Origin of the sequence: Agromyces lapidis, from assembly GCF_009749405.1 — a bacterium.
Classification (GTDB): Bacteria; Actinomycetota; Actinomycetes; order Actinomycetales; family Microbacteriaceae; genus Agromyces; species Agromyces lapidis.
Genome location: NZ_WBIQ01000007.1, coordinates 1 through 113,108, shown reverse-complemented (window position 1 = coordinate 113,108; position 113,108 = coordinate 1). Strand labels below are relative to the sequence as shown.

The following is a 113,108-nucleotide window of genomic DNA, read 5'->3' as shown; positions in this document are numbered from 1 at the left end:
TGCCGGCCGGGTCGAGCGCCGGCAGGTCTTCGGGAAGGTACGGCACGCCGTTCTCGTCGAGCGGGATGACCGGGATGACGCCCGTGACGGGCGCGTTCGTGTCGACGACGACGCGCACCGGCAGCTCGAAGGTGCGGGCGAAGTCGAGGTCGCGCTGGTCGTGCGCCGGCACGGCCATGATCGCGCCGTGGCCGTAGTCGGCCAGCACGTAGTCGCTCGCCCAGATCGGCAGCCGCTCGCCGTTCAGCGGGTTGACCGCGTACCGCTCGAGGAACACGCCCGTCTTCGGGCGGTCGGTGGCGAGACGCTCGATGTCGGTCTCGGCGCGCACCGAGTCGAGATAGTCGTCGAAGCGCTGCTTGACCTCGGCGGAGGCGCCGCCCGCGAGCTCGGCTGCGAGGTCGGAGTCGACCGCGACGACCATGAAGGTCGCCCCGTAGAGCGTGTCGGGGCGCGTCGTGAACACCGGCACCCGGCCCTCACGGCCCTCGATCTCGAACTCGACGTCGGCACCCGCCGAACGGCCGATCCAGTTGCGCTGCATCGAGACGACCTTCGACGGCCAGGTGCCCTCGAGCTGGTTGAGGTCGTCGAGCAGGCGGTCGGCGTAGTCGGTGACGCGGAAGTACCACTGCGTCAGCGCCTTCTTCGTGACGACGGCGCCGCAGCGCTCGCAGTGGCCGTCGACGACCTGCTCGTTCGCGAGCACGGTCTGGTCGTTGGGGCACCAGTTGACCTGACCCGCCTTGCGGTAGGCGATGCCCTTCTCGTAGAGCTTCAGGAACAGCCACTGGTTCCACTTGTAGTACTCGGGGTCGCTCGTATGCAGCTCGCGCGACCAGTCGAAGCTCGGCGCGTACTGGCGGAACGACGCCTTCTGCTGCGCGATGTTCGCGTAGGTCCACTCGCGCGGGTCTGCGCCGCGCTTGATCGCGGCGTTCTCGGCGGGCAGGCCGAACGAGTCCCAGCCGATCGGGTGCAGCACGTCGAAGCCCTGGTGGCGCCAGTAGCGCGCGGCGATGTCGCCGAAGCCGAACGCCTCGGCGTGACCCATGTGCAGGTCGCCCGAGGGGTAGGGGAACATGTCGAGGACGTACTTGCGGGGCCGCGTGTCGCCCGACGCCCCGGCGCGGAACGGCTGGAGCTCGTCCCACACGGGAAGCCACTTCGCCTGGATCGCGGCGAAGTCGTACGCGCCGGGTTCGGCGTGTGCAGGGTCGTGATCGTGTGCCACGTGACTCTCAATCGTGTGTCGCTCGGCGGGCTTCGCCGCGGGGTCTGCAGGGCGCGCCGGAGCACGGCGCACTCGGGTATCCAGCCTAGTCACTCGGCGGGGGTGGATGCCGCGCCGAGCACCGCGAGGAGGGCGCGGGCCTTCACGCGGGTCTCCTCGATCTCCTCCGACGGCACCGAGAGCGCGGTGATGCCGCCGCCGGTGCCGATGCTCGCACCCGAGGGGGTGAGCACGATCGAGCGGATCACCATGGCGAGATCGGCGCCGCCGTCGACGCCGAGGTAGCCGAACGCGCCCGAATAGATGCCGCGCGGGCCCTGCTCGAGCCCGTGCAGGATCGACATCGCGCTGTGCTTCGGCGCCCCCGTCATCGAGCCGGCCGGGAAGGCGGCGCGCACGACGTCGAGCACGGAGAGCGGCGGCGCGATGCGGGCGTGCACCGTAGAGACGAGCTGGTGCACGTGCGCGTACTCCTCGACCTCGAGGAGCCCCTCGACGCCGACGCTGCCGAGCTCGGCGATGCGGCCGAGATCGTTGCGCATGAGGTCGACGATCATGAGGTTCTCGGCGCGCTCCTTGTCGCTCGCGAGGAGCTCGGCGCGGAGGGCCGCGTCGCGAGCGGGGTCGGCATCGCGCGGCCGGGTGCCCTTCATCGGCTTCGTCGACACGCGACCGGACGGCTCGACGAGCAGGAACTGCTCGGGCGAGGCGCTGAGCAGCGCGACCTCGCCGAAGCGCACGAAGCCGCCGTGGTGGCTCGGGCTCGTCGCGCGGAGCGCGAGGTAGGTCGCGGCGGGGTCGGGGTGCACGTCGACGTCGACCCGGTTCGTGAGGCAGAGCTGATAGGCGTCGCCCCGCACGATCGCCGCCTGGCAGGCCTCGATCAGCTCGGCGTAGCGGGCGGCGTCATGGCGCCAGGCCGCCGAGACCGGGTGGGCGGCCGTCGATTCCGAGCGGTGCGGATGCCTCGGGCCCGCCGCCTCGCCGACGACGGAGGGCATCTCGTCGAGCGCCGCCGCCTCCGCATCCGCCCAGGCCGCCGCGTCGTCCGAATCGAGCCAGACCAGCCGCAGCTCGCGCGCCGAATGGTCGAAGACGAGCACCCGGTCGACGAACAGGAACGCCGCGTCGGGCGTCTCGGCCTGCGACACCGCCACCCCGTCGACGGCCGCCCCGAGTTCGTAGCCGAACCAGCCGAACCAGCCGAGCGGGCCCGGCGCCGGCTCCCCCGGTGCCAGGTCGACCGAGGGAAGCCCGAGCGCCTCGGCGAGGTGCTCGAACACCCGGCCCTCGCGCACCGTCGCGGTCGGGGCATCCGCGGCGGGACGCACCACCTCGACCCGGCCCGTGCCGGGCCCCGAACCCTCACCGACCGCGAGGACCGCGGTGACGAGCTCGCTCGTCGGATGCGCCCGTCCGAGTACGCTCATGCCGCTCGCATCGTCGCCGCCGTCGAGCCAGACGACGTGCTCGGCATCGGCGTATCGACGCCCGAACACCTCGGCGGGATCGCGCCAGAAGGGCAGCACGCGAGACCGGATTCGACGGGGCATCCCCCAAGCCTAGGGCGCAGTGCCCGCACCGATCGCTCGCCTGCCCGACCCTGCCGGCCCCGCGAAGGCGTCGCACGGTGCACGTCGACCGCCGCACTCCGACACTGACCCGCTGAGCGGGTCAGTGTCGGAGTGGCGCAGACCGGAGCCCCGCCACGACGAGCAGCTCAGCCGCGGGTGCCCGTGGCATCCGACTCGAGCGCGCGCCCGCCGGCGATGGTCACCACCCGGTCGACGAGCGCCGGGTCGACCGGCACGTGCGAGATGAGCACGACCGTGCGGCCCTCGCCCTCGGCCGCGCCGAGCAGATCGCGCAGCAGCGCGTCGGCCCGGTCCCGATCGACGTTCGCCGTCGGCTCGTCGAGCACGAGCACGGGGAAGCCCGCGAGCATCGCCCGGGCGAGCGCCAGACGTTGCGCCTGCCCGCCCGAGACGAGCGAGCCGCGCTCGCCGACCCGGGCGCCGAGCCCGCCGCGTTCGAGCACCCACTCGCGCAGCCCGACCCGGTCGAGTACCTCGAGCAGTTCGTCGTCGCTCGAGGTGTCGCGCGCGAAGACGAGGTTCTGGCGCACGTCCTCGTCGAAGAGCCATGGTCGCTGTTCGACGAGGCCCACGAGGCGGCGCACGTCGCCGGGGTCGAGTTCGGATGCCTCGACTCCCCCGATGCGGTACGAGCCGCTCGTCTCGAGGAACCGCACGAGCACGTGCGCAAGCGTCGACTTGCCCGCGCCCGACTCCCCGCGCACGAGCACGCGCTCGCCCGGCGCCAGCTCGAGATCGAGTCCGGAGAGGGTCGGTTCGGCGGCCCCGGGCCAGCTCACCGTGACGCCCCGCAGCGAGATCGCCGGCGTGGGCTCGGCGGCCGGTGCCGCGACCGGGGTCGCGGGCGCCACGGGGATCTCGGCCGGCGCCTGCCCGGGCACGGCGCTCGCGACGCGCTCGGCGCTCACCCGGCCGAGTCGCCACGCGCTCGCCGCGGGCGGGATCGCGGCGGCCACCTCGGCGATCGCGAGCGGCACCAGGCACAGCACGGCGAACGTCGGGCCGTCGATGCGCCCGGAGGCGAGGAGCGGCTCGGCGGTGACGACCGCCAGTGCGACCGCGATGCCGCCGATCGCCGACATGATCGCGGCGGCCGCGCCCGCTGCGGAGGCGCTCGCGCGCGTCAGCCGAGCCAGTCGCTCGCCGAGCGCGTCGATGCGCGCCCGCCCGGCCGCCGCCGCGTCGAAGGCCACGAGCATCTCGAGCGACTGCACCTGATCGACGACCGCCGCCTGCAGCTCTCCGCGTAGCGGCGCGAGCCGCGACTCCGCCCGGGCTGCGACCGCGCGCTGCACGAGCACGGTCGCGCCGATGCCGAGCACGAGGCATCCGAGGAGGGCGAACGCCGAACCCGGCGCGAGCAGTGCGACCCCCACGACCGCACCGAGCAGCACGACGAGCGCGCTCACGACCGGTTGCACCGCCCGCAGCGGCACGTTCTGCAGTTCGTCGACGTCGCCGACGAATCGCGACAGCAGTTCGCCGCGCCGAAGCGCCGCGATGCCGTCGGGGGCGACGGGGAGCATCCGCTCGAAGATGCCGCCGCGGATCGCGGCGAGTTGCCGGAACGCGGCATCGTGGCCGCTCAGCCGCTCGAGGTAGCGGAACACCGCCCGGCCGAGCGCGAACGCCCGCACCCCGACGATCGCGAGCGAGAGGTAGAGCACGGGCGGCTGCTCGGCGGCACGGGCGATGAGCCACGCCGAGCAGGCGAGGAGCACGACGGCGGAGCCCCCCGACAGGATCCCGAACAGCACCGAGGGCAGCAGACGCGCGAACGGCGGGATGCTCGTGCGGAGCACCGTCCGGGTGCCGGGCCCGCGCTGCGCACCACGAGGTTCAGACATGGGCCACCGCCGGCTCGATGATGCCGTCGGCGGCGTCGACGAGCGCCGGGCGATGGGTCGCGACGAGCACCGTGACCCCCTCGATGCAGAGTGCACGCAGGTGTTCGACGAGTGCGGACTCACGACCCTCGTCCTGCGCCGAGGTGGGCTCGTCGAGGAGCAGGAGCGGCAGTCGGCGTGCGAGGAGACGATGCACCGCGCGCGCGATCGCCACACGCTGCGCCTGACCTCCCGACAGGCCCGTGCCGCCCGGCCCGAGCACGAGCTCGGCGGGGACGTCGACTCCGGCGACGCCGAACGCCCGCTCGAGGAGTTCGGGATCCGCCGCCTCGTCTCCCAGACGCACGTTCTCGGCGACGGTGCCGGCGAGCAGCATCGGCGACTGGCCGGCCCAGGCGAGCAGCTCGCGACCACGGCCGCCGAGCGAGCGGCCGCCCCAGGTGATCTCCCCCGCCGCGATCGGCGCGAAGCCGAGGAGGGCGGCGAAGAGCGTCGACTTGCCGCTGCCGCTCGGGCCGGTGACGGCGATGAGCGACCCCGGGGCGGCGACGGCGTCGAGACCCGCGATCACCGGCCGTTCGCCGCGGTGCACGTCGAGCCCGGTGACGACCAGGCCGGCGCGCGGCGCGTGCCCCGGGGCATCCTCGCGCCCGAGGGCCATGCCGAGCGACGAGGCGAACGCTTCCTTCGCGGCCGGGCCGGCTTCATCCGTCCCAGGCTCCTCGGTCGCTGCGTCGAGCAGCGCGAAGGCGTCGTCGGCCGCAGTGACCCCGGCTGCCGAGGCGTGGAACGCCGCACCGACGTTGCGGAGCGGCAGGAACACCTCGGGGGCGAGCACGAGCACGAAGAGCCCCGGGGCGAGCGACATGTCGCCCGCGACGAGTCGCAGGCCGATCGACACCGCGACGAGCGCGACCGACAGGCTCGCGGCGAACTCCAGCGTGAACCCCGAGAGGAAGGTGATGCGCAGGACTTTCATCGTGTGCCGCCGGTAGCCGTCGGTCACTTCGCGGATGCGGCGCGCCTGCCGCTCCGCCCGGCCGTACAGGATGAGCGTCGACAGCCCGCCGACGACCTCGAGGAAGCCGCGCGAGAGCACCGACAGGCTCTCCCACTGGCGACGCTGCACCGCCTCGGTTGCCATGCCGATGAGCGCCATGAACACCGGGATCAGCGGCAGCACGATCACGAGCACGAGCCCCGAGAGCGGATCGGCGATCCACGCCGCCGCGATGCATGCCGGCGTCGCGACGACCGTGAGCACGAGCTGCGGCAGGTAGCGACCGAAGTAGTCGTCGAGCGCGTCGAGGCCGGGGCCGAGCAGGGTCGCGATACGCGCAGACGAGAACCCGGCGATGCCGCCCGGACGCCGCTCGAGCGACGCGAGCAGTTCGGCCCGGAGCTCGCCCTTGACGCGCTGCGCGCCCGTCGACCCGACGAGCTCCCAAGCCCAGCTCGCGAGGGCCCGCGCGCAGGCGGCCGCCACGAGCACGCCGATGGCCGGCCATGCCTCGCTCATCGGCATGCCCTCGATGAGGCCGACGACGAGGGTCGCGATCGACCACGCCACCGCGATGATCGCCGCCGCCTGCACGACGGCCAGCGCACCGCCCGCGACGAGGAAGCCGCGGGCGGCGCGCGAGCGGCGCACGAGCCGGGGGTCGAGAGGTTTCACGCGAGCCGGCTCAGTGCGTCGCGGCTTCGATCGTCGCCCGGCTCACGCGCTTGCGGAAGACCCAGTAGGTCCACCCCTGGTACGCGAGGATGAGCGGCAGGAAGATCAGCGCGACCCAGCTCATGAAGGTGAGCGTGTACGTCGTCGACGAGGCGTTCTCGATCGTGAGGCTGTTCGCCGGATCGTTCGACGCCGGCATGACATCGGGGAACAGGGCCGCGAACAGCGCGAACACCGCTGCGGCGATCGTCGCGGCCATGAGCGTGAACGCGATGCCCTCCGCGCCGCGCAGGTTCGCGAGCCAGCCGCCGATGAGGGCGACCGCGGCGACCGCGGCGAGGATCCAGAACCACAACGTGCCGAACGCGAGCCCCGTCCACAGCAGGAAGGACGCGGCCACGACGATCGACACGATCCCCGAGCGCACCGCGAGCCGACGGGCCCGCTCGCGCAGCTCGCCCTCCGTCTTCAGCGACACGAAGACGACGCCGTGCGTGAAGAAGAGGAGGAGCGTCGTGAGTCCGCCGAGGAGGGCGTACGGGTTCAGGAGGTCGAACAGGGTGCCCGTGTAGTTGTGGTCGGCATCGAGCGGCACCCCCTGCACGATGTTGGCGAACGCGACGCCCCAGAGCAGCGCGGGCACCGCAGAGCCGATCACGATCATCAGGTCGAACCGGCCCTTCCACTGCGACTCGGGGCGCTGGTGGCGGTACTCGAAGGAGACGCCGCGCACGATGAGTGCGAGCAGGATGAGCAGGAGCGCGAGGTAGAAGCCGGAGAAGAGCGTCGCGTACCACTCGGGGAAGGCCGCGAAGAGCGCGGCGCCCGCGACGATCACCCAGGTCTCGTTGAGGTCCCAGACCGGGCCGATGGTGTTGATGAGCACTCGGCGGTCGGTGTCGTCCTTGCCGAGGAACGGCAGCGACATGCCGACGCCGAAGTCGAAGCCGTCGAGTACGAAGTAGCCGACGAAGAGGAATGCGACGATCCAGAACCAGAGCGTGGGGAGATCCACTTGTCCTCCTCCTTTCAGTAGACCGTCGTGGCGGGTTCGATGCGGCCCGACTCTGGGTCGGGTTCGCCGAGTTCGGGCGGGCCCTTCTTGATGGCCCGGAGGATCAGCCGCACTTCGACGACCGCGAGCGCACCGTAGACGAGCGTGAACGCGACGAGGGAGATGAGCACGTCGAGCCCGGTGACGTTCGGCGAGACCGCCGATTCGGTGGGCAGCAGGCTGAACACGATCCAGGGTTGACGCCCCATCTCGGTGAAGACCCAGCCGACGCTCATGGCGGCGAGCGAGAGCGGGAAGCTCCAGATCGCGACCTTCCAGATCCAGCGCTGCTTCGGCATCCGGCCCTTGCGGGTGAGCCAGAGGCCGACGACCGCGACGAGGACGTGAAGCATGCCGAGCCCGATCATCCAGCGGAACGCCCAGTAGGTGACCCAGATGATCGGTGCGTAGTCACCGGGGCCGTAGAGCTCGGTGTACTGCGCCTGCAGGTCGTTGATGCCCTCGACGCAGCCGTCGAAGGTGTGCGTCGAGAGGAGCGACAGCAGGTACGGCACGCGGATCGAGAACAGCTCGCTCGTGCCGTCGGGCGTGCCGAGGGTGAACAGCGAGAACGAGGCGTCCGCCCCGCAGACGGTGTCGTAGGTCGCCTCCGCGGCCGCCATCTTCATCGGCTGCGTGGCCACCATCGCGAGGCTGAGCTGATCGCCGAAGAGCGTCGTGAGGATGCCGGCGCCGACCATCGTCCAGAGGCCGAACTTGAGCGCGGGCCGCATCGTGTCGAGGTGCTGGTTGCGCGCGAGGTGCCAGGCGGCGGCCGAGATGATGAGGCCGGCGGTCACCATGAAGCTCGCGGCGATCGTGTGCGGGAACGCGGCGAGGGCCACGGGGTTGGTGAGCAGCGCGCCGATGTCGACGAGTTCGGCGCGACCCTTCTCGACGTTCATCTCGTAGCCGACGGGGTTCTGCATGAACGCGTTCGCCGCGAGGATGAAGTACGCCGAGACGATCGTGCCGACGGCCGTGCACCAGATGGTCGCGAGGTGGATGCCGCGCGGGAGCTTGTCCCAGCCGAAGATCCAGAGCCCGATGAAGGTCGCCTCGAAGAAGAAGGCGAGCAGGCCCTCGAGCGCGAGCGGGGCGCCGAAGACGTCGCCGACGAAGCGCGAGTACTCCGACCAGTTCATGCCGAACTGGAACTCCTGCACGATGCCGGTGACGACGCCCATCGCGAAGTTGATGAGGAAGAGGGTGCCGAAGAACCTGGTGATCTTCAGGTACTCGACCTTGTCGGTGCGGAACCAGGCGGTCTGGAAGACCGCGACGGTCGTCGCGAGCCCGATCGTGATCGGGACGAACAGGAAGTGGTAGACGGTCGTCAGACCGAATTGCCATCGAGCGAGCAGCAGCGGGTCGAGCAACTCATTCACACGGATGCCTCTTTCACACGAGAGAACGTCGAAGCGACGTTCTTCTACGAAGCGTAGAACAAAACGGAGATCGGCGGTAGTCTGGTGGCATGGCGAGTCTCGGAGATCTCGAGCGCTCCGTGATGGAGGTGCTCTGGTCGGGCGACGCCGCGCTCTCGGCCAACGAACTGCGCGACGCGCTCGCGATGCGCGACGGCGAGAGCGGGCGCACGGTCGCGACGACCACGGTGCTCACCGTGCTCTCGCGACTCGAGCGCAAGGGCTTCGTCAGCCGCACCCGCGAGCACCGGCCGCACCGCTATCAGGCGCTGCTCTCCCGCGAGGAGCACACCGCCGAGCTCATGCATGAGGTGCTCGACCGTTCGAGCGACCGCGACGCCGCACTGGCCCGATTCGTGGGCACCGTGAGCGACGGCGAGGCGGCGACCCTCAGGCGTCTCCTCGACGAGCTCGTCCGACGCTGACCGTGGTCGCCGTCGCCGTGGGCCTCGGCGCCCTCGCGCTCACCCTCGCGTGGCCGATCCCGCTGGTGCTCTCGCGCGCGGCGTGGCCGGCACACTCCCCCGCCGTCGCCCTCGCACTCTGGCAGGCAATCGCCGTGGCCGGCGGCCTTTCGATGATCGGCTGCCTGCTCGTGTTCGGCGCCTCACCTGCCGGGTCGCTCCTCGGCGCATGGCACGCGCTCGTGCCCGCGCTCTTCACGGGCCCCATCCCGCCCCAGTTCGGCGTCGTGCACCTCGCCGCCCTCACGCTGGCGGCGGGGCTCGCCGTGCATCTCGCCCTGAACCTCGCACTCACCGCCGTGCGGGCGGAGCGCGAGCGGCGCCGCCAGCACCAGCTCGTGTCCCTCCTCGGCGACCCGATGCCGGGACAGCCGCACACGCGGGTGCTCGCCCACCCCGCGCCACTCGCCTACTGCGTTCCCGGCATCCGCACCGCGACCGTGCTCACCGACGGGCTCATCGACGCGCTCTCCCCCGACGAGCTCGCGGCCGTCATCGCCCACGAGCGCGCCCACCTCGACCAGCTGCACCACCTCGTGCTGCTCGCGTTCCGCGCCTGGCACAGTGCCCTGCCGTGGTTCCCGATCGCGAATCGCGCCGAGCGGTCCGTCATCCTCCTCGCGGAGATGCTCGCCGACGACCGCGCACGCCGCGCGGCCGGCGACGAGGCGCTCCGCGGCGCCCTCCTCGTCGTCGGCGGGGGCGGGCCGGGCGGTTACGGCGACGACACCGTGATCGCCGACGCCGACATGCTCACGGCCCGGCTCGACCGGCTCGACGTCGTGCCCGCGGCATCCTCGTCGCCGGCCGTGCCCCGCGCGCTCGTGCTCGGCGCCTCCGCGCTGCTGCTGATCGTCCCCCTCGCGGCCTATACCGCGGTACTGGCTGATCATCCCGCAGGGTGACGCGACCGCGCACGCCCCCGGTTACGCTCGAACGATGAACGAGATCCTCGACTGGATCCTGAGCACCGTGCAGGCGGTCGACCCGGTCGCCCGAACCCTGCTCGCCGGCCTCGGCATCATGCTCGAGACGAGCGTGCTCATCGGGCTCGTCGTGCCGGGCGACACCATCGTGCTCGTCGCCGCGACCGCGGTCGACAGCGTCGGCGAGTACCTGGGCCTCACGTTCACGGTCATCGTCGGCGCGCTGATCGGCGAGAGCATCGGATTCGCGCTCGGTCGCTGGTTCGGACCGCACATCCTGCACTCCCGCCTCGGCCAGAAGCTCGGCGAGGAGAACTGGCATCGTGCCCAGCGCTACCTCGACCGACGCGGCGGGCCGGCGATCTTCATCTCGCGCTTCCTGCCCGTGCTGCACTCGCTCATTCCGCTCACGGTCGGCATGAGCACGATGCGGTACCGCAAGTTCATCGCCTGGACGGCGCCCGCGTGCGTCATCTGGGCCTTCGCCTACGTCTCGGTCGGGTGGGCGGCTGCGGGCAGCTACCGCGAGCTCAGCCGCGAACTGCACTGGGCCGGCTACATCTTCGTCGCCGTGATCGCACTGTTCCTCCTCGTCGTGTGGGGGGCCAAGAAGCTCATCGTGCGCTCCGAGGCCAAGCACATGGAGGCCGCCGAGGCCGCCGACGACTCCGGCGCGCTCGACACCGCCATGAGCGCGCCCGCGGACTTCCCGCGCGCGGGATCGACGTCGCCGGCGACTGCGCGCGTCCCGCGGCGCGACGAGGGGCCGGATGCCTCGGCATCCGACCCCTCGGACCACGACGCCGACCGTTAGGCGGCCGCGGAGCCGATCAGAACAGGCTCTGCTCGGCGAGCCAGTCGCTCGCGATCTGCTCGGCCGACTGCTGCTCGTCGACGCTCAACGCGTTGAGGGCGACGAGGTCGTCGGCGGTGAGCGCGGCGCTCACCGTGTTGATCACCTCGGCGGCCGCGTCGTCGACCTTCTCGCTGACCACCGGGACGACGTTCGAGGCGAGGAAGAGGCCCTCTGGATCTTCGAGGGTCACCAGGTCGCTCGTGGAGATCGCCGGGTTCGCACTGTAGATGTTCACGAGCTGCACCGCGCCGTCTTGGAGGGCCTTGATGGTGAGCGGCCCGCCGCTGTCTTCGATGGGCGTGAACGCGACGTCGACGCCGTACACCGACTTCAGGCCGTCGGGCCCGTAGGGCCGGGTCGCGAGCTCGGAGTTGCCGCCGAGCGTCAGCGGCGTCTCGACCTTCGCCAGGTCGGCGAGGCTCGTCACGCCGTTCGTCTCCGAGAACTCCTTCGTGACGTTGTACGAGTCCTGATCGGTGGCCGAGGACTGGTCGAGCACGCGCAGTCCGTCGGGCAGCGCGCCTTCGAGCTCGGCGTAGACGTCGTCGGCCGTCGTCGCGGTCGTGTCGGGCACGTAGTACTGCAGGAGGTTGCCCGTGTACTCGGGGAAGACGTCGATCGCGCCGCTCTCGAGCTCGGGCATGTAGACCTCGCGCTGCCCGATGCGGGACTGGAGGTCGACCGTGAAGCCGTTCGCCTCGAGCGCCTGGGCGTAGATCTGCGCGATGATCTCGTTGGAGTAGTAGTCCTGCGAGCCGACGACGAGCGTCTCGCCGCCGCCGTCGGTCTCGCCCGATCCGCTGTCGAGCGGGTCACCCGATGCGCACCCTGCCAGGGCCACTGTCGCCCCGACCGCGACCGCCGCCAGAGCGACGAATCGGCCTTTTCCTGCTGTGATCATTGCCTGTTCCCTTCATGGATGGGTCGCCCCACGACCGTTCGCGGCCGGGGCGGCCGCGAACGGAGTTCACGAGTTCTGGTCGCCCGCACGCCGGCGGGCACGACGAGGCGCTGCGCGAGTGCGAACGCACCGTCGACGAGGAGCGCGAGCAGGATCACGAGGATCGAGCCGCCGAGCATCTCGCCGTAGTCCCGCGTCTTGAGCCCCTGGAAGATCGGCCGCCCGAGGCCGACGTCGGCCACGTAGGCGGCGAGGGTCGCCGTCGCGATGATCTGCAGCGCCGCAGACCGCACTCCGCCGACGATGATCGGCAGCCCGAGCGGCAGTTCGACGCCGCCGACGATCTCGCGCTCGCGCATGCCCATCGCGCGCGCCGCGTCGATCGTACGGCGGTCGACCGCTTCGAATCCGGCGTAGGCTCCGGCGAGCAACGGCGGCACCGCGAGGATGACCAGCGAGATCACCGGGGCCGCGAGTCCGATGCCGAGCCAGAGCCCGAAGAGGGTCAGCACACCGAGGGTGGGCAGTGCGCGCAACCCGCCCGAGACCATCACGACGAACTGCTTGCCGCGGCCGGTGTGGCCGATCACTGCGCCGGCGGGCAGCGCGATCGCCGAGGCGATGAGGAGCACCACGAGCGAGAGGAGCAGGTGCTGGCCGATGCGCTCGGGGATGCTGCCCGCGCCCTGCCAGTTGGCGGGGTCGAGGATCCAGGCGATGCCGTCCGCGACGAGGTTCACGGCAGGACCTCCTCGACCACCGGTGCCTGCGAAGATGACCGACGGGCCGCGCCCGCCCGCGTCCACGGCATGAGCAGCCGGCCCGCCAGCACGGCGAGCAGGTCGAGCAGGAGGGCGAGCAGGATCGTCGCGACGATGCCGGTGGCGATCTCGGCCTGGATGCCGCGCTGGAATCCGTCGGTGAAGAGGCTGCCGAGGCTCGGCACTCCGATGACGGCGCCGATGGTCGCGAGGCTGACCGTGCTGACGATGACGACCCTGAGCCCCGAGAGGAGCACAGGGCCGGCGAGCGGGAGCTCGGCGGCGCGGAACCGGCCGAACGCCGAATAGCCGACCGCAGTCGCCGACTGACGCACGTCGCGGTCGATCGCGTCGAAGGCGTCGGCGGCGGTGCGCACGATGACGGCGATGCCGTAGAGCGTCAGTGCGACCACGAGGTTCACGGGCGATCGCACGCTGAGCCCCGTGAACACGGGCAGGGCGATGAGCAGCGCGAGCGACGGGATCGCGTAGAGCAGCCCGCAGAGCGTGAGCAGGACGCCGCGCGACCACCGGTAGCGGTGCGCCAGCCAACCGATCGGAACGGAGATCACGAAGCTCAGTATGATCGCGGGCACCGACAATGCCAGGTGAACGAGGCTCAGCTCGCCGACCAGGTCGAGATTCGACCAGAGCCAGGTCACGAGGCGAGCACTCCCGCCGCGCGCCCGTCGTCGTCGACGACGATCTGCCGCCCGTCGACGTCGCGGAGATGCAACACGCGCTTGCCCCGATCGGCGCCGACGAAGTCGGCGACGAAGTCGTCGGCGGGATGCGCGAGTATCTCGGCGGGCGACGCGGCCTGCGAGATCCTGCCGCCCTGCTGCATGATGACAACCTGGTCACCGAGGAGGAACGCCTCGTCGATGTCGTGGGTGACGAAGACGACGGTCTTGCCGAGCTCGCCCTGCAGGCGCAGCAGCTCCTGCTGCAGCTCAGAGCGGACGATGGGATCGACCGCGCCGAACGGCTCGTCCATCAGCAGGATGTTCGGATCGACGGCGAGGCCGCGCGCGACGCCGACGCGCTGCTGCTGCCCGCCCGAGAGCTGGCTCGGGTACTTGTCGGCCAGCGATCGGTCGAGCCCGACGGTGTCGAGGAGCTCGAGCGCCCTGGCGTGCGCCTCCCGCTTGCGGGTGCCGCGGAGCATGGGGACCGTCGCCACGTTGTCGATCACCTTGCGGTGCGGCAGGAGCCCCGAGTTCTGCATCACGTAGCCGATGCTCCGGCGGAGCGCGACGGGTTCGAGCGTCGAGACATCCGTGCCGTCGATGAGCACCTGCCCGCCGCTCGGATCGACCATGCGATTGATCATGCGCAGAAGGGTCGTCTTGCCGGAGCCCGAGGAGCCGACGAGGACCGTCGTCTTGCGGGGTGGGATCACGATGTCGACGCCGGACACCGCGAGGGTGCCGTCGGGGAAGCGCTTGGAGACACCGCGGAACTCGATCATGCTGGCTTCATCCCGTCGTCGGCCTTCGCTCGATGTGCAGGCTCAAGCCAAACATCGATCGCGTCTCAGGGCAACGGATTGACGCCGCGCGTCGCGAGCCCGCTCAGGCGGCGGACGTGGCTTCGATCGCCGCGCCGAGGTGCTCGGCGAGGTAGTCGTGCACGAGGCGCTTCGCCTCGGCGAGGTACCGCTCATCGCCGCCGGCACGGCGCTCGAAGGCGCGGCAGATGAGGGCGTCGCCGATCTCCATAGCCACACCGAGACGGAACCGGAGCTCGTCCTGGTCGGTGCTGCCGCCGAACTCGGCCTCGATGAGCCGTGCCATGCGATGGGCGAACTCGGGTTCGATGTCGCCCTCGGCGAGCTCCCGCTGCGCGGCGTGCACGACGGTGAAGCCGGGCTCGTCGCGGTACATCGTCGCGCAGACCTCGAGGGCGACGTCGAGCACCGTCCACCAGGACTCGAGCTCGACGCGCTCCATCTCGTCGGCGACGCGCTCGCGGTAGCGGCGGACCGAGCGCTCGCGGAGCGCGTAGAGCACGGCGACCCGGTCGGGGAAGTAGCGGTACACCGTGCCGATCGACGCGCCGGCGCGCTCGGCGACCATCTGCGTCGTCAGCCGCTCGAAGCCCGATTCGTCGACGATCTCGGCGGCGGCGTCGAGCAGCGCGTCGAGACGCTGGCTGGAACGACGCTGCGTCGGCTCGGTGCGGACCGAGCGCTTCCGGCTCGGATCGGCCCCGAGGATCAGGTCGATGTTCGGCACGGAACCTCCTCAGTTGCTCGCACCACTCTATCGGGCGTAGAACGGCCCGTCGTACCGTTCGCCGCCGTTTCGCGACCCGGGCCACCCGCATGACAGACTGAGTGGATGCCGGCGAGCTCCCCCACCCCGGCCGGATCCCGAGAGCGCGAGGTCCGGCATCGTGCCGCGCGCATCGAAGACTGGATCCACGACGTCCGCTCTCGTTGGGCGCGTCGTCGCGGACACATCCCGACGGTGGTCCCGTACACCGGCTACGGCTCGACCGAGTGGGTCCGCGTGTTCTGCCGAGTGCTGCTGCACAAGCCGCTCGCGACCGACCAGGGGTCGAAGCGCCGCCGCCGTCGCGGCGAACAGGGTGTGCGCGGCTGGCGCAGCTTCACGAGCGTGCCCGTCGGCGGGGTTCCCGTCGTCATCGAGATCGGCGGTGAGCGCATCGAGGTGCTCGCCGACCGCGGCGGCGTGGTCGACACGACCGTGCCGGTGTCGCTCGAGCCCGGCTGGCACCGCGTGACGCTGAGCACCGAGGGCGCGAACCCGGTCGAGGCGCCCATCCGCATCGTCGGCCCCGACGTCGAGTTCGGCATCATCTCCGACGTCGACGACACCGTGATGGTGACGGCGCTCCCCCGCCCGCTCGTCGCGGCGTGGAACACCTTCGTGCTCGACGAGCACGCCCGCATCCCGACGCCCGGCATGGCCGTGCTCTTCGAACGGCTCGCCCGCTCGCATCCGGGATCGCCCGTGATCTACCTCTCGACGGGCGCCTGGAACGTCGCGCCGACGCTGACGCGCTTCCTCTCGCGCAATCTCTACCCCGCGGGCCCCCTGCTTCTCACCGACTGGGGGCCCACCCACGACCGATGGTTCCGCAGCGGTCGCGAGCACAAGCACGAGAACCTGCGGCGCCTCGCCGAGGAGTTCCCGAACGTGCGGTGGCTGCTCATCGGCGACGACGGACAGCACGATGAAGAGCTCTACGCGCAGTTCGCCGCGGAGCACCCGGGTCGTGTCGAAGCGATCGCGATCCGGCGCCTCTCGACGGGCGAGGCCGTGCTCGCCGGCGGCCGCACGAAGGCCGAGGAGCACGGCACCGAGGTGCCGTGGGTCTCTGCGAGCGACGGATCGACGATCGCCGACCGGCTCGCCGAGGTCGGCGTCGTCTGAGCGGTCTGAGCGCGTCGCCGACGCGTCACGGCCGGATGCCACGCATCGCCGCGCCTACTCGGCGGCGACCGCCGCCCTGCACGTGCGGCGCAACGCCGCCAGCCCGCGGTTGATCTGCCGCGCCCACAGCGGGCCGAGGTAGATGAACGCCGAATAGCCCTGCACGAGCGTCGCACCGGCGTCGAGCCGGTCCTGCACGTCGGCCGCCGTCTCGACGCCGCCGACGGAGATCACGCAGAGTTCGGCGGGCACGTGCTGCCGCACGAGCTTCAGCACCTCGAGCGAGCGCTCGGCGAGCGGCGCTCCCGAGAGGCCGCCCGCACCGATCGCCTCGACGACGGATGCCTCGGTGCGGAGCCCCTCGCGGGAGATCGTCGTGTTCGTGGCGATGAGGCCGTCGAGACCGAGGCGCACCACCAGCTCGCAGATGCGCACCACTTCGGCGTCGTCGAGGTCGGGTGCGATCTTCACCAGCAGCGGCGTCGTGCCGCTCGCGGCGCGAACCGCCTCGAGCAGCGGGGCGAGCGCGTCGAGCTCTTGCAGGCCGCGCAGGCCCGGCGTGTTCGGCGAGCTGACGTTGACCACCAGGTAGTCGGCGTAGGGGGCGAGCAGCTTGGCGCTGCGCTCGTAGTCGCCGACCGCGTCTTCGACCGCGGTGACCCGGCTCTTGCCGATGTTGATGCCGAGCACCGGCCGGTGCGTTCGGCGCGACAGCCGCGAGAGGCGTCCCGCCGCGGCATCCGCGCCGCCGTTGTTGAAGCCCATGCGGTTGATGAGCGCGCGATCCTTCACGAGGCGGAACAGGCGCGGGCGCTCGTTGCCCGGCTGCGCGATCGCCGTGATCGTGCCGACCTCGACGTGGCCGAAGCCGAGGTTGCCGAGGCCGAGCACCGCGTATCCGTCTTTGTCGAATCCGGCCGCGACGCCGAACGGCGACGGGAACCTCAGCCCGAGCGCATCGACCGCGAGCGAGGGATCGGGTGCCGTGAAGCGCTCGACCACCCGGCCGACGCCGAACGTCGGAAGCGCCTTGATCACCCGGAATGCGAGGTGGTGCGCGTCTTCGGGGTCGAGCTTGGAGAGGAACGCGGAGAAGAGAAGTCGATACATGCCGGATTCAGGGTACCGGTCGCGGCACCCCGCTGCGTCACTCGACCGGTCGTGCCGGCAGTCGACCGTGCTCGGCGCGGAGCAACTCGATCGCCGATTCGAAGTCGTCGAGCGAGTCGAACGCCTGGTAGACGCTCGCGAAGCGCAGGTATGCGACCTCGTCGAGCTCGCGCAACGGCGGCAGGATCGCGAGGCCGATGTCGTTCGCCTCGATCTGCGAGGCGCCCGTCGAACGGATCGTCTCCTCGACCTTCTGCGCGAGCACCGCGAGATCGGAGTCGGTCACCGGGCGACCCTGGCACGCCTTCTTCACACCGAGGACGACCTTCTCGCGGCTGAACGGCTCGACCACGCCGCTGCGCTTGATCACGACGAGACTCGCCGTCTCGGTCGTCGAGAAGCGTCTGCCGCACTCGGGGCACTGGCGGCGGCGACGGATCGAGAGCCCGTCGTCGCTCGTGCGGGAGTCGATGACGCGCGAATCGGGGTGACGGCAGAACGGGCAGTACATGGTGTCACCCAGCCTAGCGGCGCGCGGTGCGCTGCCGACGGCCCCGCACCGCACCGACGGCGACCATCGACGCGATCACGCCCGGTCGAACCGCGCCGTGACCGCCTCGCCGTGGGCCGGCAGGTCCTCCTCGGCTGAGAGCGCCGCGATGACGGGGGCGACCTCGCGCAGCGCCTGCTCGTCGTAGCGCACCACCTGCTGCGGACGCAGGAAGGTCGCGGCCGAGAGCCCCGCCGCGTACCGCGACTGGCCGCCGGTGGGCAGCACGTGGTTCGACCCCGCCGCGTAGTCACCGAGACTCACCGGCGAGTAGGGGCCGACGAAGATGGCGCCGGCGTTCTCGATGCGCGCGAGCACCGCCTCGACGTCGCGCACCTGGATCTCGAGGTGCTCGGCGCCGAAGGCGTTCGCGAAGTCGCAGGCCTGCTCGAGGTCGTCGACGAGCACGACGGCCGACTGCACGCCGTCGATCGCCTGCCGCACCCGCTCGCGGTGCTTCGTCGCCTCGGCACGGGCCTCGAGGCGGGCGACGACGCGCGCGGCGAACTCGGCCGAGTCGGTGACGAGCACCGATGCGGCCAACTCGTCGTGCTCCGCCTGGCTCACGAGATCAGCGGCCACGAAGTCGGCGTCGGCCGCATCGTCGGCAATCACGAGGATGTCGGTGGGCCCGGCCTCGGCGTCGATACCCGTCACGCCCTGAACCAGCCGCTTGGCGGCGGCCACGAAGACGTTGCCCGGGCCGGTCACGCGCTGCACGGGCTCGAGGCCGAGACCGGGCACGCCGTGGGCGAAGGCGCCGATCGCCCCCGCGCCTCCCATGGCGTACACCTCGGTGATGCCGAGGAGCGCCGCGACGCCCGCGATCGTCGGGTGCACGCGCCCGCCGAACTCGGCCTGCGGCGGCGAGGCGAGGGCGATCGACCGCACGCCGGCGGCCTGCGCCGGCACCACGTTCATGACGACACTCGAGGGGTAGACGGCCTTGCCGCCCGGCACGTACAGGCCGACCCGCGCGACCGGCTGCCAGCGCTGCTCGACGACCGCGCCGTCGCCGAGCACCGTGCGCTCGGGCGCGGGCACCTGCGCGGCGCTCGCGGCGCGAACGCGCTCGATGGTGCGCAGGGCCGCGTCGCGGATCTCGGGCGCGAGCGCGTCGCGTGCCGCCTCGAGCTCGTCGGCGGGCACCCGAACGGACGCCGGGCGCACCCGGTCGAACCGTTCGGCCTGATCGAGGAGCGCGGACTCGCCGTGCTCGCGGACGGCGTCGATGAGCGCCCGGGCGGGCTCGAGCGCGGCCGACACGTCGGTCGCAGCGCGAGGCACGAGCGCGAGCAGCTCGGTCGTGGAGGGACGGGTTCCGCGGAGGTCGATGGTACGCATGGCCCATCAAGCCTAGCGAGCGCGCCCGCAAGCCCGACGGGCGGTCGTCACACGAGGCAGTTCGGGCCGAGCAGGCTCTTCAGCTCGCCGTAGAAGTCGGCGCTCACCTTCACCGGGTACGGCAACTCGAACACCCGGGCGCTGCGCCCGCGCACGAGCTTCAACCGCACCTCGGTGTCGCCCCGGTGCCTGATGAGCACGTCGCCGAGCGCGGTGATGGTCTCGGTCGTCGCCCGCTGGTCGGGCAGCGAGATCATCACGGGCCCGCTCTCGTCGCCCTGGCCGAGTTCGGGGGTGAACACGCTGTAGGCGTGCAGGTTCATGCCGTCGTCGCGCATGCTGACGCGTCCGCGCACGACGGCGATCGAGTCGGCCTGGAGACCGGGAGCGAACTCCTGGTAGGCCTTGCCCATGAACATGACCGTGATCTCGCCCGAGAAGTCCTCGACCTGGATCATGCCGTACTGGTTGCCCGAGGCCTTCGCGACGCGGTGCTGCACGCTCGTCACGAGCCCGGCGATCGTCACGGTGTCACCGTCTTGCGTGGCATCGGAGCCCATGAGGTCGGTGATCGTCGTCGAGGCGTGCTTGGCGAGCGGCGCCTCGAGCCCGGCGAGCGGGTGGTCCGAGACGTAGAGCCCCAGCATCTCGCGCTCGAACGCGAGCTTGTCGCGCTTGGCCCACTCGGGTCGGTCGGGCACGAGCGACGGCGGCGCCTCCTCGTGCTCGGCGAGCAGCGAGTCGAAGTCGAAGCCGGCCTGCCCGGTCGCCTCGACCCGCTTCTCTCCCACCGCCGACTCGACCGCGCCCTCGTGGATCTCGACGAGCGCCCGCCGGGTCGCGCCGAGCGAGTCGAAGGCACCCGCCTTGATGAGCGACTCGACCGTGCGCTTGTTCGCCACCGGCAGGGGCGACTTCTTCAAGAAGTCGTGGAACGACTCGAAGCGGCCCTTCTCGTCGCGTGCGGCCCGGATCGCATCGACGACGTTGAAGCCGACGTTGCGCACGGCCCCGAGTCCGAACCTGATGTCGTCGCCGACGGCCGCGAAGAAGCCGATCGACTCGTTGACGTCGGGCGGCAGCACCTTGATGCCCATGCGGCGGCACTCGTTGAGATAGAGCGCGAGCTTGTCGCGGGCGTCGCCGACGCTCGTGAGCAGCGCCGCCATGTACTCGGCCGGGAAGTGCGCCTTCAGGTACGCGGTCCAGTAGCTGAGCACGCCGTAGGCGGCGGAGTGCGCTTTGTTGAAGGCGTAGTCGGAGAACGGCAGCAGGATCTCCCAGAGCTTGCCGATCGCCTCCTCGGAGTACCCGTTCGCCTTCATGCCGTCGGAGAAGCCGGCGTACTGCTTGTCGAGCTCCGACTTCTTCTTCTTGCCCATCGCGCGTCGGAGGATGTCGGCCTGGCCGAGCGAGAACCCGGCGACGCGCTGTGCGATCGCCATGACCTGCTCCTGGTAGATGATCAGGCCGTAGCTCGTGTCGAGGATGTCCTTCAGCGACTCCGCGAACTCGGCGTGGATCGGCGTGATCTCTTGCAGCCCGTTCTTGCGGAGCGCGTAGTTGGTATGCGAGTTCGCGCCCATGGGGCCGGGGCGGTACAGCGCGATGACGGCCGAGATGTCTTCGAAGTTGTCGGGCTTCATGAGCCGCAGGAGTGCGCGCATCGGCCCGCCGTCGAGCTGGAACACGCCGAGCGTGTCGCCTCGCGAGAGCAGCGCGTACGCCTCGGGGTCATCGAGGGCGAGGTCTTCGAGCACCGGGCGGAATCCGCGGTTCGCCTCGATGTTGTCGAGCGCGTCGTCGATGATCGTGAGGTTGCGCAGCCCCAGGAAGTCCATCTTGATGAGGCCGAGCGACTCGCACGCGGGGTAGTCGAACTGCGTGACGATCTGGCCGTCCTGCTCGCGCTTCATGATCGGGATGATGTCGATCAGCGGATCGCTCGACATGATCACGCCGGCCGCGTGCACGCCCCACTGGCGCTTCAGGTTCTCGAGGCCGAGCGCCGTGTCGAACACGGTGCGGGCCTCTGGGTCGGTCTCGACGATCGCCCTGATGTCGCCGGCCTCTTTGTAGCGGGGGTGGTTCTTGTCGAAGATGCCGGTGAGCGGGATGTCCTTGCCCATGACGGCGGGCGGCATCGCCTTCGTGAGCTTCTCGCCCATCGAGAACGGGAACCCGAGCACGCGCCCCGAGTCCTTCAGGGCCTGCTTCGCCTTGATGGTGCCGTAGGTGACGATCTGGGCGACGCGCTCCTCGCCGTACTTCTCGGTCACGTACTTGATGACCTCGCCGCGGCGACGCTCGTCGAAGTCGACGTCGAAGTCGGGCATCGAGACGCGATCGGGGTTCAGGAACCGCTCGAAGATGAGCCCGTGCTGCAGCGGGTCGAGGTCGGTGATCCGCATGGCGTACGCGGCCATCGACCCAGCTCCCGAACCACGGCCGGGGCCGACGCGGATCCCGTGCTCCTTCGACCAGTTGATGAAGTCGGCGACGACGAGGAAGTAGCCGGGGAATCCCATCTGCAGGATGACGCCGACCTCGTAGTCGGCCTGCTTGCGCACCTCGGCAGGGATGCCGTCGGGGTAGCGCACCGCGAGGCCCCGGTCGACCTCCTTCACGAACCAGCTCTCTTCGCTCTCGCCCGGCGGCACCGGGAATCGCGGCATGTAGTTGGCGCTGGTGTTGAACTGCACGTCGCAGCGCTCGGCGATCAGCAGCGTGTTGTCGCACGCCTCGGGATGGTCGCGGAAGACGTGCCGCATCTCGGCGGCGGTCTTCAGGTAGAACTCGTCGGCGTCGAACTTGAACCGGTTGGGATCGTCGAGCGTCGAACCCGACTGCACGCACAGCAGCGCCGCGTGGCTCTTCGCATCGTCGGCGTGCGTATAGTGCAGGTCGTTCGTCGCGACGAGGGGCAGCCCGAGGTCCTTCGCAAGGCGGTGGAGGTCCTCCATGATGCGGCGCTCGATGCCGAGGCCGTGGTCCATGATCTCGGCGAAGTAGTTCTCTTTGCCGAAGATGTCGCGGAAGTCGGCGGCCGCCTTCACGGCTTCGTCGTACTGGCCGAGCCTGAGGCGCGTCTGCACCTCGCCGGACGGGCAGCCCGTCGTCGCGATGAGCCCCTTCGAGTACGTCGAGAGCAGCTCGCGGTCCATGCGCGGCTTGAAGTAGTAGCCCTCGATCGACGCGCGGCTCGAGAGCCGGAAGAGGTTGTGCATGCCCTCGGTGGTCTCGGAGAGCAGGGTCATGTGCGTGTATGCACCCGAGCCCGAGACGTCGTCGCCGCCGCCGTTGCCCCACCGCACCCGGGTCTTGTCGCCGCGGGCGGTGCCAGGGGTGATGTACGCCTCGGTGCCGATGATCGGCTTGATGCCGGCGTCGGTCGCCTGCTTCCAGAAGTCGTAGGCGCCGAACACGTTGCCGTGGTCGGTGACCGCCACGGCCGGCATGCCCTCCCCCTGGGCCGCCTTGATCAGCTCGCCCACCCGGGCCGCTCCGTCGAGCATCGAGTACTCGGAATGCACGTGCAGGTGGACGAATGAATCGGCGGCCACGGGGCTCCTCTTCGGATGCTGCGGGGTGGTTCTGGGGGTGTGTTCGAGTCTAGGGCGAGCCGCCCACGTCGGGGCCCGCCCGCATGCATCTCACGCGCAACGCGTCAGTCGCCGCGCAGCAGTTCGAGCGCGTGCGCGAGATCGTCGGGGTACTCGGAGACGAAGGTCGTCCACTGCCCGGTGCCGGGGTGCGTGAGCGAGAGCTCGTGGGCGTGCAGCCACTGGCGAGTGAGCCCGAGCCGCTCCGAGAGCGTCGGGTCGGCGCCGTACATGGCGTCACCGGCGCACGGGTGGCGCTGGGCGGCCATGTGCACGCGGATCTGGTGTGTGCGCCCAGTCTCGAGGTGCACCTCGAGCAGCGAGGCGTAGGGGAACGCCTCGAGCGTCTCGTAGTGCGTGACCGCGTGCTTGCCGTCGGCGGTCACGGCGAACTTCCACTCCGAGCGCGGGTGACGCCCGACGGGCGCATCGATCGTGCCCGCGAGCGGGTCGGGGTGCCCCTGCACGACCGTGTGGTAGATCTTCTCGACCTCGCGATCATGGAACTGCCGCTTCAGCTCGGTGTAGGCCCGCTCGGACTTCGCGACGACCATGAGTCCGCTCGTGCCCGCGTCGAGGCGGTGCACGACGCCCTGTCGTTCGGGTGCCCCCGAGGTCGAGATGCGGAACCCGGCAGCCGCGAGGGCGCCGACGACCGTCGGTCCCGTCCAGCCGAGCGAGGGGTGCGCGGCGACGCCCGCCGGCTTGTCGACCACCACGAGATCGTCGTCGTCGTGCACGATGCCGAGCTCGGGCACCGCGATCGGTTCGACCGCGAGCGTGCGTGGCGGCTCCCAGCTCACCTCGAGCCAGCCGCCGGCCCGCAGCCGGTCGGACTTGTCGACCGTCGCACCGTCGACGAGCACTCCCCCGGCCGAGGCGATCTCGGCGGCGAGGGTGCGCGAGAAGCCGAGGAGCTTCGCGAGCCCCGCATCGACTCGAGCGCCCTCGAGCCCGTCGGGAACGGGGAACGAACGATGCTCCATCAGGCCTCGTGCGCGCGGAGCGGATCCACGGCCGGAGGCCGCGGCGCCTCGGGGGCGTCGTCGGACGACGCCGGCGACGCGGCATCCGCTTCGTTCTTCGCGGGGCGGACCTCGCGCGAACCGTCGAGCCCGATGCCGCGGATCGTCAGGATCATGAACAGCACCATGCTCGACACGATCGCGATGTCGGCGACGTTGTAGATCGCCGGGAGCATCCACGGTGTGGAGATGAAGTCGATCACGTGGCCCAGCCCGAAGCTCGGCTCGCGGAAGAGCCGGTCGGTCAGGTTGCCCAGCACGCCGCCGAGCAGCAGCCCGAAGACGAGCGCCCAGGCGATCGAGCGGATGCGCCGGGCGAACCAGATGATGAACGTGATGACGCCCGCAGCGAGGATCGTGAAGATCCAGGTCATGCCGCTCGCGAGGGAGAATGCCGCGCCGGGGTTGCGCACGAACTGCCACTGGAGCACGGAGCCCAGCACCGGCACGATCTCACCTTCGGTGAGGTTCGAGACGACGAGGAACTTGCTCAACTGGTCGAGGCCGTACGCCGCGATCGCGGCGCCGGCCAGGACCAGCAGGGCGGTGGTGGTGCCGACCTTCGCGGCCGGCTCAGCCGCCAAAGCCCTGGAAGGTCGGTGCCGGCTGCTCGACGGGAGCCGAGAAGCCCTGGTTGCCCGACACCTGCACCGGAGCCGCGGTGTCGAGGTCGCGCAGCTGGCCCTCGATGTAGCTCTTCAGCTTGGCGCGGTAGTCGCGCTCGAAGGTGCGGAGCTCGTCGACGCGCTTCTCGAGCGCCACGCGCTCCTGGTCGAGGATGCCCATCTGCTGGCGCTGCTTGGCCTCGGCCTCGGCCACGACGCGCGCGGCGGTGGCGTGGCCCTCGGCGATGAGCGCATCGCGCTTCTCGATACCCTCGCGCACGTGCTCCTCGTGGAGGCGGCGGGCGAGCTGCAGGAGGTTCGTGGTCGAGGTCTGCTCGTCGAGCTCGGACTGCACGGCCGGCGCCTGCGTCGGCACGGCGACGGTGGGCGGCGGTGCGGCCGGCTCGGTGTAGACCGCGGCAGGTGCCGGCGCAGCGGCGGCGGGCGCCTGGGCGGCCTCCGCGGCACGGGCCTCGGCCGCCGCCACACGCTGGCGCAGCTCGTCGTTCTCCTGGTTCAGCCGACGCAGTTCGACGACGACCTCGTCGAGGAAGTCATCGACCTCGTCCTGGTCGTAGCCCTCCCGGAACTTCGTCGCCTGGAAGCGCTTGTTGACCACATCTTCCGGAGTTAGCGCCATGGCTTTCCACCCTCAAATCTGTTCGATCGGTTCGATCACGTTCTGCTAACGGTAGCAAACACCACCTGTGAGTCGTGAGCGCCGATCGTCTCGGCTTGTCACGGTCGCAGGAGATGCTCAGCCGGCGGCGGCTGCCGCGGCAAGCCCCGACACGATGGTCATGGCGAGGATGACGACCAGCATCGCGAGGCTCCACCCGAGATCGAGTGCCACCTGCCCGATGCGGATCGGCGGGAGGATCCGCCGGAAGAACTTCACCGGCGGATCGGTGATGCTGTACACGAGTTCGACGACGACGAGCCAGAAGCCCCTCGGGCGCCACGAACGGTTGAACGTCCGCACGAGATCGAGCACGAAGCGCCCCCACATCACGAAGAAGTAGATGAGAAGGAGTGCGTACAGGAGGTTCCAGACGACGAGGAGCGCGCCCACGGGCGGCTACGCGTGCGTGAAGAACGACGCCTCGACGTCGCCCTCCGCATCGCCCGTCTCCCCCGAGACGACCACGTGCGCGGGCGAGAGCAGGAACACCTTGCTCGTGACCCGCTCGATCTTGCCGTAGAGCCCCTGCGAGAGGCCGCTCGCGAAGTCGATGAGACGCCGTGCGTCGGCATCGGACATCTGCGAGAGGTTGATGATCACCGGCACGCCTTCACGGAAGGACTCGGCGATGACTTGCGCGTCGCGGTACTGACGCGGGTGGACGGTCAGGATCTCGTTCATCTCCGCCTGCGGGGTGCTCGGTTGGACGTGGTGCTTGCGCAGCGGGGTCACCGCTGCGCCGGTCTTCTGCGCGGGAGCCGGAGCGGCGTGCACGACCGGGGCCGGTGCCGCTGCGGCCTGGGGCTGCGCGTGGGGCGCCTCGTGCTCGAGCTCCTCATCGGCGAGTCCGAGATAGACCATGGTCTTCTTGAGCGGGTTCGACATCGATGCCTCCGTCTGTGTTCCGTCTCTTCGAGGTTAACCGGCGGCCGGCCGATTCCCGGTGATTGCGCTCCCGATCCGGAGGTGTGTCGCACCCTCCAGAATCGCATCGCGAAAGTCGTGGGACATCCCCATGGACAGGTCGCGAGCATCCGGTGCGAGCCTGGCGACCCGTTCGGAGAGCTCGCGCACCCTGGCGAACGCGGGGCGCGCCGGCTCGTCGAGCGGCGCGACGGCCATGAGCCCGCGGAGCGACAGCCCCGGAGTGCCGAGCACCCGCTCGACGAGCTCATCGAGCGCCTCGGGCGCGACACCGCCCCTCCCGGGATCGTCGGTGAGGTTCACCTGGACGAAGCAGTCGATGGATGCCTCGTCGGAACGCAGCGCGTCCACGAGCGCCGGCCGGTCGATGGAGTGGATCGCCGCAGCATAGGCCCGTACCTGCTTCGCCTTCTTGCTCTGCAGCTGCCCGATGAAGTGCCAGTTGAGGCCGAGCTCGGCGAGCTCTGCTGCCTTCGCCTGAGCCTCCTGGTGCCGGTTCTCGCCCACGTCGCGCACGCCGTGCGCGGCGAGTTCGCGAACGAGCGAGGCCGGGTGGAACTTCGTGACGACGATGGTCGTGATCTCGGATGCCTCGCGGCCGGCCTCGCGCGCGGCGTCCGCGACGCCCGCCTGGACGGCCGCGAGGCGGTAGCCGAGCCCGCTCACTTCAGGAAGTCGGGGATGTCGAGGTCGTCGTCGTTGTCGTCGAAGGCCGGGTCGGTGACGATCTGGTCGGCGCTCGAGCTCTGTGCCTCACCCCAGTTCGCCGTCTCGACGAGCTCGTCGATGTCGATCTCGGCGATGACCTCGGCGACGTCCCCGCCGAGCGCATCGCCGAGCGAGCCGGTGCCGCCGACGCCCGCGCCGACCGCTGCCGCCGCCGCGGGGACGAAGTTCGTCCGACGCGCCTCGACCGGCTTCGCGTTCGGCTCGCCGCCGTCGAATCCGGCGGCGATGACCGTGACGCGCACCTCGTCGCCGAGGGTGTCGTCGATGACCGCTCCGAAGATGATGTTGGCCTCGGGGTGCACGGCCTCCTGAACGAGCCGGGCCGCGTCGTTGATCTCGAAGATGCCGAGGTTCGATCCGCCCTGGATCGAGAGCAGCACGCCGTGGGCGCCGTCGATCGACGCCTCGAGCAGCGGGCTCGCGACGGCGAGCTCTGCGGCCTTGATCGCGCGGTCGGCCCCTCTCGAGGAGCCGATGCCCATGAGCGCGGAACCGGCGCCCTGCATGACCGACTTGACGTCGGCGAAGTCGAGGTTGATGAGGCCGGGCGTGGTGATGAGGTCGGTGATGCCCTGCACACCGGCGAGGAGCACCTGGTCGGCGGTCGCGAACGCCTCGAGCATCGAGATGCCGCGGTCGCTGATCTCGAGCAGGCGGTCGTTCGGCACGACGATGAGGGTGTCGACCTCCTCCTTCAGGCGCGCCACGCCCTGCTCCGCCTGGGTCTGACGGCGCTTGCCCTCGAACCCGAAGGGCTTGGTGACGACACCGATGGTGAGCGCACCGATCGACTTCGCGATGCGGGCGACGACGGGAGCGCCGCCGGTGCCCGTGCCGCCGCCTTCGCCTGCGGTGACGAAGACCATGTCGGCGCCGGCCAGCGCCTCCTCGATCTCCTCGGCGTGGTCCTCGGCGGCGCGGCGGCCCACCTCGGGGTCGGCGCCTGCGCCGAGCCCGCGGGTGAGGTCGCGTCCGACGTCGAGCTTGACGTCGGCGTCGCTCATGAGCAGTGCCTGGGCATCGGTGTTGATCGCGATGAATTCGACTCCGCGGAGGCCGAGCTCGATCATGCGGTTGACGGCGTTGACACCGCCGCCGCCGATACCGACCACCTTGATGACGGCGAGGTAGTTCTGGTTTGTCGACATGTCCGGCCTTCCGTGCGAACTCTGAACCCTGAACCTCTAGTCGAAGGTTAAAGTTTTGCTGAGTATGCAATTCCTGTGATGACGGTACGAGGAGCACCGCACGCGCCGCGCAAGGCGGGCTCGGCGTGTCGCGATCCGACCGCCGAGAAAGCTCGAGACGAGCTCGCGCGGGGCCTCGACGCTCAGTACGTGACCGCGCTCTCGGGGGACGAGACGTCGTATCCGGACACGGTGTCGGGCGGCGCCACCACCATCAGGCGTGCGAGCACCGCGGCTTTCGTGCTCGAGTCGCCGGCGCCGCCCCAGACCACCGGCACTCCCCCGGCCAGCTCGAGCCGCACGTCGTCGGCCGTCTCGGCCGAAGCGCCGACGAGCAGCGCCCGGACCTCAGCAGGCAGGCTCCTGACGACCGCCGCGACGGCGCGGAATCCGTCCGAGGCGGTGCCGCCCGGCGTCTCGATGAGCGGCTGCCCGTCGGGACGCGCCTCGGGGCGCTCGATGACGACCCCGGCGCCGTCGACCAGCTCGAGACCGCGTGCGGTCTCGATGACGCCGACCGGCGTGCGCTCGACGATGCGCACGACGAGGGTGCCCGGCGGGATCGTCTCGGTCGAATACGTCTCGATCAATCGGAAGTCGGCGAGAGACCGATGCACGTCGTCACGGGTGACGAGCGGCAGCGGCGTGCCGAGCTCGTCCTCGAATGCCGCGACGATCTGCTCGGGAGGGATGCGAGCGGCGCCCTCGACGCGCACCTCGCGCAACGCCATCAGCGGGGAGTACGCCCCGCCGACCACCACGACGACGAGCAGCGCCAGCGCTCCGCCGACGACCGCCCACACGAGTCGACGTCGGCGCGAGCGCTTCGTGAAGCGCCGCACCTCCTGCTTCTCGTAGCGGCGCCGCGCACGTTCGGCCGCGGCGACGGCGCGCCGTGCGCCCTTCGCATCGCCCGGCGGCTCGGGAAGCGCGGGCGGGCCCTCCGCGGCGGTGTCGTGCGGCCCCGCTCCGGCCAGGAGTCCGCGGCGGACGTCGTCGAGCGGCACCGTCTCCTGGAGATCGCGCGCCGCGCGCGGAGCTCCGACACCGGCGCCGGCCACTACGGCGATCGGCTCGGTGCCCACGCGGTCGGCGGCACCGCCGGCATCCCCGGGCCGCGCGGCGGGGACGCGGGCCGCCGGCCGGACCGCGGAGGGCGTCGCCCCGCCCAGCGGCGGCCGCCTCGGCGGCCGCGCCTCGAAGCCCTGCGGCCGCTTCACGGGCGGCCCACCGTCATCCGCGCTCCCGCTCGAGCGATCCCAGCAGCTGCGGAACGATGCGGTAGACGTCGCCGCAGCCGAGTGTGATCACGAAATCGCCCTCGCGCGCGATGCGCGCGGTGTGGTCGGCCGCCTCCTGCCAGTCGGGGACGAAGGCGACGTGGGTGGCGTCGGCGAACCGCTCGCTCACGAGTTCACCGGTCACGCCGGGCACCGGATCCTCCCGGGCTCCGTAGACGTCGAGCACCACCGTCTCGTCGGCGAACTCCTCGAGCACCTCGGCGAACTCCTTCGCGAAGGCCTGGGTGCGGCTGTAGGTGTGCGGCTGGTGGACCGCGATGATGCGCCCCTCGCCCACCACGGTGCGAGCCGCCGCGAGGGCTGCGGCGACCTCGGTCGGGTGGTGCGCGTAGTCGTCGTAGACGCTCACGCCGCCGACGACGCCGTGCAGTTCGAAACGACGGCCGGTGCCCGCGAATCGGGCGATGCCCGCGAGGGATGCCGCGGGGTCGAAGCCGAGCCCCACGAGCACGGCGAAGGCGCCCGCGGCGTTGATCGCGTTGTGCTTGCCGGGTACGAGCAGCTGCGCGCGGTGGTCGACGCCGTCGTAGGCGATCGAGAACGCGACGGGGCCGTCGGTCTCGATGGAGTGCACGCGCACGGTCGCGTCCGCCGCCTCGCCGAAGGTGACGACGTTCTGGTGCGCCAGGCGCTCGGTGACCCGCTTCGCGCCGGCGTCGTCGGAGGAGACGACGACGAGCTCGCTCGCGCGATCGGCGAAGTCGACGAAGGCCTGTTCGAAGGCCTCGCGCGACCTGTAGTGGTCGAGGTGGTCGGGATCGACGTTCGTGATGAGTGCGACCGCCGTGTCGTAGAGCAGGAACGAGCCGTCGGACTCGTCGGCCTCGACCACGAAGAGCTCGTCGGCGCCCGCCGCTGAGCTGACGCCGAGCCCTTCGATCACGCCGCCGTTGACGAAGCTCGGGTCGGCGCCCTGGGCGAGGAGGCCCGTGACGATCATGCCGGTCGAGGTGGTCTTGCCGTGCGCGCCGGCGACCGAGACGAGGCGCCGGCCCGAGATCAGCCACGCGAGCGCCTGCGAACGGTGCAGCACCGGGAGCCCGCGTTCGAGCGCCAGCCGGTACTCGGGGTTGTCCTGCCAGAGCGCGCCCGTGACCACGACCGCCTCTGCGTCGCCGAGGTTCTCGGCGGCGTGGCCGATGGCGACCTCGGCACCGAGCTCGCGCAGGGCGGCGATGTTCGCCGAGTCCCGCACGTCGGAACCGGTCACCCGATGACCGGCGTCGAGGAACAGCCGTGCGATGCCGCTCATGCCGGAGCCCCCGATGCCGACGAAGTGCACGGCGCCGAGCTCGGCGGGGATCTGGATCGAGAGATCGGGCTTGATGGTCACGTTCGGGTGCTCTTCCTCGGTGCTGTTCGGTCGGGTCGTCGCACGGAGTCCGTGCGGATGGTTCGAGGGCCGGATGCGCGGACATCCGCCACGCTCCACGTTACGCGCCTCAGGCGGGGTGCGCGGCTCCCCCGCCGCGGGCGGCGTCGATGAGCGCGACCATCCGCGCCGTGCCGTCGCGGACGCCGGCAGTCGCGGCGGCCGCCGCCATCGCGGCGACACGCTCGCGGTCGGAGAGAAGGGGGACGAGCTCGGCATCGACCCACTCGGGGAGGAACCGGGCATCGTCGACGAGGATGCCGCCGCCCGCCTCGACCACGCCGGCCGCGTTGAACCGCTGCTCGCCGTTGCCGACCGGGTACGGCACGTACACGGCGGGAAGCCCGAGTGCGGCGAGCTCGCTGACCGTCGCGGCGCCGGCGCGGGAGACCACGAAGTCGGCGACCGCCAGCGCGAGATCCATGCGGTCGGCGTACTCGACCATGCGGTAGTCGGCGATACCCGGGTCGTCGACCTCGGAGTTCGCCCCCGTGATGTGCAGCACCTGCCAGCCGGCCCCGGTGATCGAGTGCGCGCTGTCGACCATCGTGCGGTTGATGCGGCGTGCACCGAGCGAGCCCCCCGTCGCGAGGAGCACCGGGCGGGCAGGGTCGAGGCCGAAGAACTCCGCGGCCTCGGCCCGGAGCGACGCACGATCGAGCGACTCGATCTCGCTCCGCAGCGGCATGCCGACGACCTCGGCGTGCGGCAGCGGCGTGCCCTCGAACGCGACGCCGACCTCTGCCGCCCAGCGGGCGCCGAGCCGGTTCGCGAGACCGGGCTTCGCATTCGCCTCGTGGATCACCACGGGGATGCCGGCGCGACGCGCGGCGAGGTACGCGGGCGTCGAAACGTAGCCGCCGAACCCGACGACGATCTCGACCCCGCGCTCGGAGATGATGCGCGCGACGTCGTCGATCGAGCGGCCGAACCGCGACGGGAACGCCAGCGCAGCCCGGTTCGGACGCCGCGGGAACGGCACCTTCGCGATGGTCAGGAGCTCGTAGCCGCGTGCGGGCACGAGCCGCGCCTCGAGTCCCTCGGCCGTGCCGAGCACGAGCACCTCGGCGCCGGGGTCGCTCTCCCTGAGCCGGTCTGCAACGGCGAGCAGGGGGTTCACGTGGCCGGCGGTGCCACCGCCGGCGAGCAGGTAGACGCTCATCGTGCGGCACGCTCCGACGCACGAGCCCTGCGGGCCGCGGTTCGCGCCGCCGCCCGCGCCGGCGCCTCGGGGTCGCGGGCGACCGAGAGCACCACGCCGATGGCGACGAGGGTCGTCAGGAGGGCGGTGCCACCGGCCGAGACGAGCGGCAGCGGGACACCGAGGACGGGGAAGACTCCGAGCACGACTCCGATATTGACACAGGCCTGGCCGATGACCCACACCATCACGGCCGCGGTCACGGTCTTCGCGAACATGGTGCGGGCGCTCCGCAGCACGCGGGCGAAGGCGACCGCGAGCAGCACGAACAGTCCGATGACCACGATCGCGCCGATGAGGCCGAGCTCCTCGCCGATGATGGCGAAGATGAAGTCGTTGTCGGCGGCCGGCAGCCACGACCACTTCGCGGCCGAGTTGCCGAGGCCGACGCCGAAGACGCCGCCGTTCGCGAGGGCGTAGGTGCCGTGCATGACCTGCCAGCACGAGTTCAGTGCGTCGGCGGCCCCGGTGTCGCAGTTCGAGTCGACGAACGACATGATGCGTCGCATCCGGTTCTCGCTCGAGAACGCGACGATCACGAACCCCACGACCGCGACGACGATCGGCAGCAGCAACAGGCGCAGCCGCACCCCGATCAGGAAGAGTGCGCCGAGCAGCATCGCCCCCATGATCATCACGGTACCGAGGTCGCCGCCGAGGAGGACGAGGCCGATCGCCCCGCCGCCGACCAGCAGGATGGGCAGCACCCCGTGGGTGAAGTCGCCGAGCTTGTCCTGCTTCTTCGTGACGATGAGCCCGAGCCAGATGACGAGCGCGACCTTGATGAACTCCGAGGGCTGGAACTGCACCGGGCCGACGCGAAGCCAGTTGGTGTTGCCGCCGTCCTCGATGCCGAGGTCGGTGGCGACCACGAGCAGCTGGGGAATGCAGGTGATGATCAGTGCCGGCCACGCGATGCGCATCCAGAACTGCTCGGGCATGCGACTCGCGATGAGCATCGCCGGGATGCCGATGATCGCGAAGACGCCCTGGCGGATCGCCTGGTCGAGAAGACCCCCGTCTTCGAGGTACGACTCGACAAGCGACGCCGAGAGCACCATGACGAGGCCGAGCACGACGAGGAAGAGCGTCGTGCCGAGCAGCAGGAAGTAGTCGGCCGACTCGACGCGGAAGACCCGCCCGAGCCGGATTCGGGCGGCCGAGACGCCCTGCTGGTCAGCCTTCTGGCGACGGGTCGAGCGGGGCGGAGTCGCCATCCGCCTCACCTCCCAGCATCGTTCTGACCGCCTCGTGGAACCGCCGGCCGCGATCGCCGTAGTCGGCGAACTGGTCCATCGACGCCGCAGCGGGCGCGAGCAGCACGGTGTCGCCCTCTGCAGCGACCGATGCGGCCAGTGCGACCGCCTCGGGCATCACCTGTTCAGTGTCGTCGGCCATCACCTCGAAGAGGGGCAGCTCGGGCGCGTGTCGGCGGAACGCCGCGACGAGGAGTTCACGGTCGACGCCGATCACGATCGCCGCTCGGAGCCGCCCGACGTGCGCCGCGACGAGCGCATCGGCGTCGACGCCCTTGAGGAGCCCGCCGACGATCCAGACGACGCGGCCGAACGCCCGCAGCGACGCCTCGGCGGCGTGCGGATTCGTGGCCTTCGAGTCGTCGATCCAGCGCACGCCCCCCGCGACGGCGACGGTCTCGATGCGGTGCGCGTCGAGCCGGAAGTCGTTCAGCGCATCATGGATGACCCCGACCGGAACTCCGAACGAGCGCGCGAGCGCCGACGCGGCGAGGATGTTCGCCACGACGTGCGGCGCATCGAGCCCGCGCGGTTCGAGCTCGACGCGCGTCGTGATCTCGAGCGCCGAGTTGCGCCGGTCGTCGAGGTAGGCGCGGTCGACGAGGATGCCCTCGACGACACCGAAGTCGCTCGGCCCAGGCACCTCGAGGCCGAAGCCGATCGCCCTGGCTCCCTCTTCGACCTCGGCGTCCTCGACCATGCGTCTCGTCGCCTCGTCGGCGCGGTTGTAGATGCACGCGTGCTTCGTGTTCTCGTACACCTTCGCCTTCGCCGCGCGGTAGGCCTCGAACGAGCCGTGCCAGTCGAGGTGGTCGTCGGCGATGTTGAGCACGACGCTCGCCCACGGGTGCACTGCGCCGGCCCCCAGCGTCGGAAGGTGGTGCAGCTGATAGCTCGAGAGTTCGACCACGAGCACGTCGAACCCGCCCGGGTCGCGTACGGCGTCGAGCACCGGCACGCCGATGTTGCCGCACGGCGCCGCCCGCAGCCCGTTCGCCGCGAGGAACGTCGCGGTCATCTGCACGGTCGTCGTCTTGCCGTTCGTGCCGGTCACGAGGATCCACTCGGCGGCGTTCACCTTGTCGCGGACGCGCCAGGCCAGCTCGATGTCGCCCCACACGGCGATGCCTTCGCGGCCCGCCCACTCGAGCACGGGGTGGTCGGGGTGGAACCCCGGCGAGACCACGACGACCTCGGGCGCGAACCCCTCGAGCTCGGCGGGCACCGCGTCGAGCGGGTGGCGGAGGAGACTCGCACCGATCACCTCGAGGATGCGCGCCCGGTCGTCATCGACCTCGGGCGCCACGACGAGCACCTCGGCGCCGAGTTCGGTGAGCGTGTCGGCGACCGCGAAGCCGGTGACCCCCACCCCGAGCACCGCGACCTTGAGCCCGCGCCAGTCGGCGTTCCAGCTCGTGAGGGTGTCGAGGCGGTTCGAGGTCGGTGCCGAGGCATCCGCCATCAGCTCTGCAGCCATTCGAAGTAGAACGCACCGACGCCGGCGGCGACGAAGAGGCCGCCGATGATCCAGAAGCGCACCACGATCGTGACCTCGGCCCACCCCTTCAGTTCGAAGTGATGGTGGATCGGGCTCATCAGGAAGATGCGTTTGCCGTGCGTCGCCTTGAAGTAGGCCCGCTGCAGGATGACCGAGCCGGTCTCGATGACGAAGAGGCCGCCGATGATGATGACGAGCAGCTCGGTGTGGCTCACGACCGCGAGCGCCGCGAGCGCGCCGCCGAGGCCGAGCGAGCCGGTGTCGCCCATGTAGATCTTCGCCGGGTTCGTGTTCCACCAGAGGAATCCGATGAGGCCGCCGACGATCGCGGCCGAGACGATCGCGATGTCGAGCGGGTCGCGCACGTTGTAGCAGCGGTACTCGTCGCTCGGGTTCAGACCGATCGCAGCGCACGCCTGGTTGAACTGCCAGAAGCCGATGAAGACGAACGAGCCGATCGCGAGGATCGAGGCGCCGCCGGCGAGGCCGTCGAGGCCGTCGGTCACGTTGACGCCGTTCGAGGTCGACGCAGCGATCAGGCAGATCCAGACGACGTAGAGGATGATGCCGAAGAACGTGCCGAACACCATGAAGTCGAGCGGCAGATCGCGGATGAACGAGATCTTCGTGTTCGCCGGCGTCACACCCTGGTCGTTCGGGAACTGCAGCGCGAGCAGGGCGAACAGCGCCGCGACGAGCACCTGTCCGGCGACCTTCGCCCAGCCGCCGAGCCCGAGGCTCTGCTTCTTGCGCGTCTTCAGGAAGTCGTCGACGAACCCGACCGCACCGAGGCCGACCATCATCAGGAGCACCAGCATGCCCGAGGCCGTCGGCCGCTCGTTCGAGACGAGCAGCGTCGCGACGAAGTAGCCGAAGAGGGTGCCGAGGATGAAGATGATGCCGCCCATCGTGGGCGTGCCGCGCTTGACGTGATGGCTCTGCGGCCCGTCGTCACGGATGAACTGGCCCCAGCCGATCCGCGTGAACAGGCGGATGAACAGCGGGGTCAGGAACAGCGTGAAGGCGAGCGACAACGCTCCGGCGGTCAGCAGTGCTCTCACGCGAACCATTCTCCCAGTCGGTCGCCGAGCAGGCAGTTCGACTGCCCAGCCTCGTCGCGGTGATGAACAGCGTTCACGCGAACCATTCTCCCAGTCGGTCGCCGAGCAGGCGGAGACCCGCCGAGTTCGACGATTTCACCAATATCGTGTCGCCGGGGCGGGCGCCCGCGGTGACGAGTTCGAAGGCCTCATCGGCCGTCTCGACGTACGCCGATTCGCCGTCCCACGATCCTTCGTTGATCGCCGAGATGTGCAGCCGACGTGCGGCCTGGCCGACGACGACGAGCTGCGAGATCCCGAGGCGCACGGCGAGCAGGCCGATGCGGTCGTGCTCCTCCCCCGAGAACTCGCCGAGCTCGCTCATCTCGCCGAGGACGGCGATCGTGCGGCTGCCCGGCTCCTGCACCTGCGCGAGCGTCTTGAGCGCGGCCGACATCGAGTCGGGGCTCGCGTTGTACGCGTCGTTGATGACGGTGATGCCGTCGCGCCCGCCCATGAGCTGCATGCGCCAGCGTTCGGCGAGGGTCACCTGCTCGAGTGCGGCGACGACGTCGGCGAGGGGCACGCCGAGCTCGACGGATGCCGCGACCGCGGCCAGCGCGTTCATGACGTGATGCTCACCGAGTACCCCGAAGTGCACCCGGGCCTGCTCGCCGCCGGGCACGGTGACGGTGAAGTCGGTGCCGCGAGCGTGGGCGCGGAGCTCGGTCGCACGCACCTCGGCGGTGTCGCCCAGTCCGAACCAGACCACGCGGGCCTTCGTGAGCCCGGCCATCGGCACGACGCGCGGGTCGTCGGCGTTGAGCACCGCGACATCGCCCGGGTGCAGGTCGGTGACCATCTCGGACTTCGCCTGCACGGTCTTCTCGATGCCGCCGAATTCGCCGGCGTGGGCGAGGCCGACCTTCAGCACGATGCCGACGTCGGGGCGGGCCATGCGGATGAGCCGGGCGATCTCGCCGACCCCCGAGGCACCCATCTCGGCGACGAGGAACTCGGTGTCCTCTGCGAGCTCCAGCATCGTGACGGGCGCGCCGACCTCGTTGTTGTACGAGGCGCGCGCGGCGACGGTCGGGCCGACCTTCTCGAGCACGGCGCGCAACAGGTTCTTCGTCGTGGTCTTGCCGTTCGATCCGGTGACGCCGACGATGCGCAGCCTGCCGAGCTCGCGCACTCGACGCACGACCTCGGTCGCGAGCGCGCCGAGGGCGTCGATCGAGTCGGCGACCACGATCTGGGGCACTGGGAGGTCGAGCACGTGTTCGACGATGAGCACGGAGGCACCGCGCTCGACGGCCGACGGGGCGAAGCGGTGGCCGTCGTCGAACTCGCCGCGCTTGGCGACGAAGACGTCGCCCGCGCCGATCTCGCGCGAGTCGGTCGTGACGGCGCCCGTGACGACGGTCTCGGGGGTCGCAGCCGCGCCGTCGAGGTGGAGCGTGCCACCCGCGGCGGCCGAGATCTCGGCGAGCGTGAGCGCGATCATTCGAGCCACCCCGCTTCGCGGAGCGCCTGCTTGGAGTCCTCACGTGCCGAGTACGGGATCTTCACGCCTTTCACCTCGTGGTAGTCCTCGTGGCCGGGGCCGGCGTAGAGGATGGCGTCGCCGTCGTCGGCGAGGGCCAGTGCGGCGCGGAACGCCGCCTTCGGGTCGGCGATCTCGTGGATCTCGCGCTCGGGCACGGCCTCGCGTGCACCGGTGATGAGCGCGGCGCGGATCGCCGCGGGATCTTCGAATCGCGGATGGAAGTCGGTGACGACGACGACGTCGGCGCCGCGTGCGGCGATCGCCCCCATCTCGGCGCGCTTGGTCGTGTCGCGGTCGCCGTCGGCGCCGAACACCATGATGACCCGGCCCGAGGTCGAGCGGCGGATCGCGCCGAGCGTCTGGAGGAACGCGTCGGGGCTGTGCCCGTAGTCGATGTAGACGATGGGGCCGCGATCGCCCGAGATGCGCTCGGCGCGGCCCGGGATGTACGCGTCGATGCCGCCGTCGCGCTCGAGTGCGGCGGAGATGCGGTCGAGGTCGTAGCCCGCCTCGGTGAGCATGACGATCGCGAGCGCCGCGTTCGCCGCCATGTACCAGCCGAGCAGCGGCACGCGGGTCTCGAGGCGACGTCCGTCGGGAGCCTCGAGCGCGAAGGCCGTGTACGCCGCCGCTTCCTCGAGGACGGTGAGGCGCCAGTCGGCGGGCACCGCAGCCTCGCTCGTCAGCGTCGTCACCGGGATGCGCGACTCGGCGACCAGTCGGCGACCCCACTCGGAGTCGACGGTGACGACGCCGCGCCGCGCGCGGTCGGGCTGGAAGAGCTCGCGCTTCGCCTCGAAGTACTCGTCCATGTCGGCGTAGTCGTCGAGGTGGTCGTGCGTGAGGTTCGTGAAGCCCGCGACATCGAAGACGAGCCCGTCGACGCGGTGCCGCGAGAGCGCCTGCGCCGACACCTCGATGCCGACCGCCCGCACCTCGACCTCGCGCATGCGGGCGAGGAGCGCATGCAGCTCGCTCGCCTCGGGGGTCGTCAGCGAGCTCGTGACGGCCTCGTCGCCGATGCGCCGCTCGGCCGTCGAGGTGAGGCCGGCGACGACGCCGAGCTGCCGCAGGATGCCGTAGAGCAGGTACACGACGCTCGTCTTGCCGTTGGTGCCGGTCACCGCGAACGTCGTCGCCGGATTCTCGGTGGTGCGGTGGATCCACGCGGCGACCTCGCCGAGCGCGGCACGCGCGTCGGGCGTCACGAGGATGGGGAGCCCGGAGTCGGCGGCCAAGGTCGCGCCGGCCTCGTCGGTCAGCACGGCGACCGCGCCCGCGTCGCGCGCGGCGACGGCGTACTGCGCCCCGTGGGCATTGCGCCCGGGAACCCCGACGTAGAGGTCGCCGGGGCGCACCGCGCCCGAGGCGAGACCCGCACCGGTGACCTCGAGGTCGCCGAGCTCGCCGCGCACGTCGAACCCGAACTCCTCGGCGAGGCCGCGGAGCGATCGGGGGCTCGGGTGCTGCGGCCGGAGGGCCGTGGGAGGCGATCCGGTCACGAACCCAACTTTCTCACCAGGTGGCTGGCAGATCGGGCGCCGGGGCGCCGGATGGAACGGTCCGATACTTCTTCAGCACCTGGCTCATCACCTCTTGGAAGACGGGAGCGGATGCGGCGGACGAGTTCATCTTAACGGCATTCTGGAAGCTCACCGAAACGACGAACTCGGGATCGTCGGCGGGCGCGAAGCCCGAGACGGAGACGAGGTAGCCCGGCAGGTACTGCCCGTCTGGGCCCGCCACCTGCGCGGTGCCGGTCTTCGCCGCGACGCGGTACCCGGGGATCTCCCACTGGTCGGCGAGCCAGCCTTCGGCGTAGACGCGCTCGAGCATCGCGCTCGTGTCGTCGGCCGCCTGCTCGGAGACGACCCGGGTGCCCTGCGCGGGCGGCGAGGTGGTCTCGCCGTCGGCGGTCGTGCATCCGTCGACGAGCGTGACGGGCATGCGCACGCCGCCGTTCGCCAGCGTCTGGTAGACGCTCGCGATCTGCACGGCGGTCGTGGTGAGACCCTGGCCGAACATCGTCGCGTACTTCGTCTGGTTGTCCCAGTCGTCGGGGTCGCCGTGCAGGTCACCGGCGGCCTCCTCGGGGAACCCGACCTCGGTCTGCTCCCCCAGGCCGAAGTCGAGCATGTCGTCGTAGCGCTGCCGATCGCTGATCCGCTCGCCGAACATCGACATGCCGGTGTTCGACGAGTCGACGAGCACGCCCGTGAGGGTCAGCCGCTCGTCGTCGTGGTACGAGCTGTCGTTGATGTTCGCCCCGTTCGGCGGCAGGTACCTGTACGGCGCGATGATCTGGTCGACCGGTGTCGCCTTGCCCGCGTCGAGCACCGACGCCGCGGTGAGCGCCTTGAAGGTCGAGCCGGGCTCGAACGGCGCCGTGAAGGCACGCGAGCCGCGGTCTTCGGCGTCGGTCGCCGAGGGATCGTTGGGGTCGACCGTCGGCACGTCCGCGATCGCGAGCAGGCGCCCCGTCTTCACCTCCATGACCGTCACCGTGGCCCAGTCGGCGCCGACCGCGCGGCGCTGCTCCTCGGCGACGCGCTGCACGTAGTACTGCAGGTCGGCGTCGATCGTGAGCTTCAGCGTGCCCCCGTCCTTCGCCTGCTCGTGCACGATCTCGCTGCCGGGGATCGGCACCCAGTCGGCCGCGCTGTGGAGGTAGCTCACCTCGCCGTCGGCGCCGGCGAGGCACTGGTCCTCGGCGAGCTCGAGCCCCGCGAGCGGGGTGCCGTCGTCGGCCTGCACGAAGCCGAGCAGGTTGCCGCCGACCGCGCCGTTCGGATAGGTGCGGCTCGGGTGCTTCTCTGCGTACACCCACGCGATGTCGAGGGCCTTCACCGCTTCGTAGGCCGTCGTGTCGACCTGCTTCGCGAGGAAGGCGTAGTCGGAGTCGGGGTCTTCGGCCAGCTTCGAGGTGATGACGCCGATCACCTGGTCGCCCGTGAGGCCGACGAGCGGCCCGAGCTCGGCGGCGACCGGTGCGAGCTCGGCCACGAGCTCCTCGGTGGTCACGTCGGCCTTGTGCTTGGGATCCTGCTTCTGCTTGCGTTCGACGACCGCGAGCTTCGCCTGCTTCGGCGAGATCACGATGTCGTAGCGCATCACGCTGTCGGCGAGCACCGTGCCGTTCGCGTCGACGATGTCGCCGCGGGCGCCCCACACCTTGACGGGCTGCGACCTCGCGTCCTGGGATTTCGCGTTCAACGCCGAGGCGCGCACCACCTGGATGTCGACGAGCTTCACGACGAACACCCCGACCAGCACGACGAGCACCACCGCCGAGGCGAGGATCCTGCGCATGGGGTGTCGACTCGTCCGGTTCATCCGCTGCGGTCCTCGTTCGTGCTCGTCGTGGTGGTGCTAATGGGTGGCGGGAGTCGGCAGGCCGTCACCCGCCGGCGGAGCGACCGGAGCCTCGACGGGCGCCTCCGCCCCCGCCTCGCTTGCAGCCCCCGCTGCGGCCCCGCCCTTCGGAGTCTCCACTGCGGGCTGCTCGGTCACGAGCGGCACGCCGTCGATGAGGGCATTCGGGACGAGCGGCGCGGATGCCGCGGCACCGCCGACCGCGGCCGACGGGTCGCCGCTCACCGAGCCGTCGGAGAGCCGCAGGAACACGGGGTTCGAGTTCGGCACCATGCCGAGGGCTTCGGCGTTCGCCGCGAGGTACTGGGGCGACTCGACCCGATCGAGGTCCTCGCGGAGCTGCTGCTCCTGGCGGTCGAGCGTCGTCTGCTGCATGGTCGCGTGGTCGATGTCGTAGGCGCCCTGCGTGATCGCGATCGACAGCAGCAACTGCGCGACCACGATGACCGCGACCCCCGCCACGGCGATGATCGCGTAGGCGAGGCGGGGCTTCGCCCGCCCGGTGCCGGGCTCGGGGGCGGGACGCAGCCAGCGGGGCCGCTCGGGTGCACGCCGGGGCGCGGGCAGGGACTGGGCCGGCACAGCGCTCATGACGGCCTCCTCACTCGTTCTGCGGCGCGCAGTCGCACCGGTTTCGCACGCGGGTTCTCCGCCTGCTCGGATTCGCTCGCGAGCTCGGCTCCCCTGACGAGGAGCTTCCACTGCGGGCGGTGCTCGGGCAGCTCCACGGGGAGCCCGGCGGGCGCCGACGAGCTGGATGCGGCCTGCAGCACGCGCTTGACGATCCGGTCTTCGAGCGACTGGTAGGCGAGCACGACGATCCGGCCGCCGACGGCGATCGAGTCGAGCGCAGCGGGCATCGCCCGCTCGAGCACCGAGAGTTCCTCGTTCACCTCGATGCGCAACGCTTGGAACACCCGCTTCGCGGGGTGGCCCTGCCGCTGCACGGCAACCGGCGTCGCCGCCTGGATCACGGCGACGAGTTCGGCCGAACGCGTGATCGGGGCATCCTCTCTCGCCCTGACGATGGCGCGCGCGTAGCGGGCCGCCAGCTTCTCCTCGCCGTAGTCGAGGAAGATGCGCTTGAGCTCGTCTTCGCTGGACTCGGCGATGACGTCGGCGGCGGTGCGCCCCTTCGTGAAGTCCATCCGCATGTCGAGCGGGGCGTCCTTCGAGTACGCGAATCCGCGCTCGGCACGGTCGAGCTGCAGGGAGGAGACACCGAGGTCGAACAGCACGCCCTGCACCTCGGTGAAACCTTCGGAGCGCACGGCCCGCGCGATGCCGTCGTAGACGGTGTGCACGAAGCGGGCTCGGTCGCCGAACTTCGCGAGTCGCTCGCGGGCGATGGCGAGCGCGTCGGTGTCGCGGTCGAGGCCGATGACCGTGAGCTCGGGGAAGCGCTCGAGGAACGCCGCGGTGTGCCCGCCCATGCCGAGGGTGGCGTCGACCATCACCGCGCCGCGCTGCTCGAGCGCCGGCGCGAGCAGCTCGAGCGTGCGCTGGAGCATGACCGGGGTGTGAATGCGTTCGATGTCCATGATTCCGCCTTGCCTTCCGGGCCTTCGAGCCCTGATCCCCATCCGTTCGTCCTGGTGCGGGGAAGTGCACCAGGCCCGGCCGGCTGGGAGTCGGGACCCGTGGATCAGAAGAGTCCGGGGATCACCTCCTCCGCCGTTTCCGCGAAGGCCGCCTCCTGCTCGGCGAGGTAGCTCTGCCACGCCGCCTGATCCCAGATCTCCACCCGGCTGCCGGCGCCGATGACCGTGAGGTCCCGGTCGAGCCCCGCATAGCTGCGGAGCATGGCGGGGATGGTGACCCGGTTCTGCTTGTCGGGGGTCTCCGCGGATGCCCCCGAGAGGAACACGCGCATGTAATCGCGTGCCTGCTTGCTCGTGACCGGGGCTTGGCGGATCTTCTCGCTCATGCTCTCGAACTCGCGGGCGCTGAATACATAGACGCAGCGCTCCTGCCCGCGCGTGAGCACGAGCCCGTTCGACAGCTCCTCCCGGAATTTCGCCGGAAGAATGACGCGGCCTTTCTCATCGAGCTTTGGTTCGTAACTCCCGAGGAACACCACACCACCCCCTTTCCTCCGGCCAGAATCCAGGTGCCCCCACTTTACTCCACCTCCATCCACCGATCAACGACATTCGCTCGATTTCGCCGCGCCAGCGTCGCGTGAACCCCGTATTCACGCGGAATCACAGGGGTGGAGGGAGGTGGAGGAAATCGACACGCCGGGGAGGAGACGGGGCATCACTTCACCTTCGGATGCCCCGACGGCCGCATCCGGCGATCACGCCGGCGCCCCCGGGGACACGAAAAACGGGCCGATCTGACGATCGGCCCGTTCGGGTGGTGCGAAGTGGAGGGGTTACCCGTGCCCGTCCTGGCGGCGGTCCCAGCGCTCGTTCATGCGGTCCATGAAGCCGGTGCCGGAGCGGGGCTTCGCCGCACCCGCGGACTGCCCGCTCGGCGCGGGCGTCGCGGCACCGCGCTTCGAGGGGGTGATCGCGACGAGCACGCCGGCGAACATGAGCACGAAGCCCAGGATGCCGACGATCAGCAGTTGCGTCGCGACACCGATGATCAGTGCACCGACGCCGGCGACGGCGAGCAGCACACCGAGCACGATGGCGCGGTAGTTCGGTCGCCGACCCCGCACGCCTCCGACGGCGTGCACGAAATCGGCATCGTTGCGATAGAGGTTCCGCTCCATCTCCTCGAGAAGACGTTGCTCCTGCTCTGAAAGCGGCATCTCTTTCCCCTCAGGCTCGGGATCGACGCATCCGAGTCCATTCTAGCCCTGCGCTGCGTCGGTAGGCTAGGCGGGTGGCTCACAGCTCCCGACTGGTCGATATGGTGCACGAACGCATCGAGGACTTCCTCGCCGAACGCACCTCCATTCTCCGCTCGATCAGCGCCGACCTCGAACCGCTCGACGGCTTCTCTCGGCGCTTTCTCAGCGGAGGAAAGCGGTTCCGCGCACTCTTCTGCTACTGGGGCTGGGAGGCCGTGCGGACGCGCGGTTTCGATCCCTTCGAGGCCGCGGAGGGGCCGGACCGGTTCCCGGTCGTCTCGGCCGCGGCGGCGCTCGAACTCTTCCATGCCGCTGCACTCGTGCACGACGACCTCATCGACCGCTCCGACACCCGTCGCGGTCTCCCGTCGGCGCATCGCCTCTTCGAAGGACTCCACGCCGAATCCGGCTGGGCCGGCGACGCCGCCGACTTCGGCGTCGACGCGGCGATCCTCCTCGGCGACCTCCTGCTCGGCTGGAGCGACGAGATCCTCGACGAGGGGCTCGACGCCCTGGCCGACCGCGCAGCCGCCCGCGCATCGCGTCGCGAGTTCATGCGAATGCGCACCGAGGTCACGGCGGGCCAGTACCTCGACATCCTCGAGGAGCGCGCATGGGTCGTGCAGCCCGACGATGAACAGCGACTCCGCGCCGAACGGGTGATCGTCTACAAGTCGGCGAAGTACAGCATCGAGGCGCCCCTCGTGATCGGCGCTTCCCTCGCCGGCGCGACCGAGTCGCAGATCCGCACGCTTCGCGACTTCGGCCTGCCGCTCGGCATCGCCTATCAGCTGCGCGACGACCTGCTCGGCGTCTTCGGCGATCCCGAGGTCACCGGCAAGCCGAGCGGCGACGACCTCCGAGAGGGCAAGCGCACCGTGCTCGTCGCGATCGCCCGCGAACGGCTCGCGGCCGGCCAGCGACGGCTCCTCGACGAACTTCTCGGCGACGCGTCACTGAGCGCAGAGCAGGTGCGGATGCTGCAGCGCACGATCTCCGAATGCGGCGCCGTCGACGAGATCGAGCAGATCATCGCCCGGAACGCCGCTCGAGCGGTCGCCGCACTCGACGACGCGCCGCTCGGTCACGAGGCGCGCAACGAACTCGCCGCGATGGCGAAGACGGTCACCCGTCGCACGAGCTGAGCGGCGCGGCAGCGCCGGGGTCGCGTCAGGCCAGCGCCTGGGCGATCCGTCGAACCTCGGCCTTCCGGCCGGCGCGCAGGGCATCGATCGGGGTCGTGCCGAGGCTGTCCTCCTCGGCGAGGAACCACTCGAGCGCCTCGCTGTCGCTGAAGCCCGCATCGGCGAGCACGACCGCGGTGCCGTGGATCTCGGGCATCGGCGCATTGTTCTTGAGGAACACGGATGGCACCTTCAGCACGCCGTCGACGCGAGCGGCCAGCAGGTGCCGGTCGTCGATCATGCGGCGCACGCGGCTCGGGCTCTCGCCCAGCAGCTCGACGAGGTCGGGAACAGTCAGCCAGGTAGTCTCGGCGGCATCGGTCACGTCACCAAGCCTGCCATGTCCCGGTGCCTCGGAGAAGCAGCGCGTCGAGAAAGCCCGCGCGCGATCCGCGCCGACCCTTTCGGGTGAAGCCCGTCCATACCGAGTCGGCGGACTCGCGGCGGGGTGTTTGACTCGCTCCGACGCCTGTGCGACGGTGGCGGAAGTCGGAGCACCAGGCCGGCGAAGGGGGAAACATGGCGTACGACGTCGATGACGCCGGCGGACGCGCACCGCGCGGATCCGGCGGACGGGGGTCGGCGCGGGGCATCCGCGGACTGCTCACCGTGCCGCTCGCGGTCGTCAGCGCCGTGGCCGTCACCCTCGGCATCGCGCAGCCGGCCGAAGCCGCGCCGCAGCCGGTGAAGCGGCAGCCGAAGGCGAAGGCGTCCACCGCCGGCGCGACGACGCACGCCGCTTCCGCGGCCGCCGGTGCCGTCCCCGAGGAGGTCGTCGTCGTCGAGGGCGACACGGTCAGCGGCATCGCCGAGCGGTTCGGGCTCTCGACCGCCGAGGTGCTCGCGCACAACGGACTCGGATGGTCGAGCATGATCTTCCCCGGTCAGCGGCTGGCACTGCCGGGCTCCCGGACGGCGCAAGCCGCCCCGCCGGCTCGCGATGCCATCGCGAAGCACGTCGTCGCCCAGGGCGACACGATGAGCGGCATCGCCGAACGATACGGCGTCGCGTTGGACGAGCTCCTCAGGGTCAACGGACTCGGCCGGCAGTCGCTCATCTTCCCCGGCGAGGCGATCGTGCTGCCGCCCGACGCGGCCGCCCACCCGGCCCCCGCGCCCGCTCCCGTCGCCGCGGCCGGCCCCGACGAGGCGACCGGGCCTTCTCCGAGCGACACGCACCTCGTCGTCGACGGCGACACCGTGTGGGACATCGCGGCCCGCAACGACGTCGAGGTCGCCGAGCTGATCGCGGCGAACGGACTCGACGCGAATGCGACGATCAGGCCGGGCCAGCGGCTCACCATCCCCCGCCCCGTCGCCGTCGCGACCGTCGCCTCCGTCAGCGTCGTGCTCACCGAGGAGATGCGGGCCAACGCGCAACTCATCGTCGACGTCGGCCGCGAGCTCGGCGTTCCCGACTCGGGGATCGTCGTCGCCCTCGCGGCGGCGGCCCAGGAATCCGGGCTGAAGAACGTCCGGCACGGCGATCGCGACTCGCAGGGCCTGTTCCAGCAGCGCCCGAGCCAGGGCTGGGGCAGCGTCGAGCAGGTGCTCGACCCGGTGCGCGCGGCGACGGCCTTCTACGGGGGGCCGAGCAACCCGAATCCGGGCGTCACCGCAGGGCTGCTCGACATTCCCGGATGGGAATCGATGTCGCTCACCGAGGCCGCCCAGTCGGTGCAGCAGAGCGCCCACCCCGATCACTACGCCAAGTGGGAGGCGCAGGCGAGGGCCTGGCTGGCCGAACTCGGCTGACCCTCATCACGATGGGGTTTCGATCGGCGCGTCTGCGGCGTTTGTTCAGATCACGGCATATGCCGTTTCGTAGACTCGGACGGTGACCAACGCGCCCCCTGACCCCATGATCGGCCGTCTCATCGACGGTCGCTATCAGGTGCGCTCCCGGATCGCCCGCGGCGGCATGGCGACCGTGTACCTCGCGACCGATCTGCGCCTCGAGCGCCGGGTCGCGATCAAGATCATGCACGGCCACCTCGCCGACGACAACACCTTCAAGACCCGCTTCGTCCAAGAGGCGCGTTCGGCCGCGCGACTCGCGCACCCCAACGTCGTGAACGTCTTCGACCAGGGCCAGGACGCCGACATGGCGTACCTCGTCATGGAGTACCTTCCCGGCATCACGTTGCGCGAACTGCTGAAGGACTACAAGAAGCTCACCCCCGAGCAGACCGTCGACATCATGGACGCCGTGCTCTCGGGTCTCGCCGCCGCCCACAAGGCCGGCATCGTGCACCGCGACCTCAAGCCCGAGAACGTGCTCCTCGCCGACGACGGCCGCATCAAGCTCGGCGACTTCGGGCTCGCGCGCGCGGCCAGCGCGAACACCGCGACCGGTCAGGCGCTCCTCGGCACGATCGCCTACCTCTCCCCCGAGCTCGTGACCCGCGGCGTCGCCGACGCGCGCAGCGACATCTACGCGGTCGGCATCATGATGTTCGAGATGCTGACGGGCGAGCAGCCGTACGTGGGCGAGGCGCCCATGACGATCGCCTACCAGCACGCGAACGACGAAGTCCCCGCGCCGAGTTCGAAGAACCCCGCCGTCCCGTCCGAGCTCGACGAGCTCGTGCTGTGGGCGACGCGCCGCGACCCCGACGAGCGTCCCCGCGACGCACGCGAGCTGCTCGACCGGCTGCGCGAGGCCGAGCCGGCGCTCCGCTCCTCGCACGTCCCGCTCACGACGCAGGCGACGATGGTGCTGCCCGCCGCCGCAGAGCTCCTCGGCACCGCCACCGCTGAGACGCGCGTGCTCGGAGCTGCGACGCTCGCGACTCCCGGGGGCGTCGCGACCGCAGAGGCGTCCGACGGCGACGACGCCGCCGAGCTCTCCACGAGCGCGGCGCGTCGGAAGCGCCGCGGCTACTGGATCCTCGCGCTCGTCCTCCTCGTCACCGGCCTCGCGGCAGGGACGGGATGGTACTTCGGCGCCGGGCCGGGCGCCTATGTGACGATTCCGAAGACGACCACCGAGACTCCCGAGGCGGCGCTCGCACTCCTCACCGACGCCGGCTTCCAGGTGAAGCAGGAGACCCGAACCGACCCCGAGATCCCCGCGGGTGCGGTCATCGACACCGATCCCACGGGCGGAAGCTCGGCGCGCAACGGCTCGACGGTGACCCTCCTCGTCTCGGAGGGGCCCCGCATCCTCGAGGTGCCCGACGTCGCCGGCCAGTCGGTCGACGCGGCGAACGAGCTCCTCGCCGAATTCACCCTGCTCGACCCCATCGAGCAGTTCTCGGCCGAGGTCCCCGCGGGCTCCGTCATCGGCGCACTCGGCGCCGACGGCGAAGCGCTCCCGAGCACCTACCCCGAACGCGGCGACGTGACCCTGATCGTCTCGGTCGGCCCGGTGCCGCCCGTCGAGGGTCTCGCCGTGGCCGATGCGGAGGCGAAGCTGAAGGAGGCCCGGCTCGAGGTGAAGTACAAGGCCCCGGTCTTCTCGAACGACGTCGCGAAAGACCACGTGGTCACGGCCGACTGGCTGAGCGACCCCATGCGCCCCGGGTCGACGGTCGAGCTGACCGTGTCGAAGGGCCAAGACCTCGTCGCGGTGCCGAACGTCGTCGGCAAGCCGCTCCAGGACGCGATCGAGGAGCTCGAGGCGGCGGGATTCAAGGTCACCCACAGCTTCCCTGAGGCGTTCATCGCCTTCGCCACCGTGAGCGAGCAGAACCCGGTCGCCGAGGCGCAGGCCGTGCGCGGCAGCACGATCACGCTCGTGGCCACACTCACCGTCTGAACCGGTCCAACGCCGTCGCGATGGCGGGGGCGGGAGTGAGCGGAAGCCGTCGCTGACCGGGCTCCAGCCGAGGTCGCACCTCGCGCCCACGAGTTCGGCGCGGGGCATCCACAGAGAAGGGGATGCCCCGCGCCGATGCCGGGTTCGGTTCGACTCAGCGCGCGGCGAGCTCCTCGGCCACGAGGAACGCGAGCTCGAGCGACTGCATGTGATTCAGGCGCGGGTCGCAGAGCGACTCGTAGCGCGTCGCGAGCGTCGCCTCGTCGATCTGCTCGGAGCCGCCGAGGCACTCGGTGACGTCGTCGCCCGTGAGCTCGACGTGGATTCCACCGGGGTGCGTGCCCGCGGCGCGGTGCGCCTCGAAGAACCCCTTGACCTCGTCGACCACGTCGTCGAAACGACGGGTCTTGTACCCGGTGGGCGTCGTAATGCCGTTGCCGTGCATCGGATCGGTGACCCACAGCGGGTTGGCGTCGCTCGCCTTGATCGCCTCGAGCAGCGGCGGCAGCGCCTCGCGGATCTTGCCTGCGCCCATGCGGGTGATGAAGGTGAGTCGGCCGGGCTCGCGGTTCGGGTCGAGCTTCTCGACGAGTTCGAGCATCGTCTCGGGGCTCGTCGTCGGACCGAGCTTCACGCCGATCGGGTTGCGCACGCGCGAGAGGAAGTCGACGTGCGCGCCGTCGAGCTCACGGGTGCGCTCGCCGATCCAGATGAAGTGGCCGCTCGTCACGTACGGCGTGCCCGTGCGCGAGTCGATGCGCGTCATCGGCCGCTCGTAGTCCATGAGCAGGCCCTCGTGACCGGTGTAGAACTCGGTGTGCTTCAACGCCTCGAAGTCGGCGCCGCAGGCGTCCATGAACTTCACGGCGCGATCGATCTCGCGAGCCATCGACTCGTAGCGCGCGTTCGCCGGGTTCTTCGCGAAGCCCTGGTTCCACGAGTGCACCTGGCGCAGGTCGGCGAAACCGCCCTGCGTGAAGGCGCGGATGAGGTTCAGGGTCGACGCGGCCGTGTGGTAGCCGCGGATGAGTCGGCCGGGATCGGCCGCGCGCGATTCAGGCGTGAACTCGTAGCCGTTGACGATGTCGCCGCGGTAGGCCGGCAGCGTGACGTCGCCGCGGGTCTCGTTGTCGCTCGAGCGCGGCTTCGCGAACTGGCCGGCCATGCGGCCCATCTTCACGACCGGCATCGAGGCGCCGTACGTCAGCACCACGGCCATCTGCAGCACGGTCTTCACGCGGTTGCGGATCTGGTCGGCGGTCGCCCCGGCGAAGGTCTCTGCGCAGTCGCCGCCCTGGAGGAGGAACGCCTCGCCGCGCGACGCGGCCGCGAGGCGATCGCGCATGGTGTCGACCTCGCCCGCGAAGACGAGCGGCGGCAGCGTGGCCAGCTCGGCCGAGGCCGCGCGGGCGGCGTCGACGTCGGGCCAGGTCGGCTGCTGCTTGATCGGCAGCTCCCGCCAATAGTCGAGGCCCGCGATCACGGAGGGATCTGCGTTCACGAAGGGCTCGACAAGCTGTACCACGAGTGTGTCCTGAGGGGTGAGGGGCGCTGAAGCGCCGTGATGCGGAACGGCGACGCAGATCGCGCCGCCGTGGCTCGAGCCTATCGCGATTGCGCGGCCCGCTGCTCCTTCACCGAACTCGCGTACACGTCGATGTATTCCTGGCCGCTCAGCGCACGAAGACGGTAGACGAGTTCGTCCGTCACAGAACGCAACACGAAGCGATCTCCCTCGAGTCCCTCGAAGCGCGTGAAGTCGATCGGCTCGCCGACGATGATGCCGATGCGGCGCACCTTCGGCAGGCGCGTGCCGATGGGCATGACGTGCTCGGTGCCGATCATCGCCACGGGGATCACCGGCACACCCGACTCGAGGACCATGCGCGCGACGCCCGTGCGGCCCCGGTAGAGCTTGCCGTCGGGGCTGCGGGTGCCCTCGGGATAGATGCCGAGAATGCTGCCCTCGGCGAGCACCCGGAGGCCGGTGTTCAAGGATGCCTCGGACGCCTTTCCTCCCGAACGGTCGATCGGGAGCTGGCCGGCCGCCTGGAAGAACACGCGGGTCGCCCAGCCCTTGAGGCCCTTGCCCGTGAAGTAGTCGCTCTTGGCGAGGAAGACCACCGGACGGTCGACGACGAGCGGAAGGAAGATGGAGTCGATGAAGGAGAGGTGGTTCGACGCGAGCACCACGGCACCCTGCTTGGGCACGTTCTCGAGCCCGACGACCCATGGCCGGAAGATCGAGAGGAGGATCGGCCCGATCACGAGGTTCTTCATGATCCAGTAGAACACCGCGCGGCTCCCTTCTCGTGGCGCATCGATCAGCCTACCGTCGGCCGCTCAGGCGTGCTCGGCGACCCACACGCGGGCGAGGTCGGCCGCACCGACGACCCCGGCGTCGTTCTGCAGCTCGGCGACCACGAAGTCGGGCTCGGGGTGGTAGCCGCGCGCCGGGAGGTGCTCGAGATAGGCCTCGCGGATCGGCTCGAGCAACAGCTCGCCGGCGATCGCCACGCCCCCGCCGAAGACGAAGCGCTGCGGATCGAGCACGGCCGAGAGGCTCGCCGCCGCCGCGCCGAGCCAATGCCCCAGCTGGCGCAGCGCCGCGACCGCGCCGGGGTCGCCTGCCTCGATGAGCCCACCGACGATCGCGCCGTCGAGCTCCCCGCGCTCGGCACGGGCCCGCGCGAGCGCCTGGCCGATGCCGCCGGCGTCGGCGATCTCGCCCGCCATGCGCAGCAGGGCCCGTCCGGAGCCGTACTGCTCGATGCATCCGCGCTGGCCGCAGCCGCATGCGAGGCCGTCGGGCACCACCCGCAGGTGGCCGAGCTCGGCGCCCGCGCCGAAGCCGCCGCGGAAGAGGCGGTCGCCGGCGACGATCGCGCCGCCGACGCCCGTGCCGATCGTGAGCATCACCATGTCGCTCACCAGGCGTCCGGCGCCGAAGCGGAACTCGGCCCAGCCGGCCGCGTTCGCGTCGTTGTCGACGACGACCGTGCCGCCCACGCGAGCCTCGAGCTTCGCGCGCAGCGGCTCGTTGCGCCAGTCGATGTTCGGCGCGTAGTAGAGCGTCGACTGGGCGGCGTCGACGAAGCCCGCCGCCGCGACGCCGACGGCGCCGATCTCGTCGCCGCCGCGCAGGCCCTCGATCATCGCGACGACCGCGTCCTCGAGCAGCCGGGGGTCGGCCGGCGTCGGCACCCGATCGCTGCGGACGATGCCGCCGAGCTCGTCGACGACCGCTCCCGCGATCTTCGTTCCGCCGATGTCGATACCGATCGCGTGCACGCGGACGCCGCCTTTCTGAGACACAAGAGGAACGAGGCTGATTCGCGCCGGGACCGTAGCCACGCGAGCAACGACTAGAGTGTAATCGACCCCAATGCCGAGGTCGCGCAGGTACCCGAGCCGGGCGCGATCCTCCCGGTGCCGAAGGAGCTACCGTGACCGAATTCTCCACGCCTGCCGTGGTCTCCCCAGACCCCGCCGCGAACACCACCGATCTGCTCGTCGACCGCCTCGCCGCGACGCCCGACTCGGTCCTGTTCTCGCTGCCCACCGCCGACGGCGGCTGGTCGCCGGTGACGACGCGCGAGTTCTACGACCAGGTCATCGCCCTCGCCAAGGGTCTCGTCGCCGCCGGCATCCAGCCGGGCGACAAGATCGGCCTCATGTGCAAGACGCGCTACGAGTGGACCCTGATCGACTTCGCCACGTGGTTCGCCGGAGCGGTGCTCGTGCCCGTCTACGAGACGAGCTCGCCCGCGCAGGTGCGCTGGAACCTCAGCGACTCGGGCGCCATCGCGATCATCGTCGAGACCGCCGACCACTTCGCTCGCTTCGACGAGGTGCACCCCGACCTGCCCGGCATCCGCAACACCTGGCAGATCGACCTCGGCGACCTCGAGAAGCTCGCCGCGAGCGGAACCGAGGTGCCCGACGACGAGATCGAGCGCCGTCGCAACCTCGCAGGCGGCGACGACATCGCGACGCTCATCTACACCTCGGGTTCGACCGGCAAGCCCAAGGGCTGCGTGCTGACCCACTCCAACTTCGTCGAGCTCTCGCGCAACTCGGCCGTGGCCCTCGACGAGGTCGTGCTCGACCCGAACGGCGCCTCGACGCTCCTCTTCATCACCCTCGCGCACGTGTTCGCCCGCTTCATCGCGGTGCTCTGCGTGCACGCCGGTGTGCGCGTCGGCCACCAGCCCGACACGAAGCAGCTGCTCCCCTCGCTCGGCAGCTTCAAGCCGACCTTCCTCCTCGCGGTCCCGCGGGTGTTCGAGAAGGTCTACAACGTCTCCGAGCAGAAGGCCGAAGCCGGCGGAAAGGGCAAGATCTTCCGCTCCGCCGCCGACACCGCGGTCGCCTATTCGATCGCCCTCGAGCAGGGCAAGGTGCCCCTCGGCCTGAAGCTCAAGTTCAAGCTGTTCGATGCACTCGTCTTCTCGAAGCTCCGTGACGCGATGGGCGGCAACGTCAAGTACGCCGTCTCGGGCTCCGCGCCGCTCGGCCCCCGCCTCGGGCACTTCTACCACGCGCTGGGCATCACCATCCTCGAGGGCTACGGCCTCACCGAGACGACGGCTCCCGCCAGCGTCAACCTCCCCTCGAAGTCGAAGATCGGCACCGTCGGACCCGCGTTGCCGGGCAACGGGATCCGCCTCGCGGAAGACGGTGAGATCCAGGTCACGGGCGTCGCCGTCTTCAAGGAGTACTGGAAGAACGCGGAGGCGACCGCCGAGGCGTTCGACGGCGACTGGTTCAAGACCGGCGACATCGGCTCCTTCGACGCCGACGGCTTCCTCACGATCACCGGCCGCAAGAAGGAGATCATCGTCACGGCCGGCGGCAAGAACGTCGCCCCGGCCGCGCTCGAGGACCCGATCCGCGCGAACCCGCTCGTCGGCCAGGTCGTCGTGGTCGGCGATCAGAAGCCGTTCATCTCCGCGCTCGTCACGCTCGACTCCGAGATGCTCCCGGTCTGGCTCAACAACAACGGCGAAGACGCCGGAATGACCCTCGAGGAGGCCTCGACGAACGCCGCAGTGCTCGCCGAGGTGCAGCGCGCCATCGATGCGGCGAACGAGAACGTCTCGCGGGCCGAGTCGATCCGCAAGTTCACGATCCTCACGAGCGAGCTCACCGAGGAGAGCGGGCACCTCACGCCGAAGCTGAGCATCAAGCGCAACATCATCCTGCAGGACTTCGCCCCCCTCATCGAGTCGATGTACTCGGGTGCACCGGCGACCGAGGGTCACTCGATCGTGAGCTGACGCTCCCCCACGACGACGAAGCGCCCCACGGGATTCCGTGGGGCGCTTCGTCGTCACCGCGCAACGGCCGACGCCGTTCGTCAGAACCAGTCGGACTCGCGGATCTCCTTCATGGCCGAGCGGCGCTCGGCGTTCTCGAGTCGATCGAGGTAGAGCAGGCCGTCGAGGTGGTCGGTCTCGTGCTGCAGCGCCTGCGCCATCAGTCCGGTGCCGGAGACCTCGATCTCGTTGCCGTCGAGGTCGATGCCCCGCACGCGCGCGAACGGGTAGCGAGGGGTCTTCTTCCAGAGGCCGGGCACCGAGAGGCAGCCCTCGTCGATGGCCTCCTTCTCGCCCGACACCTCGACGATCTCGGGGTTCAGGACGTACCCGACCTCGCCGTCGATGTTGTAGCTGAAGGCGCGCAGGTTCACGCCGATCTGGGATGCCGCGACCCCGGCGCGGCCCGGCAGCCGGACACTGTCGATCAGGTCGGCGACGAGCGCGCGCACACGATCATCGACCTGTTCGACGGGAGCTGAGACGGTCTTCAACACGGGGTCGCCGAACAGGCGAATGGGACGCTCTGGCAATGTTCTCCGATCAGTGCCCGCGTTCGGCGGGCAGGCCTTCTACCACGAGGGCAGCGAGTTCGCGCGCCGCGTGCTGGGTCACCGGGCGCAGCTCGTGCCAGTTGACCACGGAGCCGGCCGCGAGTTGGGGGTCGTACGGGATGCGCACGATCTCGCGAACACGCGATTGGAAGTGCGCCTCGATCTCATCGACCTTCACGAGGTGCGTACCCTGCGTCGCGAGGTTGATGGCGACGACCGCGTTGCGGACGAGTTCGCCGTAGCCGTTCGCCTCGAGCCAGGTGAGGGTCTCGGAGGCGAGACGGGCCTCGTCGACGCTGCCGCCCGAGACGATCACGATCGAATCGGCGCGCTGCAGCGTCGCACGCATCACGGAGTGGACGATGCCGGTGCCGCAGTCGGTCAGGACGAGCGAGTAGTACCGTGCCGCGAGTCCGGCGACGACGTTGTAGTCGTTGTCGTCGAACGCCTCGGAGAGGGTCGGGTCTGTGTCCGAGGCGAGGATGTCGAGCCGGGTCTCGTCGCGCGAGACGAACCGGGAGAAGTCGGTGTAGCCGCCGATCGATGACGCCTTGGCCACGACGTCGCGAACGGTCTCGCGGGTCTGCCGGTCGACGCGTTCGGCGAGGGTGCCGCGATCGGGGTTCGCGTCGATCGCGATGACACGGTCGTCGCGAGCGTCGGCGAGGGCCATGCCGAGCAGCGCGGTGATCGTCGTCTTGCCGACGCCGCCCTTGCGAGTGAGCACAGGCACGAACCGTGCGCCGCCCTCGAAACGCTTCTGGATGCGCTGGTTCATCGCTTTGTGCGCACGGGCCTTCGCCGAGTCGCCGAGGTTCACGAGATGCAGGGATGCCTCGTAGAGGAACCGGTTGAACCCGCCCTGCGGGGCGGGGCGTGTGGTGCGGTTGAGATCGATCAGCCGATCGGCCGTCAACGACTCGGGCGCCTCGGGCACCTCCGACGGCAGCGCAGCCTCGTGGCCGCGGTCGGCGGCCACGGCGACCTGGGCGGCGCCGGGCGTCGCCGAGTCGGCTCGATCGAGCTCACGGGCCGCCTTCGTCGCGTCGGCGGCGAGCAGGGCGCTGTATGGCGACGACTCGCGCCGCGCCGCGCTGCGGTAGGCCGGAAGCCCTGCAGCGAGCACCTCGACCGAACGGGTGCTCGTGTCGCCGCCACCGCCGATCGCGCCCGGATTCACGGAGACGTCGTCGATCGCGACGGCAACCTCGTCTTCGGGCGCCTCGCGCACGGGCGCAGGCGGCAGGTCGACCCGCAGGTCGAGGTCGGGTGCAGGCACCGCCGCGTGGGCGCCGGTCGTCGCCGACGGTCCGATCCGGTCGACCGGACCCGTGCGGACACCCACCCCGCGCCGTGTCACCGGCCCGGTCTCATGCGTCTCTTCAGCCACCGAATCCCCTCCTCATCAGTGCCGATCCACGCCAAGCCTAGCGCGGACGCACGACGACGAGCAGATCACCCGCTTCCACCTGCTGCGTCTTCGGGATGGCGACGCGCTCGACGACACCCGCGACGGGCGAGGTGATGGCGGCCTCCATCTTCATCGCCTCGATCGATGCGACGCTCTGGCCGGCCGCGATCTCGGTGCCCGCCTCGACCTGCAGCGTGACCACGCCCGAGAACGGCGCCGCGATCTGGCCGGGCTGCGAGGCATCCGCCTTCTCGGCTGCTCGCGCGTCGACCGTGATGCTTCGATCGCGCACGAAGACCGGACGGAGCTGGCCGTTCAGGATCGTCATGACGGTGCGCATGCCCTTGTCGTCGGCCTCGCCGATCGCCTCGAGCCCCGCGTAGAGCTTGACGCCCTTCGCGATCTCGACGACGTGCTCGGCACCCGGGCGCAGACCATAGAGGTAGTCGGCGGTGTCGACGACCGAGAGGTCGCCGAAGAGCTCGCGGATCTGCTCGAACTGACGGGTGGGAGCCGGGAAGAGGAGCGCGTTGAGGGTCGCACGGCGCGTCGCGCTGTCGGCTTCGAGCGCGGCGCGCTGCTCCGTCGTGAGTTCGGTCACGCCGATGCGCACGTCCTTGCCGGCGAGCACCTTCGTGCGGAAGGGCTCGGGCCAGCCGCCCGGCAGATCGCCGAGCTCGCCCGCCATGAAGCCGATCACCGAATCGGGCACGTCGTACTTCTCGGGGTTCGCCGCGAAGTCGGCCGGATCGGCCTTGACGGCAGCGAGGTGCAGCGCGAGGTCGCCGACGACCTTCGACGACGGGGTGACCTTCGGCACGCGGCCGAGGATCGAGTCGGCGGCGGCGTACATGTCCTCGATCAGCTCGAAGTCGTCGGCGAGGCCGAGCGCGATGGCCTGCTGGCGCAGGTTCGAGAGCTGACCGCCCGGGATCTCGTGGTGGTAGACGCGACCGGTGGGGCCGGGCAGGCCCGACTCGAACGGCTTGTAGAGGCGACGCACCGCCTCCCAGTAGGGTTCGAGGTCGCTCACCGCGTCGAGCGAGATGCCCGTGTCGCGCTCGGTGTGCGCGAGCGCGGCCACGAGCGAGGACGCCGAGGGCTGGCTCGTGGTGCCGGCCATCGGGGCGCTCGCCACGTCGACGGCGTCGACGCCGGCTTCGCTCGCGGCCAGGAGCGTCGCGAGCTGGCCGCCCGCAGTGTCGTGGGTGTGCAGATGCACGGGCAGGTCGAAGCGCTCGCGGAGGGCGCTCACGAGCTTCGCGGCCGCGGTGGGCCGGAGCAGGCCCGCCATGTCCTTGATGGCGAGCACGTGCGCACCCGCGCCGACGATCTGGTCGGCGAGGCGCAGGTAGTAGTCGAGCGTGTAGAGGTCTTCGGCCGGGTCGAGCAGGTCGCCGGTGTAGCAGAGGGCGACCTCGGCGATGCTGTGCCCGGTCGCGAGGACTGAGTCGATCGCCGGACGCATCTGCGAGACGTCGTTCAGCGCATCGAAGATACGGAAGATGTCGACGCCCGTCGCCGCCGCCTCCCGGACGAACGCATCGGTGACCTCGGTCGGGTACGGCGTGTAACCGACCGTGTTGCGCCCACGGAGGAGCATCTGGATGTTCACGTTCGGCAGCGCCTCGCGCAGGGCCGCCAGGCGGTCCCACGGGTCTTCGCCGAGGAATCGCAGCGCGACGTCGTACGTGGCGCCGCCCCAGGCCTCGACCGAGAGCAGCTCGGGCGTCATCCGAGCGACGTAAGGTGCGACGGCGACCAGGTCCTTCGTGCGCACGCGGGTGGCGAGCAGTGACTGGTGGGCGTCGCGGAAGGTCGTCTCGGTGACGGCGAGCGGCGTCTGGGCGCGCAGCGCGGCGGCGAAGCCGGCCGGGCCGAGCTCGAGCAGGCGCTGGCGCGAACCGTCGGGCGCCGGCGTGGTGAGGTCGAGCCGGGGCAGCTTCTCGACCGGGCTGACGCTGATCGGTGCGGGGCCGTTCGGCTGGTTCACCGTGACATCGGCGAGCCAGTTGAGGATCTTCGTGCCGCGGTCCTTCGACACGCGGCCGCGGAGGAGCTGCGGCCGCTCGTCGATGAATGAGGTGCTGAGGTCTCCGGCGACGAACGCCGGGTCCTCGAGCACGGCCTGCAGGAACGGGATGTTCGTCGAGACGCCGCGGATGCGGAACTCGGCCAGGGCGCGCTTGGCGCGCGCGACGGCGGCGACGTGGTCGCGTCCTCGGCAGGTCAGCTTCGCGAGCATCGAGTCGAAGTGGGGGCTGATCTGCGCGCCCGGGTTGATCGTTCCGCCGTCGAGGCGGATGCCGGCGCCGCCGGGCGAGCGGTAGGTGGTGATCTTTCCGGTGTCGGGACGGAAGCCGGCCGTCGGATCCTCCGTGGTGATACGGCACTGGAGCGCGGCGCCGCGCAGGCGGATCTGGTCCTGCTCGAGGCCGAGCTCGGCGAGCGACGCCCCGGCGGCGATGCGCATCTGGGCGACGACGAGGTCGACGTCGGTCACCTCTTCGGTGACGGTGTGCTCGACCTGGATGCGCGGGTTCATCTCGATGAAGACGTGCTCGCCGGCGCGATCTCCCGCGGTGTCGAGGAGGAACTCGACCGTTCCCGCATTGACGTAGCCGATCGAGCGCGCGAAGGCGATGGCGTCGCGGTAGAGCGACTGGCGGATCTCGTCGGAGAGGTTCGGCGCCGGTGCGATCTCGATGACCTTCTGGTGGCGACGCTGCACCGAGCAGTCTCGCTCGAAGAGGTGCACGGTCTCGCCGTTCGAGTCGGCCAGCACCTGCACCTCGATGTGGCGAGGCCGCAGCACGGCCTGCTCGAGGAACATCGTGGGGTCGCCGAAGGCGCTGTCGGCCTCGCGCATCGCCTCTTCGAGGGCGGCCCGCAGCTCGGGCTTGGAATCGACGCGGCGCATGCCGCGCCCGCCGCCGCCGGCGACGGCCTTCGCGAAGATCGGGAACCCGACCTCGTCGGCCTGGGCGAGGAGCGCCTCGATGTCGCGCGAGGGCGGCGTCGACTTCAGCACCGGGACGCCGGCGGCGATCGCGTGCTCCTTCGCCGTCACCTTGTTGCCGGCCATCTCGAGCACGTGCTTCGGCGGACCGATGAACGCGATGCCGGCCTCGGCCGCGGCCTGGGCGAGCTCGGGGTTCTCGGAGAGGAACCCGTAGCCCGGGTAGATCGCGTCGGCGCCCGACTCCTTCGCCACACGGATGATCTCCGACACGTCGAGGTAGGCGCGCACAGGGTGGCCCGGCTCGCCGATCTGGTACGCCTCATCGGCCTTCAGGCGGTGCAGGGAGTTGCGGTCCTCGAACGGGTAGACCGCGACCGTCTTCGCACCGAGCTCGACTGCGGCACGGAACGCACGGATGGCGATCTCACCGCGATTGGCAACCAGGATCTTCGTGAACATGCAAGCCTTTCCGAACGGAATCCGCACAGCGAACGTTTAGGTATCGCCCGAGTAGTAAAGGTAACGTATCGGTCGTGCACGTTCTCTCCGTCAGCTCCCTGAAAGGCGGCGTCGGCAAGACCACCGTCACGCTCGGACTCGCGTCGGCGGCCTTCGCCCGCGGCGTCCGGACCCTCGTCGTCGACCTCGATCCGCAGTCCGATGTCTCGACCGGCATGGACATCCAGATGGCCGGTCACCTGAACGTCGCCGACGTGCTCGCCTCGCCGAAGGAGAAGATCGTGCGTTCGGCGATCGCCCCGAGCGGGTGGTCGCGGCAGAACCCGCAGTCGACGATCGACGTCATGATCGGCAGCCCATCGGCCATCAACTTCGACGGGCCGCACCCGTCGATCCGCGACATCTGGAAGCTCGAGGAGGCGCTCGCCAACGTCGAGGCCGACTACGAACTCGTGCTCATCGACTGCGCACCCTCGCTCAACGCACTCACCCGCACCGCCTGGGCGGCGAGCGATCGCGTGGCCGTCGTCACCGAGCCCGGCCTGTTCTCGGTGGCCGCAGCCGATCGCGCGCTGCGCGCGATCGAGGAGATCCGACGCGGACTCTCCCCCAGGCTCCAGCCGCTCGGCATCATCGTGAACCGCGCGCGCGTGCAGTCGCTCGAGCACCAGTTCCGCATCAAGGAGCTGCGCGACATGTTCGGCCCGCTGGTGCTCTCGCCCCAGCTGCCCGAACGCACCTCGCTGCAGCAGGCGCAGGGTGCCGCGAAGCCGCTCCACATGTGGCCCGGTGAGAGCGCAGAAGAGATGTCGGCGAATTTCGACCAGCTGCTCGACCGCGTGCTCCGCACCGCGCGCATCGGCGACTACGCCGGGCTGCCCGCCGAGATCGAGTCGCACGCGATCTGACGCGTGGGCGGCCGCGCGGCGGCCTCCGTGATCCGGCGTCGAATGTGACGCCGCATGACGAAGGAGTCCGTCGGGGCGGGGCTCAGGAGATCTTGCGGGACTTCGCGCCGCGACGTGCAGCGAGCTCGTCCATCGGATCGGCGGGCTGCGTGTCGAGCTCGACGAGCGTCGACTCTACCTCTCGGAGCACCTTGCCAACGGCGATGCCGAACACGCCCTGACCGCGGTTCACGAGATCGATGACCTCGTCGTCGGACGTGCAGAGGTAGACGCTCGCACCGTCGCTCATGAGCGTGGTCTGGGCGAGGTCTTCGACGCCCGCCTCGCGGAGCTGGGTCACGGCGGTGCGGATCTGCTGCAGTGAGATACCGGTGTCGAGCAGTCGCTTCACGAGCTTCAGCACGAGGATGTCGCGGAAGCCGTAGAGCCGCTGCGAACCGGAACCGGCTGCACCCCGAACGGTGGGTTCGACGAGTTGCGTGCGGGCCCAGTAATCGAGTTGGCGGTAGCTGATGCCGGCCGCGCGAGCGGCGACCGCCCCGCGGTACCCGGTGCCGTCGTCGTGCTCCGGCATCCCATCGGTGAACAGCAGGCCGAGGTCGTAACGCGAGCGCACGGTCTCACTCATCGAATCGCCCCTCTTCTGCTCCGTCACCCCGACGACGCGAGTTCCACGCTACCGAGGCGGAGGGCGTCCGCCAAACATATCGGGCCGATCGGCACGGCGTGTCGCGCGATCAGCGAGCGAGTCCGTCGAGCGTCGCACGCACGACGCTCGAGTGCACCGCCGCGAGGTGCCCGGCGAGTTCGCGCCCGCGTTCGGCCGCCCTGGCCTTGTCGGCGGCGTCGGCCCGCCGCGACGGTGCGATCGCGCGCTCGACGAGCGCCGCCTCGCGTTCGGCCGCCGCGCGGAGTCCGCGCAGGTGCCGCGGCTCGATGCCCACGGCCCGCAAGGCCGCGAGCGACCGCAGCACGCCGAGCGCTTCGTCGCCGTAGTGGTCGGACGCCGGCAGCAACGATGCCGAGACGGCGTCGTCGAGCAGCCCGGCGGTCGCGCCGGCCTCGGTGATGAGCTCGCTTCGGCCGTACCGCTTCGCGGCGCCGAGGAAGGCGCTCGCCCTCGTCGCACCGGGCAGCGCCGGAGTCTCGCCGGCGTCGATCGCCTCGAGGTGCGAACGGATGACCTTGAGCGGCAGGTAGTGATCGCGCTGCATCGAGAGCACGACGGTGATGCGCTCGACGTCGGCGGTCGAGAACTTGCGGTAGCCCGCTGCGGTGCGTGACGGAGCGATGAGCCGTTGCTCTTCGAGGAACCGCAGCTTCGACGGCGTCAGCTCGGGGAACTCGGGCTGAAGCCTGGCGAGGACCTGACCGATGCCGAGAAGTGGTGCCTGGCCGCTCGCGCGCGACGACGCAGCGGTGCTCGCCACTAGTCGCTCGCCACCGGAGCCAGGTCGCGTCGGGAGGCGTAGAACGTGAGCCGGAACTTGCCGATCTGCACCTCGGCGCCGTCGGACAGGAGGGCCGTCTCGATGCGGACCCCGTCGAAGTAGGTGCCGTTCAGCGAACTCAGGTCTCTGACCTCGAAGGCGGTGCGGTGACGGACGAACTCCGCGTGCTTGCGCGACACCGTCACGTCGTCGAGGAAGATCTCGGCATCGGGGTGCCGGCCGACCACCGTGACGTCGGTGTCGAGCAGGAACCGGGCGCCGGTGTTCGGCCCACGGCGCACGATCAGCAGCGCGGACCCCGAGGGCAGCGCGGCGATCGCCTCGTGCTCTTCAGCCGTGATGTCGGCGTCGATCGCGCCGAGCTGCGCCGCCGCCTCGCGACTGAACCCGATGGTCGCGTCGCCGACGCCGTCGACGACGGGTTGCGACGACGTGTGCGCCTGCTCGGGCACCTCGCTCGCCCCGTCGGCCTGAGTGTTGTCGGAATCAACCACGGCTACCTCCCTCTTCAAGCGTATCGGATCGAACGTCGCCTGCCACCCGCGGCATACGAATCACCCGAGCGGTCTCGATCGCGTAGATGACTCCCGCCCACCAGTAGAGGAACGCACCCCACAGGGTGATGGCCCAGCCGATGGGTTCGCTCACCGGAGCGACCGCCGGGAACGCGAGCCCCAGCATGATCACGGGCAGCCCGAAGAAGAGCGCGAAGGTCGCGACCTTGCCGAGCTGGTGCACCGGAAGCGGGCCGAAGCCGTGGTTCGCGAGCACGACGCCGAGGACGAGGAGGTACACGTCGCGCGCGACGATGACGACGACGATCCACCACGGCACGAGCTCTTGAGCGGCGAGCCCGAGGAGCGCGGCGAAGATGTACAGCCGGTCGGCGGCGGGGTCGAGCAGCTGCCCGAGGCGCGTGATCTGATCGAGCCGCCGCGCGAGGTAGCCGTCGAGCAGGTCGGTGAGGCTCGCGACGACGAGCACGACGAGCGCGAGCACGTAGTCGCCGGCGACGATGAGTACGAGGAAGACCGGCACGAGCGCCAGCCGGAGCATGCTGAGGATGTTCGGGATCGTCCAGATCTCCGAACCGCCGCCCCCAGCGCGCTCCCCAGCCACGCTGTCGATCCTATCCGTCGGCGGGGATGCCTCGCGGTCGCAGCTGCTCGGCCAGTCGAGGCCAGGACTCCGAGAATCGCGGGTGCAGTGGCATCCCCCCGACCTCGTCGAGGGGCACCCATCGCAACTCGATGCTCTCGGGGTCGCTCACCACCGGCTCGAACCTGACGAGCGCATCGGCGACGACCGTCGTGTACGACCAGTACCCGAGGTCGAGCACGCTCGTGAAGCGCACCGCGAGCGCCTCGGGCGGCACCCCCGCCTCTTCGCGGGCTTCGCGCACGGCAGCGTCGACCGCGGACTCCCCCTCGTGCCGTGCGCCGCCGGGCAGGCCCCAGGTGCCGCCGAAGTGGCTCCACACGGCGCGGTGCTGCAGCAGGATCTCGGCATCGGGACTGAGCGCGAGCAGCCCGGCCGCCCCGAATCGACCCCAGTACCGCTCCCCGCCCGGGCCTTCGACCCAGGCGTCACCGTTCGCACCGACCATGACACCAGCATGACGCACCCGCGCGCCCGCGTCGCCCCGGTCGTAGGCTTGGCGCATGGACGAACAGGCCCCGGTGCGCATCGACGCCTGGCTGTGGGCGGTTCGACGCTTCAAGACGCGGTCGGCCGCGACGGCAGCATGCCGAGCCGGGCATGTACGGGTCAACGGCGATCGAGTGAAGGCGGCGCAGCCGGTGCGCCCGGGCGACGAGGTGCGCGTGCGGATCGCCGGGTTCGACCAGCAGCTCGTGGTGCGGCGCACGATCGCCAAACGCGTCTCGGCGACGCTGGCCGCCGAGGCCGCCGAGGACCGCACGCCCGCTCCGCCCCCGCGCGAGGAGGTCGCGGCCGTCGTCGTCCGCGATCGCGGCGCAGGCCGCCCGACCAAGCGCGAGCGGCGCGACATCGAGCGGCTCCGCGGGCGATGAGACTCCCCCACCGCGCGACGCGGCGATGCGGGAGCGGCGATCGGCGCCCGCGCCGGGCGTAGCCTGAGGTCGTGCCGCAGGAACTCAGCCACGAACCCGACGCCCGACGCTACGTGCTCCGCATCGACGGCACGATCGCGAGCGTGCTCGACTACCGGGTGCTCGGCGATGCCGTCGCCTTCACCCGCACGTTCACGAACCCGAGCTACCGCGGCGGCGGACTGGCCGCCGAGGTCGTGCGGTTCGCGGTCGACGACGTCGAGGCGAACTCCGATCGGCACATCGTGCCGAGCTGCTGGTACGTGGGCGAGTGGTTCGACCGGCATCCCGAGCGTCGGGCGCTGCTCGATCCCCGGCTCGACTGACGGCCGTCGGAGCCGTCGGGCGGTGCGTCACGCCTCCGAACTCGGCGCGAGCCCGACGCACCGGGCGTCGGGCTCGCGGACGAGGTCGGTTCTTTCGCTCAGTACCAGTTGACCGACTGGGAGTGCCCCCACGCGCTGCACGGGCTGCCGTAGCCGCGCGCGATGTAGTCGAGGCCCCAGGCGACCTGGGTGGCGGCGTTGGTCTGCCAGTCCGCGCCGGCGCTGGCCATCTTGCTGCCCGGCAGCGACTGCGGGATGCCGGTCGCACCGCTCGACGCGTTGTACGCGGTGTACGACCAGCCCGACTCCTTCTGCCACAGCTGCACGAGGCACTGGAACTCGCCCTCGCCCCAGCCGTACTTCGTCGACGCCATCTCGCGCGCGACGGCCTTGGCGCCGTCGGGCGTGTTGGCTCGAGCGAGCGCCTCAGCAGCCTCCTGCGCCTTCACGGCCTGCACGCGGTCGTACTCGGCTGCCGAGGCTGCGGCCTTCGCCGCCTCGGCGCGGGTCTGCTTGGCGAGGTCGACGATCTCGTCGACGCCCAGCACTTCGTAGTCGCCGAGTGAGGCCACGGAGGCGGCGAGGCCGGCGGTGTCGGTCTTGCCGTCGACGGCGGCGAGCGTCGCGTTGGCCGCGGAGATCGTGTCCTCCGCATCGGCACGCGTGCGCGCCTCGGCGATCGCGCTGTAGGCGCCGAGCTGTTCGGAGCGCACCCCGCTCCCCTCGGTGAGGGCGGTCGTCGCGTCGATGCTCGCCTGCGTCGCGACCGCGGACTGCACCGTGAATCCGGTGCCGATCATCAACGCGATCCCGGCGACGGCACCGGCGGCGAGCAGCCGGCGGCGGGAGACGCGGCGGCGGCGGTTCGCACGGCGGGCGTGCTCGGGGAGTTCGGGGGCGGTGGTCTCGGGAGTGGGGGAAGTCTGGTTTCGCATGAGTTCTGAAGCTGCTCGGCATCTGGCTTTCGGTCAGGGGAACGGCCCCGAGCACGGCACAAGTCAGACACTCTGCCCCTTCAATCTGAACAGATCCTCAGTTCTGCCTGTGGGGTTCATGGGTGGGCTGCGGCGAGCGCGCGTCCCCGCGCGCGATACTGGGGGGATGCCAGAGGCAGCCCCCGCGCGATTCCCGTCCCCCGATCCGGGCGAACGCTGCCCGTGCCTGAGCGGCCTGACGTTCGGCGAATGCTGCCTGCGCCACCTCGGCGGAGGGTCGCCCGCGCCGACCGCGGTGCAGCTCATGCGCTCCCGCTACACCGCGTTCGTGGTCGGCGACGCGGACTACCTCCTCGCCACGTGGCATCCGTCGACCAGTCCTGTCGAGCTCGAACTCGACCCGTCGATCCGCTGGTACCGGCTCGACATCCTGCGCACGGAGCGCGGGGGGCCGCTCGACCGCGACGGCATCGTCGAGTTCGCCGCGCTCTATCGTCATGAGGACGAACGCGGCGAGCAGCGCGAGGTGAGCCGGTTCGACCGCAGCGACGACGGCTGGCGGTACCTCGACGCCGTGGGGTGATCCCGGGCTCCGCTTCCGGCGAACGCCGCCGGGAGTCAAAGGGAATCCAGAGTTTCACCGCCTACGGTGAGACTCGTGACTCCGCTCGACGGCACTCGTCCCACGAGGCATCCCGACTCCCCCTCCATGCTGACCGCACGCGCCCAGCGCACGCTCGAGACGATCGACGGCCAGACGCTCGACGAGATGCGTGCGCTCCGCGACGAGACGGAGCGGTTCATGCTGCGCTACAAGTTCGGCATGGACGAGGTGATCACGAAGCTCTCCATCCTCCGGGAGGAGTTCAACCAGACGCACGACTACAACCCGATCGAGCACATCTCGAGCCGGCTGAAGAGCCTCGACAGCGTGATCGAGAAGATGGCCCGCAAGGGCGTCGAGCCGAGCTTCGACTCCATCCGCGACACGGTGACCGACATCGCGGGGGTGCGCGTCACGTGCAGCTTCGTGTCGGACGCATACCGGATCTTCGAGCTGCTGACCGCCCAGCGCGACATCCGGGTGCTTCGGGTCAAGGACTACATCAGGGAGCCCAAGCCGAACGGCTACCAGAGCCTGCACGTCATCGTCGAGGTGCCCGTGTTCCTCTCGACCGGACCGCACCCGGTCGCGGTCGAGGTGCAGATCCGCACGATCGCGATGGACTTCTGGGCGAGCCTCGAGCACAAGATCTACTACAAGTACGACCGCCAGGTGCCGCAGGAACTCCTGGACGGGCTCACGGATGCGGCGCACACGGCCGCCGAGCTCGACACGCGGATGGAGCGACTGCACCGCGAGGTGCACGGGGCGCCGCACGCGGCGTCTGCGGCGAGCGCGGCGGGCGCACCGGGGTCGAGGGCCCGTTCACGCGACATCGCGGTCTGACCGGCCGCATCCCGAGCCCGGCCTCCGGGGCACCGGCCCGATCCGTCGCCCGGCTCAGCCTCCGAGCATGTTTCGCAACTCCTCGCTGACGCGAAGCGATCGGTCCCCCGGCATCCGGGCGACCCAACCTTCCACGAGCAGCACCTCCAGCACGTGGGCTCCGAGCGCACCAGCGAGATGCGGTCGCCGCTCGGTCCAGTCGAGGCAGCCGCGCACCGCCGGGCGACGGGACTGCCGCGGTGCCTCGTCGAGACGCAGGCGGCGGGCGAGCTCGCCGTCGGTCGCGAGGATCGTGCCCGGTGCACCGGCCTCGAGCGGCGCGATCGTGCGTTCCGAAACGAGACGGTCGGCGAGTTCGAGGGCGAACCGCCCGGCCAGGTGGTCGTAGCACGACCTCGCCTCGGCGAGGCGGCGGGCGGTCGCGGATTGCGTGTACGAGGTCACGGGTCGACGGGGTCCGAGCCGTTGCAGGGACTCGACGGCGTCGGCGACCTCGGGTCCGGCGAGCTCGAAGTAGCGGTGTCGGCCGAGGGACCGGGCCCGCAGGAGCCCGCCCTCGACGAGCCGGGCGAGATGGGCGCTCGCCGTCGCCGGCGACACGTGCGCGACCGAGGCCAGCTCGCCCGCCGGCAGTGCACGGCCGTCGAGCAGGGCGACGAGCATCGCCGCGCGCGCCGGTTCGCCCATCAACCGGGCGGGGATCGAGAGATCGGCGTCACCGTCCATGCCCCCACGATACGACGGGGACACTTCGGCGCTCGACGAACGGTCGGCGTCGTAGCGTCGGAGCATGCCGACCATCCATGACCGATCCGACGTCGCCCGCATCCTCGACGACCCGAGCTGGCGCGTTCCGGAGGCCGCACCCGGCCCGACGCCGTTCGAGCGCCTGCGGAGCGAGGCATCCAGGTTCGCCAACGGCCCTGCTCACGACGAGCGCCGCGCCTCGCTCGAGGCACGGCTCGCCGAGCTGGATCCCGCGCGGCTCGCGCTCGACGCGGGCGCCCGGGCTCGCGAAGCCCTCGCCGCGGGAGGGGATCCCGCGGAGATCGCGCGGCGCATCCCGGTTCGAACGCTCGCCGTCGCGCTGGACGCCGCCGACCCGATGACGGCGCCCGATGACGCCGCGACGCTGGCGGCGCCGTACGCGACCGGGATCCTCGGCGACGCAGATGAGGCCCTCGTGGACGCGGCGGCTGATCGATTGCTCGGTGCGCCTCCGTCGGAATGCGCCGCGGCGCTCGAGGCGCAGCTGCTCGTGCAGGCCCACGCCGCGACGGGTGGACTCATCGTCGCCGTGCTGCGCCGAGCGGCCCAGTCGCCGGATGCGGCGACCGCGGACCTGATCGGGGCCGTCCTCCGCGACACCCCGCCCGTCACCGTCACCCGGCGCGTCGCACCGCCGCTCGACCACAAGGAGAATGCCGACGATTCCGCGGATCGGCTCGTCGAGCTCCGCCTCGACGGCCCGGATCGCGATGCCACCGGGGCGGCGCCGCCGCGCGTGCTCGCCTTCGGCGCGGGTGCGCGGCGCTGCCCGGCGTCGGCGCACGCCGTCGCGATCACGGCCGCGGTCGTCGACGTGCTCCGGGAGCGCGCGTGCTGAGCCCGGCCGGGTTCCGCGCGCTGCACCGCCCCGGCGAGCCCCTGCTGCTGCCGAACGCGTGGGATCTCGCCTCCGCACGATGGCTCGTCGAGCAGGGCGCCGAGGTCGTCGGGACGACGAGCCTCGGCGTCGCCGTCGCCGCCGGCGAGGAGGACGGGACCGGTGCAGCGCTCACCCCCACGATCGAACTCGCTCGACGCCTCACCTCGGCGGGGATCGCCGTCACCGTCGACCTCGAGTCGGGCTTCACCGAGGAGCCCGCCGCGGTCGCCGAGCTCGCGGCGGAGCTCGCCGCCCTGGGCGTGGTCGGCGTGAACCTCGAGGATTCGACCGCCGACGGCCGCCTGGTCGCCCCCGCGGCGTTCGCCGAGAAGCTCGCGGCGGTCGCCGCAGCCGCTCCTCGCCTGTACCTCAACGCACGAACCGACGCGTTCTGGGTCGACGCGTTTCCGCCCGATTCCCGTGCGGTCGCGGCGCGGACCTCGGAGACCCTCGAACGGGCGCGACGCTACCACGACGCCGGCGCATCCGGTGTCTTCGTGCCGGGCGAGCTCGACGACCGCACCATCGCGGCGCTCGTCGACGGCATCGCCGCGCCGCTCAACGTGCTCGCGCAACCCGGCCGCGGCATCCGCGAGCTCGGCCGGCTCGGCGTCGCCCGCGTGAGCACCGGTTCGCTGCTGTTCCGCGCCGCGCTCGCGGCGGTCGGCACCGTGCTCGGCGAGGTGCGCGACGGCGCCGTGCCCGGGACGACGGCGCTCCCGATCCCCGACTACGCGACGGCGGCCGCGCTCGGCCGGGACATCGCCTCGCCGTCACCCCGCTGAGTCGTCGTCGACCTTCTTCGCACGACTCGGCTGCACGCGCATCGGCTCCCCCGGCATCTTCGGGAAGTCGGGCGGGAACGGCAGCTCGCCGAGCCCGTCGTCGAGGTCGCGCCGCCACCAGTCGAGCAGGGTGTCGATGCGACCGGGCCGGTCGTGCATTCCCGCCCACGGGTCCCCGCGTTCGGCGAGGCGGGCCGGCACCGTGCGCACCGTGTGGCTGGTGGGGTCGGTGCGCTCGAGCTCGCTCCATTCGAGCGGGCAGGAGACGGTCGCCGCGGGCGTCGGTCGCGGGCTGTACGCCCCCGCCATCGTGCGGTCGCGGTTCGCCTGGTTGTAGTCGATGAAGATGCGGTCGCCCCGCTCCTCCTTCCACCAGTTCGTGGTCACCTCGTCGGGCAGGCGGCGCTCGAGCTCGCGGCCGAGGGCGATCACGGCATGGCGGACGTCGAGGAACTCGTGCTCGGGCTCGATCGGCGCGAAGACGTGGATGCCCCTGCTGCCCGAGCTCTTGACGTACCCGGTGAGCCCGACCTCCTCGAGAAGCTCCCGGAGGGCGAGCGCGACGGGCACGGCCTCGGCGAAGCCGGTGCCGGGCTGCGGATCGAGGTCGATGCGGAGTTCGTCGGGAAAGTCGGAGCGATCGGCGCGCGATGCCCAGGGGTGGAACACGATCGTGTTCATCTGCGCGGCCCACACAGCCGCGGCGGGCTCGTCGAGCACGAGCTGCGGATGCCGGCGCCCGCTCGGATAGGTGACCGTGACGGCCCGCACCCACTCGGGCGCGCCCTTCGGCGGGTTCTTCGAGAAGAACTGCTCGCCGTCGATGCCGCCGGGGAAGCGCTGCAGCGAGACCGGCCGGTCGCCGTTCGCCTCGATGAACGCGTCGCCGACGGCGACGAGGTACTCGGCGAGTTCGCGTTTCGTGACGCCGGCTTCGGGCCAGATCACGCGTGTCGGGCTCGAGAGCCGCACCGCCCGGTCGCCGAGCGGTCCTGGAACAGTGAGCTCGATCGCGTCGCCGGCCATGGCTGCGACGCTACTCCGTCGCAGGCGGGAGCGCAGCAGGCGCGCGTGGACTCAGGCGGGCTCGCGCTGGTATCTGACGGCGGCTCTGGCCCTCGCCTTCGCCGCCTCGACCTCCCGGTCCTTCGGCGGCGCGTGCGTGACGAGTTCGTCGAGCAGGTGCTGCGTGATGTGCGCGATCTCGGCGACCGCCCGATCGAAGGCCTCGGCGTTGGCCTTGGAGGGCTTCGTCGAACCGCTCACCTTGCGGACGAACTGCAGCGCGGCGGCGTGCACCTCGTCGTCGGTCGCGGCCGGCTCGAAGTTGTGGAGGGTGTGGATGTTCCTGCACATGCGGTGCAGCCTACGCCTCAACTCCGAGGATCGCTCGCCTCGGTCGTGGCCGGCACGGGCTGCAGCCGGAACAGCCGCACGACGCGCCCGGACTCGCGCTCGTACGCGCGATAGCCCGGCCATTGCGCCTCGATCAGCGACCAGACCGCGTCACGGTCGGCCTCGTCGACGCGGATCGCGCGCACCGGCATCCGCCGGCCGCGCACGGTGATCGCGGCGTCGGGATGCGCGATGAGGTTGTACGTCCACGCCGGGTGCCGATCGCGTGCGAAACTCGTGCCCGCGACGATCGCCCGGCCGTGGCCGTCTGGCGTGTACATGAGCGCGGATTCGCGCGGTTCGCCCGAACGCGCGCCCGTCGTGTGCAGCACGAGCGACGGCACGAGGAGCCCGCTGAGCTGCACCCGGCCCCCGCTCAGCCAGGCCAGCAGGCGCTCGACCGGCGGGAGCAGCCGGGGCGCCGCCCAGCGGAACAGGCGCGTGCGGGTGAGCGGCGAGACGACGGAGCGGACGAGGTGCACGACGGTCGGCATGCGCTCCATTCTGCAGGCCCAGCCGGCGCCGCGTCGACGCGGACCGCCGACCGCCCGGGTCGAGCATCCGCGCCTCAGGACCCGCTCGCCCGCGCTGCGACGGCACGGTGGTCGGCGACGATGTAGGCGCCCGCGATCAGGATGACCTGGCTCGAGAGGTTGAGCCAGATGAGGAGGGCGATGAGCGCGGCGAAGGAGGCGAGCAGGGGGTTGGCCATCGCTCCCCCGACGAACAGGCCCGACAGAACCTGCAGGCCGGTGAGCCCGAGCCCGCCGATGACGGCGCCCCGCCAGAGCGAGCGGGCGCGAACGCGGATCCCGGACAGCAGCCGGAACAGCGCCGCGATCGCGCAGGAATCGATCGCGAAGGCCAGCATCACCGACACGGTGCGGGTGAGCGCGTCGAACCAGGGCGATCTCGTCGAGACCCCCAGCCAGTCGAACACGGTACCGAGCGCCGCGGTGCTCGCCACCATCATCACGGCCGAGATGACGAAGGCGGCGCCGAACCCGATCGCGAACACGAAGTCGCGGAACATCAGCCATCCGAAGAACCGCGGATCGTCGGGCTGCTCGGCGAGATCGCGGAATGCGACGCGGAGCGAGCCGATCGCGCCGATCGCCGCGCCCACGAGACCCACGAGTGCGAGGACTCCCGCAACGCTGAGCGTCAGGGGTTGCAGCAGCTGGTCGGGGTGGATCAGTGCGTTCTCGCCGACGAGCCCCGGGATCACCGAGTCGAGCGCCTCGACGAGGGCCTCGATCGCCTCGGGTCGACCCGCCAACCAGACCCCCGCGACGGCGAAGCCCAGGAACACGCCGGCGAACACGGAGAACAGCGCCCGGTAGGTCACACTGTCGGCGAGCATCGGGCCGTGGAGGGTGAAGTAGCGGACGATCGCCTGCACCGGAACGAGCCGGAGCGCCCACTTCCACACGCGTTCGCCCCGGCGGACCAGTGCCTGCCAGAACGAGCCGATCCCGCGCGCCATCACTGTGTCAGGCTATCGAGTGCCTCGGAACACGGGCCACCCCGTCGTTGTTGAGGACTTCGGGTGCTCGAAGCGCCCGGCCCATCCAGAACCAGGAGAGAGACACCATGAGCACACGAACCGAGACCGCGATCCTCGCCGGTGGATGCTTCTGGGGTGTTGAGGATCTGATCCGCAAGCGCCCCGGAGTGCTCGACACCCGCGTGGGCTACACCGGCGGCGACGTGCCGAACGCGACCTACCGCAATCACGGCACGCACGCCGAGGCCATCGAGATCGTGTTCGACCCCGAGACGGTGAGCTATCGCGAGCTGCTCGAGTTCTTCTTCCAGATCCACGACCCCTCGACGAAGAACCGGCAGGGCAACGACATCGGCACGAGCTACCGGTCGGCGATCTTCCCGACGAGCGACGAGCAGGAGCGCATCGCGCGCGACACGATCGCCGATGTCGACGCCTCCGGGCTCTGGCCCGGGCCGGCGACCACCGAGGTGTCGCCCGCCGGTCCGTTCTGGGAGGCCGAGCCCGAGCACCAGGACTACCTCGAGCGCTACCCCAACGGGTACACGTGCCACTTCGTGCGCCCCGGCTGGAAGCTGCCGAAGCGCGACGCCGAGACCGTGGCATAGCGAGCCGGAGACGGCGAAGGGCCGCGGCGGACGTGAGTCCGCCGCGGCCCTTCGTGCGTTCAGCCGGTGCCCGCGAAGCGGATCAGTACCAGCCGTTCGACTCCGAGTGGTCCCACGCGCCGCAGGGGCTGCCGTAGCGGTCGGAGATGTAGCCGAGGCCCCAGGCGATCTGCGTCGCGGCGTTGGTCGCCCAGTCGGCACCGGCCGAGCCCATCTTCGAGCCGGGCAGTGCCTGCGGGATGCCGTAGGCGCCGCTCGAGGGGTTCTCGGCGTAGACGTTCCAGCCGGACTCACGGTCCCAGAGGGACACGAGGCATCCGAACTGGTCGTCGCCCCAGCCGCGAGCCGCGAGCATGTCGCGGGCGATCGCCTGCGCGCCGCTCGGGTTGGCGGGGCCGCTCGGGCGCGAACCGCCCGACGACTCCGACTCGGCGGAGGCGGCTTCCTCTGCGGCGGCGGCCTCGGCTGCTGCGCGAGCGGCGGCCTCGGCGGCCGCCTTCTTCTCCGCCTCGACGCGGTCGGCGGTCGCGATGGCCTTCTTCACCGTGGTGGTGTGCGCGACGGTCGTCTCGGCGAGCTCGAAGACCCGCTCAGGCGCGAGCAGGCGGTAGTCGTCGAGCGCGGCGACCGACGACGCCAGCGCGGTCGCGTCGGCCTTGCCCTTGGCGGCGGAGAGGGTGTCCTCGGCGCCGTTCAAGGTGTCTTCGGCGGTCTTGACCGCCCGCGCCTCGAGGATGTTGGAGTGAGAGCCGAGCTGCTCGACGCGCAGGTCGGTGGCGGCGCTCAGCTCGGCCGTCGCGGCGATGCTGTCGTTCTGCGCGGCCACGGCCGACTGCAGGGCGAAGCCCGAGCCGACCAGTGCGCCGACGGCGACGACGGCCCCGGCGGCGATGATCGGACCCCGGCGCCAACGGCGACGCTCTCGGCGCTCGCGTCGGCTGAGGCCGGGTTCGGGGGTGGGGAGGTCAGGGGTGTTGGAAGGAGAAGACTGGTTCTGCATGACTTTCACATGGGCGGCCGGCCTGCGCGAACGCGGGCGAGCCTTCGGTCGACGTTCCTCGGACGCGGGGGCGCCCGGGCGAAGTGGCCAGTCTGCCGAGAGGTTCTGGACGGAACCTCACTTCTTCCTGTGAAAGTCCTCCGAAACCGAGCAGTGCTCGGTATTTGATCGGACGCGGCACCGAGCGACCGATCACTCCATGCCGTCGTCGCCCTCGGGCACATCGAGCCGGCGCGGGCCCGCACCGTCGTCGCCGAGGGCGTCGTCGGGGTTGAGGAGACCGCAGGCCTTCATCGAGAGACATCCGCAGCCGATGCAGCCGGTGAGTTCGCGTTCGAGCCGCTCGATGCCGAGCCGACGCTCCTCGAGCCGCCGCTTCCATCGACGCGAAGCGCGCTGCCAGTCCTCGTGGCTCGGCGTGCGATCGAGGGGAACGTGCTCGAAAGCCTGCTGGACGTCGCCGAGCGGGATGCCGAGTCGTTTCGCGACGACGACGAGCGAAACCCGGCGCAGCATGTGCCGCGGGTAGCGCCGCTGGTTGCCGCCCGTGCGCTGGGAGGCGATGAGACCGAGCTCCTCGTAGAAGCGCAGCGCCGAGGGTGCGACGCCCGTGCGTCGGCTCATCTCGCCGACGGTGAGGAGCTCGTCGGGGCCGTGCTTCGGGGGCGCGTGATCGACCAGTTCGACCGGCTCGGTTCCGCTTGCGGCGAGCGCGGCGGATGCCTCGTGCCCGGCCGGATTCGCGCGCTCCGCCATCCCGCGACCCCTCTCGATTGGACTTCAAGGCTACTTGAGGTTTTAGGCTGGTCGCATGCGTTCCATCCCCGGAGTGATCCTGTGACCTACGTGATCGCCCTCCCGTGCGTCGACCTCAAGGACAAGGCGTGCATCGACGAGTGTCCCGTCGACTGCATCTACGAGGGCGAGCGCTCGCTCTACATCCACCCCGACGAGTGCGTCGACTGCGGTGCGTGCGAACCCGTCTGCCCCGTCGAGGCCATCTACTACGAGGACGACCTGCCCGACGAGTGGGCCGACTACTACAAGGCCAACGTCGAGTTCTTCGAGATCTCGGTCGACGGCCGCGCTCCCCTCGGCTCCCCGGGCGGTGCCGCGAGGACGGGGGGCCTGCCCTACGACCACCCGATCGTCGCCGCACTGGCGCCGCAGGGCGGGCACGAGTGAACCCGGCCCGCCACACCGCGCTCACCGAACCGGTCGATCCCGAGATCGCCGCACGCGGCGATGACTTCAAGGCCGCCTTCCGCGTGCACCCGGCCGGAGTCGCCCTCGTCTCCGCGGCGAGCGCGACGGGCCCCGTCGGCCTCACCGCCTCGAGTCTCGCCTCGGTCGCGGTCGACCCGCCCGTGCTGTCGTTCTCGGTGACTCGTGCGACGGGGTCGGCGGGTGCGCTCCTCGGCGCCGACACCCTCGTCGTGCAGCTGCTCGCCGACCACCAGGCCGACGTCGCCCGGGCGTTCGCCCGATCCGGCGCGCCGCGCTTCACCGCCGAGCAGGGGTGGACCCGCCTGCCGACGGGCGAACCCGTGCTCGCCGACGCGCGTGCGGCGTTCCGCTGCCGCGCACTGCAGCTGGTGCCGGTCGGCAGTTCGACGCTCGTCGTCGCCGAGGTGCTCGAGGTGATCCCGGGCCCGGCCGCTCCCCCGCTCGTCTATCACGATCGCCGCTTCCTCAGCCTCGACCCCGAGGCATCCGAACTCTGAATCACGGCCGTGCACAACCGTGCGCGGCCACCCCGCGAAAAGGAGACACCTCTCATGTCGACGTACACCCTGCCCGACCTGCCGTACGACTACGCGGCACTCGCCCCGCACATCTCGGCGACGATCATGGAGCTGCACCACTCGAAGCACCACCAGGCCTATGTGACGGGGGCGAACACCGCGCTCGAGCAGCTCGCCGAAGCCCGCTCGACCGGCAACCTCGCGAACGTCAACAAGCTCGAGAAGGACCTCGCGTTCAACCTCGGCGGCCACATCAACCACAGCGTCTTCTGGCAGAACATGTCGCCCGACGGCGGCGGCGCCCCCGAGGGCGAGCTCGCGGCCGCGCTCGAAGACGCCTTCGGCTCGCTCGACGCATTCCGCGCGCACTTCGGCGCGACCGCGCTCGGCGTGCAGGGCTCGGGCTGGTCGGTGCTCGCGTGGGATTCCGTGAGTGCACGCCCGGTCGTGTTCCAGCTCTTCGACCAGCAGGGCAACGCGCCGCTCGGCGTGACCCCGCTGCTGCAGCTCGACGTGTGGGAGCACGCCTACTACCTCGACTACCGGAACGTGCGCGCCGACTACGTGAAGGCGTTCTGGGAGGTCGTGAACTGGGCCGACGTCTCCGCCCGCTTCGAGCGCGCCCGCACCGCGACCGACGGACTGATCGTGCCGGGTATCGTCTGAGCATGTCCACTGATCGTGCGAAGCGGCGCCGACGCCCGCGTCGGCGCCCCTCGCACGCCCTCCTCGCGGTGCAGATCCGCCGGTGGGGCCTCGTCGCGATCATCGCGCTCGTCGCGGCGGGTGCGGTGATCGCGGCCCTGCAACGCTGAGCGCACGCTAGCGTGGGGCCATGTCCCGAACTCGTGAGCGGCGTTCCGCGTGATCTCCGTCGACGAGTACCGAGCGCGCCTCGCGGCGAGCCTTCCCGTGCTCGCGGCAGAACGGCTTCCGCTCGACGAGGCCCTCGGCGCCGTGCTCGCCGAGACCGTCGTGACGCGCTGGCCGATCCCGCTCTTCGACAACTCGGCGATGGACGGCTACGCGGTGCACGCCGCCGCCTCTCAGGCGGGTGCGCGGCTCAGGGTCGTCGCCGACCTCGCCGCCGGCTCCCCCGACGACCCGCCGGTCGCGCCGGGCGAGGCCGTCCGCATCATGACGGGCGCCCCGATGCCCTCGCAGGCCGACGCGGTCGTTCCCCTCGAGGACACCGAGCTCGGGCTCGCCGGCGCAGCGGCGGGCAGCGCACCGCCCGACTGGGTGACGGTCGCGCGGGCACCGGTCGTCGGTGCGCACATCCGCAGGGCGGGCGAGGATGCCTCGGCGGGCGAACCCGCGGTCGTGGCCGGCCGCGAACTCGGGCCGTGGCAGCTCGCGGCGATCGCCTCGGCCGGGCACGAGCACGTCATCGCCAGGCGGATGCCCCGGGTCGCCGTGCTGTCGACGGGATCCGAGCTGGTGGCGCCCGGCGCGGTCCCCGCGCGCGGTCAGATCCCCGAGTCGAACTCGGTGCTCGTCACCGCCGCCCTGCGCGCCGCCGGTGCTGTCGTGGTGAGCGCGACCGTCGTGCCCGACGACGAGGACTCCCTCCGGGTCGAGGTCGAGCGTACGCTCGGCGACGCGGCGACCGCGCTCGACGGTGAACGACTCGGCGTCGATGCGGTCGTGCTCACCGGCGGAGCCGCCGTCGGCGCCTTCGACCCCGTGCGGGCCGTGCTCGGTGCGGCCGGTTCGGTGCGGTTCGACGCGGTAGCGCTGCAGCCCGGCCGGCATCAGGGTTTCGGGGTCATCGGCGGCACACCCGTGTTCTGCCTGCCCGGCAACCCGGTCGCGGTCGCGGTCTCGCTCGAGCTGATCGTGCGACCCGCCCTGCGAGCGATGGCCGAGCACGCCGAGCCCGAGCGGCCCCGCTTCCGGCTGCCCGCCGTCACCGGCTGGGCATCGCCCGCCGGGCGCACCCAGGTGGTGCCGGTCGTCGTCGAGACGAGCGGCGTCGCCCCGGTCGCGGGGCGCGCGAGCGGCTCGCACCGGGTGCGCTCGCTCGCCGAGGCGACCGCGTTCGCCGTAATTCCGCCCGAGGTCGGGCTGGTCGAGGCCGGCGATCTCGTCGAGGTGATCCTGTGCAGGTGAGCGGCGGCGCGCGCAGGGCGAGCATCCCGCGGGCCGCGATCGTGCTCGCGGGCGGCCGCGCCGCACGGCTCGGCGGCGCCGACAAGGCCTCGGTCGAGGTCGACGGCCGTGCGCTCCTCGACCACGTGCTGGCCGCGGTCGAGGGCTGCCGTCAGCTCGTCGTCGTGGGCCCGCCGGCGCTCGCCCGCCCCGGTGTCGTGCTCGTGCGCGAGGACCCGCCCTTCGGCGGCCCCGTCGCGGCGATCGCGGCGGCACTCGCCGTGCTCGAGGCATCCGCCGACGAGGCCTGGCTGCTCGCCTGCGATCTGCCGCGCGCCGCACGCGTCGTCGAGCTCCTCGGCGACGCCCCCCTGCCGGGCGGCGTCGACGGCCTCGCACTCGTCGACGCCGACGCGCGCATCCAGTGGCTCGCCGGGCGCTACCGGGTGACCGCGCTGCGCGACGCGATCGCGGCGCTGCCCGAGGTCGCCGACGCCTCGATGCGCGCGCTCCTCGCTCCCCTGCGGATCGCGACCCGGCCCGACCCCGACGGCGCCGCGCTCGACCTTGATACCTGGGCGGCCATCGAGCACTATCGGAGCATGACCGACACTCCCGAAGGGCTCGACACCTGGGTCGCCGAACTCGCAGCTGAGCTCGGGCTCGACGAGCCCGCGGTGCCGACGGCGCTGCTGCTCGATCTCACGAGGGAGGCCGCGCACACCGTCACCCGCCCGGCCGGACCGCTCACGACCTACCTCATCGGCCTCGCCGTCGCGCAGGGCATGAGCCCCGCCGACGCCGCCGCGGCGACGCGCAGGGCGATCGCCGACCGCGCCGGCTGAGACTCAGCCGTCGGCCGCGGCGAGCTGCCCGCAGGCGCCGTCGATCTCCTTGCCGCGGGTATCGCGGATCGTGGTCGGGATGCCGGCCGCCTCGAGGCGGCGCACGAACTCCTGCTGCACGTCCTTCTCTGAGGCCGTCCAGATCGATCCGGGCGTCGGGTTGAGCGGGATCGGGTTCACGTGCACCCAGCCGTGGCCGCGTTCGTTGAGCTTCTCGGCGAGCAGGTCGGCGCGCCAGCCGTGGTCGTTCATGTCCTTGATGAGCGCGTACTCGATCGACACGCGACGCCCGGTCTTGTCGAAGTACGCACGGGCGGCGTCGAGCGCCTCGTCGACCTTCCACCGCGAGTTCACCGGGATGAGCTCGTCGCGCAGCTGGTCGTCGGGCGCGTGCAGGCTGAGGGCGAAGGTGACCGGAAGGTCTTCGTCGGCGAGCTTCTTGATCGCGGGCACGAGGCCCACGGTCGACACCGTGATGCCGCGGGCCGACATCCCGAGTCCGTCGGGCGCGGGGGCGAGCATGGTGCGCACGGCCGACATCAGTCGGGCGTAGTTCGCGAGCGGCTCCCCCATGCCCATGAACACGATGTTCGAGACGCGGTCGGGCGTGTGGTCGCCCTTCTTGCGTCCGCCGAGCTCGCCGCGGGCGAGCGCGGCGTTCGCCATGACGACCTGCTCGATGATCTCGGCGGCCGACATGTTGCGGGTGAGACCGGCCTGGCCGGTCGCGCAGAACGGGCAGTTCATGCCGCAGCCGGCCTGGCTCGAGACGCACAGCGTGATGCGGCCCGGGTAGCGCATGAGCACCGATTCGACGAGGGCGCCGTCATGCAGCTTCCAGAGGAATTTGATCGTGTCGCCGTTGTCGGTCGCGAAACGTCGCACCTCGGTGAGCAGCGGCGGCAGCACCGCCGCGACGAGGCCGTCGCGCGAGGCCGCCGGCAGGTCGCTCATCTCGGCGGCGTCGTTCGTGTGGTGCACGAAGTAGTGGGTGGCGAGCTGCGCGGCGCGATAGCCGGGGAACCCGAGTTCGGCGACGTGCGCCTTGCGGTCGGCCGGCGCGATGTCGGCGAGGTGCACGGGCGGCTTGCCGCGCTTCGGCGAGGCGAACTGCAGCATCGGACGCCCGTCGGGGCCCTTCTTCTGCTCCCAACCCTCGGTCGCGGGGCGGACCTGACGGGGTTTGGTGCGGCGCACCGCGTCGGCGGCGGTCTGATCTGTCGTGTTCGTCACCTTGCAAGGGTACGCGGCCCGGCCGAGTGAATGCCGGATGCCGCGTGCAGCCGAGATCGCGAGGCCGCTGCTTGCCCGCCGAATCGCGACCCGAGTGCCACACTTGAGGGCATGGCCGAAGTCATCGCCGTCCACGGCGACCTGACCGAGCAGCGCGTCGACGCGATCGTCAATGCCGCGAACAACGCCATGCGCGGCGGCGGCGGCGTCGACGGTGCGATCCACCGTGCGGGCGGCCCCGCGATCCTCCGTGACTGCATCGCGCGCTTCCCCTACGGGCTCGCGACCGGCGACGCCGGCTGGACGGTGTCGGGCGAACTGCCCGCCACCTGGGTCATCCACACCGTCGGGCCGAACTTCGCCGCCGGCGAGCGCGAACGCCCGCTCCTCGCCTCGTGCTACCGGCGTTCGCTCGCGGTCGCCGACGACCTCGGCGTGCGGAGCATCGCCTTCCCGCTCGTGAGTGCCGGCGTGTACGGGTGGCCGCTGCGCGATGCGATCGCGGTCGCGATCGACACGATCCGGGATGCCGACACGCGCGTCGAGCAGGCCGCGATCGTCGCGCGCGATGCGACGATCTTCGTCGAGGTCGAGGCGGCGCTGCGCGCGGGCTCGTAGGGTCAGTCGCTCGTGAGGATGACGAGCTCCCGGGTCGCGCGCGTCATCGCGACGTAGCGGTCGACGGCGCCCTGCACGCCGTCGGCGCCGCCCGTATCGTCGCCCTCGCCCTCGCCCTCGCCCTCGCCGAAGCGCTCGGGATCGACGAGCACGACGAGGTCGAACTCGAGCCCCTTCGAGAGCTCGGGCGTGAGCGAGCGGACTCGCACGGTTCCGGCGAAGCCGGGGTCGCCGATGACGCAGGCGGTTCCCTCGGCGTGCTCGGTGAGCCATGCGTCGAGGATCGCGGGCAGTGCGGCGCGCGCGCCGCGGCGCACCGGTACCCCGCTGCTCCTGATCGACGTCGGCACGTTGGCATCGGGCAGCGCAGCCCGGATCACCGGCTCGGCCACCGCCATGACCTCCTCGGGGGTTCGGTAGTTGATGCCGAGCGTCGCGATGCGGGTGTTCGCGAGGCCGATGCGGGCGAGCCGCTCCTGCCACGACTCGGCGAAGCCGTGCCTCGCCTGGGCGCGGTCGCCGACGATCGTGAAGCTCCGCGAGGGGCAGCGAGCGAGCAGCATCGTCCATTCGGCGTCGCTGAGCTCCTGCGCCTCGTCGACGATGACGTGCGCGAAGGGGCCGGCCAGCAGCTCGGGGTCGGTGCGCGGCGCCGTGATCTCGTCGGCGAGGGTGTTGCGGAAGTCCTGTCCGCCGAGCATCGACATGATCGCCATCTCCGAGTCGTCGGCCGCGACGAGCTCCTCCCTGACCCGCTCGCGCTGCTCCTGCTCGGCCGCGGCAACCAGCCGCTGCCTGCGGCGGCGCCGGGTCGCCTCGGGGTCGCCGATGCGGCGGCGCGCGGCATCGAGCATCGGCAGGTCGGCGGTCGTCCAGGCGCGGGCGTCGGTGCGCTGCAGCGATGCGACGTGCTCGGGTGCGAGCCCCGGCGCGCATCGTCGCAGGTAGGCGGGCACCGACCAGAGGTCGGCGACGACGCCGGCCGGGTCGAGCAGCGGCCAGGCCCGGTTGAACACGCCCACGAGTTCGTCGTGCTGCTCGAGGGCACGGCGCAGCAGCGCGGGCGGCACATCGTCGTGGTCGTCGTGCTGGTCGATGAGGATCGCGAGGAGGGTCTCCCAGACCTCCCCGCGGGCGTCGTTGTGCGGCGTGCCGGGTTCGGGCGACTCGAAGGCCTCGGCCCAGTCTGCCGGGGTCAGGCGCAGCTCGCCCGAGGCGGTCTCCACGAGCAGCTCGTCGCGCGGCGGCGTCTCGTACGCCGCGACCGCCCGCTCGACGGCGTGGACGAGCTCGCTCGAGGCCTTCAGCCGGGCGACGGCCGGGTCGAGCTCGGGGCGGGCCTCGGCACCCTCGTCGACGAGGTCTCGGAGGGTCGCCATCTGCACGCCCTCCTCGCCGAGGCTCGGCAGCACGTCGTCGACGTAGGCCATGTAGGCATGGCTCGGCCCGACGAACAGCACACCGCCGCGTCGTGCGTCGAGACGGCGATCGGAGTAGAGCAGGTACGCCGCGCGGTGCAGGGCCACGACCGTCTTCCCGGTACCCGGTCCGCCGTCGACGACGAGGGCGCCGCGAGAGCTCGCGCGGATGATCGCGTCCTGATCCGACTGGATGGTGCCGAGCACGTCGCGCATTCGCGGTGAACGGTTCGACCCGAGGCTCGCGATGAACGCCGACTGGTCGTCGAGCGCGAGACCGCCCGCGACGGCGCCGGCCGTGAACGACTCGTCCCAGTAGTCGGTGATGCGTCCGCGCGTCCAGCGGTAGCGCCGCCGGCTGACGATCCCCATCGGGTCGGCATGCGTGGCGCCGAAGAACGGTGCCGCGGCGGGGGCGCGCCAGTCGATGAGCAGCGGCTCACCATCGCCGTCGGACAGGCCGAGGCGGCCGATGTAGACGATCCCGCCGCCGTTCGCGCCGCCCTCGGTGTCGGTCGCGGGCGCCGCGACCATGCGGCCGAGGCAGAGGTCGAGTCCGAAGCGTCGCAGCAACCGCAACCGGGCGGTGAGCCGGTGGATCTCGAGGTCGCGCTCGAGTGCCGCCTGCCCGCCGCCGCCCCGCGCAATGCGCTGCTCGTCGAGGCGGGCCGTCAGCTCGGCGATCTGGTCGTCGAGGCTCGCGGCGATCGCCGCGAAGTGCCGCTCGTCGGCGGCGATCAGCTCAGGCGCCGCCTTCGCGGCGAGGCGCTCGGGCAGAGCGAAGGCGGTGGTGCGCAATGGGGTCAAACGATCAGCTCCAGTCGACGGAAGCGTCAATTCTGCGCCCGTCGGGGGCCCTTGCCGCAAGCCCCCCACCCCGCGATATCATGGAAGCGGCGGGAGGTACTCCCGCCTTTCGCGTGTCCGGGGCGATGGCGGGAGCTCGCTCAGCCGGAGCGACGCCGTTCGAAGAGGCGCGCGGCCGCCGCGAGATTCTCCCTGACGAAGTCCTCGGGCTCGGCGGCGATGAGTTCGTGCATCCGACCCAGAACGGCATCCGCGCCGGGCAGGTCGAAGACGATGCATCCGGCGGCGTTGCGCACATCCCAGTCGTCGTCCTCGGCGGCGAGCGCGATCATCCGCTCGCGACACGAATCGAGCAGTTCTGCATCGTCGAAGGTCAGGATGCCGAACACCGAGATCGCCTCGAGACGCACGAGATCCTCCTCGTCGGTCGATTCCGCGACCGACAGCAGAAACGGCACCAGCACCGGCGTATCGCCATCGGCGGGAACCAGGATTCGCAGGCCCGCCCGCCGCTCATCCGCGGTCAGCGTCGGAAACGCCGCCAACAGCTCCTGAACCTGCTCCGAGAGGTGGGTCACAGTGCGGCCGTCACCCACCAGACGATGATGAACAGCCCCATCGCGACGAAGACCAGGCCGACCGCGAGGAACATCGTCGGGCTCGGGCCGCGGGCCCCCGCCCGCCCGGCACCTGCCTGACGCTCTGCCGTGATGGCGGCGGCAAGCCACCGGCGTCGCACGACGAGCACGGCACCTCCGACGAGCGCGATGACGGCCCATGCGAGGGCGAAGACGAGGCCGGGTTCCACCCGAACAGCCTACCGGCGGCCTGCTGACTACACTCGCAGCCATCATCACGTCTCGTGTTGCCGAGTATCGCGGCGTAGTCGGGAGTTGACGTCTCGGCGACACCCGAGACTCCCATGACGTCGCGTAAAGCACGTCGAGTGCACGACTGGGCTTCCCCCGTGACGACAAGAGAGGCTCGGAATCTCGCGACTTCCGCGTGATTCCGAGCCTCTCCTCGGTCGGGCTGACAGGATTTGAACCTGCGACCCCTTGGAGGATTCAGGCGTCTGCCGGTCACCTCCGGAAATCTCCGGAAACCCGCGGATTCCCTTGTGTTTACAGGGAACCGGACGGTTCGCTGTCTCCGATTCTATCCGGTCGCTTGGAGTCCCTCACGGGTGAATCTGATGGGTAAATGATGGGAACTCCCGAGACCCGGCATGATGGCCCATGAGTAGCCGCTGCCTGACTCGGATTCACGCGCAGTCCTCGCATCGGTCAGGCGACGCGAAGGTCGCGATCGATTGCATGACGTGGGTGACCGGTTCGGCTCTTCCGTCACCTGTCACCTGGCTGCGACGTTGAGTTCAACGGCCTCGACCACGAGCGCCTTGACCGCCGCTTCGTCCACGCGGTCTCCATCGAAATAGTCGATGGCTCGGACGACTTTGCTGTCCAGCCGGGTGTTGAAGAGATCGCTGCTCTCCATTCGGGCACCCTTCGCGAACGTCAGCCGCACAGCACTCTTGAGCACGTCGACGAAGCAGACGTCTCCGTCATGCGTCCAGAACGGAACCCCCTCCGGTTTGGAGGGCTTCTTGTACTTGACCACCTCGACGGCAGCCGGGTCGCCGGCCATGATCGCAGCTCGAAGCGCGACGAGCACGTCCTGTTTCCAGCCGCTCTGCTGCGCGATGATGTCGTCGATCTGCTCGGAATCGGACTTGTCACTCATGCGCGAATACTCGCGAAGTGAACCGGCGAAGTCAACAGCCGATGTCGGTCGCTAACGCGCGTGGCAGGATCCCTCGCCGACGGATCGCGTCGGCCATGCGTGGAGATCGGCGCACTGCGTCAGCGTGCCCATAGGATCGCTGCGTGGACCCGAACACTGCGAGATCGACGCTAGGGATGAGACGCCTGCCGCCTTGGGGAGAGGCCATCGGGCGGCTCACGGTGATGCAGTTCTTCCTGGGTGGGTTCGTGCTCTTCGGTACTGCCATTGGGCTCATGGTCGGGTGGGCGACCTGGTACGACGGCGCTACATCGTTGATCGGATGGATCGTGGGCGCTGTCTCGATCGCCGTGATCTCGATGGTCGTCGCGCTCCTGGTCGGCCTGCCTCTCCGGCTCATGCCCAGACTCCGGTCGCGGTGGCTTGCGAACGGCGAGCTGACGGTCGCGGGCATTGCTCTCGGGTTCGTGGTCATCGAGATCGTTATTGCCGCAGCGCCCGTCGCGATGGTGATGGATGAGTTCGGACCGTACGAAGCGCGCGACGTGAATGGCTGGGCCCTCCTCATCGCGTGGTCGCTGTTCGCGTTCTCGATCGCCCACTTCGTCTGGCCCCTGCGATGGACTCGGCGCCGATATTGACGGCGGCCGGCGACAAGGTTTCGCCGGGTGAGCACCGCAGGCCGGTCCCCCACCGGCGCTCGCGTTCTACATCAGCGCCTAAGCGACAACCGGCCGCCCGAGATTCCCCTGTGGCCCGCCCGCGAGGATGTCCCGGGGACGGTGCCCTAAGCCGCGATCGTCCTCAGCGCCTTCGGTGCCACCGGTCGCGCTCGGAAGCATCCAGGATGGCGCGGTTCAGCTCGGTGATCGCGCGCACGACGGGCGCCCACTTTCCGTCCAGCCGCAGGGTGCCCGATCGGACCAAGCCACTCAGAGCGGACAGGACATTTGTGACCGCACGGGGCGATGCGCAGACACGCCGCAAGCACTCGATGATGTCGTGGCCCTCGTCGACGGTGGAGATGGTCTCAACCGTTTCCACGGCAATGCGCTCAACAACTCGGATTTGAAACGCCTCCGGCTTCCGGGCTCGCCTGTCGTCGTAGGCCGCCTTGCGGCATGCAGGCCCGCAATAGACGCGTGGACGACCGGTGGTCGCAGGCGCCGGCAGCGACGCTCCGCACCGGATGCACTGGGTCGGCAGGATCCGCCGGATCGTGGTCTTCTGCCGGATCCTCATGCTCCGAAGGTGCGCCAAGCCACCCTGTTTCGTCACCGACGAAACAGCGAACGCCTCGATCTGCAAGAGGCGTGGGACGATCCGCGAGGATCTAAAGAGAGGCTCGGTTCGGCACGCGGAGATTGCCGACGGCATGCGTTGGGCTGTTGCGTTCGAGGCACGTTCATCGGGCCTTGGTGCGGGCGGGGTATCTGCGACACCCCCCGAACTCGCGAAACCCATCGCGTCGCGCAGCCCGGTGGCGAACCTTCAGCGGGCGACGCCGAGATGGCCGGTGGCGAAGTGATGCCATGCTTCTGAGATGGATTCGCGCAGAATCGTACGTGGCGGGGTGCCGCGATGACTGACTACTGGTCTATCCCGGCGCTTGAGAACGTGTATCTCGAAGACAGTTGGGTGCTCTCCATCTCGGCGCAACCCGGTTCGCTCGTTCTGGCCGTAGACGTAGTGCTTCGCGAGCAACATCCTGTCTATCGGACGCCGGCCGCTGAGGAGCAATACTGCTACCGCCGCGGGATCCTGCGATTCGATGGCGTCTCGACGTTGTCGTGGGCGGAACAAGGGGCGCCTCCAGCCGTGGACGCAACCGGGCAGCCAGATTTCGGGTCCTTCGATAAGTTCGAAGTCGAGGGAGCAAGGTACCGGCTGTCCGGCGACTTCGGCCTCATCGTACTCGAGGCGGACCCGCCAACTCTCGAGCTGACCGAGTAACCGAGCGAACGCAGCCGCCTTGCAGAGCGTTCCGATCAGGGATCCGCTTGCGGGCGCGGCCATGGCGGGAATCGGTGCAGCCGATACGCGCTCGGGCCGTCGCTAGGGTAGGTGCAACCAAGGGGGCGCCAATGCCAGTCACACCGCACATGGCCGCAACAGATGTCTTGGATCGTGCCGATCAGCTACTCACGCTCGACGCGCCTTCACTTGCAACGGGGCTGCGGACAGACGTCCGTCGTCTGGCGTGGGCGATGGGAGTCGCCTCAATCGACACCTACCTGCACTGGCTTGTCCGGTCCGTCGACCTCGATTCCACACTCCCGCGCGACCTCTCGAAGCTCGATGTCCCGTTCGAGGCGCTGGTCGAAATGGGCAGGAGTAGTGTCCAGGCTCGTCGAGAGGGTCGGGCCGATCGTCCGATGATCCGTGCTCGCAACGCGCTTCACAAGCGGATCCTTCAGGATACCTACCAGTCTGCCCGGAAGGTCGAGCAGGCACTTTCGCTCGCCGGAGTACCCCGGATGTGGGCAAGCCTTGGCACCGAAATGGGTGAGCCAGCAGCGGACATCAAGGCGCATCTCAATTCCTTGGCCGTGCGAAGGAACGCGGTCGTGCATGAAGGCGACATCGAACGCCAGTCGCGACCACGTGCGATCAGGCGCCAAGAACTCAGCGCTCCAGACGTCAGGGCAGAACTGGACTGGGCGCGGCGATTCGTTGACGCCCTCGGTCGCGTTGCTCCGTAACTCCGATCCAACCGCCTAATGCGGGATCCGCTTCCGGACGTCCGCTGACGAACCGGCTTTGCGGGCGCGCTTATTACCGCACCCACACGTCGCCCTCTCCGCTTCCGACATCTGATCGATGACAAGTAGTACATCGGTCCCTGCCGCTGTGCATGTCAAGAGCGTCGTCACGCTACGAGTCGCGGGAGCCACAAGCAAGCGCCACATTCTCCCTAGCGGCAGACAGGTGCGCGCGTGCCCCTATGTCATAATCGGCCCGTGACCGACTCTCCCGACTGGGCAGTGCTGCTCGATCCCGGAACTGGCTGGCTGGTGCCCGGATGCCACCCACTTGAGATGGAAGACATCTACGCAGAGTTCGTCGCTCACACGTCGGAGTGGGACCGCCGCACGACGTGGATGGCACTCGAGCACCTCCTGAAGCACTCGAAGGAACTCTTCCCGAGTGGACGGCTTCTGATCGGAGGCACCTTCATCTCGCGTCAGGTTGGCCCGTGTGAGGCACCGGAGGTGGCCGTCGTCCCCGACGAGCCAAGCTCGATGGAACTCTGGACAGATACCGAGGAGGCACGGTTTCAGCTCTGCATGTCCCTTCACGACGTGATTGTCGGGTCCCTCGGCCCGGACTACTTCGAAGTGTTGCACCCCTTCGCCGGCAGGATCGAGTCGTTCTTCGTCGTCCCCGACGACGTCGACCAGGTGACGACGTGGATGGGCACGTCTACTCTGCTGTCAGGCGAGGATCTTCCTGGGCACAGGGGCGTTGTGGAGGTGGAGTGGTGATTCGCGACGAGATCGACGCTCTCCTGTCCACCATCGGCAACGAAACGCGCGTGGACAAATATCGCCGGAACTCGCTCCTGACGTTGCGCGAACGGTTCAGTCCGCCGGCGACGCAGCTACGCGTCGACATCGATGGACCGGTAACCGCTACGGTTGTGGCGAACCTCACTGCTGCCCTTCAGCGCGCAACAGCGCTCGCCGCGAAGGCTCTGCTTGACCCGAAGAACGCGGCCATCACGGTCCAAGCCGGCCTCGTCGATCGTGCCCCGCTACTGCCGGTAGCCCAGTCACACGGCACGCTGTACTTCGAGTTTCCCGAGACAGACATCGACCGCGACGCAATGGAGCGTAGCCCGATGGCACACCTCTCCGAGAACGCGGTGCTTGAACTGCTTGGCATTCTTCCCGAGGATGCCGGCGACGATCAGGCGCTACGCGCGCTCCCCCTTCGCAGGCCGCAATACCGCTCAGCGGTGAAGGCGCTTGCGGCATCGCTTGGTCCCGAGGCGTCAATATCCTTATCGATGACTCCGACAGGCTCCACCGAGCGTGAGCACTCCGTTCTAACGGCGAAGCAGGCTCGCGAGGTGCCTGAGCTGCTGTCGGGCGTGCAGGACAAGCGTGACACGCTTACCGTCTTTGGAATCATGGACGGACTTCGAACGCGACGGCGCCTCTTCTACATCGAGGAAAGAGACAGCGGCCACGAATATTTCGGGGCGATCGAGGACGACGCACAGCTCGCCTCGGTTATGGAATTTGTAGGTCAGCCCGTCGTGGCACGCATTGAGAGGCTCGTCACACTTCGCGCGGATGGCACCAAATCACACCCGAGCTACTCCCTGATTTCCGTGGCACCGGATCAGCGACTCCTCTGAGCGACGGGCGGGTGAGAGTGGCCTGAGTCGTCCATAAACGGGAGTTCGTGCCGTCATCCGTCATGCGTAACGAATTCTGGAATGATCATTGGCGGTATTCAGAGGAGCGAGGCGGAGTGTGCATGACAGACAACGGCGATCTCGCGAAGACGATCTCCGCTGCGTTGAGCGATTACCTCAAACCTGCCGGGTTTCGGAAACGGGTCAATAGCTTCAATCGGGCTGCGAATGATGGACTCTTACATCACGTCTCGGTGCAGCTTGGTCCGTTTGACCCGAGTGGGAAGCATGCGGTTCCCGGGCTGGTTCCAGATCTCTATGGGCGCTATCGCGTGAATCTTGGTGTCTACGTCCCCGAGATGAATCGGATGGGCTCGCCCAGGGCTAGCTGGATCAATGACTACAACTGTCAACTGAGGTGGGGACTAGGCGATTTCATGCCTGGCGGCTTCGACCAGTGGTGGGATCTTCGGGATCGCCTCTCCGTGGAGGAAGTATGTCGAGTACTCGCCACTCGGGCTCTGCCTCACCTCGATCTGTTCAGCAGCGCAGATCAGGTTCTCGATTCGTACGAGGAACAGGGTCCGCGCGCTTTCGGCCCGATCACGCCGGAAGCAGCAGCCCTCGACGTTGCCGATCTTCTCATCGCCCGGGGACGACGAAGCGACGCAGAACGACTGTTGCACGCGTACGTGCTGTCCGTGAGCCTCGGCGACCATACCGGCCATAAGGAGTACCTCCGGCAGTACCTGGCCGAACGTGACTTCGAGTCTCTCGGGAAGCCATTGCAGTAGCCGATCTGCGTTCGCGACGAAAGTGAACGTTGTCAGCGATCAGACCGAGACGGGCGACGTTTGGGTCGGAGATAGTGAAGGAGACGGCAACAGGTGCGCAGCGTTGCACGCGAGGGAGCACGTGCGCACCTACATGTCATGGGAGTGATCTGGGCCCCGCACATCGCCTCGCCCATGCCGTGCAATCGAAGCCGTACAGATCGGGTGACGCGCACACTTGTCACGGGCGCGATCGTGCCTCAAGGAGAAAACCCCTGATCACGCGGTGGGGGCGATTCGCCCCCACCGTCAAAACCCCTATCAGACGGTGCCGCAGATTCAGCGGCACCGTACGAATACCACCGATCCCTGTTGACCGTCGGTCCTTGCCGGGCATGTCGATCAGTCGTCATCGCGCCTGAACGCCCGCTCCAGAAGCTCCGCCGTCGCTGGGTTCACCAGCTCCCGACGCTGGATGTAGTGCTGCACCGTGATCTTCGTATCGGTGTGCCCGAGCAACTCGGCGGCGAGTTCGACGCTCGCGTTGTTGTTCACGGCGGTCGCGACGGTGCGCCGGAACAGGTGCGGTGTCACTCCGCCAATGCCGGCCCGCTCGAGCACGTGTCGCAGCTGGCGCCGGACGTTGGCGGTGGTGAGCGGAGTGCCCTCGCGCGAGCGGAACACCAGCGACGCCGGATCTGGGTCGCGGGTGACCGCGAGTCGACGCCGCACCGCCTCGGCCGTATATGACGGCAAGGCGACGATGCGCCGTGACTGCGCCGTCTTCGGATGGTCTTGCCGGAACGTCGGCTCGCCAGCACGGCTGATGATCGTGCCGGCGATGCGGATCGTCGGCGTCGGACCGGTGACGTCGATGTCGCGCCGTCGGATCGCGAGTACCTCACCGATACGGGCGGACGTGCCGAGCATGACCTCGACGATCGCGCCGAGCTGCCCATCGGGCCGGGGACCTGAGAGGTGGTCGACGCCGGACTCCCAGCGGGCGATCACGGCGCGGATCGCGTTCACCTCGACGCTCGTCAGCGCGTCGGGCATCCGAGCCTCACGGTGCACGCGGGAGACGTGATGCATCGGGTTGGCTGGCAGCACCTCGTGCCGCACCGCGAGTTCGAGCGCGAGCCGCAGCACGACGCGCGACTGCTTGGCGCGGTTGTACGAGATCCTCGCCTGCTCCTTGATGAAGCGGTCGCAGCGCGCCACCCCGATCTCACGCAGGGTCAGGTGCTCGAACACCGGCAGCACGAGGGTGCGCATGTTGCGCTCGTACAGGATCCGAGTCGTCTTGGAGATCCGGCCTTCGAGGTCGATGTCCTGCAGCCAGTACGCGACGAGGTCGCCGAAGGCGCTGTCCGGCGTCAAGTGGCCGGTGCCGGATGCGGGTTGGAGCTCCGAGCGCCCTGCCAGCTTCTGCTTGAGTGCTCGCTCGGCTGCCTTGGCGGTGTCGGCAGTGGCCTGCACGATGCGTGAGCGACCGTCCCAGTCTCGGTAGCGGGTGCGGGCTTCGAATCGCCCGGATGGCAGGATCCGCGTGGTGATATCGCCGAAGCTGCCGATGGTCAATCGTGGTCGGCCCATGTCAGTTCGCCACCCCTCGGAACATCGAAGCGTGGGCTACGCCGATTCCCGCTGCTCGGCCACCCAGTCGCGCACGTCGGAGGCGGCGAACTTCAGGTGTTTGCCGAAACGGTACGCGGCCGGCCCTTTGCCGCGAGTGCGCCAGTCGTAGAGCGTCGAAACGGGCACACCCAGATAGGCGGCCAACTCGGAGATGTCCAACAGCGGCTCGAGCCCGAATGCGTCGGCGGGCACCGTCGCGGAACTGATCGGCAGATCCTCGTGCGTGTTCATACCGGTCAGGTGCGCATTGCGCCCCTGAGCTATCGGAACCGACCGGTGACGACACGGCCATCTCAGACGGGAAGTCCGGATCAGAGGTGCTGCAGAAGTGAAAGTGATGGGTTTTCGATGGGAGGATCAAATCTCTTAACCTCAAAGTCCCGGAAACCCTCAGGTTTCCGGGACTTTCTGGTCGGGCTGACAGGATTTGAACCTGCGACCCCTTGACCCCCAGTCAAGTGCGCTACCAAGCTGCGCCACAGCCCGATGCTCCGGAGTTCCTCCGAGGCAACTTGACCATCATAGCGGTATCCGGAGGGGTGTTTTTGCACACGCGGCCTCAGCCGAGTCTCACTCGCCCTATCGCTCGCGCACCGGCGCGAGATGACGCCGCACCTCGTCCATGAAGGCAGCCGCGTCGTCGACCCAGATTCGCACTGCGGTCACCTCCTGCACTCCCCCGAGTGCACCGTGGCCGGGCAGCCGAACCGCGGTCGGCCCTTCGAGTTCGATCTCGATGTCGGTCTCGTTGTTCGTGCGCACGAACAGCGTGCGCGAGGCATCCTGTTCGACGATCTTCGGCGACTTGGGCTCGTCGATCTGCAGGCGACGGGCGACCGAGGCGACGTCGTCCCAGCTGAGCGCGAGGTCCAGTTCGAGTCCGGCGCGCACGCGGATCCCCTCGGGACCGACGGTGTGCGGTCGCGTCAGGAAGGCGCAGAGCAGGCCCAGCATCCACGTCAGCCCCCAGATGCCGAGCACGAGCATCGCGATGCGCACCGCCGGCCACCGGTGCACGACGAGGTCGATGATCGGGATCTCGACGGCCGACAGGACGATGAAGATCACGAGGATGGTCAGCACCGGCCTGTGATAGCCGAACCCGACCGCCCCGCGCGGGATCGCCGGCCGCCGCGCGATGAATCGCCCGATGCTCGCGTAGACCGCGAGCTCCATCGCGAACGCGCGCTTCGCGAATCGGCCGAGCCTCAGCCAGACGGATGCCTCGGCCGGCGCCCTCGTCGTCGCGCTCATGCGTCGGCGTCCTCGACGAGCGCGGCGAGGCGGTCGGCGATCGCGCCGATGCCGCGTTCGACGGCGGCCCGGTCCGCGGGGGCCACGGCGTCGAGAAGGGTCGCCGAGAGCTCGGCGTGCTCGCGCTGCATGCGCGACATGATGCGGGCGGTGCGGGGCGTGAGTTCGACGAGCACCGCGCGACGGTCGCTCGGGTGCGGCGCGCGGTGCACATGACCGGATGCCTCGAGCGCATCGACCAGTCCGCTGACGTTGCGCGGGGTGACGTCGAGTTCGGCCGCGAGCGCCTGCTGCGTCATCGCACCGTCGTGCTGAAGCACCCACAGCACGCGGAGCCTGGCCGGGGTGAAGCCCGTGCCGGCGAAGGCGCGCGCCATGTCGCGCTGGAAGAGTTCGCCGATCTGCAGCAGCCGGTCGAGGAGGGTGACGTCCACATCATGATGATACTTCATTGTTACCTCTCTTCTTTATCTGGCCCGCGTCACACCGCGCCATTCCGCACCAGTCCTCGCCATTCCGCGCCGCGCGCGCCTCCCCGGCGCGATCCGCCGCGATGTCGGTGGCCGGCGATAGCGTGAGGGCATGATCACCGAGCTCCCCGACGATCTCGAACCTGCTCCCCTGCGCGTGGTCTCCGCGACCGACGCGCCCTTCGCCGACGTCGAGGCCGTCTTCGGCACGAGGGGCGATCCGGCCCACTGCTGGTGCCAGTGGTACAAGATCCCGGGCAGAGACTGGCGCGGCATCGGCGACGACGGCCTGCGCGATCGCCTGCACGAGCAGCTCGACGCGCCCGGAGCAGGTCCGGGGCTCCTCGCCTACGACGGCGACGTCCCGGTCGGCTGGTGCGCCGTCGAGCCGCGCCCGAACCTCATCCGACTGCAGCAGAGCCGGCTCGTGGCCGGTTCGACGCCGAACCCCGATCTCTCAGATCCGGGCGTCTGGGCGGTCTCCTGCTTCGTCGTGCCGCGCGCGTACCGCAAGCGCGGCGTCGGCAGGGCGCTCGCCGAGGCGGCCGTCGAGTTCGCCCGGGCGAACGGCGCACGCCTCGTCGAGGGGTACGCCATCGACCCGACCGCGCGCCCGAAGATCCCCGCCGCCGACCTCTTCCACGGCACGGTGTCGATGTTCGTCGGCGCGGGCTTCACCGAGGTCGCCCGCCCCAAGTCCGATCGCGCGATCATGCAGCGGCGTCTCGCCGACTGACGCTCACGCGCCGTCGACCCGCACGCGCTTCAACCGCGAGGTCGTGCCCCGCACGATCTCGACGTCGCGCCGCGGCACGCCGTAGTGCGCTGCCACCGCAGCCACGACCCCGGTGTTCGCCGCTCCGTCGACTGCGCGCTCGCGCACGAACACCGTCAACGATGCGGCAGGATCGTCGGGCGTCTCCTCGACGAGCGGTCCTTTGCGACTTCCGGGCTTCACCCGGATCGTGATCTCCAACGGCGACTCCGAATCTGCGACCCGACTCGGCGGGCGAACGGTGCGGCACTCGCGAACGAGAACGCGGGCGGGTGATCGCTCACCCGCCCGGGTCACGCGACTAGCGCTGGCGCTTCTCGCGCACGCGCATGTTCACGACGATGGGCGAGCCCTCGAAGCCGTAGATCTCGCGCAGGCGCCGCTGGATGAAGCGGCGGTAACCCGGGTCGAGGAACCCGGTGGTGAAGAGCACGAATGTCGGCGGGCGGCTCGCGGCCTGCGTGCCGAACAGGATGCGGGGCTGCTTGCCGCCGCGCACGGGGTGCGGATGCTCCTGCGTGAGCTCGGTGAGGAACGCGTTGAACTTGCCCGTCGGAATGCGGGTGTCCCACGACTCGAGCGCCGTCTCGAGGGCCGGCACGAGCTTCTCGAGGTGACGACCGGTGCGAGCCGAGATGTTCACGCGCGGCGCCCAGGCGACGTGGTGCAGATCTTTCTCGATCTCGCGCTCGAGGTAGCGACGACGGTCGTCGTCGAGGAGGTCCCACTTGTTGTACGCGAGCACGAGCGCGCGGCCCGACTCGAGCACGAGGTCGATGATGCGCACGTCCTGCTCGGAGATCGGCTGCGAGACATCCAGCAGCACGACCGCGACCTCGGCCTTCTCGAGCGCAGCCTGCGTGCGCAGCGACGCGTAGAAGTCGGCGCCCTGCTGCAGGTGCACGCGACGACGGATGCCGGCGGTGTCGACGAAGCGCCAGATCTTGCCGCCGAGCTCGATCTGCTCGTCGACCGGGTCGCGCGTGGTGCCCGCGAGCTCGTTCACGACGACGCGCTCCTCGCCAGCGGCCTTGTTGAGCAGCGAGCTCTTGCCGACGTTCGGGCGGCCGAGGATGGCGACACGGCGGGGGCCGCCGAACTCCTCCTTGGCGACGGCCGAGACCTGCGGCAGCTTCTCGAAGACGGCTTCGAGCATGTCGGCGACGCCGCGGCCGTGCAGTGCGGAGACGGGGTGCGGCTCGCCGAGGCCGAGGTTCCAGAGTGCGGTGGCCTCGGACTCCTGGCGGGCGTCGTCGACCTTGTTGGCGACGAGGAACACGGGCTTGTTCGTCTTGCGGAGCAGCCGTACGACGTGCTCGTCGGTCGACGTCGCGCCGACGGTCGCGTCGACGACGAAGAGCACCACGTCGCTGAGGTCGATCGCGACCTCGGCCTGCGCGGCCACCGACGCGTCGATGCCCTTCGCGTCGGGCTCCCAGCCGCCGGTGTCGACGAGGGTGAAGCGGCGGTCGAGCCACTCGCCCTTGTACGAGACGCGGTCTCGCGTCACGCCGGGGGTGTCTTCGACGACGGCCTCGCGGCGGCCGAGGATGCGGTTCACGAGCGCCGACTTGCCGACGTTCGGGCGGCCGACGATCGCGATCACCGGCAGTGCCGGGAGATAGCGGATGCCCTCTTCGCCGCCCTCGGAGATCTCGAGCACCTCGAGGTCGTCGTCATCGAGTTCGTAGTCGCTGAGGCCCGAGCGGAGCGCAGCGGCCCGCTGCTCGGCGAGATCGTCGTCGACGACCGAGAGACGCTCGGCAAGGTCGTCGGCGACGTCGTCGTACTCGTCGCGCTGGTCGGTCATGAATGTCTCCTGCAGAAAGTCGAGGGCGCGAATGCGCGCAACTCCCAGTCTGCCGTATGAATGCTGAGAACATCGGATGCCGCCGCCCTCGCCATCGGCCGCCGGACGCCGGACGCGGCTCTGCGATACGGCTCACGCGCGATCCGGCTCGTCTCCTCGCGCGATCGCGACCGCATGGGTCCGGCTTCTCGCGCCGAGCTTCGCGAGCACGTTCGAGACGTGCGTCTTCGCCGTCGGCACCGCGATGCCGAGGCGGTCGGCGAGTTCGGCGTTCGACCAGCCCTGCGCCATTCCGGCGAGCACCTCGCGTTCGCGACCGGTCAGCGGGGAGATCGGCGCGTCACCGCGCTCGCCCTGCTGCCAGGTCGCGGCCTCCGCCGCCTCGCCCGCCGACGCGGCTCCCGGGCCGCCGGCGAGCGCCGCGAGCGCACGCCGCGTCACCCGCGGATCGAGTACCCCCTCACCGGCCGCGACCCGGTGCACGGCGTCCACGAGAGTGGCAGCGTCGGTCGTCTTCAACAGGAAGCCCGCCGCACCCGCGCGGATCGCCCCGAACACGAGCTCGTCCTCGTCGAAGCTCGTGAGGACGAGCACGTCGCCGAGACCGCGGTCGCGGATCTCGCGCGTCGCCGCGACGCCGTCCACCCCGGGCATGCGGAGGTCCATCAGCACGACGTCGGGTCGGAGTGCCGCGGCGTTGCGGACGGCGGCGGCGCCGTCGGCGGCCTCCCCCACGACAAGGATCCCGTGCGTCTCGAGCATGATCCGCAGCGCCTCGCGGATCGCGCCGTGATCGTCGGCGAGCAGCACTCGCGGCGCGCTCACGCGTTCACCGGAAGGCTCGCGCGCACCGACCAGCCGGCTCCGACCGGGCCCGCGTCGAATCGGCCGCCCAGCGCGCGCACGCGTTCGGCGAGCATCGTGAGACCCGAGCCGTTGCCGGGCAGCTCGGGCCGGTCGAGGCGGCGGCCGTCCCTGGAGTCGACGCGCACGATGAGCGCATCCTCGTCGAGCGCGATGTCGATCGCGACCCGGCCGCCCGCGGCGTGACGCACGCAGTTCGCGAGCGACTCCTGCACGACGCTCGCCGCCAGCTGTTCGACCGCCGCTGGGACCGTCGCCGCAGGCGGCCCGCCGAAGCTCACCTCGAGCCCCGTGCGTCGGGCCTCGTCGATGTAGGCCGGCACCCGGTCGAGCCGCGGCGGCACGACGAGCTCGCCGCCGCCCGCCCGCAGCACCCGGATCATCGAGCGCAGCGCCTCGTGCGCCTCGAGGCTCGAGTCGCGGACTGCACGCAGCGCCGCACCGTCTGCCGCGGGATCGCGCTCGTTCGACAGCGCCGCCTCGGCCCTGATCGCCATCGCCGACACGTGGCCGGCGACGAGGTCGTGCAGCTCGCGAGCCATCCCGTCCCGCTCGCGCTGCAGCGCGGCATCCCGTTCGCGTTCGGCGAGCCGAACGACCTCGCGCGCCTCTCGACGATGCAGCTCGGCGAGTTCGTTCGCCTGCGCCACGGCCGTCGCCCACCAGTAGTCGGCGCCGAGGAGGGCACCGAGCTGCAACCCGATCAGCACTGCGATGCGCACATCGCCGGTGACGACGAGCGTCATTGCGAGGATCGCGGCCGTCGCGGCGGCGCACCCGGCGAGGATGCGGCGACGCCCTACCGGTGTCGATCCGAGGGTGACCGTCCACAGCAGGTCGAGAAACGCCACCATCGTGCCGATGCCGCCGACCGTGAACAGCGCCACGACGGCGAGCACGGTCGTGACGGCGAGCCCGGTGCGCGGGTACCGTCGTTTCAGCGCGACGCACACGATGGCGGGCACCGCGATCACGAAGCCCCACCACGGCGAGACGGACTCGGGCAGCACCGAGAGCACGTCCCAGATCTCGCCGAGTCCGGCGGCGGCGGCGATCGCGCTCACCGCAGCGACGCCGGCGGCGTCGAGGAGCGGTCGATGCCGCTGCACCCACCCGGGGCGGGCGCTCTCGTGTCCCGTCGTCTCGCTCGTCGTCGCCATGCCCTCCATCGAACCATGCACCCGGTCGCCGGGGCCTACGCCGAAAGGACGAGGCGCCCTCATCCGTCTCAGTCATCCGCCCGATCCGCTCCCGCACGCGCCTGAGCAGACTTCTGGCATGAACCTCCCCACCGGTGTGCCGCTCGAGCTCTCGCTCGCGGCGCTCGCCCTCCTCGACGGCCTCAGCATCGGCACGTTGCTCATCCCCGTGTTCCTCCTCCTCGCGCCGCGCCTGCGCGGAGACCGGGTACTGCTGTACCTCGTCACGATCGCGGGCTTCTACCTCCTCGTCGGCGTGCTCGTCACGCTCGGCATGGTGAACTTCATCGAGGCGGGGCAGAGCTTCGTGAACTCGACGGCCGGGCTCGTCGCACGGCTCGTCGTCGGCGTCGCGCTGCTGCTCGTCGGCATCGCGATGCCGACCCGCGAGAAGGTGCGTGAACGAGTCGGCGTCGAGACGCTCGGTGCCGAGGCGATCACCACGCAGCCGTGCGTCGCCGCGGATCGGCTGAGCGGATCCGGCGGCAGCGGATCCTCGAGCACCCGGGCGGGCACCGCCCCGAGCACCTCGGGCGGCCGCGTCGCACGATGGCGCGACCGGCTGCTCTCCGACGCGGTCTCCCCCGCGAACGTCATGGCGGTCGCGCTGGCCGCCGGGCTCATCGAGGTCGCGACGATGCTGCCCTACCTCGTCGCGATGGGCCTGGTCGCCGAAGCCGAGCTCGAGCTCTGGATGCGGATCGCGGCCCTGGCCGGCTATTGCGCGCTCATGATCGCGCCCGCGCTCGTACTGCTCGGACTCCGCCTGGTCGCCGCGCCGCTCGTGCGGCGTCCGCTCGAACGCCTCGGCGCATGGCTCGAGCGCACCGCGGCCGAGAACACCGCCTGGATCCTCGGGATCGTCGGGTTCCTCGTCGCACGGAGCGCCGCGAGCGAGCTCGGCATCTTCGCGGCCTTCGAGGAGTTGACCCGGCGCTGACCCGCGCCTGAGCGAGCGCCGGCTGGCCGCCGGCCGAGCGCTGCCGCCGGGCTACTCGGCTGATACCGACTCGACGACTGCGATCACCGCGTCGACGGTCTGTTCGAAATCGAGCTCGGTCGAGTCGACCACGGTGACCCCCTCGGCGGCGTTCGTGAAGTCGACCACCTTCGAGTCGGCCCGATCACGGGCGCGCAGCTGCTCGCCGGTCTTGCCCGCATCGTGGCCCGTGAGTTCGGCGGCACGTCGGGACATCCGCACCTCTTCTGAGGCGGTGAGCAGGATACGCACGGGCGCATCGGGCGCGACGACCGTCGTGATGTCGCGCCCTTCGACGACGATGCCGGGGCGCTGCTCTGCGGCGATGATCGAGCGGAACAGTTCGATGAGGTGCGTGCGCACCTCGGGCACCCGTGCGACGAGGCTCACGACCGAGGAGATCTGCGGGTCGCGGATCGCGTCGGTGACGTCGGTCGCGCCGACGTGCACGCGGTACCCCGCGGGGTCGGTGCCGATGCGGTAGTCGAAGCTCGCGAGGCACGAGATCACGGATGCCGCATCCTCGGGCTCGACGCCGCCGGCCTCGGCGTGCCAGGCCAGCGCGCGATAGGCGGCGCCGGTGTCGAGGAAGCCGTACCCGAGGCGCCGGGCGACGGCCTTCGACACGCTCGACTTGCCGCTGCCGGCTGGGCCGTCGACGGCCACGACGAAGGGGAACTGCACGGATGCCTCCAGGTGATGGGTGTTTCGGCCGGCTCAGCCGGCGATGCGCCAGCCGCGTTCGGCCAGCTCGTTGGTCAGTCGTTCGGCGGCTTCGGGCACCACCTGCACCTCGGCGAGGCCCACCTGGCGCCCGGGCGAGTGCTCGAGTCGCAGGTCTTCGAGGTTGACGCCGATCTCGCCGATCTCGGCGAGCAGGCGGGCGAGCTGCCCCGGCCGGTCGTCGACCATGACGATGACGGTCGTGAAGCGCTTGTCGGTGCCGTGCTTGCCGGGCAGCCGGGCGACGCCGGTGTTGCCGCCGGTGAGCTCCTCGGCGATGCGGCGACGGGCGCCCGGCGCGACCGGGTCGCCGAGGGCGTCGATGAAACGGTCGAGGTCGTCGCGCACGGCGACGAGGATGTCTCGCACGGGTGCCGCGTTCGCCCCGAGGATCTGCACCCACAGGTCGGGGTCGCTCGCCGCGATGCGCGTGACGTCGCGCACACCCTGGCCGGCGAGGCCGAGGGCGGCGTTCGGGGCATCGATGAAGCGGCGCGCCATGACGCTCGACACGACCTGCGGCACATGCGAGATGAGCGCGACGCCTCGGTCGTGCTCGTCGGGGGTCATCTCGACGAGGGTCGCCCCGAGGTCGAGAATGAGGTCGTCGATCGCGCCCGCCCGCTGGTAGCTGATCGCGTCATGGGCGGCGACCACCCAGGGGCGACCGGCGAAGAGGTCGGCGCGTGCGGAGAGCGGGCCGCCGCGCTCGCGCCCGGCGAGCGGGTGCGAGCCGATGTAGCGCGCGACATCGGCGCCTGCGGCCTCGAGCTCATCGAGGATGCCGCCCTTCACGCTCGCGACATCGGTCACGATCGCCTCGGGGAAGGATGCGAGCTCGTCGGCGACGACGCGAGCGGTCACGTCGGGCGGCACCGCCACCACGATCAGCTGGGGCGCATCGCCCGGCTCGGCCGATCGACCCGCGCCGAGGTCGACGGCGAGCGCCACATGCGTGGGCGAGGCATCCGCGAGGATCACGTCGATGCCGCGGGCCCGCAGCCCGAGCGCGACGCTCGTGCCGAGCAGACCCGCACCGACGACGCGCACCGGCCCCGTGAGCCGTGACTCGACCATCTCAGTTCTCCTCGTTCGCTCCGGACTCGCCCCGGGCGGCCCTCGCCTCGCGGGCGATCGTGAGCAGCAGACCCCGCTCGGTCTTCGTCAGCTCGCGCAGCTGGCCGGCCCTCAGTGTACCGAGGTGCAGCGGCCCGAACTGGCGGCGAACGAGCTCGACGACGGGGTGCCCGACCGACTGCAGCATCCGGCGCACGATGCGGTTCTTGCCCGAGTGCAGGGTGAGTTGCACCATCGAATGGCGGGAGTCCCCCTGCGCCTGGAGCAGGCGTGCACGGTCGGCCTTGATCGGTCCGTCCTCGAGCACGATGCCGTTCTTCAGCTGCTGGAGGGTCTGCGGGGCCACCCGTCCGCGCACCTTCGCGATGTAGGTCTTCTCGACGCCGAACGACGGGTGCGCGAGCACGTGCGCGAGCTCGCCGTCGTTCGTGAGCACGAGCAGCCCGCTCGTCTCCGCATCGAGCCGGCCCACGTTGTAGACGCGCTCCTCGAGCTCGTCGGTGAAGCGGCGCAGATCGGGCCGCCCCTGCTCGTCGCGCATCGACGAGACCACCCCGACCGGCTTGTTCAGCATGTAGTAGCGCTTCGCGGTGTCGAGCTGCACCGCCACCCCGTCGACCGACACGAGGTCGGTCTCGGGGTCGACGCGCGTGCCGAGCTCGGTCACGACCTCGCCGTTCACCTCGATGCGCCCCTGCACGATGTAGTCCTCGACGACGCGGCGCGAGGCCACGCCCGCCGCGGCGAGCACCTTCTGCAGCCGCTGCCGGTTGCCGTCCGCACCGTCGTTCACGGCGCCTCGTTCATCGGTCAAGGTCGAATCCCTCCTGGCCGTCGTCGAGCAACGGCGAGATCGGCGGCAGTTCGTCGAGCGAGTTGATGCCGAGGTTCGTGAGCAGCAGCTCGGTGGTTCCGTACAGGATGGCGCCCGTCTCGGGATCGCTCGACACCTCGGTGACGAGGCCCCGGCCGAGCAGGGTGCGCACGACCGAATCGACGTTCACCGCGCGGATCGAGGCGACTTGCGAGCGCGAGATCGGCTGCTTGTACGCGATCACCGACAGCGTCTCGAGCGCGGCCTGCGAGAGCCTCGTCGACGACTGCGTGACGACGAACGACGTGACGAGCGCGTCGTAGTCGGTGCGCACGTAGAAGCGCCAGCCGCCGCCGACCTCGCGAAGTTCGAAACCGCGACGGATGCTGCGTGCAGCCCCCTCGTCGGCGGGCACATCGGTGCGCGGCTCACCCGAGACGGCCTCGCCGTCGTAGTCGGCCCGCAGGCGGGCGATCGACGCCCGCACCTCGGCGACCGGGCGGGCGACCGCCGCCGCGAGGTGCACGACGCTCTGGGGTTCGTCGGCGATGAACAGGATCGCCTCGATCGCACGGTCGAGGTCGAGGCGGGGCTGCCCGGGCACGTCGAGCGGGGTCGCGACCGAGAGCTCGGGGCCGTCGTCCGCCGCGTCGGGTTCGGCCGCGTCGGGCTCGGTGACGGAGTCTGGCGCGCCGGGCTCGGCCGCTCCGACCGCCTCAGCGGTCTCGTCGATCGGCTCGGACGTCTCCACGGTGTCGTCGTCATTCGTCATAGTCGGCCCCCAGGCTCTCGAGGTTCGCGTCGGACCAGCTCTCGGCGGCCCAGTGCAGGGTCAGTTCGCCGAGCGGTTCGAGCTGGTCGAAGCCGATCGCGGCGTGCCGGTACAGTTCGAGCACCGCGAGGAACCGGGCGACCACGACGCCCGGCTGCCCCACTCCCGCGATCAGCCGGCGGAAGGTGACCGGCTCGCCCCGACGCAGGATCGCGACGACGTGGGCGGCCTGCTCGCGGATCGACACGAGCGGCGCGTGCAGGTGATCGAGTCCGACGACGGGGATCTCGCGGGGCGTCAGCGCGAACGTCGCGAGCGCCGCGAAGTCCTCGGCCGAGAGCGACCACACGAGCTCGGGCGCGCGCTGCCGGAACTGCGCCTCGAGCCGCACCGTTCGCGCGTGGCGCGACGACTCGGCGTCGAGGTTGCCGCTGAACCAGCGCGCCGCCTCCTTGAAGGCGCGGTACTGCAGCAGGCGGGCGAAGAGCAGGTCGCGCGCCTCGAGCAGTGCGACGTCCTCGGCGTCGACGAGCTCGCCCTGCGGCAGCAGGCCCGCGACCTTGAGGTCGAGGAGGGTCGCCGCGACGACGAGGAACTCGCTCGCACGGTCGAGCTCCTCCTCGGAGTCGAGCCCCTTCAGGTACGAGATGAACTCGTCGGTGACCTTCGACAGCGACACCTCGGTGATGTCGAGCTCGTGCTTCGCGATGAGCGAGAGAAGCAGGTCGAACGGCCCCTCGAAGTTGGTGAGCGCAACGCGGAACCCCGGCTCCGAGCCGCCCTCCGAGGCATCCGTCGCCGGCTCGTGCGCAGAGGCCGACGCCTCAGGCGACCGCGCCACGGAACACCAGCTCCCTGGCGAGCTGCCGGTACGCCTTCGACGCCTGGTGCTCGGGAGCGAACTCGGTGATCGGCGTCGCCGCGACCGTCGCGTCGGGGAACTTCACCGTGCGCGTGATCACCGTCTCGAGCACCTTGTCGCCGAACGCGTCGACGACGCGCTCCAGCACCTCGCGCGAATGCAGCGTGCGCGCGTCGTACATCGTGGCGAGGATGCCGTCGAGCTCGATCGCGGGGTTGAGACGGTCGCGCACCTTGTCGATGGTCTCGATGAGCAGGGCGACGCCGCGCAGCGCGAAGAACTCGCACTCGAGCGGGATGATCACGCCGTGGCTCGCCGTCAGCGCATTGACGGTGAGGAGGCCGAGCGACGGCTGGCAATCGATGAGGATGACGTCGTAGTCGGCGGAGACCCGGCGGAGCACGCCCGCGAGGATCTGCTCGCGCGCGACCTCGGTGACCAGGTGCACCTCGGCGGCCGAGAGGTCGATGTTCGCGGGGATCACGTCGAGCCCCTCGACGCTCGTGCGCTGGATCGCGTCCTTCGGCTCGAACTGGCGCGAGAGCAGCAGGTCGTAGATCGTCGGCACATCATGGGTCTGCACGCCGAGCCCCGCCGAGAGCGCGCCCTGCGGGTCGAAGTCGATCGCGAGCACGCGGCGGCCGTATTCGGCGAGCGTCGCGCCGAGGTTGATCGTCGTGGTCGTCTTGCCGACCCCGCCCTTCTGGTTGCAGAGGGCGATGATACGCGCCGGGCCGTGCGAGGCGAGCGCCGCAGGATCGGGGAACTCACGAGACGGCCGACCCGTCGGACCGAGCTCGGGCCCGGGCGAGGTGGTTCCGACCGCCGAGTCCTGCTGGTGCTGCGTCACGTGTCGTCTTCTCTCCTGGGGCGGCGCGGTGCCTGATCGATCTGGGCTTGGTCGATTCTAGCGAGCACGCGGGTGTGCTGCCGTGTACATCTCCCGGAGTGTATCGGCTGTGACGAGCGTGTAGATCTGCGTCGTCGCGACCGAGGAGTGTCCGAGGAGCTCCTGCACGACGCGCACGTCGGCACCGCCCTCGAGCAGGTGCGTCGCGAACGAGTGTCGCAGCGTATGCGGCGAGACGGATGTCTCGAGGCCCGCCCTCTCGGCTGCTGCGGTGATCGCGTCCCACGCGGCCTGCCTCGACATGCGCCGACCGCGGACCCCGAGGAAGAGCGCCGGTGTCGCCTGGCCGCGGGCGGAGAAGATCGGCCGTGCCCGCACGAGGTACGCGTCGATCGCCCGGCGCGCGTAGCTGCCGAGCGGCACGACGCGCTGCTTGCCGCCCTTGCCGAAGAGCCGCACGACCTCCTCGTCGATGAGGTCGTCGACGTTGAGCGAGACCGCCTCGGAGACCCGCGCACCCGTTGCGTAGAGGAGCTCGAGGAGCGCCTGGTCGCGGAGCTCGACGGGCTCTTCGCCGCCGGCGGCGGCGATGAGCGCTGCGACGTCCTCGACGGGGATCGCCTTCGGCAGCCGGGTCGGCAGCTTCGGCGGCCGGAGCTCCTTCGACACGTCGGCCTCGATCTCGCCTTCCTCGGCGAGGAATCGATGGAGTCCGCGCACCGCCGACAGCACCCGCGCGATCGACGACGTCGCGAGCACGGGAGTGCGGTCGGCGCCGAGGAAGCGGACGAAGTCGGCGAGATCGGACTCGCGCACCCGACCGGGATCGGCGACCCCGCGCACGTCGAGCCAGTCGGCGTAGATCGCCAGGTCGCGCCGGTACGAGGCGATCGTGTTCCGCGCGAGTCCGCGTTCGACGGTCAGGTGCCGAAGGTACCCGTCGACGAGCGCGGCGGTCGTCATGAGTCCGTCGCGCCTCGAACCGGCGGGGTGCGGTTCGGCCACGGGGCATCCGCCTCACCGAGCCCCTGCCAGCCGCGGGCGCGCGCCGCGTGCGCCGCGAGCACCGCGATCGAGAGGGGGCCGTTGTGGATGCGCCGGGCGAGCACCGCGTCGACGCAGTCGTCGAGCGGCACCCAACGCACCTCGATCTCGGCCTCCTCCGCCTCGCGAGCGTGCACCTCGGGCGCAGCGCGCAGGCCGCGGGCGAGGTACACGCGGATCATCTCGTCGCTGCCGCCCGGTGAGGTCGCGAAGTCGGCGAGCACCGCCCATTCGGATGCCTCGAGGTCGGCCTCTTCGGCCAGCTCGCGCTGCGCGCCGGCGAGGGGGTCCTCCCCCTCGACGTCGAGAAGCCCGGCCGGAATCTCCCAGTCGCGCATGCGGATCGGGTGCCGGTACTGCTTGATCAGCAGCGCTCGGTCGTGCTCGTCGAGGGCGAGCACGCCGACGGCACCGGTATGGTCCATGAACTCGCGGACGATCTCGTCGCCTGCGAGCTCGAAGCTCTCGCGCCGGATGTTCCACACCCGGCCCTCGAAGACGCGCTCGCTCGTCACGATCGGGAGCGCGACGCGGTCGTCGGCGAGCAGGTCTCCCTGATCGCCGACGACCGCGTCAGCGGCTTCAGCCATTGCTGACGTCGAACAGCCGGCTCGCCTGCTGGCGCTCGATCGCAGCAGCGACGAGTCCGCGGAACAGCGGGTGCGCGTCGTTCGGACGGCTGCGAAGCTCGGGGTGCGCCTGGGTGCCGACGTAGAAGGGGTGCACCTCGCGCGGCAGCTCGACGAACTCGACGAGGTTGCGGTCGGGCGAGAGGCCCGAGAACACGAGACCGGCCTCGGCGATGCGGTCGCGGTAGGCGTTGTTCACCTCGTAGCGGTGACGGTGCCGCTCGCTGACCTCCGTCGAGCCGTAGAGCTCGGCGGCGATGGTGCCCTCGCCGAGGGTCGCGGGGTAGAGGCCGAGGCGCATCGTGCCGCCGAGGTCGCCGCCGGCGATGATCTCGACCTGCTCCTCCATCGTCGCGATGACGGGGAACTGCGTGTCGGGGTCGAACTCGCTCGACGAGGCGCCGGGCAGTCCGGCCATGTTGCGCGAGTACTCGATGACCATGCACTGGAGGCCGAGGCAGAGGCCGAGCACCGGCAGACCGTTCTCACGGGCGAAGTGCAGCGCACCGAGCTTGCCCTCGATGCCGCGCACGCCGAAGCCGCCGGGCACGCAGATGCCGTCGAGGTGGCCGAGGTGCTTCTGCGCCCCTTCGGGCGTCTTGCACTCGTCCGACGGGATCCACTCGATCTTCACCTTCGCATCGTTCGCGAAGCCGCCCGCGCGCAGCGCCTCGGTGACCGAGAGGTAGGCGTCGGGCAGGTCGATGTACTTGCCGACGAGGCCGATCGTGACCTCGTGCTTCGGGTCGTGCACCACGCGGAGCAGGTCGCTCCAGCCGGACCAGTCGACCGCGTCCGACTTCTCGTCGAGGCCGAGCGCGTCGATGATGTAGGCGTCGAGGCCCTGTTCGTGCAGCATCGTCGGGATCTCGTAGATCGACGGCACGTCGACCGCGTTCACCACCGCACCCTCGTCGACGTCGCACATGAGTGCGATCTTGCGCTTGTTCGCCTCGGTCACCGGCCGGTCGCTCCGGAGCACGAGTGCGTCGGGCTGGATTCCGATCGAACGAAGCGCGGCGACCGAGTGCTGGGTCGGCTTCGTCTTCTGCTCGCCGGAGGCGCCCATGAACGGCACGAGTGAGACGTGCACGAAGAACACGTTCTTGCGGCCGAGTTCGTGACGCACCTGACGGGCCGACTCGATGAAGGGCTGCGACTCGATGTCGCCGACCGTGCCGCCGATCTCGGTGATGATCACGTCGGGCTTCGGGGTCTCGGTCGCCTGCAGGCGCATGCGTCGCTTGATCTCGTCGGTGATGTGCGGGATCACCTGCACCGTGTCGCCGAGGTACTCGCCGCGACGCTCCTTCGCGATCACCGTCGAGTAGATCTGTCCGGTGGTGACGTTCGCCGCCTGGCTCAGGTCGATGTCGAGGAATCGCTCGTAGTGCCCGATGTCGAGGTCGGTCTCGGCGCCGTCGTCGGTCACGAAGACCTCGCCGTGCTGGAACGGGTTCATCGTTCCGGGATCGACGTTGAGATAGGGGTCGAGCTTCTGCATGACCACTCGGAGCCCCCGAGCCGTCAGAAGATTGCCCAGGCTCGCCGCCGTGAGGCCCTTGCCCAACGAAGAAACGACACCACCGGTCACGAAAATGTGCTTGGTCGTGTCGTTCGAAATGTCTGCGCTGTTCAGCGCCCTGCCGCGTTCATCCACCACGGGCTTATATTCTAACCCACGTTCCTGACCCGTCGACCCGAGTTGCCCCACACGTTCCCCCTTCGTTCGTTCGAGACCGGCTCGGTCTCGTCGTTCTCTGCTGCGACCGCCCTGTTCAGGCTGCGCGCTCCGAGGCGATCTCGAGCAGTTCGCGCGCGTGCGCGAGTCCGCTCTCGGAATCGGCGAGACCCGAGAGCAACCGGGCCATCTCCGCTTCTCGTTCGGCGCCGACGAGCTGCTTGACGCTCGAGGCGGTCACCGCGCCGTCGGTGCCCTTCACGACGCTCAGGTGGTTCGACGCGAAAGCGGCGACCTGCGCGAGATGCGTGACGACGATGACCTGCGAGCGCTCGGCGAGCCGGGCGAGTCGTCGCCCGATCTCGATCGCTGCGGCACCGCCGACGCCCGCATCCACCTCGTCGAAGACGAAGGTCGGCACGGGATCGGTGCCGGCGATGACGACCTCGATCGCGAGCATGACCCGCGAGAGTTCACCGCCCGACGCACCGCGCGAGACCGAGCGAGGCTCGGCACCCGGATGCGGGCTCAGGAGGATCGCGACCTGGTCTCGCCCGTGCACCGACGGCTCGGCACCCGGCTCGACGCTCACCGTGAGCACGGCGTCGGGCATGGCGAGCGCGGCGAGCTCGTGCGTGACCGCCTCGGCGAGGCGCGCCGCGGCCTCGGTGCGCTGTTCGGTGATGCGGGTCGCGAGCCGGTCGACCTCGGCGGCCGCGGAATCGACCGCCGCTTCGAGCACGGTGATGCGGTCGTCGTCGCCGTCGAGCTCGACGAGGCGCAGCCCGCCGTCGCGGCGGAACGCCAGCACCTCGTCGAGTTCGCCGCCGTGGCGCCTGATGAGCGACCCCAACAGGGCTCGTCGCTCTTGCACGATCTCGAGTTCGCGGGCGCCGTCGGCGTCGAGGCCGGTGAGGTACCCGGCGAGCTCGGCGGCCGCATCGGCCAGGAGGAAACCGGCGTTCGTCAGGATCTCGGCGATCGGGGCGAGTCCTGCGTCGTGCGCGACGACGCGGTCGAGGTGACGTCGGGCCGCCTCGACCAGGGTCACCGCGTCGGGGGCGTCGTCGACGACCTCGTCTGCGGAGAGGAGGGCGCGCGCCTGTGCCGCCTCGATCCTGAGTTCTTCGAGGTTCGAGAGCCGATCGGCGCGTTCTGAGAGTTCGACGTCTTCGCCGGGCTGCGGGTCGGCCGCCTCGATCGCATCGAGGTCGGCGCGCAGCGCCTCGGCCTCGCGCGCACGCGCCTCGTGATCGTCTCGCAGCCGGGTGAGCTCGGTCGCATCTGCGCGCCACGCCTCGTACACCGCGCGGTACTCGTCGAGGGTCGCGGCAAGCGTCGGACCCGCGAAACGATCGAGCGCCTCACGCTGGGCGACGGCCGACCTCAGGCGCTGCTGGTCGGCCTGGCCGTGGACGACGACGAGTTCGTCGCCGAGGTCGGCCAGCACGCCGACGGGAGCGCTGCGGCCGCCGACGACCGCGCGGCTGCGCCCCTCGGACGACACGGAGCGACCGAGCAGCAGTTCGCCGGCCTCGATCTCTCCCCCGGTGTCGGCGACCCGCTCGGCGATGGGGCCCTCGTCGGCCACGAGCCAGCGCCCTTCGACCCACGCCTGCTTCGCACCGGAGCGGACCGCTCCGGCATCCGACCGCGCGCCGAGCAGCAGACCGAGCGCTGTGACCACCATCGTCTTGCCCGCGCCGGTCTCGCCGGTCACCGCGGTGAAGCCCGCACCGAGCGGCAGCGTCGCCTCGGCGATCACACCGAGGTCGCGGATGCCCAGCTCTTCGATCATCGGGCTGCCTCGCTCTTCGAGAACTCACTCACGGCCGACCGGCCCCCTCCAGCCCGTCACGGGCAGTTGGAACTTGTTGACGAGCCGGTCGGTGAACGGCGCCTCGTGGAGGCGGGCGAGGCGCACCGGCACGTCGGACTTGCGGACGATCACGCGCGCCCCGGGCGGCAGGTCGAAGGTGCGCCGGCCGTCGCACCAGATGACCGCCGAAGTCTCGGTGCGCTGCAGGATCTCGACGGCCAGCGAGGAGTCGGCCCCGACCACGAGCGGGCGCGCGAAGAGCGCGTGCGCGCTGAGCGGCACCAGCAGCAGCGCCTCGAGGCTCGGCCACACGATGGGGCCGCCGGCCGAGAACGAGTACGCCGTCGACCCCGTCGGCGTCGACATCACCACGCCGTCGCAGCCGAACGAGGAGAGCGGGCGGCGATCGACCTCGATGACGACCTCGAGCATGCGTTCGCGCTCGGCCTTCTCGACCGTCGCCTCGTTGAGCGCCCAGCTCTCGTAGACGACGTCGTCGCCGACCTTCGCCCGCACCGACAGCGTCATGCGCTCTTCGACGGTGTAGTCGTGCGCGAGCGCCCGCGAGACGGTGTAGCCGAGGTCATCTCGCTCGCTCTCGGCGAGGAAGCCGACGTGCCCGAGGTTGACCCCGAGCAGCGGCACCGGAGCGTCGCGGATCAGTTCGGCCGCCCGCAGGATGGTGCCGTCACCGCCGAGGACGATGACGAGCTCGATGACACCGGGATCGATGTCTTCGAAGCGCACCACGCCGCCGTCGAGTCCGGGCACGAAGGCGTGCACGTCGTCCCAGTGCTCGGCGGCGATCACCGGAACGGCGCCGGCGTCGAGCAACTGCGTGCAGACCTCGCCCGTGGCCTCGAGCGCGGCCTGCCGACCGGTGTGCGAGACCACGAGGAAATGCCGTGCGTCGTTCACCCGTGCACTCCTCCTGCCAGTTCGTCGACCCGACTCGACCATTCTGACGGATCGGACCCGACCGCAGCGCTGAGATGCACGAGGAACTCGCGGTTGCCGTGCGAGCCGGCGATTGGGGAGGACGAGACGCCGGCCGTGCGCAGTCCGAGGTCGTGCGCCGCCCACAGCACGTTCATCACGGCCTCGGAGCGCAGCGCGGCATCGTGGACGATGCCCTCACGCACTCCCCCACGGCCGACCTCGAACTGCGGCTTCACGAGGAGCACGAAGTCTGCATCGGGCAGAGCCGTCTCACGGAGCGCAGGCAGCACGGTCGTGAGCGAGATGAACGAGAGATCGGCCGTCACGAGCGAGGGGCGCGCAGCGACACCCGTCGACGCGGCGAGCGACTCGGCGGTCAGGTGACGCACGTTGCAGCCCTCGACGAGCACGAGCCCCGCGGCCTCAGCGAGCTGCGGTGCGAGCTGCCCGTGCCCCACGTCGACGGCGAGCACCGTGCGCGCACCGCGTTCGAGCAGCACCTGGCTGAAACCGCCGGTCGACGCGCCGGCATCGAGGGCCACGCGGCCCTCGGGATCGACCCCGAACTCGTCGAGCGCCGCGATGAGCTTGTGCGCGGCGCGACTCACGTAGTGATCGGATGCCGCGACCAGGAGCGCGGCGTCGGGCGAGACCTTCACGGACGGCTTCACGACGGCCTTGCCGTCGACCGTCACGAGCCCGCCTGCGATGAGGGTCGCCGCATGCGTGCGCGATCGGGCGAGACCCCGGCTCGCGAGTGCGGCATCGAGTCGCTGCTCGGTCATCACCGGGGCGAGACGCGCGACGGGTCGGACTGCTCGAGCTCGTCGCGCAGCCGCGCGGCGAGGGCGTCGTAGGCGGGAGCTCGTTCGGCGAGCGGCAGGTCGTCGATCTCGGCCAGCGCGGCGCGCGCTTCTTCGCCGAGCACGGCGCCCGGCTCGTCGGCGCCGAAATCGGTGTCGTCGTCAGTGCTCACGAGTCCACGGTACCCCGGGCCGCCCACACCCGCGCGACCATCACGAATACAGGCGCGTCGGAACGTCGAGTGCGTGGATGGCGGTGCCGGAACTCCAGATCGCCGCGCAGGCCGCCCGCAGCAGGTCGAGCGAATCGCCACCGTCGGAGAGGATCTCGACGCGATCGGCCTCGACAGCGACCTTCGCATCGCGCACGCGGATCGCGCCGCCGCGACGCTTTTCGACGATCGGGTAGGGCTCGTGCAGTCCCCTGAGGTCGGCGAGGATGAAGTCGGGACGGCTCTTGGCGTCGGCTGCGAGCAGCTGCTTCGCGCGATCGATGCCCGTCAGCACGATGGCGCTCGCCATGCCGGCACGGTTCGCACCGAGGATGTCGGTGTCGAGCCGATCGCCCACGACGAGCGGCGTCGACGCCGCGAAACGGCGGCGAGCCTCTTCGAAGATCGGCGTCTCGGGCTTTCCGGCGACGAGCGGGAACCGGCCGACCGCGGTGTGCACAGCCGACACCAGGGTGCCGTTGCCGGGCGCGATGCCCCGGGCGACCGGAATCGTCCAGTCCATGTTGGTCGCGATCCACGGGATGCCCGGGGTCGCGGCATCCGGACCGCCGTGCGCGTTGAGCGCGAACGCCGCTTCGGCCAGTTCCTTCCAGCCGATCTCGGGCGTGAAGCCCTGCACCACCGCATCGGGCGCATCGTCGGCCGACCGGGTCACGCGGTACCCGCGCTTGCGCAGCTCGACCTCGATGCCCTCACCGCCGACGACCATCACGAGCGCGCCGGGCGCGACCTGGCCGTCGAGCAGCTGCATCGCCGCCTGCGGTGACGTGACGACCTCTTCGGGCACGACGTCGAGGCCGAGCTCGGCGAGGTGGCCGGCGACGGAGGCATCGCTGCGGGACGCGTTGTTCGTGATGTAACCGAGCGCTCGAGCCGGCTTGACCTGATTGAGGCTCTCCACCGCATGCGGGATCGCCCCGGCGCCGGCGTAGACGACGCCGTCGAGGTCGGCGAAGACCGCGTCGATGCCGTCGAGCGGCGTCGAGGGCTCAGTCTTCGCGCGGAACAGCGCCATCGGCGTCGCCCTCGTCCGACATCGATGCGGCTTCGGCTTCCAACGCGTCGCCCTCGGCGAGCACCGCGGCCACATCGGGCTCGAGCACGGCGCCCGGGTCTTCGAGTTCGGCGAGCTCGGGCGTCTCGTCGACCGAGTCCTCGTCGTCGTCAGTCGTCGCGTCCTCGGTCTCGGTCTCGGTCTCGGTCTCGGGACCATCGGCGGCGACTGCGACCTCCGCATCGTCGCCCTCGATCTCGATCTCGAAGATCTCGACGAGTTCCGCCTCCGCGGGGCCGCCGAGCGCGGCCTCCGCGCGGGCAGCCCGGGCGCGCCAATCGGCGGCCTCGGTCTCGCGGCCGAGCTCCTCGAGCACCTCCGCGTAGGCGGAGAAGAGGGCAGGGCTGTACGAGAAGGCGCGATCGGGGTCGAGCTGCGGGATCTCGAGTTCGGAGAGCGCGAGTTCCGGCTGCTCGAGGTCGAGGCGCGCACCGGACATCGCGATCGCCAGGCCGACCTGCACCGCCGCGGGCAGCTCGTTGCGGTCGACCGCGCGACCGACCTCGAGCGCACGGTCGGGGCGCCCGACGCCGCGCTCGCTGTCGACCATCAGCGGCAGCTGGTCATTGCTACCCGAGATGCGCCGGTAGGTGCGGAGCTCGCGGAGCGCCAGTGCGAAGTCGCCGGTCGCGTAGGCGGTGATCGCGAGCGTCTCGCGAACGACCGCGATACGGCCCGCGCGCCGCGCAGCGGACATCGCGTGACGGTGGGCGAGTTCGGGGTCCGCCTCCAGCAGCTCGGATGCCGCGACGAGATGCCGAGCAACCCAGTCGGCGTTCTCCTTGCTGAGCGTCTTCAACTCGGCGCGTGCACCCTTGTCGAGATCGCGCGGGTCGATCCGCTCGGGAATGAAGGGGTCGTCGTGACGGGGACGGACCGCAAGGTCGGCCGCACCGTAACGTTCGCGCGGAGCCTCGTCGTCTCGATGACCGCCGGAGCGCGGAGCGTCGCGACGGTCGCCGTACGGCTTCCGCTCGTCGCGAGGACCATGCGATCGCTGCGCATCGCGGTCGCCGTAGGGCTTCCGCTCGCCACGGTCGCCGTACGGCTTCCGGTCATCGCGAGCACCGTACGGCTTCCGCTCGCCACGGTCACCATAGGGCTTCCGGTCATCGCGAGCACCATACGAACGCTGCGCATCGCGATCGCCGTAAGGCTTGCGGTCTCCATAGGGCTTGCGGTCGCCACGGTCGCCATAGGGCTTCCGGTCATCGCGAGCACCATACGAACGCTGCGCATCGCGGTCGCCGTAAGGCTTGCGGTCGCCACGGTCACCATACGGCTTCCGGTCATCGCGAGCACCATACGAACGCTGCGCATCGCGGTCGCCGTAAGGCTTCCGCTCGCCACGGTCACCGTAAGGCTTCCGGTCATCGCGCGCACCATACGGCTTCCGCTCGCCACGGTCACCATAGGGCTTGCGATCGTCGCGCCCGCCGTGCGAGCGCTGAGCGTCACGGTCGCCGTAGGGCTTCCGCTCGCCACGGTCACCGTACGGCTTGCGGTCATCGCGCCCGCCGTGCGAGCGCTGAGCATCACGGTCGCCGTAAGGCTTCCGGTCACCACGGTCACCGTACGGCTTGCGATCGTCGCGCCCGCCGTGCGAGCGCTGAGCGTCACGGTCGCCATAGGGCTTCCGCTCGCCACGGTCCCCGTAGGGCTTGCGGTCGTCGCGAGAACCGTAGGAACGCTTCGGGTCGCCGTGCGATGAGCGATCGTCGCGTCGCTCGTACGGGCGCTTCGCGCCTCGATCACCGCTCGCCGCCCGGTCGCCCGAAGACCTCGTCGTCTTCCGCGCGCCTGAGGCGCCACGGGCGCTGTCGCCCTGCTTGCCCCGATCGGGTCGGTTCTGGTCGGCCGAGTCCTGCCTCGAATCGCTCACGCTGTTCCTGTCATTGGGAGTCTCGTCAGACTCAACCGTACTGCGGGTCTCTCCCCGCGGACCTGATCACCCAGGACGAGCGGCCGGCGCTCGCGTTCGAGGCGTCGCTCATCGGTGCAACGAGCCGCCCTCCCGTTGGTGGTTGGGTGAGGTTCGTGTTAAAGGCGAAGAGCCGCCCACGTGGTGGGCGGCTCTTCGTAATGTTTGTCCGGCGGTGTCCTACTCTCCCACAGGGTCCCCCCTGCAGTACCATCGGCGCTGCGAGTCTTAGCTTCCG

General features: G+C 70.4%; 115 protein-coding genes, 1 tRNA gene, 1 rRNA gene and 1 pseudogene (1 of these 118 running past the window's edge). 32 read left to right on the top strand and 86 right to left on the bottom strand.

What is annotated here, in order from left to right:
* The 6 genes from leuS to GQQ93_RS11400 form a co-directional block, all read right to left on the bottom strand.
* Positions 1-1,234: the 5' portion of a leucine--tRNA ligase gene (gene leuS, locus GQQ93_RS11425; RefSeq protein ID WP_157424362.1), read on the bottom strand. The gene continues 1,340 nt to the left of window position 1, outside the view; 1,234 of the gene's 2,574 nt are visible here — the first part of the coding sequence; its start codon is at positions 1,232-1,234; its stop codon lies beyond the left edge, outside the window.
* A gap of 89 nt (positions 1,235-1,323) precedes the next feature.
* Complete coding sequence (pabB, locus tag GQQ93_RS11420) at positions 1,324-2,787, bottom strand: aminodeoxychorismate synthase component I (protein WP_157424361.1); 1,464 nt, start codon at positions 2,785-2,787, stop codon at positions 1,324-1,326.
* A 167-nt stretch (positions 2,788-2,954) separates the two neighbouring features.
* Complete coding sequence (gene cydC, locus GQQ93_RS11415) at positions 2,955-4,676, bottom strand: thiol reductant ABC exporter subunit CydC (protein ID WP_157424360.1); 1,722 nt, start codon at positions 4,674-4,676, stop codon at positions 2,955-2,957.
* Positions 4,669-6,351 carry a thiol reductant ABC exporter subunit CydD gene (gene cydD / locus GQQ93_RS11410; RefSeq protein WP_157424359.1) on the bottom strand — a complete coding sequence of 561 codons (1,683 nt, stop codon included), beginning with the start codon at positions 6,349-6,351 and terminating at the stop codon, positions 4,669-4,671. Before cydD ends, cydC begins: the two co-directional genes overlap by 8 nt.
* A 10-nt stretch (positions 6,352-6,361) precedes the next feature.
* Positions 6,362-7,366, bottom strand: a complete 1,005-nt coding sequence (cydB, locus tag GQQ93_RS11405; RefSeq protein WP_157424358.1) for a cytochrome d ubiquinol oxidase subunit II — start codon at positions 7,364-7,366, stop codon at positions 6,362-6,364.
* Between the two features lie 14 nt (positions 7,367-7,380).
* Positions 7,381-8,793, bottom strand: a complete 1,413-nt coding sequence (locus GQQ93_RS11400; protein WP_157424357.1) for a cytochrome ubiquinol oxidase subunit I — start codon at positions 8,791-8,793, stop codon at positions 7,381-7,383.
* Positions 8,794-8,882: 89 nt separating this feature from the next.
* Here GQQ93_RS11400 and GQQ93_RS11395 point away from each other — a divergent pair, with 89 nt between their 5' ends.
* From GQQ93_RS11395 to GQQ93_RS11385, 3 genes and pseudogenes are all read left to right on the top strand, one after another.
* Positions 8,883-9,257: a BlaI/MecI/CopY family transcriptional regulator gene (locus tag GQQ93_RS11395; RefSeq protein ID WP_157424356.1), complete on the top strand. Its 375-nt coding sequence runs from the start codon at positions 8,883-8,885 to the stop codon at positions 9,255-9,257.
* Positions 9,258-9,259: 2 nt separating this feature from the next.
* Positions 9,260-10,201, top strand: a complete 942-nt coding sequence (locus GQQ93_RS11390; protein ID WP_212277320.1) for a M56 family metallopeptidase — start codon at positions 9,260-9,262, stop codon at positions 10,199-10,201.
* Positions 10,202-10,235: 34 nt separating this feature from the next.
* A pseudogene (locus GQQ93_RS11385) lies at positions 10,236-10,904 on the top strand (DedA family protein); the annotation flags it as partial.
* A gap of 148 nt (positions 10,905-11,052) precedes the next feature.
* On the opposite strand, the gene GQQ93_RS11380 reads toward GQQ93_RS11385, so the two are convergent.
* From GQQ93_RS11380 to GQQ93_RS11360, 5 genes are all read right to left on the bottom strand, one after another.
* Positions 11,053-11,979 carry an ABC transporter substrate-binding protein gene (locus GQQ93_RS11380; protein WP_157424353.1) on the bottom strand — a complete coding sequence of 309 codons (927 nt, stop codon included), beginning with the start codon at positions 11,977-11,979 and terminating at the stop codon, positions 11,053-11,055.
* Entirely contained in the window at positions 11,976-12,719 is a 744-nt protein-coding gene (locus GQQ93_RS11375) for an ABC transporter permease (RefSeq protein ID WP_157424352.1), read from the bottom strand. The genes GQQ93_RS11380 and GQQ93_RS11375 overlap by 4 nt, the downstream gene beginning before the upstream one ends.
* Entirely contained in the window at positions 12,716-13,402 is a 687-nt protein-coding gene (locus GQQ93_RS11370; protein WP_157424351.1) for an ABC transporter permease, read from the bottom strand. The genes GQQ93_RS11375 and GQQ93_RS11370 overlap by 4 nt, the downstream gene beginning before the upstream one ends.
* Entirely contained in the window at positions 13,399-14,211 is an 813-nt protein-coding gene (locus GQQ93_RS11365; RefSeq protein WP_157424350.1) for an ABC transporter ATP-binding protein, read from the bottom strand. The genes GQQ93_RS11370 and GQQ93_RS11365 overlap by 4 nt, the downstream gene beginning before the upstream one ends.
* 103 nt (positions 14,212-14,314) lie before the next feature.
* Positions 14,315-14,977, bottom strand: coding sequence for a TetR/AcrR family transcriptional regulator (locus tag GQQ93_RS11360; protein WP_157424349.1), 663 nt, complete (start codon positions 14,975-14,977; stop codon positions 14,315-14,317).
* A gap of 105 nt (positions 14,978-15,082) precedes the next feature.
* Here GQQ93_RS11360 and GQQ93_RS11355 point away from each other — a divergent pair, with 105 nt between their 5' ends.
* Complete coding sequence (locus GQQ93_RS11355; protein WP_157424348.1) at positions 15,083-16,141, top strand: App1 family protein phosphatidate phosphatase; 1,059 nt, start codon at positions 15,083-15,085, stop codon at positions 16,139-16,141.
* A 54-nt stretch (positions 16,142-16,195) separates the two neighbouring features.
* Here GQQ93_RS11355 and GQQ93_RS11350 read toward each other — a convergent pair whose 3' ends face one another.
* The 24 genes from GQQ93_RS11350 to GQQ93_RS11235 form a co-directional block, all read right to left on the bottom strand.
* Positions 16,196-17,251: a quinone-dependent dihydroorotate dehydrogenase gene (locus GQQ93_RS11350; RefSeq protein ID WP_157424347.1), complete on the bottom strand. Its 1,056-nt coding sequence runs from the start codon at positions 17,249-17,251 to the stop codon at positions 16,196-16,198.
* A 37-nt stretch (positions 17,252-17,288) separates the two neighbouring features.
* Positions 17,289-17,762 carry a transcriptional regulator NrdR gene (gene nrdR / locus GQQ93_RS11345; protein ID WP_157424346.1) on the bottom strand — a complete coding sequence of 158 codons (474 nt, stop codon included), beginning with the start codon at positions 17,760-17,762 and terminating at the stop codon, positions 17,289-17,291.
* A 75-nt stretch (positions 17,763-17,837) separates the two neighbouring features.
* Positions 17,838-19,145 (bottom strand): histidinol dehydrogenase, encoded by a 1,308-nt coding sequence (gene hisD / locus GQQ93_RS11340; protein WP_157424345.1) that lies wholly within the window; start codon positions 19,143-19,145, stop codon positions 17,838-17,840.
* A gap of 47 nt (positions 19,146-19,192) precedes the next feature.
* Complete coding sequence (gene dnaE, locus GQQ93_RS11335; protein WP_157424344.1) at positions 19,193-22,708, bottom strand: DNA polymerase III subunit alpha; 3,516 nt, start codon at positions 22,706-22,708, stop codon at positions 19,193-19,195.
* A 104-nt stretch (positions 22,709-22,812) separates the two neighbouring features.
* Complete coding sequence (locus tag GQQ93_RS11330) at positions 22,813-23,733, bottom strand: RluA family pseudouridine synthase (protein WP_157424343.1); 921 nt, start codon at positions 23,731-23,733, stop codon at positions 22,813-22,815.
* Positions 23,733-24,356, bottom strand: coding sequence for a signal peptidase II (gene lspA / locus GQQ93_RS11325; RefSeq protein WP_246192293.1), 624 nt, complete (start codon positions 24,354-24,356; stop codon positions 23,733-23,735). Before lspA ends, GQQ93_RS11330 begins: the two co-directional genes overlap by 1 nt.
* A complete protein-coding gene (locus GQQ93_RS11320) occupies positions 24,346-25,017 on the bottom strand; it encodes a DivIVA domain-containing protein (RefSeq protein WP_157424342.1) in 672 nt (223 codons plus the stop codon). The genes lspA and GQQ93_RS11320 overlap by 11 nt, the downstream gene beginning before the upstream one ends.
* Positions 25,018-25,134: 117 nt before the next feature.
* Positions 25,135-25,449, bottom strand: a complete 315-nt coding sequence (locus tag GQQ93_RS11315) for a YggT family protein (protein ID WP_157424341.1) — start codon at positions 25,447-25,449, stop codon at positions 25,135-25,137.
* Between the two features lie 6 nt (positions 25,450-25,455).
* Complete coding sequence (locus GQQ93_RS11310; RefSeq protein WP_157424340.1) at positions 25,456-25,944, bottom strand: cell division protein SepF; 489 nt, start codon at positions 25,942-25,944, stop codon at positions 25,456-25,458.
* Between the two features lie 33 nt (positions 25,945-25,977).
* Positions 25,978-26,649: a YggS family pyridoxal phosphate-dependent enzyme gene (locus GQQ93_RS11305; RefSeq protein WP_157424339.1), complete on the bottom strand. Its 672-nt coding sequence runs from the start codon at positions 26,647-26,649 to the stop codon at positions 25,978-25,980.
* Positions 26,646-27,860, bottom strand: a complete 1,215-nt coding sequence (gene ftsZ, locus GQQ93_RS11300) for a cell division protein FtsZ (RefSeq protein ID WP_157424338.1) — start codon at positions 27,858-27,860, stop codon at positions 26,646-26,648. The genes GQQ93_RS11305 and ftsZ overlap by 4 nt, the downstream gene beginning before the upstream one ends.
* Positions 27,861-28,042: 182 nt before the next feature.
* Positions 28,043-29,119, bottom strand: coding sequence for a cell division protein FtsQ/DivIB (locus GQQ93_RS11295; RefSeq protein ID WP_157424337.1), 1,077 nt, complete (start codon positions 29,117-29,119; stop codon positions 28,043-28,045).
* 13 nt (positions 29,120-29,132) lie between these two features.
* Entirely contained in the window at positions 29,133-30,533 is a 1,401-nt protein-coding gene (gene murC, locus GQQ93_RS11290; RefSeq protein WP_246192292.1) for a UDP-N-acetylmuramate--L-alanine ligase, read from the bottom strand.
* A 109-nt stretch (positions 30,534-30,642) separates the two neighbouring features.
* Positions 30,643-31,734 carry an undecaprenyldiphospho-muramoylpentapeptide beta-N-acetylglucosaminyltransferase gene (murG, locus tag GQQ93_RS11285; protein ID WP_246192291.1) on the bottom strand — a complete coding sequence of 364 codons (1,092 nt, stop codon included), beginning with the start codon at positions 31,732-31,734 and terminating at the stop codon, positions 30,643-30,645.
* A complete protein-coding gene (gene ftsW / locus GQQ93_RS11280; protein WP_157424335.1) occupies positions 31,731-32,990 on the bottom strand; it encodes a putative lipid II flippase FtsW in 1,260 nt (419 codons plus the stop codon). The genes murG and ftsW overlap by 4 nt, the downstream gene beginning before the upstream one ends.
* Entirely contained in the window at positions 32,950-34,506 is a 1,557-nt protein-coding gene (murD, locus tag GQQ93_RS11275) for a UDP-N-acetylmuramoyl-L-alanine--D-glutamate ligase (RefSeq protein WP_246192290.1), read from the bottom strand. The genes ftsW and murD overlap by 41 nt, the downstream gene beginning before the upstream one ends.
* The gene (gene mraY, locus GQQ93_RS11270) at positions 34,491-35,588 is read right to left on the bottom strand and encodes a phospho-N-acetylmuramoyl-pentapeptide-transferase (RefSeq protein ID WP_157424334.1); all 1,098 of its coding nucleotides are present in this window, start codon (positions 35,586-35,588) and stop codon (positions 34,491-34,493) included. Before mraY ends, murD begins: the two co-directional genes overlap by 16 nt.
* A 73-nt stretch (positions 35,589-35,661) precedes the next feature.
* Positions 35,662-37,074, bottom strand: coding sequence for a UDP-N-acetylmuramoyl-tripeptide--D-alanyl-D-alanine ligase (locus tag GQQ93_RS11265; RefSeq protein ID WP_157424333.1), 1,413 nt, complete (start codon positions 37,072-37,074; stop codon positions 35,662-35,664).
* Positions 37,071-38,618 carry a Mur ligase family protein gene (locus tag GQQ93_RS11260; RefSeq protein WP_157424332.1) on the bottom strand — a complete coding sequence of 516 codons (1,548 nt, stop codon included), beginning with the start codon at positions 38,616-38,618 and terminating at the stop codon, positions 37,071-37,073. The genes GQQ93_RS11265 and GQQ93_RS11260 overlap by 4 nt, the downstream gene beginning before the upstream one ends.
* Positions 38,619-38,631: 13 nt before the next feature.
* Positions 38,632-40,425: a peptidoglycan D,D-transpeptidase FtsI family protein gene (locus tag GQQ93_RS11255; protein WP_157424331.1), complete on the bottom strand. Its 1,794-nt coding sequence runs from the start codon at positions 40,423-40,425 to the stop codon at positions 38,632-38,634.
* Between the two features lie 60 nt (positions 40,426-40,485).
* On the bottom strand, positions 40,486-41,079 hold the full coding sequence (gene ftsL, locus GQQ93_RS11250) for a cell division protein FtsL (RefSeq protein ID WP_157424330.1): 594 nt from the start codon (positions 41,077-41,079) through the stop codon (positions 40,486-40,488).
* Positions 41,076-42,029, bottom strand: coding sequence for a 16S rRNA (cytosine(1402)-N(4))-methyltransferase RsmH (rsmH, locus tag GQQ93_RS11245; protein ID WP_157424329.1), 954 nt, complete (start codon positions 42,027-42,029; stop codon positions 41,076-41,078). Before rsmH ends, ftsL begins: the two co-directional genes overlap by 4 nt.
* Before the next feature lie 104 nt (positions 42,030-42,133).
* Positions 42,134-42,565, bottom strand: coding sequence for a division/cell wall cluster transcriptional repressor MraZ (gene mraZ, locus GQQ93_RS11240; protein WP_026378744.1), 432 nt, complete (start codon positions 42,563-42,565; stop codon positions 42,134-42,136).
* Between the two features lie 300 nt (positions 42,566-42,865).
* On the bottom strand, positions 42,866-43,249 hold the full coding sequence (locus GQQ93_RS11235) for a DUF3040 domain-containing protein (RefSeq protein ID WP_157424328.1): 384 nt from the start codon (positions 43,247-43,249) through the stop codon (positions 42,866-42,868).
* Positions 43,250-43,323: 74 nt separating this feature from the next.
* On the opposite strand from GQQ93_RS11235, the gene GQQ93_RS11230 reads away from it, so the two are divergent.
* Entirely contained in the window at positions 43,324-44,436 is a 1,113-nt protein-coding gene (locus tag GQQ93_RS11230; protein ID WP_157424327.1) for a polyprenyl synthetase family protein, read from the top strand.
* Positions 44,437-44,461: 25 nt separating this feature from the next.
* Here the strand turns inward: GQQ93_RS11230 and GQQ93_RS11225 are convergent, their stop codons facing one another.
* Positions 44,462-44,800, bottom strand: coding sequence for an Rv2175c family DNA-binding protein (locus GQQ93_RS11225; protein ID WP_157424326.1), 339 nt, complete (start codon positions 44,798-44,800; stop codon positions 44,462-44,464).
* Positions 44,801-44,994: 194 nt separating this feature from the next.
* On the opposite strand from GQQ93_RS11225, the gene GQQ93_RS11220 reads away from it, so the two are divergent.
* Both GQQ93_RS11220 and pknB read left to right on the top strand, forming a co-directional pair.
* Positions 44,995-46,230, top strand: coding sequence for a LysM peptidoglycan-binding domain-containing protein (locus tag GQQ93_RS11220; protein ID WP_157424325.1), 1,236 nt, complete (start codon positions 44,995-44,997; stop codon positions 46,228-46,230).
* A gap of 106 nt (positions 46,231-46,336) precedes the next feature.
* Entirely contained in the window at positions 46,337-48,235 is a 1,899-nt protein-coding gene (gene pknB / locus GQQ93_RS11215) for a Stk1 family PASTA domain-containing Ser/Thr kinase (protein WP_425482270.1), read from the top strand.
* Between the two features lie 154 nt (positions 48,236-48,389).
* On the opposite strand, the gene GQQ93_RS11210 is transcribed toward pknB, so the two are convergent.
* The 3 genes from GQQ93_RS11210 to GQQ93_RS11200 all read right to left on the bottom strand — a co-directional run bounded on the left by GQQ93_RS11210 (position 48,390) and on the right by GQQ93_RS11200 (position 51,526).
* Entirely contained in the window at positions 48,390-49,718 is a 1,329-nt protein-coding gene (locus GQQ93_RS11210; RefSeq protein ID WP_157424605.1) for a class II 3-deoxy-7-phosphoheptulonate synthase, read from the bottom strand.
* Positions 49,719-49,840: 122 nt separating this feature from the next.
* Positions 49,841-50,530, bottom strand: coding sequence for a lysophospholipid acyltransferase family protein (locus tag GQQ93_RS11205; protein WP_157424323.1), 690 nt, complete (start codon positions 50,528-50,530; stop codon positions 49,841-49,843).
* A gap of 48 nt (positions 50,531-50,578) precedes the next feature.
* On the bottom strand, positions 50,579-51,526 hold the full coding sequence (locus GQQ93_RS11200) for an ROK family glucokinase (protein ID WP_157424322.1): 948 nt from the start codon (positions 51,524-51,526) through the stop codon (positions 50,579-50,581).
* A gap of 155 nt (positions 51,527-51,681) precedes the next feature.
* Here GQQ93_RS11200 and GQQ93_RS11195 point away from each other — a divergent pair, with 155 nt between their 5' ends.
* Positions 51,682-53,514, top strand: coding sequence for an AMP-dependent synthetase/ligase (locus GQQ93_RS11195; protein ID WP_157424321.1), 1,833 nt, complete (start codon positions 51,682-51,684; stop codon positions 53,512-53,514).
* 80 nt (positions 53,515-53,594) lie between these two features.
* On the opposite strand, the gene def is transcribed toward GQQ93_RS11195, so the two are convergent.
* The 3 genes from def to GQQ93_RS11180 are packed head-to-tail and all read right to left on the bottom strand — an operon-like array spanning position 53,595 to position 58,939.
* Positions 53,595-54,086 (bottom strand): peptide deformylase, encoded by a 492-nt coding sequence (gene def, locus GQQ93_RS11190; RefSeq protein WP_157424320.1) that lies wholly within the window; start codon positions 54,084-54,086, stop codon positions 53,595-53,597.
* 10 nt (positions 54,087-54,096) lie between these two features.
* Positions 54,097-55,497 (bottom strand): MinD/ParA family ATP-binding protein, encoded by a 1,401-nt coding sequence (locus tag GQQ93_RS11185; protein WP_157424319.1) that lies wholly within the window; start codon positions 55,495-55,497, stop codon positions 54,097-54,099.
* Positions 55,498-55,534: 37 nt separating this feature from the next.
* Positions 55,535-58,939, bottom strand: coding sequence for a pyruvate carboxylase (locus tag GQQ93_RS11180; protein ID WP_157424318.1), 3,405 nt, complete (start codon positions 58,937-58,939; stop codon positions 55,535-55,537).
* A 74-nt stretch (positions 58,940-59,013) separates the two neighbouring features.
* Between GQQ93_RS11180 and GQQ93_RS11175 the strand changes: the two genes are divergently transcribed.
* Positions 59,014-59,847, top strand: coding sequence for a ParA family protein (locus GQQ93_RS11175; RefSeq protein ID WP_157424317.1), 834 nt, complete (start codon positions 59,014-59,016; stop codon positions 59,845-59,847).
* Positions 59,848-59,929: 82 nt separating this feature from the next.
* On the opposite strand, the gene GQQ93_RS11170 is transcribed toward GQQ93_RS11175, so the two are convergent.
* From GQQ93_RS11170 to GQQ93_RS11150, 5 genes are all read right to left on the bottom strand, one after another.
* Positions 59,930-60,475, bottom strand: a complete 546-nt coding sequence (locus GQQ93_RS11170; protein ID WP_157424316.1) for a MerR family transcriptional regulator — start codon at positions 60,473-60,475, stop codon at positions 59,930-59,932.
* Positions 60,476-60,584: 109 nt separating this feature from the next.
* The gene (ftsR, locus tag GQQ93_RS11165; protein ID WP_157424315.1) at positions 60,585-61,277 is read right to left on the bottom strand and encodes a transcriptional regulator FtsR; all 693 of its coding nucleotides are present in this window, start codon (positions 61,275-61,277) and stop codon (positions 60,585-60,587) included.
* A complete protein-coding gene (locus GQQ93_RS11160) occupies positions 61,277-61,792 on the bottom strand; it encodes an FHA domain-containing protein (protein ID WP_376864003.1) in 516 nt (171 codons plus the stop codon). The genes ftsR and GQQ93_RS11160 overlap by 1 nt, the downstream gene beginning before the upstream one ends.
* The gene (locus tag GQQ93_RS11155; RefSeq protein ID WP_281349906.1) at positions 61,785-62,417 is read right to left on the bottom strand and encodes a CDP-alcohol phosphatidyltransferase family protein; all 633 of its coding nucleotides are present in this window, start codon (positions 62,415-62,417) and stop codon (positions 61,785-61,787) included. Before GQQ93_RS11155 ends, GQQ93_RS11160 begins: the two co-directional genes overlap by 8 nt.
* A 10-nt stretch (positions 62,418-62,427) precedes the next feature.
* Positions 62,428-62,904, bottom strand: coding sequence for an NUDIX domain-containing protein (locus GQQ93_RS11150; RefSeq protein ID WP_157424314.1), 477 nt, complete (start codon positions 62,902-62,904; stop codon positions 62,428-62,430).
* 55 nt (positions 62,905-62,959) lie between these two features.
* Here GQQ93_RS11150 and GQQ93_RS11145 point away from each other — a divergent pair, with 55 nt between their 5' ends.
* Together GQQ93_RS11145 and GQQ93_RS11140 are read left to right on the top strand one after the other, a co-directional pair.
* Positions 62,960-63,331 carry an RNA-binding S4 domain-containing protein gene (locus GQQ93_RS11145; RefSeq protein WP_157424313.1) on the top strand — a complete coding sequence of 124 codons (372 nt, stop codon included), beginning with the start codon at positions 62,960-62,962 and terminating at the stop codon, positions 63,329-63,331.
* A 71-nt stretch (positions 63,332-63,402) separates the two neighbouring features.
* Complete coding sequence (locus GQQ93_RS11140) at positions 63,403-63,696, top strand: GNAT family N-acetyltransferase (RefSeq protein WP_157424312.1); 294 nt, start codon at positions 63,403-63,405, stop codon at positions 63,694-63,696.
* Positions 63,697-63,794: 98 nt separating this feature from the next.
* Here the strand turns inward: GQQ93_RS11140 and GQQ93_RS11135 are convergent, their stop codons facing one another.
* On the bottom strand, positions 63,795-64,631 hold the full coding sequence (locus GQQ93_RS11135; protein ID WP_170296178.1) for an aggregation-promoting factor C-terminal-like domain-containing protein: 837 nt from the start codon (positions 64,629-64,631) through the stop codon (positions 63,795-63,797).
* A gap of 166 nt (positions 64,632-64,797) precedes the next feature.
* Here GQQ93_RS11135 and GQQ93_RS11130 point away from each other — a divergent pair, with 166 nt between their 5' ends.
* On the top strand, positions 64,798-65,214 hold the full coding sequence (locus tag GQQ93_RS11130; protein ID WP_157424311.1) for a YchJ family protein: 417 nt from the start codon (positions 64,798-64,800) through the stop codon (positions 65,212-65,214).
* 126 nt (positions 65,215-65,340) lie between these two features.
* A complete protein-coding gene (locus GQQ93_RS11125) occupies positions 65,341-66,081 on the top strand; it encodes a GTP pyrophosphokinase (protein WP_157424601.1) in 741 nt (246 codons plus the stop codon).
* A gap of 54 nt (positions 66,082-66,135) precedes the next feature.
* Here GQQ93_RS11125 and GQQ93_RS11120 read toward each other — a convergent pair whose 3' ends face one another.
* Positions 66,136-66,807, bottom strand: a complete 672-nt coding sequence (locus GQQ93_RS11120; protein ID WP_157424310.1) for an ArsR/SmtB family transcription factor — start codon at positions 66,805-66,807, stop codon at positions 66,136-66,138.
* Between the two features lie 64 nt (positions 66,808-66,871).
* Between GQQ93_RS11120 and GQQ93_RS17945 the strand changes: the two genes are divergently transcribed.
* Together GQQ93_RS17945 and GQQ93_RS11115 are read left to right on the top strand one after the other, a co-directional pair.
* Entirely contained in the window at positions 66,872-67,687 is an 816-nt protein-coding gene (locus GQQ93_RS17945; protein ID WP_212277319.1) for a cytochrome P450 family protein, read from the top strand.
* Positions 67,681-68,514, top strand: a complete 834-nt coding sequence (locus tag GQQ93_RS11115; RefSeq protein WP_212277318.1) for an isocitrate lyase/PEP mutase family protein — start codon at positions 67,681-67,683, stop codon at positions 68,512-68,514. The genes GQQ93_RS17945 and GQQ93_RS11115 overlap by 7 nt, the downstream gene beginning before the upstream one ends.
* Here the strand turns inward: GQQ93_RS11115 and ligD are convergent.
* The 4 genes from ligD to GQQ93_RS11095 all read right to left on the bottom strand — a co-directional run bounded on the left by ligD (position 68,503) and on the right by GQQ93_RS11095 (position 71,395).
* On the bottom strand, positions 68,503-69,540 hold the full coding sequence (ligD, locus tag GQQ93_RS11110; RefSeq protein ID WP_157424308.1) for a non-homologous end-joining DNA ligase: 1,038 nt from the start codon (positions 69,538-69,540) through the stop codon (positions 68,503-68,505). The genes GQQ93_RS11115 and ligD overlap by 12 nt on opposite strands.
* 51 nt (positions 69,541-69,591) lie before the next feature.
* Positions 69,592-69,870 carry a DUF2277 domain-containing protein gene (locus GQQ93_RS11105; RefSeq protein WP_157424307.1) on the bottom strand — a complete coding sequence of 93 codons (279 nt, stop codon included), beginning with the start codon at positions 69,868-69,870 and terminating at the stop codon, positions 69,592-69,594.
* A gap of 17 nt (positions 69,871-69,887) precedes the next feature.
* Positions 69,888-70,403 (bottom strand): nitroreductase family deazaflavin-dependent oxidoreductase, encoded by a 516-nt coding sequence (locus tag GQQ93_RS11100; RefSeq protein WP_157424306.1) that lies wholly within the window; start codon positions 70,401-70,403, stop codon positions 69,888-69,890.
* A gap of 74 nt (positions 70,404-70,477) precedes the next feature.
* Positions 70,478-71,395 (bottom strand): YihY/virulence factor BrkB family protein, encoded by a 918-nt coding sequence (locus tag GQQ93_RS11095; protein ID WP_157424305.1) that lies wholly within the window; start codon positions 71,393-71,395, stop codon positions 70,478-70,480.
* Between the two features lie 107 nt (positions 71,396-71,502).
* On the opposite strand from GQQ93_RS11095, the gene msrA reads away from it, so the two are divergent.
* The gene (msrA, locus tag GQQ93_RS11090) at positions 71,503-72,024 is read left to right on the top strand and encodes a peptide-methionine (S)-S-oxide reductase MsrA (RefSeq protein WP_157424304.1); all 522 of its coding nucleotides are present in this window, start codon (positions 71,503-71,505) and stop codon (positions 72,022-72,024) included.
* Positions 72,025-72,106: 82 nt separating this feature from the next.
* Here msrA and GQQ93_RS11085 read toward each other — a convergent pair whose 3' ends face one another.
* A complete protein-coding gene (locus tag GQQ93_RS11085) occupies positions 72,107-73,024 on the bottom strand; it encodes an aggregation-promoting factor C-terminal-like domain-containing protein (protein ID WP_157424303.1) in 918 nt (305 codons plus the stop codon).
* 192 nt (positions 73,025-73,216) lie between these two features.
* A complete protein-coding gene (gene soxR / locus GQQ93_RS11080; RefSeq protein ID WP_157424302.1) occupies positions 73,217-73,780 on the bottom strand; it encodes a redox-sensitive transcriptional activator SoxR in 564 nt (187 codons plus the stop codon).
* A gap of 81 nt (positions 73,781-73,861) precedes the next feature.
* On the opposite strand from soxR, the gene fdxA reads away from it, so the two are divergent.
* The 6 genes from fdxA to GQQ93_RS11050 are packed head-to-tail and all read left to right on the top strand — an operon-like array spanning position 73,862 to position 77,705.
* Complete coding sequence (fdxA, locus tag GQQ93_RS11075; protein WP_157424301.1) at positions 73,862-74,209, top strand: ferredoxin; 348 nt, start codon at positions 73,862-73,864, stop codon at positions 74,207-74,209.
* Entirely contained in the window at positions 74,206-74,748 is a 543-nt protein-coding gene (locus GQQ93_RS11070; protein ID WP_376864011.1) for a flavin reductase family protein, read from the top strand. The genes fdxA and GQQ93_RS11070 overlap by 4 nt, the downstream gene beginning before the upstream one ends.
* A 54-nt stretch (positions 74,749-74,802) precedes the next feature.
* Positions 74,803-75,435 (top strand): superoxide dismutase, encoded by a 633-nt coding sequence (locus GQQ93_RS11065; protein ID WP_157424300.1) that lies wholly within the window; start codon positions 74,803-74,805, stop codon positions 75,433-75,435.
* A 2-nt stretch (positions 75,436-75,437) separates the two neighbouring features.
* Positions 75,438-75,584 carry a hypothetical protein gene (locus GQQ93_RS11060; protein ID WP_157424299.1) on the top strand — a complete coding sequence of 49 codons (147 nt, stop codon included), beginning with the start codon at positions 75,438-75,440 and terminating at the stop codon, positions 75,582-75,584.
* A gap of 49 nt (positions 75,585-75,633) precedes the next feature.
* On the top strand, positions 75,634-76,881 hold the full coding sequence (locus tag GQQ93_RS11055; protein ID WP_157424298.1) for a molybdopterin molybdotransferase MoeA: 1,248 nt from the start codon (positions 75,634-75,636) through the stop codon (positions 76,879-76,881).
* A complete protein-coding gene (locus GQQ93_RS11050) occupies positions 76,878-77,705 on the top strand; it encodes an NTP transferase domain-containing protein (RefSeq protein ID WP_246192289.1) in 828 nt (275 codons plus the stop codon). Before GQQ93_RS11055 ends, GQQ93_RS11050 begins: the two co-directional genes overlap by 4 nt.
* 3 nt (positions 77,706-77,708) lie before the next feature.
* Here GQQ93_RS11050 and rlmN read toward each other — a convergent pair whose 3' ends face one another.
* On the bottom strand, positions 77,709-78,938 hold the full coding sequence (rlmN, locus tag GQQ93_RS11045; protein WP_157424297.1) for a dual-specificity RNA methyltransferase RlmN: 1,230 nt from the start codon (positions 78,936-78,938) through the stop codon (positions 77,709-77,711).
* Positions 78,939-79,049: 111 nt separating this feature from the next.
* Between rlmN and GQQ93_RS11040 the strand changes: the two genes are divergently transcribed.
* Complete coding sequence (locus GQQ93_RS11040) at positions 79,050-79,556, top strand: O-acetyl-ADP-ribose deacetylase (RefSeq protein WP_157424296.1); 507 nt, start codon at positions 79,050-79,052, stop codon at positions 79,554-79,556.
* Positions 79,557-79,558: 2 nt separating this feature from the next.
* On the opposite strand, the gene helR is transcribed toward GQQ93_RS11040, so the two are convergent.
* From helR to GQQ93_RS11020, 4 genes are all read right to left on the bottom strand, one after another.
* Positions 79,559-81,781: an RNA polymerase recycling motor ATPase HelR gene (gene helR / locus GQQ93_RS11035; RefSeq protein ID WP_157424295.1), complete on the bottom strand. Its 2,223-nt coding sequence runs from the start codon at positions 81,779-81,781 to the stop codon at positions 79,559-79,561.
* Positions 81,782-81,921: 140 nt separating this feature from the next.
* Positions 81,922-82,377 (bottom strand): hypothetical protein, encoded by a 456-nt coding sequence (locus GQQ93_RS11030; protein ID WP_157424294.1) that lies wholly within the window; start codon positions 82,375-82,377, stop codon positions 81,922-81,924.
* Positions 82,356-82,589, bottom strand: a complete 234-nt coding sequence (locus tag GQQ93_RS11025; protein WP_157424293.1) for a hypothetical protein — start codon at positions 82,587-82,589, stop codon at positions 82,356-82,358. Before GQQ93_RS11025 ends, GQQ93_RS11030 begins: the two co-directional genes overlap by 22 nt.
* 545 nt (positions 82,590-83,134) lie before the next feature.
* Positions 83,135-83,524 (bottom strand): DUF1801 domain-containing protein, encoded by a 390-nt coding sequence (locus GQQ93_RS11020; RefSeq protein WP_157424292.1) that lies wholly within the window; start codon positions 83,522-83,524, stop codon positions 83,135-83,137.
* A gap of 143 nt (positions 83,525-83,667) precedes the next feature.
* Between GQQ93_RS11020 and GQQ93_RS11015 the strand changes: the two genes are divergently transcribed.
* A complete protein-coding gene (locus GQQ93_RS11015) occupies positions 83,668-84,165 on the top strand; it encodes a hypothetical protein (protein WP_157424291.1) in 498 nt (165 codons plus the stop codon).
* 163 nt (positions 84,166-84,328) lie between these two features.
* Here the strand turns inward: GQQ93_RS11015 and GQQ93_RS11010 are convergent, their stop codons facing one another.
* Positions 84,329-84,766: a hypothetical protein gene (locus GQQ93_RS11010; RefSeq protein WP_157424290.1), complete on the bottom strand. Its 438-nt coding sequence runs from the start codon at positions 84,764-84,766 to the stop codon at positions 84,329-84,331.
* A gap of 339 nt (positions 84,767-85,105) precedes the next feature.
* On the opposite strand from GQQ93_RS11010, the gene GQQ93_RS11005 reads away from it, so the two are divergent.
* The 5 genes from GQQ93_RS11005 (at position 85,106) to GQQ93_RS10985 (ending at position 88,681) form a co-directional block, all read left to right on the top strand.
* The gene (locus GQQ93_RS11005) at positions 85,106-85,477 is read left to right on the top strand and encodes a hypothetical protein (protein ID WP_157424289.1); all 372 of its coding nucleotides are present in this window, start codon (positions 85,106-85,108) and stop codon (positions 85,475-85,477) included.
* A 131-nt stretch (positions 85,478-85,608) separates the two neighbouring features.
* Positions 85,609-86,226, top strand: coding sequence for a hypothetical protein (locus GQQ93_RS11000; RefSeq protein ID WP_157424288.1), 618 nt, complete (start codon positions 85,609-85,611; stop codon positions 86,224-86,226).
* 258 nt (positions 86,227-86,484) lie between these two features.
* A complete protein-coding gene (locus GQQ93_RS10995) occupies positions 86,485-87,009 on the top strand; it encodes a DUF6932 family protein (RefSeq protein WP_157424287.1) in 525 nt (174 codons plus the stop codon).
* Positions 87,006-87,887 (top strand): hypothetical protein, encoded by an 882-nt coding sequence (locus tag GQQ93_RS10990; protein WP_170296177.1) that lies wholly within the window; start codon positions 87,006-87,008, stop codon positions 87,885-87,887. Before GQQ93_RS10995 ends, GQQ93_RS10990 begins: the two co-directional genes overlap by 4 nt.
* Positions 87,888-88,009: 122 nt before the next feature.
* The gene (locus GQQ93_RS10985; RefSeq protein ID WP_157424285.1) at positions 88,010-88,681 is read left to right on the top strand and encodes a DUF4304 domain-containing protein; all 672 of its coding nucleotides are present in this window, start codon (positions 88,010-88,012) and stop codon (positions 88,679-88,681) included.
* 381 nt (positions 88,682-89,062) lie between these two features.
* Here GQQ93_RS10985 and GQQ93_RS10980 read toward each other — a convergent pair whose 3' ends face one another.
* The 5 genes from GQQ93_RS10980 to GQQ93_RS10960 form a co-directional block, all read right to left on the bottom strand.
* Positions 89,063-90,256 (bottom strand): tyrosine-type recombinase/integrase, encoded by a 1,194-nt coding sequence (locus tag GQQ93_RS10980; RefSeq protein ID WP_157424284.1) that lies wholly within the window; start codon positions 90,254-90,256, stop codon positions 89,063-89,065.
* A 36-nt stretch (positions 90,257-90,292) separates the two neighbouring features.
* Positions 90,293-90,529 (bottom strand): helix-turn-helix transcriptional regulator, encoded by a 237-nt coding sequence (locus GQQ93_RS10975; RefSeq protein ID WP_157424283.1) that lies wholly within the window; start codon positions 90,527-90,529, stop codon positions 90,293-90,295.
* Between the two features lie 178 nt (positions 90,530-90,707).
* A tRNA-Pro gene (locus tag GQQ93_RS10970) sits at positions 90,708-90,784 on the bottom strand.
* A 93-nt stretch (positions 90,785-90,877) separates the two neighbouring features.
* Positions 90,878-91,552 (bottom strand): hypothetical protein, encoded by a 675-nt coding sequence (locus GQQ93_RS10965; protein WP_157424282.1) that lies wholly within the window; start codon positions 91,550-91,552, stop codon positions 90,878-90,880.
* Complete coding sequence (locus GQQ93_RS10960; RefSeq protein WP_246192288.1) at positions 91,549-91,986, bottom strand: MarR family winged helix-turn-helix transcriptional regulator; 438 nt, start codon at positions 91,984-91,986, stop codon at positions 91,549-91,551. Before GQQ93_RS10960 ends, GQQ93_RS10965 begins: the two co-directional genes overlap by 4 nt.
* A gap of 148 nt (positions 91,987-92,134) precedes the next feature.
* Here GQQ93_RS10960 and GQQ93_RS10955 point away from each other — a divergent pair, with 148 nt between their 5' ends.
* Positions 92,135-92,758 (top strand): GNAT family N-acetyltransferase, encoded by a 624-nt coding sequence (locus GQQ93_RS10955; RefSeq protein ID WP_157424280.1) that lies wholly within the window; start codon positions 92,135-92,137, stop codon positions 92,756-92,758.
* 3 nt (positions 92,759-92,761) lie between these two features.
* Here GQQ93_RS10955 and GQQ93_RS10950 read toward each other — a convergent pair whose 3' ends face one another.
* The 4 genes from GQQ93_RS10950 to GQQ93_RS10935 all read right to left on the bottom strand — a co-directional run bounded on the left by GQQ93_RS10950 (position 92,762) and on the right by GQQ93_RS10935 (position 96,631).
* Positions 92,762-92,998 carry a DUF167 domain-containing protein gene (locus tag GQQ93_RS10950; RefSeq protein WP_157424279.1) on the bottom strand — a complete coding sequence of 79 codons (237 nt, stop codon included), beginning with the start codon at positions 92,996-92,998 and terminating at the stop codon, positions 92,762-92,764.
* 100 nt (positions 92,999-93,098) lie between these two features.
* The gene (der, locus tag GQQ93_RS10945) at positions 93,099-94,607 is read right to left on the bottom strand and encodes a ribosome biogenesis GTPase Der (RefSeq protein ID WP_157424278.1); all 1,509 of its coding nucleotides are present in this window, start codon (positions 94,605-94,607) and stop codon (positions 93,099-93,101) included.
* Between the two features lie 132 nt (positions 94,608-94,739).
* A complete protein-coding gene (locus GQQ93_RS10940) occupies positions 94,740-95,432 on the bottom strand; it encodes a response regulator transcription factor (protein WP_157424277.1) in 693 nt (230 codons plus the stop codon).
* The gene (locus tag GQQ93_RS10935; RefSeq protein ID WP_170296176.1) at positions 95,429-96,631 is read right to left on the bottom strand and encodes a sensor histidine kinase; all 1,203 of its coding nucleotides are present in this window, start codon (positions 96,629-96,631) and stop codon (positions 95,429-95,431) included. The genes GQQ93_RS10940 and GQQ93_RS10935 overlap by 4 nt, the downstream gene beginning before the upstream one ends.
* Positions 96,632-96,749: 118 nt before the next feature.
* Here GQQ93_RS10935 and GQQ93_RS10930 point away from each other — a divergent pair, with 118 nt between their 5' ends.
* A complete protein-coding gene (locus GQQ93_RS10930; protein ID WP_157424275.1) occupies positions 96,750-97,610 on the top strand; it encodes a GAP family protein in 861 nt (286 codons plus the stop codon).
* Positions 97,611-97,661: 51 nt separating this feature from the next.
* On the opposite strand, the gene cmk is transcribed toward GQQ93_RS10930, so the two are convergent.
* The 15 genes from cmk to GQQ93_RS10855 form a co-directional block, all read right to left on the bottom strand.
* Positions 97,662-98,333, bottom strand: coding sequence for a (d)CMP kinase (gene cmk / locus GQQ93_RS10925; RefSeq protein ID WP_157424274.1), 672 nt, complete (start codon positions 98,331-98,333; stop codon positions 97,662-97,664).
* Between the two features lie 33 nt (positions 98,334-98,366).
* Complete coding sequence (locus GQQ93_RS10920; RefSeq protein ID WP_157424273.1) at positions 98,367-99,449, bottom strand: prephenate dehydrogenase; 1,083 nt, start codon at positions 99,447-99,449, stop codon at positions 98,367-98,369.
* Position 99,450: 1 nt separating this feature from the next.
* Positions 99,451-100,263: a pseudouridine synthase gene (locus GQQ93_RS10915; protein ID WP_376864023.1), complete on the bottom strand. Its 813-nt coding sequence runs from the start codon at positions 100,261-100,263 to the stop codon at positions 99,451-99,453.
* Positions 100,253-101,035 (bottom strand): SMC-Scp complex subunit ScpB, encoded by a 783-nt coding sequence (gene scpB, locus GQQ93_RS10910; protein ID WP_157424272.1) that lies wholly within the window; start codon positions 101,033-101,035, stop codon positions 100,253-100,255. The genes GQQ93_RS10915 and scpB overlap by 11 nt, the downstream gene beginning before the upstream one ends.
* The gene (locus GQQ93_RS10905) at positions 101,025-101,876 is read right to left on the bottom strand and encodes a segregation and condensation protein A (protein ID WP_157424271.1); all 852 of its coding nucleotides are present in this window, start codon (positions 101,874-101,876) and stop codon (positions 101,025-101,027) included. The genes scpB and GQQ93_RS10905 overlap by 11 nt, the downstream gene beginning before the upstream one ends.
* Complete coding sequence (locus GQQ93_RS10900) at positions 101,860-102,747, bottom strand: ParA family protein (RefSeq protein WP_157424270.1); 888 nt, start codon at positions 102,745-102,747, stop codon at positions 101,860-101,862. The genes GQQ93_RS10905 and GQQ93_RS10900 overlap by 17 nt, the downstream gene beginning before the upstream one ends.
* 57 nt (positions 102,748-102,804) lie before the next feature.
* Positions 102,805-103,710: a site-specific tyrosine recombinase XerD gene (gene xerD / locus GQQ93_RS10895; protein ID WP_157424597.1), complete on the bottom strand. Its 906-nt coding sequence runs from the start codon at positions 103,708-103,710 to the stop codon at positions 102,805-102,807.
* Positions 103,707-104,381, bottom strand: coding sequence for an NUDIX domain-containing protein (locus GQQ93_RS10890; protein WP_157424269.1), 675 nt, complete (start codon positions 104,379-104,381; stop codon positions 103,707-103,709). The genes xerD and GQQ93_RS10890 overlap by 4 nt, the downstream gene beginning before the upstream one ends.
* Complete coding sequence (pyrG, locus tag GQQ93_RS10885) at positions 104,374-106,059, bottom strand: CTP synthase (RefSeq protein WP_157424596.1); 1,686 nt, start codon at positions 106,057-106,059, stop codon at positions 104,374-104,376. The genes GQQ93_RS10890 and pyrG overlap by 8 nt, the downstream gene beginning before the upstream one ends.
* A gap of 139 nt (positions 106,060-106,198) precedes the next feature.
* Entirely contained in the window at positions 106,199-107,899 is a 1,701-nt protein-coding gene (gene recN, locus GQQ93_RS10880; RefSeq protein ID WP_157424268.1) for a DNA repair protein RecN, read from the bottom strand.
* Between the two features lie 24 nt (positions 107,900-107,923).
* Positions 107,924-108,838, bottom strand: coding sequence for an NAD kinase (locus GQQ93_RS10875; RefSeq protein WP_246192287.1), 915 nt, complete (start codon positions 108,836-108,838; stop codon positions 107,924-107,926).
* Positions 108,835-109,644 carry a TlyA family RNA methyltransferase gene (locus GQQ93_RS10870; RefSeq protein WP_157424266.1) on the bottom strand — a complete coding sequence of 270 codons (810 nt, stop codon included), beginning with the start codon at positions 109,642-109,644 and terminating at the stop codon, positions 108,835-108,837. The genes GQQ93_RS10875 and GQQ93_RS10870 overlap by 4 nt, the downstream gene beginning before the upstream one ends.
* Positions 109,644-109,835, bottom strand: coding sequence for a hypothetical protein (locus GQQ93_RS10865; protein ID WP_157424265.1), 192 nt, complete (start codon positions 109,833-109,835; stop codon positions 109,644-109,646). The genes GQQ93_RS10870 and GQQ93_RS10865 overlap by 1 nt, the downstream gene beginning before the upstream one ends.
* A gap of 40 nt (positions 109,836-109,875) precedes the next feature.
* Positions 109,876-110,910, bottom strand: a complete 1,035-nt coding sequence (locus GQQ93_RS10860) for an HAD-IIA family hydrolase (protein WP_157424264.1) — start codon at positions 110,908-110,910, stop codon at positions 109,876-109,878.
* The gene (locus GQQ93_RS10855) at positions 110,885-111,748 is read right to left on the bottom strand and encodes a hypothetical protein (protein ID WP_246192286.1); all 864 of its coding nucleotides are present in this window, start codon (positions 111,746-111,748) and stop codon (positions 110,885-110,887) included. The genes GQQ93_RS10860 and GQQ93_RS10855 overlap by 26 nt, the downstream gene beginning before the upstream one ends.
* 63 nt (positions 111,749-111,811) lie before the next feature.
* On the opposite strand from GQQ93_RS10855, the gene GQQ93_RS17885 reads away from it, so the two are divergent.
* Positions 111,812-112,660, top strand: coding sequence for a hypothetical protein (locus tag GQQ93_RS17885; protein ID WP_170296174.1), 849 nt, complete (start codon positions 111,812-111,814; stop codon positions 112,658-112,660).
* Between the two features lie 377 nt (positions 112,661-113,037).
* Here the strand turns inward: GQQ93_RS17885 and rrf are convergent.
* A 5S ribosomal RNA gene (rrf, locus tag GQQ93_RS18255) occupies positions 113,038-113,108 on the bottom strand; the annotation flags it as partial.

Bases quoted from the DNA above. Each gene is read 5' to 3' on its own strand.
- pabB (WP_157424361.1), bottom strand. From the start codon at position 2,787: ATGCCCCGTCGAATCCGGTCTCGCGTGCTGCCCTTCTGGCGCGATCCC.
- cydC (WP_157424360.1), bottom strand. From the start codon at position 4,676: ATGTCTGAACCTCGTGGTGCGCAGCGCGGGCCCGGCACCCGGACGGTG.
- GQQ93_RS11395 (WP_157424356.1), top strand. From the start codon at position 8,883: ATGGCGAGTCTCGGAGATCTCGAGCGCTCCGTGATGGAGGTGCTCTGG.
- GQQ93_RS11380 (WP_157424353.1), bottom strand. From the start codon at position 11,979: ATGATCACAGCAGGAAAAGGCCGATTCGTCGCTCTGGCGGCGGTCGCG.
- GQQ93_RS11365 (WP_157424350.1), bottom strand. From the start codon at position 14,211: ATGATCGAGTTCCGCGGTGTCTCCAAGCGCTTCCCCGACGGCACCCTC.
- GQQ93_RS11355 (WP_157424348.1), top strand. From the start codon at position 15,083: ATGCCGGCGAGCTCCCCCACCCCGGCCGGATCCCGAGAGCGCGAGGTC.
- GQQ93_RS11350 (WP_157424347.1), bottom strand. From the start codon at position 17,251: ATGTATCGACTTCTCTTCTCCGCGTTCCTCTCCAAGCTCGACCCCGAA.
- nrdR (WP_157424346.1), bottom strand. From the start codon at position 17,762: ATGTACTGCCCGTTCTGCCGTCACCCCGATTCGCGCGTCATCGACTCC.
- hisD (WP_157424345.1), bottom strand. From the start codon at position 19,145: ATGCGTACCATCGACCTCCGCGGAACCCGTCCCTCCACGACCGAGCTG.
- GQQ93_RS11330 (WP_157424343.1), bottom strand. From the start codon at position 23,733: ATGGAGCATCGTTCGTTCCCCGTTCCCGACGGGCTCGAGGGCGCTCGA.
- GQQ93_RS11320 (WP_157424342.1), bottom strand. From the start codon at position 25,017: ATGGCGCTAACTCCGGAAGATGTGGTCAACAAGCGCTTCCAGGCGACG.
- GQQ93_RS11310 (WP_157424340.1), bottom strand. From the start codon at position 25,944: ATGTCGAACCCGCTCAAGAAGACCATGGTCTATCTCGGACTCGCCGAT.
- ftsZ (WP_157424338.1), bottom strand. From the start codon at position 27,860: ATGTCGACAAACCAGAACTACCTCGCCGTCATCAAGGTGGTCGGTATC.
- murG (WP_246192291.1), bottom strand. From the start codon at position 31,734: ATGAGCGTCTACCTGCTCGCCGGCGGTGGCACCGCCGGCCACGTGAAC.
- ftsW (WP_157424335.1), bottom strand. From the start codon at position 32,990: ATGGCGACTCCGCCCCGCTCGACCCGTCGCCAGAAGGCTGACCAGCAG.
- murD (WP_246192290.1), bottom strand. From the start codon at position 34,506: ATGGCTGCAGAGCTGATGGCGGATGCCTCGGCACCGACCTCGAACCGC.
- GQQ93_RS11265 (WP_157424333.1), bottom strand. From the start codon at position 37,074: ATGATCGCGCTCACGCTCGCCGAGATCTCGGCCGCCGCGGGTGGCACG.
- GQQ93_RS11255 (WP_157424331.1), bottom strand. From the start codon at position 40,425: ATGCGCAGGATCCTCGCCTCGGCGGTGGTGCTCGTCGTGCTGGTCGGG.
- ftsL (WP_157424330.1), bottom strand. From the start codon at position 41,079: ATGAGCGCTGTGCCGGCCCAGTCCCTGCCCGCGCCCCGGCGTGCACCC.
- rsmH (WP_157424329.1), bottom strand. From the start codon at position 42,029: ATGGACATCGAACGCATTCACACCCCGGTCATGCTCCAGCGCACGCTC.
- GQQ93_RS11235 (WP_157424328.1), bottom strand. From the start codon at position 43,249: ATGCCGCTTTCAGAGCAGGAGCAACGTCTTCTCGAGGAGATGGAGCGG.
- GQQ93_RS11220 (WP_157424325.1), top strand. From the start codon at position 44,995: ATGGCGTACGACGTCGATGACGCCGGCGGACGCGCACCGCGCGGATCC.
- pknB (WP_425482270.1), top strand. From the start codon at position 46,337: ATGATCGGCCGTCTCATCGACGGTCGCTATCAGGTGCGCTCCCGGATC.
- GQQ93_RS11180 (WP_157424318.1), bottom strand. From the start codon at position 58,939: ATGTTCACGAAGATCCTGGTTGCCAATCGCGGTGAGATCGCCATCCGT.
- GQQ93_RS11170 (WP_157424316.1), bottom strand. From the start codon at position 60,475: ATGAGTGAGACCGTGCGCTCGCGTTACGACCTCGGCCTGCTGTTCACC.
- GQQ93_RS11150 (WP_157424314.1), bottom strand. From the start codon at position 62,904: ATGGTCGGTGCGAACGGTGACGCCTGGGTCGAAGGCCCGGGCGGGGAG.
- GQQ93_RS11145 (WP_157424313.1), top strand. From the start codon at position 62,960: ATGGACGAACAGGCCCCGGTGCGCATCGACGCCTGGCTGTGGGCGGTT.
- GQQ93_RS11135 (WP_170296178.1), bottom strand. From the start codon at position 64,631: ATGCGAAACCAGACTTCCCCCACTCCCGAGACCACCGCCCCCGAACTC.
- GQQ93_RS11130 (WP_157424311.1), top strand. From the start codon at position 64,798: ATGCCAGAGGCAGCCCCCGCGCGATTCCCGTCCCCCGATCCGGGCGAA.
- GQQ93_RS11125 (WP_157424601.1), top strand. From the start codon at position 65,341: ATGCTGACCGCACGCGCCCAGCGCACGCTCGAGACGATCGACGGCCAG.
- GQQ93_RS11120 (WP_157424310.1), bottom strand. From the start codon at position 66,807: ATGGACGGTGACGCCGATCTCTCGATCCCCGCCCGGTTGATGGGCGAA.
- GQQ93_RS17945 (WP_212277319.1), top strand. From the start codon at position 66,872: ATGCCGACCATCCATGACCGATCCGACGTCGCCCGCATCCTCGACGAC.
- ligD (WP_157424308.1), bottom strand. From the start codon at position 69,540: ATGGCCGGCGACGCGATCGAGCTCACTGTTCCAGGACCGCTCGGCGAC.
- GQQ93_RS11105 (WP_157424307.1), bottom strand. From the start codon at position 69,870: ATGTGCAGGAACATCCACACCCTCCACAACTTCGAGCCGGCCGCGACC.
- GQQ93_RS11100 (WP_157424306.1), bottom strand. From the start codon at position 70,403: ATGCCGACCGTCGTGCACCTCGTCCGCTCCGTCGTCTCGCCGCTCACC.
- GQQ93_RS11095 (WP_157424305.1), bottom strand. From the start codon at position 71,395: ATGGCGCGCGGGATCGGCTCGTTCTGGCAGGCACTGGTCCGCCGGGGC.
- msrA (WP_157424304.1), top strand. From the start codon at position 71,503: ATGAGCACACGAACCGAGACCGCGATCCTCGCCGGTGGATGCTTCTGG.
- GQQ93_RS11085 (WP_157424303.1), bottom strand. From the start codon at position 73,024: ATGCAGAACCAGTCTTCTCCTTCCAACACCCCTGACCTCCCCACCCCC.
- soxR (WP_157424302.1), bottom strand. From the start codon at position 73,780: ATGGCGGAGCGCGCGAATCCGGCCGGGCACGAGGCATCCGCCGCGCTC.
- GQQ93_RS11065 (WP_157424300.1), top strand. From the start codon at position 74,803: ATGTCGACGTACACCCTGCCCGACCTGCCGTACGACTACGCGGCACTC.
- GQQ93_RS11060 (WP_157424299.1), top strand. From the start codon at position 75,438: ATGTCCACTGATCGTGCGAAGCGGCGCCGACGCCCGCGTCGGCGCCCC.
- GQQ93_RS11040 (WP_157424296.1), top strand. From the start codon at position 79,050: ATGGCCGAAGTCATCGCCGTCCACGGCGACCTGACCGAGCAGCGCGTC.
- GQQ93_RS11020 (WP_157424292.1), bottom strand. From the start codon at position 83,524: ATGAGTGACAAGTCCGATTCCGAGCAGATCGACGACATCATCGCGCAG.
- GQQ93_RS11010 (WP_157424290.1), bottom strand. From the start codon at position 84,766: ATGAGGATCCGGCAGAAGACCACGATCCGGCGGATCCTGCCGACCCAG.
- GQQ93_RS11005 (WP_157424289.1), top strand. From the start codon at position 85,106: ATGACTGACTACTGGTCTATCCCGGCGCTTGAGAACGTGTATCTCGAA.
- GQQ93_RS11000 (WP_157424288.1), top strand. From the start codon at position 85,609: ATGCCAGTCACACCGCACATGGCCGCAACAGATGTCTTGGATCGTGCC.
- GQQ93_RS10985 (WP_157424285.1), top strand. From the start codon at position 88,010: ATGACAGACAACGGCGATCTCGCGAAGACGATCTCCGCTGCGTTGAGC.
- GQQ93_RS10980 (WP_157424284.1), bottom strand. From the start codon at position 90,256: ATGGGCCGACCACGATTGACCATCGGCAGCTTCGGCGATATCACCACG.
- GQQ93_RS10975 (WP_157424283.1), bottom strand. From the start codon at position 90,529: ATGAACACGCACGAGGATCTGCCGATCAGTTCCGCGACGGTGCCCGCC.
- GQQ93_RS10965 (WP_157424282.1), bottom strand. From the start codon at position 91,552: ATGAGCGCGACGACGAGGGCGCCGGCCGAGGCATCCGTCTGGCTGAGG.
- GQQ93_RS10955 (WP_157424280.1), top strand. From the start codon at position 92,135: ATGATCACCGAGCTCCCCGACGATCTCGAACCTGCTCCCCTGCGCGTG.
- der (WP_157424278.1), bottom strand. From the start codon at position 94,607: ATGACCGACCAGCGCGACGAGTACGACGACGTCGCCGACGACCTTGCC.
- GQQ93_RS10935 (WP_170296176.1), bottom strand. From the start codon at position 96,631: ATGGCGACGACGAGCGAGACGACGGGACACGAGAGCGCCCGCCCCGGG.
- GQQ93_RS10930 (WP_157424275.1), top strand. From the start codon at position 96,750: ATGAACCTCCCCACCGGTGTGCCGCTCGAGCTCTCGCTCGCGGCGCTC.
- GQQ93_RS10920 (WP_157424273.1), bottom strand. From the start codon at position 99,449: ATGGTCGAGTCACGGCTCACGGGGCCGGTGCGCGTCGTCGGTGCGGGT.
- scpB (WP_157424272.1), bottom strand. From the start codon at position 101,035: ATGACGAATGACGACGACACCGTGGAGACGTCCGAGCCGATCGACGAG.
- xerD (WP_157424597.1), bottom strand. From the start codon at position 103,710: ATGACGACCGCCGCGCTCGTCGACGGGTACCTTCGGCACCTGACCGTC.
- GQQ93_RS10890 (WP_157424269.1), bottom strand. From the start codon at position 104,381: ATGGCTGAAGCCGCTGACGCGGTCGTCGGCGATCAGGGAGACCTGCTC.
- recN (WP_157424268.1), bottom strand. From the start codon at position 107,899: ATGATCGAAGAGCTGGGCATCCGCGACCTCGGTGTGATCGCCGAGGCG.
- GQQ93_RS10870 (WP_157424266.1), bottom strand. From the start codon at position 109,644: ATGACCGAGCAGCGACTCGATGCCGCACTCGCGAGCCGGGGTCTCGCC.
- GQQ93_RS10860 (WP_157424264.1), bottom strand. From the start codon at position 110,910: ATGGCGCTGTTCCGCGCGAAGACTGAGCCCTCGACGCCGCTCGACGGC.